The sequence below is a fragment of the Kitasatospora sp. NPDC002522 genome (assembly GCF_053595195.1).
This window is the reverse complement of record NZ_JBSFXE010000030.1, coordinates 1-104571: the sequence shown is the minus strand read 5'-3', so window position 1 is coordinate 104571 and position 104571 is coordinate 1. Positions and strand designations below refer to the sequence as shown.

Below are 104571 nucleotides of genomic sequence, written 5' to 3'. Positions count from 1 at the left end.
CTCCGCCTCCCCCTGCGATCAACACGCGCTGGTTCTGTTTCGCGCACAGATCGCCGGCGATGGTGATCCGCGGGTGCTGATCCGCGGGCGGGCAGACCCGCTGCTCCCCGTTCACGTCACCGCAGGAGACACCGTGGCCGCCAAGATCAGGACCGAACACACCTGCGCCAACTGCGCGCAGCCCGTCACCTTCGACACCAAGCACTACCCGTACTGGCAGCACGCGGCGCAGGCCGCCCCCGAGGCGGACGCAGGGAGCCGGTGCGCGAGCGCGGACCCGCAGCGGTTCTGCGAGCTGTGCGGCGAGCCGGCGACCAACTGGCAGGACGCATGGGCGGACTACTCGGGTTGCCGCCCGTGCGGCAACTACGACCGCTACTCGCTGGGGGACTGAGTGCGGGCGGGATAGCCGGCCCCGCCAGCAACAGCCAGGCCGCCGACCCGACGACTGACGGACGCGGGCGCGGCGGCCGGGCCGATTCCCGCTCGACACCGTGCCATAAGCCTGATAGAGTTCTCTTGTTGGAAGGCGGTGGGGCGGATCCCTCGTCGGGCCGGCGCCCCCTTCGAACCAAGGACTCCGCATGAACCGCGAGAGAGGTACGTCCATGAACACCACCACCGAGCTCCCCGCGTCCAGCGTCCCGGCCGCCTGCACCGATGGTCACCTCTTCAGCCCGACCGCCGATCTCGTCGCGGCCGGACTCGACTTCCGGCCGGGCGACCAGTTCGAGCCGATGACACCGGCCCCGCTCAGCGGAATTCGCGAGAAGGCCGAGTGGTGGCGCACCGTCGCCAACCTCAGCGCCCCCGACTTCCTCGGCCTGACGCCCGGAAGCACGATCACGGTGCACCACGGCGGCGGAGTGAGCACCGGTGAGGTGATCTCAACTTCCCGGGCCGGTGCCCGCGTACAGGTGGCGCTGCCCGAGGATGCGGAGGGACTCCAGCTTGAGCTGACCGTGACCCGCCGGAGCCCGTCCGGCTCCTGGTACGGCCCGTACGGCCCCACCCCACAAGCCTGATTGCCCGCCCCGCGCTGCGCCCGCCACCGAGCGGGCGCAGCGCGGGGCGCTGGTGAGGCCGTACGAGGTGGCCGAGCCGTGCGCCGATCGGCAGGCCAGCGAACGGCGCGGAGTGGGGTAAGCCCACTTCCCAGCATGGCCAACGCATGATATAGTTCTCTTGTTGGGACGGGGCGGGCGCTCCGGCCCGGCACCCCTTCGGACCAGCCCCACAGGAAGGCACACGATGCGCACGATCGCCGTCCACCCGGAAGCCGCCGCCGCTCTCGCCCCGCTCGCGTTCGGGGAGTTCACCGCCACCGTCTGGGAGGACGGCGGGTACCTGGCCGGATGGCAGTACACCGTGCCCGGCTGCGCCTGCCTGGTGACCCTCTGGCCGGAGAACATGTTCAACGAGCCCAGCGCCCCGGCCGAGTTCACCCCGGTCGGCCCGTGGTCGTACGTCGGCCGGTTCGACGTCGCCACCGCGGAGGGGCGCCGCAACCCGGGCGACTGGACCAACCCCGCCAACCGGGACGGCCACCCGACCCCGCACCACGCTCTGTCCGAGGGTCTGGACGAGCACCGCGCGGTGTGCGTCGAGTTCCGCCAGGCCATCACCCGGTGCCTGGAGTGCGGCGACGCCAAGCAGGAGCACGGCCGCCCGGGCAGCTTCCTGGGCTGCGAGGACTTCCGCCCCGGCAAGGAGCCGGGCCGCCGCGACTGGGAGATCCGGCGCGAGGAGCGCGGACTGTGGGTCCCCCGCGACTGAACCACCCCGCCGGGGCGGCGGAAGGCACCGCCGCCCCGGCCCGCAGCGCCAACGCTGCGCCCTTCGAACCAGCACCCCTCAAGGAAGGACCACACATGGCCAGGACCAAGGTCGCCGAGCCGATCGCCGAGCCGACCCAGACCAGCGGTATCGAGTACTTCGAGTTCCTCTCGTCCCAACTGGTCGTCGACCCGTTCAACCACCGCCAGGGCAAGGTGGCACCCCCGTCCCCGCGCCTGAAGGCCAGCGTCGCCGAGGTCGGCGTCAAGGAGGCCGTGGGCGTCCGCAGGCAGGCCGACGGCACGTGGGGCGTCTTCAAGGGCCGCCGGCGTCTGCTCGCCGCCCAGGAGGCCGCCGAGAAGGCCAAGGCCAAGGGGATCGACCCCAAGACCCTCCCGAAGGTCCCCGCGCTGGTCCACCACGACCTGACCGACGCGGACGACGAGACCCTGCTGCTCTCCCTGCTGGAGAACCAGTTCCGCGAGAACGCCACCAAGGCCGACGAGCTGCAGGTGGCCGAGCAGCTGGCCCTCATGGACGTGCCCGAGGCTCGCCGCCGCCGCCACGCCAAGGTGCTGGGCGTCTCGGCAGCCCAGCTCAAGGCCGCCAAGGGCGCGGCGCAGCTCAGCGAGGCCGACCGGGTCAACGCGCTGCACGCTGACTTCGACTGGGTCGAGATGGACCAGTGGCAGCAGGTCGGCGGCGGGTGGGGGGACTTCCAGAAGCTCAAGGACGCCAAGAAGCGGGATCTCGCGTCGGGCAAGGCCGGGAACGGCGAGTGGCGGCAGACGCTCCAGGCGATCAAGGACAGGCAGGCCGAGGAGGCGAAGCGGCAGGCCGTCGCGGACGAGCTGAGCGCGGCCGGGGTGCGGGTGATCGACTTCCCGTGGCGGTGGCTGGGCCACACCGCCCAGCCGCTCGCCCACCTCCTCACCGCGCTGGGCAAGCCCCTGACGACGGAGGTGCACTCCCAGGTCTGCCCGAGCCACGGCGCGACCATCGACCCCGACACGCTGGCGGTGGTCTACGTGTGCACCAACTGGCACGCCGAGGGCCACCAGCCCACCGAGGAGTACGCCAAGGAGCTGGAGGAGGCGGGAAAGACCCCGGTCGACCCCGAGGCCGAGAAGGCGAAGGCGAAGGCGAAGCGCGAGGGCACCGCCGCGTGGCGCTCGGCCCGGACCGTCCGGCAGGAGGTGCTGCGCGCCGCGATCGCGGGCAAGAACCTGCCGGAGGCCGCCGACGCGCTGACCGAGCGAACGGTCATGGGCCACGCGAAGTGGTGGTTCAAGTCGGTGGCGTCCGGCCGGACCGAGGTGGCCGCCTTCCTGCTGGGCGTGCCGGACCCGAACGAGGGGCGCAGCCAGTGGGAGCGGGCGGAGGACCCGTTCGCGGAGTTGATCGCCGCCGGTCCGAAGACGCGCCGCAGGCACCGCATGTTCGCCCGGGTGGTCGCCGCGATCGAGTACTACGTCATGGGCGACAAGGAGTGGTTGGAGCCGACCGAGGAGATGGTCACCTACCTGCGGTTCCTGGAGGAGACGTTCGACTACCCCCTGGCCGAGTGCGAGCGCCAGGCCATTGCCGCATACGAGGCCAAGACGAAGCAGGACGACAAGGCCGACGGTGGCGAGTCGGCCGACACCGACGACCAGGGCGACGACGACGGATCAGCAGGGGAGAGCAGCCCCGCGCCGGAGGCGCAGCCCGAGGCCGCGCCCGAGCCGCAGGCGCAGCCCGCCCAGGAGGGCGCGGCGGGTGAGGTGATCGGGGTCGCGGACGGGCCCGAGACGGAGCAGCAGGCGACCGGGGGCGTCCAGTCCCAGGGCTGACAGCAAGGCCGGGGGCGGGGGGTTGCAGACGCGGTTCCCCGCCCCCGGACCGACCGGAAAGGAGAGGCACGTGGAGAAGGCCGAGGAGGTAGCCGGCGACCTGTTCGCCGCCCTGCTGAGGGAGACCGCCGAGTGGGCCGACGACTCCGAGCAGAGATGGGCGGAAGGACTCTGGGAGATGCCGCCCGCCGAAGCGCTAGCGGCCATGGAGGAGTCGAACTGTCTGCCTGGCCAGCTGGCCGGTCCCGCCGCCGCCGCGCTGCGCTTCCTGGTCCCGCACGTCTACGACGTCCCGGGGTGACCGGTGCGGGCGGGCCGGGGGAAACGAACGGCGGTCCGCCCCGCCATAAGGCGGGACCCCCCATCGAGCTGACGGCAGGCTGGCGCGGACCGCCATCGGCGGCAGGTTTCGACGCTGCCGCTCCCTTCGAACCAGTTCTCACAAGGAGACTGGAACGAGGCTTCAGGATAGCGCGGTGGTCGGTCGGTCCGTGACGGGGCGGATCACGCTTGCGTGCGTGGCCATGAGCTGATATAGTTCTCTTGTTGGAGCGGGGCGGCACCCCGGGCCCACCCCCTTCGAGCCAGAACCCAGGGAGACCCGATGGAACTCACCCACCGCGACGCGGACGAGCGCGAACCGGAGTGCACCGGCTGCTACGGAACGGGTGTCTGCGTACTCGTCAAAGTGCTCAGTCGGGTACAGATGAACGTGCTCAGCTTGAGGGCGAAGTAGGTATCCGCCTGGTGCCGGAGCATGCGACGATCCTCGGATGAGGAGCCCTGATCCTTCACTTCGAAGGCGTTTGCTTGTGGAGTCGCTGACCGTGGTGGCGGCTGATCCGTCGGCTCAGCTGGCATGGGTGGAGAAGCACGGTGTCCTGCCAGACGAGGTCGCACTGGACTTCGACCATGCCTTCCGCATGGCCGCGAGCCTTGTCGAGGACGGGGAGGTCAGCCGTGAGGTGCTTCCTGACCTGCGAGCGATTGATGCGATCTTCGCTGGGATGAGTGGTCAGGAGAACTCGGATCGGTGGAGCAGAGAGGCCATGGCGGTCGATCCGGGTTGGGGCGAAGCCCGGGAGCTGGCCCGTCGGGTGCTCGTCGATCTGCTGGGTGAGTGGCGCCTGCCGATGCCGGAGATCTGCGCCGTTCGGTAGCCGGCCAAAAGCTGCCTGCGGTCAGGCTGCGTTGGTGTCGCGTTCGATGGCTGCGAGGCGGTTTTTGAGGCGGTAGCTGGGGCCGTTGATGGAGATCACGTCGCAGTGGTGGAGGAGCCGGTCGAGGATGGCGGTAGCGAGGACTTCGTCGCCGAATACCTGGCCCCATTCGCTGAAGGTCTTGTTCGAGGTCAGGATGATCGAGCCCTTCTCGTAGCGCTTGGAGATCACCTGGAAGACCAGGTTCGCCTCGGCGCGCTCCAGGGGTTCGTAGCCGACTTCGTCAACGACGAGGACGCCGGGCCGCAGGTAGGTGCGGAGCTTGCCGGCCAGTCGGCCGTTGGCCTCGGCGGTCTTCAGGTGGCGGACCATGTCGTCCAGGGTGGTGAAGTAGATCGAGAATCCGGCCCGGCAGGCTGCGACCGCGAGGGCGACGGCGATGTGCGTCTTGCCGACCCCGGGCGGGCCGAGCAGGGCGGCGTTGGCCTTGGCCTCGATGAAGGACAGAGTGGCGAGGTCCTTGACCTTGCGTGGGTCGAGTTCGGGCTGGAAGGAGAAGTCGTAGTCCTCCAGCGTTTTGTGGTGCGGCAGTTTCGACAGCCGCAGGCCCTGGCGGAAGCGCCGGTCGTCGCGGACCGCGAGTTCCTCGGCCAGGACGAGGTCGAGGAAGTCGAGGTAGCCGAGCTTGCCCTCCTCCGCGCGCTGGGCGTACTGGTTGAGGCTCTCCGCCAGGTGGGGCAGGCCGAGCTTGGCGGCGGTGGTGCGGATGCGGTTGCCGGTCAGCTTGCTCAACTTGGTTCCTTTGTATCGGAGTTGGTGGTGAAGGGGCGGGTTCCGGTCAGCTCGTCATAGACCGAAAGCGGGCGGCGCCCGACCTCGACGCGGGTGGCCGCCGCCCGTGTCAGCAGGGCCTGGAGCGATCCGGCCTGGTCACCGAGGAAGTCCTGATACCGGGGCTGGGACGGGACATCACCCGTGGTGACGCGGCGGTTGTCGCCCTTGGGGAGGCCGTCCCAGTGCTTGGGGTCCACTACGCGCGCGCCTCGTCCAACGGCCCTCGGGTGGACGGCGAGCAGGGTCTGGCCGCGGCTGTCGGGGACTGTGGTGTGCAGCACGATCTGGGATTTCGTGGCCCGGATCTCGATCAGCTGGCGGGGTCGGATCCTTCGGGCCGGCACCGAGTAGAGGTTCGCGTCGAAGGCGACCAGGCAGTCCTTGCCGACGGGCCGAAGGTGTCGTTGGGAGATCACGTACGGCCTCGGCGGCAACGGCCGCAGAGCCATGTGGTCGCGGACGGCGCGGTGCCCGATGACCTCGCCGTGGGTGCCGTGGACGCGCGCTCGCCGCAGCGGAACCCAGGCCGTGAACGCCGCGTCGAGTTCCTCGATGGAGGAGAAGGCCCGGCCGGCCAGGACGTGGTCACGGACGATGGCGACCTGCCGCTCGACCCGGCCCTTGCCTTGGGGGCGGTAGGCGGCCAACACGTCGATGTCGAAGTCGTAGTGCCCGGCGAAGGCCACCGCTTCCGGATGGAGTGGGACCGCCTCGCCCGGGGCGACGTGGCGGCGGACTACGGTCTTGGTGCGGTCGTAGACGATCGTCATCGGCACTCCGCCGAAGTGCGTGAACGCCTGGCGGTGGCAGTCGAAGAACGTTGCCAGGTCCTGGCTGGTGGTGAAGCAGCAGAACGGGTCGCGCGAGTAGGACAGCACCATGTGGAAGGAGTAGACCTTCGGGATCCCGAGGTGGGCGAGGATCCTGCCCTCATCTCCCCAGTCGACCTGGGCCTGGGCGCCGGGGACGACCTCGAACCGGCGGTGCAGTCCCGCCAGTTCGCCTGGGGCGATGCCCAACTCCTCGGCGATCCGGGGCCGCGCTTCCTGCAGGTAGAGCTTCACGCGCTGGTAGTTGCCGGTGAAGCCGTACTCGGCGACCAACCGCTCGTGGACCACCGCGCCTTTGATCAGGATCTCCGAGCGCAGCATCGCGTCGATCAGCGGCGCGACTTCGTCCACCATCCGCTTGCGGGCCTGCCCGTTCGGAGCCCGGCGCGGCGGTGCGATCGGAGCCTGCGCGGCAAGGTACTTGCGGACGGTGCGGCGGTTGAGCCCGGTCTCCTTCGAGATCTCCGACAGACTCATCACGCCGGACTCGTGCAGCCCACGGAAGCGTCGGAGTTCCAGCCAACGATGCGGATCCAAGACCACTTCAGCTGCCCTCCGTCCACGAACCGGACAGCAGCAGAGTGCCGGGCACCACCCCTCAACACCTCAGGAACTGGGCACATTCACCCGTACGTGGCTGAGCACTTTCACTCGTACGCCGACAACGGGCCGCGTCGAGATCTACCACCCCTCCACCGACGGCCTGATCGGCAGCGCGCCCTGCACCCCGGAGTTCCCGCGCGGCGCCGCCGAGGGCATGGCCCTCGCCCGCGCCGCGCGGGAACTCGCCGACGCCGAGTGGGCCGCGAAGGTGGCAGCTGGGACCGAACCGCCGTTCTGACCAACCCCGCGGCCGGGGCACACCACCCCGGCCGCGCACACCTCCACCCGACCGCACCCAGGAAGATCCGATGAACGATCCGGCAGCGACGACACCCACCGAGCCCACCGCCGAGAACGGCCGGCCCGACTGGACGGCCCTCCCCGCGCACGCTTTCACCGCTGCGCCGCGCGCCACGCAGGTCTCCCTGTTCGCCATCGGGGACGACCCGTTCGGCACCCCGTCGCTACTCGACGACGCACAGCCGCTGTTCTGACTGCACGCCCTGACCCACGGCCCGGCCGCCCCGACGGCCGGGCCGTGGGGGGCACCCACCTCGAACCGAAGAAGGGACCGACATGGAGATTGCACACCGCTGGGAGGCGCTCGCCGAGGAGTTCGCCGCGCTCGGCCAGCAGATCGCCGACGCCCTGAACGCCCTCGACCCCGAGCGGCGCGGCTGGACCCACCGCCGGGAGAACAACGCCTACGGCTCGGTCGGACTCGAGCACCCGGAAGGCTGGAAACTGCACATCTGGCGGGAGAAGGCGCACTGCAAGGGCGCAGCCGGCCAGCGGCTGACGATCCAGGGCATCGTGCCGAGCGAGTACCGGGGACGGGCGAAGCACCGGATCACGGTCGCGGGTGACCGCGCACCCCAGGACATCGCGCGCGACATCGCGCGGCGCCTGCTCCCGGACTACCGGGACACGGCGGCCCAGGCTTTCGAGCACCGCGACCAGGAGCAGGCCGCCACCCGGGGCCGAGTGGCGGCGTTCGCCCGGCTGCGCACGGTCCTGCCCGCGCTGAGCACCGGAGCGAGCAGTGTCGAGAGCGGGTATGGGCTGTTCTACCGGGGGTACGCCCGGGTGGCCGACGGTCGCGGGGGCACCCGAAGGAGCGAGCACGGCGCCCTCGCCTCCGGGACGGTGCGGCTGTCGTTCGACGGGTCGACCGGTTCCATCAAGGCGGACGAGGTGCCGTTGGAGTTGCTGGTGGAGTTCCTGGCGCGGCTCAACGCTGACCGCCGGGCGCTGACCGGGACGGTCATGCCGCGCGAGCTGGCCACTGCTCTGCGTGAGCTGGGCTGGCAGCCGCGCGTCGTCCCGGGCGAGGTAGTCACCGGGGAGCCGTCGGACAGCGTGGAGCAGCGGCGGGCACTGCCCGGCCCCGGGGTCGAAGGGGACTGATCACGCTTGCCAGCGTGGCTATGAACTGATATAGTTCTCTTGTTGGCAACAGCGGAGCACCTTCCACCGGAGGAACCACATGGACGTCAAGCGCGGGTACGCCTGGGGGATCGGCGGCGAGAGGTACCTGATCATCCCCGGCGAGGCATGGGAGCGGCCCCCGCTGGCCGGCGATCCGCAGGACGCCGTCCGGCCGGACCACTCGCGGGTGGACACCCTCGCGCTGGTGGAACGGCAGTGGCACGGGGGTGTGAGCGGCGACGGCTACGTGCACCGCATCGTCGAGGTCGTTCCGACCACCTGACCACCCGCACTCCGCGGGGGGCGGCGGCAGGCACCGCCGCCCCCCGGTCCCTTCGAACCACACACCGACCTGGAGCCCCGATGCAGCTCTCCCTCCTTCTCACCAGCCCCGGACGTCCGACGGTCCGGATCGGCCCCTTCGACAACAAGGTCGCCGCCGATCAGTTCCGCTGCGGCCTGGGCGGCCAGCTCCACGCCACGCCCCACCCGGAGGGCCTGACCATGGCCCTCGCCCTGTTCGACCCCCTTGAGCCGCACCTGGCCGCCTCCCTGCCCCAAGAGGCCCGGGAACTGGTGATGCTGCTGCTGGACCACCCCGCGGAGACCTTCCCCCAGCTCTACACCCGGCTGAGGGCCGAACACGGGCCCGACGACGCGGACGACATCTGGGAAGAGGTGCAGGCGATGGCCGCCGACTTCTGCAAGGCCCGCCCCGACGGCGCTCCCGGCCCCTGGTGCGCGCTGCCCGTCAACCACCCGTCGGTCGTGCACGTGGACCGCCACGGATACGGCTGGGGGAACGGCTCCGAGCACCCGCGCACGCCCGTGGTGCTCCTGGCCGACCGGCTCACCTGACAGGCCGTGCCCGCACCGGGCACGGCCCGCACCAACACCTGACCGAACACCTGCCCGTGGCGGCGGCTGGCCCCGCCGCCCCGGGCCCCCTTCGAACCGGATACCGAACCGAGGAGACACCACCGTGCGCACCCACCAGCCCACCGCCGCCGCCCAGGCCCGCAAGATGGTCACCGCCGCCCTGCTGAAGGCCGGGCTGCGCCCGACCTCCCTCCACCAGGAGGAGCCCTGGCGGGGCCGCACCACCGGGTTCCTGGTGCGCGGCGACGAGACGGCCGTGACCGTCAGCCGGCACCCCCTGCCGCTGGACCGCCAGGCCCGCGAGACCTACCACCGCGCGGTCTACGCCGGTTCGGTGGCCACCGACAGCGCATGGCGGTACGAGGACGGCCCCGAGGGCTCCCTGGTGGTGCGCCCCGGCGTCTGGGGGTGGGGCGGGCCGATGACCACGCTCGGCCCGCTGACCGCCCTGGCCGACGAGGAGCTGGAGACGGCGCTCACCGGCGAGGCGTTCGAGATCTGGGCGGACACCGCGCACGGGCGCACCGTCGTCCCGGTGGGCAACTCCCGCACGACGACACTGGCCATGCTCCGGCGTGACCTGGAGAACGGGCGCACGGTGGCCGCCGACGCCCAGGGCGTGATCACGGTCGACGCCCACGGCTTCCGGGGCGACCCGTACCGCGTGTACGTCAACGCCGTCCCCGCCGCGTGGGTCGGCGGCCTGTGCGCGGAATGCGGCTGCACCCGGCGCGAGCACGGCGACCTCTACAAGCCGTTTTGCTGCGACGAGTTCCGGCGCTGACCTGGCAATGGGCGGCGGGCACCCGGCCCGCCGCCCCACCCCGCCGCCGAGGCCGCGGCGAGAGCGAGCACCCACCACCGGAAGGGACCGGACAGCCGTGACCGAAGCGGACCTAACTGCCGAACAGAAGACCCTGGCGCAGCAGCGGGCCCGGCTCCCGCGCTCGCTCCGTCAGCTGCGCGGTTTCGTGGACCGGTTGGCCGGCCTGCCGGAGCGCAGCGCGTACGACGCCTATCTGCTTGAGTGCCTGCGCGCGGTCCTGCTGGAGCAGGAGGTGGATTCCGCCGTGTCGGGGCGCTCGCTCCACCCCGGGCTGCGCGTCGAGGGCAACGCCTGGCCGGGAGCGGACGCCGCGACCCGGTTCAGCGTGGCGCTGACCGGGGGCCGGGGGCGCCTGCTGAAGCGAGGGTTCCCGACAGCGCACGCGGCCCGCTGCGCCGCGGTCCGCCTGGCCGACGCCGCCGACTGGCGTCTGCCGACGGCGGAGTTCGGGGCTCAGCACCACGCCGCCGTGCTGGCCGAGGAGGCCGGGCCGGAGTGACGGCCCACCGTGCGACCGGGGGCCCGGTCGCACGGCGTCCGGTTGGGCCGGTCGGGTGAATGGCGAAAGAGGCGCGGAATTCCAGCCCAATCATGCTCGCACTCTGATATAGTTCTCTTGTTGGCAAGCGGTGGGGGTGGCACCCCACCGCCGAGCCGACACCCCTTCGAACCACCAGCGCCAGGAGGCATCCCATGCAGCACCGCGACGACAACGAGCGCGCCATCCCGACGATCCCCGGCCCCCGGCGCAGCCGCGAGAACTCCCGCTCCGGCAGCGCGGCGAAGCCGCCGGCCACGCCGGGGCACATCCCGGGCCAGCGCGGCCGGGACAAGCGCGAGAGCTGATCGGCGAGCACCTTCGGGGCGGCGGCCGACACCGCCGCCCCGACCCCGCCCTTGCACCACCCCCCCAGCCCACCAGAGACAGGAACAGCAGCCATGCCTACGACCACCCCGCTCCCGAGCCAGCAGACGACCGAACTCCTGCGGATCGCACTGGACGCCGCACCGCTCATCGCTGCCGCCACGGCGCAGCTGCCGACCCGGCGCGGAACCATGGTCGCGTTCGCCTTCGACAACGACGGCGTACAGGCCGCGTTCGCACAGGAGCTGACCACCTCGGAGTGGGGCGCGGCCCTGACGATCATCGGCAGGGAGTTCGAAGCCGCGGGCTGGGGCTCCAGCTACAGCGGCCGGTCGGCCCACCTGATCCACCCGCTGCACCTGACCAGGCACGGCGGTCCCGGGCGCGGTCCGTCCACCCTCACGTCCGCGCTGGCCGCCGACGGAGGCGACGCGGTGGGCCACGCGCTGGACGCGGCGGGCCACGACCGCCAGGCCGCCGCGTGGCGCGCGGCCGTCCACCCGGAAGCCCTCGCACCCTCCGGGCAGAACGGCTGATTCACACGGCAGCGATCGTGTCTATGTTCTGATATAGTTCTCTTGTTGCACTGGGCGGTTTGGCCGCCAGCCGCAGCACGCCGGGGTGGCGGCGGCATCGCCACCCCGGGCCACCGGCACGCCCACGTCACCCTCCTGCACCGCGTGGTGCCGACCCTCCCCGCCGACGGCGGCAGGCCGTGGAGCGTCGGCGGCCCGGCCGAGGTCACCCCGAAGGCGGACGCACCCGTGGCCGTCCGTAAGCAGCGCGAGGACCCGGGCCTGCCCTGCCCCTGCACCGCCCACACCACCCCCTGACCAGCTTCCACACCCCACTTCCGCGGGGCGTCCCGCACCAGCGCCGCCGCCCCGCCCCCGAAACCCGCCGCGCCGTCCCGCGCGGCTCACCGAACCGGAGGATCACCATGTCCGTCCCCGCCATGAACACCACCGCCACCACCGCGTGCCACAACTGCGGCCACCGCCGCTGGACGCTGCACGTCACCGTCACCACGCGCAGCCCGGCCGCCGGGGCCGTCCTGGTCGCCGTGCCCGCGCCGCCCGCCCTGGAGCTCCTGGTCACCTGCGGCACCTGCGCCGGGTGGCTCGACGAGAAGGACCCCGTCCACGCCGCTCTCTACGCGCTGCTGGCCGACCGCTTCGCCCCGCAGGAGCCCGTCCGGCCCGGACGTCTGCACCACCTGCGCCGCCTGCTGCGCCGCCGCGCCGGGGCCCGGGCGTGAGCGGCGACCGCACCGGGCGCGGCCGTCGCGTTGGAGGGCTGGGGAGGCCGCCCGCGACCCGGAGCAGCGCGGCGGCCCACAGCACCTTCGCCGCCTTGCTGACCCGCTCCGGCATCCCCGCCCGCGCCGTCCACCTGGGCGACGACTGGTCCGTCGGCGTCCAGCTGACCATCGACGGCCAGCCGCGCGACCTGTACCTGCGGCTGGACGCCCGCGGCGGCGCCCTGTGGCAGATCGAGGGCCCGGGCGGCTTGTGCGCCTGCGGGAGCTGGCCGCCCGTGCGCACCGGCCGGGCCACGGCCGCGCAGAGGAACCTGGCGCGGCTGCGCCGGGCGATCGAGCGGCGCAGCGCGGCCGTCGGCCACCCCGAACCCCTTCCCGGACCGGCCGCTCCCGGCCGGTCCGGCCGCCACCAGCGAGAGGACGGAACCACCATGACCCGAACCACCGCATCCGGCCCGGGCGCAGCGATCCCCGAGGCGCATCCCGTGCTGCTGACCGCCCGAGGTGTCCTCCACCAGGCGGGCCTGCGTCCCGAACTTGAGGTGGGGCCGGTCGTCGCCCAGCTCGTGATCCCGGGCGCGCACGAGTCGCTGGTCCGGGTCGACGTCGTGACCGACCCGGAGGACGAGGGCAGGGAGTCCGGCGCGCTGCGGGCCACGCTGGTGAACGCGCTGGGGGAGCAGCGGGTCCTGTACGACTCCCGGACGATCCCGATGCCGGTCGGTTTCTGCCGGACGGACGGCCCGAGCAACACCTACCTCCTGACCAAGGTGGTGTTGACCGCACTGGTCCGGGAGGCGCTGGAGGACATCGCGGTGGCCGAAGGGGTCGAGGACTTCACCGTCACGGCGCACCCGCCCGCCGGCCACCGGCTGCACCACGACATCGCCCTGCCCGCCGACTGCGACCAGTTCGCGGTGCGCTCGGCGCTGGCCGCGCTGCGCTTGGCCGGCTGGCGCGTGCACCAGGTCACGGCCGACGCCGACGGGCGGCCGGTGCTGCGCTTCGGTGACCCCGTCGGCCCGGGTGCGCCGTTCAGCAACCTGGGCAAGGTCGATCAGGCGCTGTGGGCGGCCGGGTTCGAGCGGGTGCGGTACGGCAGCCAGGTGGGCGGATACGAGCTCGGCTACCACGGGGACCACGGCGTTTACGTCGGTACGCACGGGTTCGGCAAGGGGGAGCCGGAGCGCGAGGAGCTGATCGAGGCACTGGCCGAGGCGCTGGTGGACACGGGCGACTGGCGGGTGGAGCGGGCGGAGTACGGTGCCCTGCTGGTGACGGCGGTCCCGACGGCGGAGGGAGAGATCCGAACCTACGCGGTGCAGGTGAACCTGGACTTCCCCGCCCGGTCGCCGGAGGAGGCCGCCCGGCTGGCCTACGAGCACCTGGCGGTGCACGGGGCAGGCGAGGTCGATGTGTTCGAGGTGGACGACGTGGACAGGAGGTGGTCCATCACGGTTGCAGACGTGGACGTGAGTTGATATAGTTGTCTTGTTGGTGAGGCCGGGAGGCCGATCCACTCCCTTCGAACCGCTCCGATTCCCAGGAGGAACCGTGGACAGCAAGACGACCCCCAACCCCGAGCTCAAGACCTACGGCGTGCAGTGGACCCACGACTTCACCGCGACGTCCCCGGAGGACGCGGCCGAGCAGGCGGCGCGGTGGGTGGCGCAGGGCGGTCTCGGTGAGGTCCAGGTCACCGAGACCGGCAACGAGGGCAACCAGGTCTGGGTGCCGGTCCCGAACCTGGACTGACCCACAGTCAGGACCCGGGGCGCGGCCCGCAAGGCCGCGCCCCATCCCTTCGGACCACCACCTCACCCAGGAGAGACCGTGTCCCACACCCAGACCCCGCCGACCGAGGACGAGCAGCTGGCCGCGTACCCGGCCGCCATCCAGCAGGCCATCCGATCCGAGGCCCACACCTGGTTCTACGGCGACATCGAGCACGCCATGCGGATGTACGACTCGCACGTCGAGTGGTCCCGCAAGCTCACCGCGGAGCAGCGCCGCCACCACTACTGGGGCGCTTGGTACGCAAACCAGCTGCTCAAGGCAACGGCGATCAGCGAGGTCCAGTCGGAGATGGGCGACCCGACCGACTGACCGCACCGGGCGGCCCGCACCGGCGGGCCGCCCGCCCAGCACTGCTGACCACCACAGAGCCACCTCGACCTAGGAGTCTTCCGTGAGCACCACCACGACCACCCTGGCCTACCGCATCGGCGACCCGGACGCCGAGTGCCGCTACCCCGTGATCATCGGCACCGAGAACCCCCTGGTGATCGGCTGGGCCTACCGGTGGCACCGCAACTGGCTGGTCGCCGCCGTCTGGGCCGACGGCAGCGAGACCGAGCGCAACCTGCACCGCCCCGCCAAGGGCGACAAGGGCGTGGACATGGCCGCCGCCTTCCTCGCCGGACAGTACGCCGCCGGAGCCATCACCGCGATCCCCCTGACCGAGGCCCTGGCCCAGGCGCCCCTGCCCATCGGCCCGGTGCCCCTGCTGCACCCGCGGATGGCGGTCAAGGAACGCAACGACCGCAACATCGGCAGCGCTCTGAAGGCGTTCGCCGGACTGGCCGAGCACCACTGGCGGGCCTACGGCGGCTTCCCCGGCTCGGACAACCCCTGGTTCGTCGGCTGCGAGCTGTGCGGCTGGACCGGGCCGAAGTACTGGAGCCACCTGCGCGGCCGGAACGGCAACCCGCCCAGCATCACCCGCCACCTGGGCACCTGCGTCGACGAGGACAAGATCCGCGAGGCGATCCCGGCCTACCGGCAGCAGTAGACACCGCGCCCAACGGCCGGGTCCGGAGCACCCTCCGGGCCCGGCCCCCGGCAGCCCGCCCCCAACCGCCCTTCCGCCCGGAGTTCCGCCATGCCGAAACCCAATGCCCTCTTCCCCGCCCTCGCCGACGCCTTGGCCCGCCACGTGACCACCGCCGCCCGCCGCACCTGGACCGACCTGCCGGACGGGTACGCGGTCGCCGCCGGCTTCGGCCCCCACGGCCCCGCCGGCGACCTCCGGGTCGCCGTGTTCGCGCCCTCGCCGCAGGGCCCCACCCGGATCTGCAACGCCCGCTTCTCCCCCGGCACGGCGCTGCCCGCCGCCACGCGGCTCCTGGCCCGGACCGTCCGCGAAGCGCCCGCCGTGCCCTGCGCCCCGAACGTCCGCCCCGCACCGGCGGACGTGGCTGCGCACCTGACGATCGGCGCGCCGGAGCAGCGCCCCGACGAGCCCGGCCTGTTCGTCGAGTACGGCCATGCGACCGCGTGGCTGTGCGACGGCCGACTGGGCGTCACGCTGGGCAGCGCGGCGACGGGCGGCAGCCTCACCCTGTCGGGGCCGTGGGACGCCATGGCCGTCGCCGCCGTGGTCGACTGCGCGCTGCTGGAGCTCACCGACGCACAGGCGCTGGCGGCGGAGCTCTCCGTCCTGCTTCCGGAACGGTGGAACCAGGTACTGCACGACCAGTGGCATCCCGCGGCGGCCGTCGTGCTGCCCCGCCACTCCCCCGGACCGGACGATCCGCTCGGCCGGGTGTTCTCCCGGGAGCTGATGATGGTGGGCAGGGGACTCCTCTCCTCCTCGCCGGACCTGGAAGCGCAACCCTTCTACTCGAACGAGGGGGCGGCGGTGGCGCTGCGCGTCTCGCGCCGTGAGGCCCGGGTGCCGGAGCTGGTGAAGTTCGCCCGGCTGGTCCCGCCGCGGGCGGGGGAGCCGCCTGTCAGCGTGCTCCACTCCGAGTACCTTCCCCCCGCCGTGCGGGCCGCCCGCCGAGCAGCGCTCGCCGCAGGGACCAAGCGCAGGTGACGCGATCACCATCAGCTCTCCACTCCCGGGCGCGAAAAGACGACCCGATCATGCCCTAGGGATGATATAGTTCTCTTGTTGATCCAGGGTGGCGGCACCACCCCGGACCAGCCCCCTTCGAAACCAGACGAGCGAGGACACGCCATGACCGACGAACCGACCACCAGCGGGGCCGCGCAGGCGCCGCGACAGCGCTTCCACAGGTGCGACGAGACCTGCCGCCCGATCCCCGGCGCCCCATCCGAGGACGGCGACGCCACCGGCGGCGGACCTTACCTCCCCGGCTCCGCGATCGAGGGAGCCTGGTGAACGCCCCCGGACTGCCGAGCCCGCGAACCGTCTTCCTCATCCTGGCCGCCGAGCACATCCCGACCGGGCGCGGGGCGCAGCAGGAGTTCGACGACGCCGGCGAACTGATCGCGCTGCGGTGGGATCTCCCGGCCTACGTGGACGGCGCAACGACCCGCCGGGCCCTGGCCGCGCTGCGCCGCGCGGGCTGGAACTTCCGCCAGGAGGCGCGCGAGGGGCACGTCGGGCGGGCGCTACGCCTGAGCGCCGCCGCTACGGCCGTCGAGTTCGCCGACACCCCGGGCGGCCAGGTGGACGCCCTGCTATGGCGTGCGGGATTCGATCGGTACCGCCCCGAAGTGCCCGTGTGGGGGTACCGGTGGGACCACCTGTTCGGCGACCCGTCCGAGGGCAGCGCCTACGTCACGGTCCACGGGCCCGGCAACGGCTCGCACGCCGACGCCCGCCACCGGCGCGAACTGACGGACGCGATGGTGCGGACCGTGGAGGCGGCCGAGGGGTGGCGGACCCTGCGGCCGGAGTGCCTGGATCACGCCTTCCACGCCCTGACGCCGGAGTACTGACCAGGGCGGCCTTCCGGCCGCGGGGGTGGGCCGCGCCACTGTGCGGCCCACCCCCGCAGCCCCCGCCGCGCGGCGCAGCGGACCGACCGGTCGACGAAGCAGGGAAAGGCGCTCGACATTCGTGGACTAACTCTGATACAGTTCTCTCATTGGAGGCCGGGCGGATCGCCCCCGACTCCGCCGAACCGAAACGAGGACGCCATGGACAACCCCGCAGAGCCTGACGCCGCCTTCGAGCCGGACGTCGACCTGGACGAACTCGGCACCACGCAACTGCACGCCGTCATGGTGGAAGCCGTGCGGACCCTGCCCGAGGACCACCCGGTCACCCAGGTGTGGCAGCGCCTGGACGACATCCTCACGGCGGGCGGCATCGAGTGCCTTCCCGACGCCTGGGACAACCTCCCCTTCTGCCAGCACGCCACCCAGGAGGAGGCCGATCGCTGCTGCCTGGCGCTGCCCGACCCGGCGGCGCACTGATGCGCGGGGCCGTCGGCGCGAACCGGCGCCGGCGGCCCCGGACGGCAACTGCGGCGGCGGTCGCGCCTGGCAGCGCGGTCTCCGCCGATCCCTTCGGACCATCCGGCGGCACCACGGCCTGTCGGGCCTGCGGTGCCGCCCGCACGGGAGGACCATCCGCATGACGAACCAACTCGCCCTGTTCGAGGCGCCGGCGCCGGTGGCGGCCGGGCGCCCGTGCCTGGGCGCGGCGCTCCCGCAGGCCAAGCGGGCGCCCCGGACCCGCCTGGCCCGGATCGGGGAGGCCCTGGAATGGGCCTCCCGGCTGATCGCCGAACACGGGCTCTCGCCGGACAGCTGCGCCGAACCGCCGCCCGCGCCCACCGGCACCGGTGCCCGCTCCCGGCTGCCGGAACACGGGGCCCTGCACCCGGTGGGGGCGATCTTCCTGGCCGCGCACGCGGCCGAGACGCCCCGGCGGCCGGTGGAGGACCCGGTGCGGGCGGGTGCTGTGGCGGACCGGGTATGGGCGCGCTGCGACGAGGCGCTGCGCTTCCTGGCCGACCGCCTTGACCCGGCGCTGGGCCGCGGGGCGGTCGAGCGGATCGCCGGGTGGGTGGCGCAGCCGGGGGTCGGGCTGCGGGAGGTGCTGGCGGAGCTGGCGCGGGCGGCGCGCAAGGCCCGGCCGCTGCCGAAGGTGCCGGTCGGGTACGTCGAGTTCAACCCGGCGCGCCACGGGCCGGAGGGGTACGACTGGATCGTGGTCGCGTCGAGCGGGGGCAAGGACTCGCAGGCGATGCTGGACGAGGTGGTGCGCAGCACCGACGCGGCCGGGGTGCCGCGCGACCGGATCGTGGTGGTGCACAACGACCTGGACGTGACCGACTCCGGGGAGAGCATCGAGTGGCCGGGCACGATGGAGCTGGCCAGGGAGCAGGCCGAGCACTACGGGCTGCGGTTCGTGACGCTGCGCCGGCCGCAGGGCGGGCTGTGGCGGCAGTTGCTCCAGCGGCGCATGTGGCCGTCGAGTTCGGCCAGGTGGTGCACAAGTGATCAGAAGTCGGCGCAGGCCCTGAAGCTGCTGACCGCGCTGGTGAAGGAGTCGCGGCGGGCGGGGGTGCGGGGCCGGCCGGTGCGCATCCTGTACTGCCTGGGGCTGCGGGCGCAGGAGTCGGCGGGCCGGGCCGGGAAGGCGCCGATCGCGGTCGACCGCTCCGCCTCCAACGGGCAGCGGACCGTGGTGCGGTGGCACCCGATCCACGACTGGAGCGAGCGGCAGGTGTGGGAGCGGATCGCCGAGACCGGGGTCCGGTACCACTGGGCCTACGACGCGGGCATGGAGCGCCTGTCCTGCTCGCTGTGCGTGCTGTCGAGCGGGAAGGACCTGGTGTGCGCGGCGCGGCTACGCCGGCCGCTGGCGGTCGAGTACGCCGGGGCGGAGGCGGAGATCGGGCACCGCTTCCAGGACAAGCGGTCGATGGCCGACGTCCTGGCGGAGGCCGACCGGCTGAACGCGGCCGAGGGCGAGCTGCACTGGGAGCGCGGGGACGCGCTACGCCGCCATGTCGGGGAGGCAGCAGCCGCCGCGTACCTAGCCCTGGCCGCGTAAATCACCCCACGAAATGAGCAAGGTGTGATATAGTTCTCTTGTTGGCGGGCGGAGGGGGCGGCTCCCCCTCCGCCCGCCGACACCCCTTCGAACCAGCAGCGGCCCCAGCCGCAGAACGGAGCCCCCGTGAACCAGCCCACCCCTAAGAGCCCTGCCGACGCACCGGCCGGGTCCCAGGATGCCGAGACGGCGGAGGTCGCCGCGCTTCGCGCCCTGGCCGCTTGGGGCATCACCGCCTACACCGACGACGAGAGCATGATCGGCGGCTCCAGGAACTCATGGGTGGTGGTCGACTACGACCAGACCCGCCCGGACTCACCGTGCGAGCCGGACGGCCCTTACGCCGTGCTCTACCTCTACAGCGACGCCGACGGGGAGGAGATCACCGTCGAACGGGCTCCGCGCCCCGGCGACGCTTGGCACGCGCACAGGGGAGACGGAACCGGCGCCGAGTACGACCTGCTGGCGCGCCCCGCCGACCGACTCGGCGAGTGCATCGACGCCATCGCCGAGTGGATCACTGCGCCGCCAATCGTGACTCAAGCATGATGCAGTTCTCTCATTGAGAGGCTGGGGTGACTCCCGCCCGCGCCCATTCGAACCAGCAGCAGCCCAGACCACAGAACGGAGCCCCCGTGAACCAGCCCACCCCCGCCGACGCCTCCACTTACCCGAACGTCACCCCTCCGAGGAAGATCAACGGTTGCGACGTCATCGCCGTCGTCGACGGGGCCAGCATCATCGAGCACCCGCGAGGGTTCATGGTGTACCGCGTCGTCCGGATCGGAACCCGCGCAACCCACGAGGGCGCCGCCGCGCTGGCGCGGAAGACGAAGCCGGCGGCGGAGCAGGCGACCACCGGCACCGAGACCGCGGCATGGTGCCAGCACCGCGAGCACGCGCTCGTCACCTACAACCCCGAGCTGGACATGTCGCTCTGCCGCTGCGGCGAGCGCCAGGAGTCCGGCGAGCAGCCGATGGACTGGGGGGCGAAGCGGGAGATCTTCCATTCCTGCCAGCAGGACGGGCCGTGCCGCTGCTACCTGCCGTGAGACCGGGGCGGCGGCACCGCCGCCCCGCAACACCTCCTCCAGACTTTCGTCGACGAAACCAGCCGAGGCGGCACCGCGGCTCCGCACCATCCCCCTTCGAACCCACCGGCGGCCGAGCAGCCCCGGAGAGGAGCACCCATGTCCGGATTCCCGCGCGCCCGGATCGCGGAACTCGTCGCCCTGCTGGGCGCACCGTGGCGACTGGACAACTGCCCGTACAAGCGGGACGACGAGTGGCAGTTCGTGACGGACGGTCGCGGCCGGGGCTTCTGGCTGCGCATCGACCGCCGCCAGCTGGACCGGGAGCCGGCGAATCCTCACGGCTACCGGGTGACCGTCCGGGGTCGGTACCCGAAGATCCCGGGCCACTTCTTCAGCGACAAGGGTCGCCCCGAGATCGGGTTCGACCTGTCACGCCCGCTGGGAACGCTGGCCAAGGACATGCGGCGGCGGTTCCTGCCTCAGTTCGAGGCGGCCTACTCCCGGGCCGTGGACGAGCTCCACGCCCGGACCTCCGCCGCAGAGAAGCGCGCGGCGGTGGCCAGGGCGCTGCTGGACCGCTTCCCGCAGCGGGGCTGGGAGGGGGAGGTGCGCGCCGGGGTGCACCGGGTGTGCGTCGACCTGGAGCCGCACCCGGGGGCGAGCGCCGAGCTGGAGATCAGGCAGGCCGGCGAACTGGTGGACGTCCAGCTGCGCAACGTCGACCCGAGGGATCTCGACGTGCTGTGGGCGCTGTTCGAGCACCGGCAGGCCGAGCGGATCGCGGCGGCGTACGGCACGCCCGCCTCCGTGGACCTGACCACGCTCGACACCGTGGCTTCCGCATGATATAGTTCTCTTGTTGGCAGGCGGTGGGGGTGGCTCCCCACCGCCGGGCCGACACCCCTTCGAACCAGTCCGATCCGAGGAGCTGACCATGCCGCGCAGCACCGCCCCCGCCGCCGAACCTCAGACCACCCCCGCCGAGAAGGCGTCCGAGCCGCCCCGGCCGACGTACGCGGTGCTGAACGCGGTGATCTCCGACGGCCGGGGCGGGGAGGAGGTGCTGCGCCTGGCGATGCCGTCCGAGCCGTTCGGCACCGCCGCCTGGCAGATGTGGACGGTCGGCCTGTACCTCGCCCGCCTGCACCGCCACCAGGTCCAGCCCAGCGCGGCGACTCTGCACGCCCACCTGACGTCCGGCGTGGTGCCGTTCCCCACGCCGACGATCGGGTTCCCGTACGGGCCGCTGCACGACTCCCGCCCGACCCTGATCCTCGACCTGGAGCTCGGCCCGCTGGACGCCAGCGGCTGGCCGAAGACCTCCCTGGTCGTGGTCGAGCAGGACACCAAGCCCTACGGCGGCTTCACCCGCCCCCGACGCTTCCGCACCCTGCGGGCCACCGTGAAGGCCGTCCGGGAGGAACTCGACGACGAGTGCTCGCGCCTGGCCGGACAGAAGGAGCAGCGGGAGCTGTTCGCGTTGGCGGTCAAGCTCTGCGAGCAGGCCGGCACGATCCAGCAGCGGGCGCTGGAGAGCGCGTCCCCGCTGCTCGGTGGGGCCGTCCGGGAGGGCATGCAGGCCGAAGGGGAGGAGCGGGAGCGGCTGCTGCTGGAGCTGGAGGAGTTCTGCGGTCAGGACGCGCCACTGCCCGACGACGCGGCCTCGGAATCCCCGGTGCAGACCGTCACCGGGCACCTTGAGCGGGCTTCGGAGGCGCTGGCGGACGGTACCGCCCGGCTGTACATCCGGCTGGCCGGGGCTTGTGGCACGGCATCCTGGCGCGCGGACCGGCCCTCCGTGGTGATCTGCACCGCCCGGGGCGCGGCGGCGCGGGCGGTGCTGGCACTGAAGCCCGAGGCGGCCGTGGTCGTGGTCGGCCGGGCAAGCACGGCCGTCTACCAGCACGCGGGGGACATCCGGCGCCGGACCGACACCTTCGAGGTGCTCCACATCGGCGTGGACCTCGCGGCCGAGGCTCCCGCGGCGGCCTGACGACCACCGCTCCACCCGGCCGGTGCGGCACCCGCCCGCACCGGCCCCTCTCCGCACCCCCGGGCGGCGTCCGGCCCGGCCGTTCGGCGCGCCTTCGACGCCCCCGCGAACCCGCCCCCTCCCGAAGGAGGACGCCATGAGCCCGTCCGCCCCCGCCATTGCCGACCGCACCACGTTCTTCCTCGGCGCCCCGCCTTCTTGGGCCAAGGACTCCCCGGTCCCGCTGATGCTCTCGGTGAACGCCCTGGCCAGGTACCGCAGCCGGGGCGAGCGGTTCCCGTCGGCCCGGTGCCTGTGGGCGCTGGACAGCGCCGGGTTCTCGCAGATCGGCGAGCACGGGGAGTTCCTGCTGGACCCCGACGAGTACGGCGGCATGGTCTACCGGCTGATGGACGACTTCGGCGCCCCGCCGGTGTTCGCGTCGGTGCAGGACTGGATGACCGAGCCGCAGATCCTCGCGCGCAGCGGGTTCGGGCTGCGCCGGCACCAGGAGTTCACGGTCGACTCGTACCTGTACCTCACGGAGCAGTTCGACCGGGCCCCGTGGATTCCCATCCTGCAGGGCCAAAGCGTGGAGGACTACGTCGAGCACTGCCGGATGTACGAGCGGGCCGGGGTCGACCTGGCCCAGGCGTTCCGGGTCGGGGTGGGATCGGTCTGCCGCCGCCAGGGCACCCGGGCCACCGGCCACATCCTGGCCACCCTGGCCGGCCGCGGGTACGCCCTTCACGGCTTCGGCATCAAATCGGATGGTTTGGACCGTTACGGTCACCACCTCGCCAGCGCGGACAGCTATGCCTGGTCATTCGGGGCGCGGCGGCGCAACATCCGGCTGGCCGGCTGCACGCACCGGGGCGTCGACTGCCGCAACTGCCGGACCTACGCCATGGCGTGGCGCAGCGAGGTGGTCGACAAGCTGAGGACTCCGAAGCAGTTGACCCTGGCCGTGTGACGGCACCACCAGGGCGGAGCGGAATTGCGCTCGCATTCATGGCTTAGACATGATATAGTTCTCTAGTTGGCCAAGGGTGGCACCACCTCCGCCCGACCCCTTCGACCGATCCGACCCACCCCCGGAGAAGCCGTGAAGACAAGACCGATCACCTGCGATTCCTACGCCTACACCCGCCGGCGGGGCGCTTGCGGCTCGCTCGCCGTCAGGCTGCTCACCGTCACGTTCGAGGAGCGCCGCACCCAGCGGCTTCGCCCGTGCGACCGCCACGCCGACGGCGCGTACGAGGACTTGGCGGACCGCCTGTTCGCCTACCTGCGCCACACCGGCGTGACCGAGAGCAAGATCCACCAGAAGACCGAGGCCGTACCGCCCGCAACGGGGGCGGCCGACGCCGCACACAAGAGCCACCGACCCGGAACGGGAGCACCGTGAACACCACCGACACCGCCGACCTCGACGGCCGCGACACCGAGTACCTCGCCGCCTTCTGCTCCGGCGCCCTGATGGAGGCCGTGTGGTGGGAAGCGCGGCCCACCCCCGGCGACCTGGACACCACCCCGGGCCGGGAGTGGGAGGACGTCGAAGTCCTCGACCTCACCCTGGAGAGCCTGCCCGCCGAGCAGGGCCGGCAGCTGCTCGCCGCCGCCGTCCGGTTCGTCGACGCCCACCCCGAACTCGCCGCCTTCGACCTCGACCCCGTGGACGTCGGCAGCGCATGGTGGATGGCCCACCGCGGACCTGACGGCATGCCCGGGCTCGACTTCCGGACCTTCAAGGCCGCCATCCCCCCGGAACTCCGGGACCGCATGAACGACCACGCCCGGCAGGACCCCTGCCAGTTCGGCTCCGTGGAGCTGGACGAGGCCACCGGCAAGGTGCGCTTCACCTGATCAACACGCTTGCGTGCGTGAATGAGAGCTGATATAGTTCTCTCATTGGGCGGATGGCTCCGCCCGAACCCTTCGAACCGCTACGACCTCCACAGGAGCACTGACCATGTCCGACCAGACCGTCGAGGCCACCCGCGCCTTCATCGCCACCGCCACCGCCGAGCAGGTGGAGCTCATCGCGGCGGCGCTCCGCTCGCGGCGCCTCACCCTGCGCCCCGCCCCCGCCGACGCGGCGGCCACTCGAACGTCGTCCCTGGTGCAGATCGCCCGCCCCGGCGACCGGGTGAAGATCGACCGGATCCGGCCGCAGTACCTCAAGGGCCTGACCGGCACGGTGATCCACGTCCGCGTGAGCCGCGTGAACATCGAGCTCGACGCCGAGTCCACCCGGAAGCTGGCCGCCACGAAGCAGACGCGCTTCGAGATCCCGGCGGGGGCGACCTCCTACGTGATCGAGGGCGTCCACCCGAGCTCCTACGACATCCTCTGACGGCGCATCGGGAGGCCCGGCCGGATTCCCCGCCCGGGCCCCCTCGCGGGGCGGCGGCCCACGCCGCCGCCCCGGCACCCCGCCGGACCCACCGAGAGGAAGCGCTACGCCATGACCATCTCACCGCCGCCCAACCCGCACGACGAGCCAGCCCGCCACCTCTACGCCCGGCGCCGGCTCTACGAGCTGGACCCCAGCCCCGCCACCCAGACCGATCTCGCCGACGCCCTGGCCTTCGACGCCGCGTACGTGGTGCGCTCCGCCTGGAGCGACGCCCGCCAGATCGACGTCGTCCTGCGCGACGGCAGCCGGTTCGGCCCGCAGCCCGCCTTCGCCGAGCTCCGCTCCCAGAGCGCTGTGCTGGTCGCCCCGACCCAGCTCCGCTACCTGTGGCCGGAGGACGGGCGGGCGCTCGCGGACGCCCTGCAGTCGCTGTACGCCGCCGTCGAGCTGGCCGGCCGCAACGAAGGCGACCCGGAGTCGTGGGCCGCCCGGTTCGCCGCCGCCAGCACGGCACCGGCCGCCGCCGACAGGCCGTGGAACATCGCCGGGGTGGCCGACCACCCGGGCCGGTACACCCTGACGCTCCCCCCGCCGCAACGCCCCGCTGCGCCCAGCCAGACATCCGGGGGCACGTCGTGAACACCCTCACCAGGGACCTCCCCTGGCGCGGCGCCCGAGCGATCATTTCGGTGCCGCCCGCCGCCGAGCAGCTGGACCGGATCACCGCCTGGTCGACGGTCCACGTGGAGTACCGCATCCCCCTGGTGCTGGAGTTCTCGCACGAGCGGTCGCCGACGGGCGGCGCCTGGCCCCTGGCGTGGGCCCGGAGTCGGGATGGCGCCCGGGCCGACAGTGCCTCGGCCCGCAAGGCGCTCCAGGTGCTGCCGCCACTGATCGCGGACGCGCTCGCCAACCCCGAGCTTGAGGACGACCTGACGCGGATGCGGGAGGAGTCGCTGCGCATCCAGGCCGGCCACGCCTACGGGCGGGTGATGCAGGCCAGGCGGGAGAGCACCGAGGCGGCCCGGAAGCTACGCAAGGCCGACGCGGAATACCGCGCATTCGGCCGGACGGAGCTGGAGGGCATCGAACTGCACCGCTCGGCCGAAGCACGCCTGCGGGCGGTATGGGGCCGTTGACCGGCGGCCCCAGGACGGCAAACCCGCTTCCATTCGGGCATGAAGCCTGATATAGTTCTCTTGTTGGCAGGCGGTGGGGGTGGCTCCCCGCCGCCGGGCCGACACCCCTTCGAACCTTCCGACAGGAGACACAGCCCATGACGCTCAAGGTGTTCGACGAGTTCGCCGGCGCTGGCGGTACGAGCCAAGGCGTGCACGCCGTCCCCGGGACGGAGCTGATCCTCGCGGCCAACCACAACCCGCAGGCGGTCGCCACACACGCGGCGAACTTCCCGCACGTGGAGCACTTCGTCGAGGACATCGCCCGCACCGACATCACCAAGTTCCCCTCCGCCGACGTCTTCTGCTCCTCCCCCAGCTGCCCGCCGTGGGCCGACGCCCGCGGCCAGCGCCGGGACTTCGACAAGTCGACCCAGGGCGTGCTGTTCGGGGAGAAGGAGCCGGACCCCATGATCAAGCGGGCCCGGGCTCTGATGGAGGAGGTCCCCCGGTACCTGCGGGCGATGAACCTGCGCGGCACCCCGGTCCTGGTCGGCATGGTCGAGAACGTGATCGAGGTCCGCAAGTGGGCCGAGTGGGACCGCTGGATCAGGGAGATCAAGGCGGAGGGCTACGAGGTGAAGGTGATCGCCTTCAACTCCTCGCACGCCCGGCCGGTGCGCTGCCTGCCCGCTCCGCAGTCCCGCGATCGGGCTTACGTGGCCTACTGGCACAAGAAGCTCGGCCGCCGGCCCGACTGGGACAAGTGGCTGCGCCCCCGCGCTTACTGCCGCGCCTGCGACAAGATGGTCGACGCTCTGCAGGTCTTCAAGAAGCCCGGCGACGACATGGGCAGCTACGGCCGCCACGGCCAGTACTACTACCGCTGCCCCAGCTCGGCCTGCCGTCACAGCATCGTCGAGCCGGAGGTCCTGGGCGCCGACAGCATCATCGACTGGAGCACCCCCGGCACCCGGGTCGGTGACCGCTCCGAGCCCCTGGCCGACGCGACCCTGGCCCGCATCCTGGCCGGGCTGCGCAAGTACCGGCCCCAGCCGGTCGCCGAGGCCGAGGACGCGCTGCTCGCCGCTCCGACCGGCCCCGCGCAGCCGGAGCTGGGCTGGGAGCCGTTCATCGTGCCGCTGCGCGGCGGGGGCGACAAGGGGCGCTTCCGGCCGGTGACGGTGCCGCTGACCACGGTGACCGCGAGCGGCAACCACCATGGCCTGGTCACCGCACCGAACGAGCAGATCCAGCGGCTGCTGGTGCCGTACTACACCAACGGCCGGGCCCGGCCCGTCACCGACCCGGTGGGCACCATCACCACCAAGGACCGGTGGTCGCTGATCACCCACCAGCTCCTGGACGGCTGCGAGATCGACCTCGACGACGTCCTGTTCAGGATGCTGACGCCCCGGGAGATCGGCCGGGCCATGGCGTTCGGCCACGACTACGTCGTGCTGGGCTCCGCCAAGGACCAGGTCCGCCAGTACGGCAACGCGGTCACCCCGCCCGTCGCCGAGCTCATCATCTCGGCCCTGGTCGAAGCCGTCACCGGCGAGCCGCTCCGGCGCGACCTCGCGCTCGCGGCCTGACCCGCACCGCCCCGGCCGGGGGCGAAGGCTGCAACCAGCCCTTCGCCCCCGGGCCCACCGGCCTGCGGCGCCGATCCCCGCAGCACCGACCACCCACTTCCGCCGGGGGCGGCCCGCACCGCCGCCCCCGGCCCAGCCCGACAGAACGGAGCACCATGACCCAGCAAGCCCCCGAGGCGGCCGATCTGACCGCCGCCGTCGCCCTGCTCCACTCCCGACTCTCCGGCATGCAGGCCGCGGAGGGATACCTCAACGGCGGCGACACCGCAGGCATCGTCGACGAGTGGTTCACCGAGATCGGGATGCCCCTGCCCGACGTCCCCGAGGACGGCGGGGACAACGACGACCAGGAGGAGCGGTGACCCGGCGCCGGGCCGCCGCCCGGCGAAAGGCGGCGCCCGGCCCACCCCCGGCCACCGAGCGGGCGGTCGCCGATGTCCTGGCCGCCAAGGGATGGCAGCCGGCACCGGCGCCCGAGGACTGCGGCCCGGACGACGAAGGCGACTTCGCGCTGCGCGAAGAGCCGGCAACCGAGGAGCGCCCGTACGACAGCGTCGTGCTGTGGTGCCTCACCGACAACTTCGTCAGCACCCTGGCCGCGATGATCGGGGTGCTGGAGGAGTCCGGCTACACCGCCGAGGACGCCCCGGACGTCGACAGCGTCCGCGTCCGGCCCGCCACCGCCAGTGAGACGAGCGAACGCGAGGCGCTGGCCCGCGAGCGGCTCGCCCCGCTGGCCGCGCTGCTGCTCCCCGAGCCGTCCGCCGGCCCCGACACCCTGTTCTGAGCCGCACCACACCCGTGCCGTGCCGACGGCTGGCCCCGTCGGCACGGTCCCCCTTCGAACCGAGATCCCACCAAGGAGACAAAGTCATGCGCCTGACAACTCAGTTCCGCGCCGCCGAGGAACTCGCCGCCGCCACCGCCAGCCACCTGCCCACCCGGGCAGGCAGGTCCTGGCACCCGGCGCCGGGCGCCGAGCTGGACGGCCTGGCCGCGGCAGGGCTGACCGACGGCACCCGCACCCTGCTGCTCACCACCAGCCCCTGCGGCACGGTCAAGATGGCGGCCTGGCCCGCCGGCTGCGCCCCGCTGAAGGCCGCCGCCGTCCCCGGCCGCCGCGTCCACCCGCGCCATCTCGCCGCAGCCGCGGCCCGCCACCACCTGCCCGCCGCCGACCGGGCGACCCTCGCCGCCGGACCGGGCACCGACGGCTTCGCCCGCCGGCGGGAGCTCCGGTACGAGCTGTGCTCCAGCCCCCTCGCCCCCGAGCGCCGCGCCGTCACCGACACCGAGGCCGGCGACTTCAAGGTCTGCTGGAACCTGGACGGCACCCGGATCACCGCGGCCCCCTCCGGCGACCACGCCGTCGTCGTCCGGGCCGAGCGCCTCCGACTCCCCTACGCCGAGCGCCTGCTGCGCCTGGCCCTGGACGGCCGGTCCGCCGACGACCCCACCGCCGGAGTCTGCGGGGCAGCCGCCCGGCGCCTGGCCGCGGCCTGGCCGCTGCTCCCCACCAACACCCAGGCCGCGGGCACCACCCGGCTCACCTCCCGCACCGGCCTGCCGCACGCGCCGCACGCGGAGATCACGCTCGCCCCGGGCCTGGGCGGCGCCGACAGCGCACGAGTCGACCTGCGCCTGCGCGGCGGCACCGACCTTGCCCTGCTCGCGCTGGCCGCGCTGCGCTGAACACCCCGGGGCGGCGGCCAGCCGGCGCCACCGCCCCGCACCCCCCGCACCAGCGGAACAGCTGGAATCCATGCAGGTCAGGAGGCAAATCCCGCACCCATCATGCCCATGAGCTGATATACTTCTCTAGTTGGTCCGGTTGGCGCCGGACCTCCCCCTTCGAACCGGCCGGGCACCTCGGCGGCAGCCGCCGCCCGGAGTCCCCTCACCATGTGGAGCGCCGATGTCCATCAGTCAGCTCACGCTGTTCGCCCCCGAGAACGCCTTCCCCGAACCTGCGCCCTGCGACACGACCGTCCTGTGCTGGGGGCTCGGCGCGGACTCCACCGCGATCCTGGTCCGCATGCTGGAGGACCCGGTGGCCTTCGGGCTCCGCCCCGACCTCTCGGACTTGATCGTGATCAACGCCGTCACGGGAATGGAGTGGTCCGACAGTGTCGAGCTGGCCGAGCGGTACATCCTCCCGCTGCTGCGCGCCAAGCGCGTCCGGCTGGTCCAGATCGCCCGCGGCGGCCACTCGATCGCCAAGGACGGCATCGAGATCCTGACCGACACCCGCACCCCGACCACGATCCGCACGAGCGGGGAGTGGAGCCTGCTGCTCGACCTGCAGCTGTCCGGCACCATCCCGATGCGCGGGGGCGCCAGGCTGTGCTCCGTGCACAGCAAGGGAGAGCCGCTGGACCTGTGGTTCGAGCTGTACCTCACCGGTAGCTACCGCCACATCATCGGTTTCGAGGCCGGCGAGACCGGGCGGGCCCGCGTCGACACGTCCTACGGCAAGACCGGCCGCAACCCCTGGTATCCGTTGATCAACTGGGGTTGGGATCGACCGAAGCTGCTGTCCTACCTGCGGGAACGCTTCGGTGTGACATGGCCCAAGAGCTACTGCTGGGCCTGTCCGTACCCGACGTCCGCCGGATCGCTGCCGGACCACATGGCCCGCGCCGCACTCTTCCCCGAGCAGATCGTGGAGGCCGCGCTGCTGGAGTACACCGCCCAGGCCCTGAACCCCCTTTTCACGCTCTACGCCAACTCCTCGCTGCGCCAGCAGCTTCACCTGGCCGGCAACACCCGGGCGCTCGACCTCCTGGCCGCCCGCCTGGACGCCGAGCCGTGGAGCGTCTATGAGGTGCGGCGCGTGCTCACCCCGGGCCGCTCCGCATGGTGCCGGAGCTGGCACGGGCCGCGCTGCGCGGCCTGCCTCGCCTACGAGCTGCAGCACGGCGAGCCGCGCCCGCGGTGCAAGGCGTGCCGCGGCCTGCCCAAGCAGTCGTGCACCCGGCGGGTTCCCGGCTGCTACGACCCGCAGCGCAAGGGGACGGTGTGGCGCTCGGTCCGCCGGGTCGGGATGCTCCCCCGGCACCTGGCGAAGGCCTCGCTCGACCGCTTCGCCTCCGTCCCAGGCCGGGAGCTGGCGCACACCGCGAGCGTCGTCGACGGCTACGCCTTCGGTTTCGACCGGGTGGTCACCCTTCAGCGAGGTGAGCACTTCCCCGCGGTCGAGCAGCAGTTCGTCACCGCCCCGGCCAGCGTGCCCAGCAAGGCACGCGATGGCTTCGAGACGGCGTGGAGGTCGGCGCGGGCCGCTGCGCCGTCGGCCCCCGCGCCGGGTGCGGCGCTGCTGCCGGTCGCCTGAAGCGGCGTCGGGCCGGACGGCTCCTCCAGCCGTCCGGCCCGACGCCGTTCGTCAGCTCTCACCCAGGTCGGCGGCCACCGCCTGCTGCACGAGGCTCCCGGTCAGCGTGGCCACGGTCGCGGTGCCGCGCTTGCTCGCGGTGGTCTCCGGCGGGAGGGCGCGCACCACCACGACGTGCACGCGCACGTCGGCGATCTCGAAGTAGGGCGGCCAGAAGCCGGCAGGGCCGTCGCCGTCGACCTTCAGGACGCGGTCGGTGAGGTTGAAGACGACCAGGTAGCCGGTGTGCTTGCCGTGGTCGACCGCGTATTCGTAGACCTGGCGGACGCCCTTCGCGAGGTACTTCAGGTCGTTCTTGAACAGCTTGCCGTCCAGGACGATCGGGTCCCAGGTGTCGAGCTCGCCGACCAGGTCCGGTTCCCCCGAGGCGGAGCGGACCTTCGCGTAGGTGACGTACTCGCCGTCCAGGAACAGGAACTTCTGCAGGTGGTCGTTGTAGAGCTCCTCGCCGGTGGTGGTGCGGGTCAGGTACTCGACATGGAGTGCGTCCCGCTCGAAGGTCTCGGTGACGTAGAGGTAGCGGCGCAGAGCGTGGGTCACGCTGCTGCGGCGCTGCAGCTGCTCCAGGAGCCAGACGAACAGGGGGGTGAAGGCGTCGTTGGCCATCTGCCGGATCCAGGTGTCGATGTCTCCGCCCGTGCGGCCGAAGATGTCGACGGCCTTGTTCTCGGCCTCGTCGGCGCGCAGGCTGCTCAGCAGCTCCCAGCCGAGCAGCGCCCGGCCCTCTTCCGTGGCCGTCGGCCAGACGACGCCGAGTTCGTCCTCGCACTCCCGGAGCCACTGGTCCACCGGCGGCGGTTCCTCGATCCGGCGGGCTTCGTCGAGGATGCCGACCAGGGCCGGCTGCTTGCGAATCCAGGCTGCCGCGTACTGCACCTCCTGGCCGAAGTTCTGGCGCCTGGCCTGGGTGACCAGGTTGTGACGCTGGATGAGGCCGTTCTGGAGGTTCTCGTTGAGGCGCATCGCGTTGTCCTTCCACCGACTTCGACCCGACGAGAATGGCAGAAGTCCGAGCCGTTCGATCACGGCAGGTCAGAGCCCTGACGGGAGGCGCGAAGGGGGTGGCGGGCGCGGTTCCGGCGACGGTGTGCAGAAACAACGAGTACCGATCATGGTTTTAGTGCGATACCGTTGTCTTGTTGCCACCTGATCGGGCCGGCCCCACCCGCTACTTCACCGAGGACTTCGACATGATCCCCGCCAACCGCACCACCGCCGACACCCCCCGGGCCGCATCCCTCATGGGCGTCAGCACGGGTACCTTCACCAACACCCGCCGCTGGGAGAAGCTCCGCGCCCAGCCGATCAGCCGGCCCGGCGCCAAGACCCGCTTCTGGGACGAGGAGCAGCTGCTCGCCGCGGTCGAGGAGCGCGAGATCCCGCTGATCACGCCGGCGAACCCCGACGAGGTGTACAACCTGGCAGTCGAGGACGAGTCGGTACTGGAGCTGCTGCGCGACTTCCTCACCGGCTACCTCACCGGCTCGGGCAGCTCGGCCCCGGTGGCCGACGGCGCCCGGATCGCGCCGGCCGCGGACACGGGCTTCGACCGGGTCGAGGTGTTCAGCGTCTTCGCCGCCGACGAGGTGCCCGAAGCCGCGGAGGACGCGGTCGTCGACGTGAACGTCAAGCTGGTCGCGTACAACGAGAAGGGCGCCTGGCCGTTGAACGCCCAGCTGCGCCTGGAGTTCACCGGCGGCCGTTGGGTCGTCGCCGCCCTGGCGCGCGAGGACGAGGACGACCTGTTCGACCTCGAGGAGGCCTACCTCCTGGTGCCGGAGGACCGCCGGCCCACCATCTCGACCTGGCGGACCTACGCCACCTCCACCAACCGGAAGAGCGCGAGGCTCACCTCCATCCCGGAGGCCGACACGGTGGTCCACGGCGTGAAGCACTGGAAGCGCTCGACCATCACCAATTGGGACCAGCACGAGCGGTTCCTCCTCGGAGAGGCAAAGGCCGGAGGCCGGCCCGTGGGTGTCGTCGAGACCGCGCCCCGCCCCCGAACCGCGCCCCGGCACGTGCTGGCGGCCGAGCGCCGGGCCAAGGTGCAGAAGATGTTGGCCGAGGACCCGAATGTGTCGCCCGCAGCGGTCGGTGAGGCGCTCGGCGTCAGTGCCGAGCGGGGCCGGCAGCTGCTCAACGAGGTCAAGGGCGGCTCGGGCCAGTGATTCCTTGATGCCCCGTCAAGGGTGGGCATCAAGGAATCCGCCGTCGCCGACAGGCCGTCAAGGCACCGCCGACTACGCCTTGACGTGCGACGTTATCGAATCGTGCCCTACGCCCGTACCTCCATCAAGGGGTGCGTCAAGGAGTCCGGGGTTGTCTGTGCCGACCGCACACGCGCCTGAGATTCGAGAAGGGGCCCGGCGTGATCGCCACCACCGAGAGCCACAACGGACACAACTTCGACCGGCAGGCTCTGGCCCTGCTCTTCCAGCACCGCCTGGTCACATCGGAGCAGCTGCGGGAGTTGCTCGGCCCGTTCAAGAACCCGAACTGGGCCAACAAGCGCCTGGCCGGCCTGCACAGGAAGGGCCTGACCGACTACGTCACCAAGCCGGTCTTCGGGGGCGGCCGACTGCGGACCTGGTTCCTGACCGATGCCGGCCGGGAGGTTGCGGGCGAGTTCAAGGAGCTGAGGAACATGAGCAGTCCGCCGCCGAAGCTCGACGCGGACCGGGCGCTGCTCAACTCCGACCACACGCTGGACGTCGTCAGGACGCACGTGGAGTTCGTCCGGGACGCCCGTCGCCGCGGCGACGAGTACGGACCGCGCGACTGGGTGCCGGAGATCTACCACCGGCTCTCCGAGGCACGGCGGGACGCCCTGATGCCGGATGCCGTGATGCGCTACACCGCCACCACGGTCGAGGGCCGGGTGCACCTGCGCGCGTTCGTCGAGCTGGACCGGTGCACGGAGGTGAGCGAGCAGCTGACCTCGAAGCTCACCGCCTACGCCCGCTTCTACGAGCTCACCCCGATCCCGCTGCGCCTGCGCGGCACTACCGAGGCCCAGGGCGCCCCGCCGGCCTGGCAGGACTTCTACCCTCTCTTCCCCCGGCTGCTGTTCGTCCTGACCAACGGCTCGGAGACCACGATGCGCAACCGGATCGAGGACCTGCAGCTGGCCGCCGGGGACAACGCCCGGGTGGTCAACCTGCTGCGCAACGTCCCGGCCGGGGCGGCGACGCTCCGGGACATCGAGGAGCACGGTCCGTCGGCGCCCGTGTGGAGCCCGCTGGCCGACGCCGAGCGCCCCCGGTGCGGTTGGGCCGACCTGTAACGACTGCCGAAGGAGGCTTGTATGCCACGGTTCACCAGCATCGGCTACGCCACCGCGGCATTGTCCGACGGCGGTATCCGGTACTACCTCGTCCACGGAGAGTGCGCCGACGTCGTCTTCGTGACCCCGGGCGAGGCCGACAGCGTTCAGCTCTTCGGCTCCCCGTGGCCGATCCGCCGGACCGAGTTCACCACCATCACCGTACGTCCGGGCGAAGCCGGACCGACCGAAGGAGACCCCGATGCTCGCGCTGCAGATTGACCCGGCCGGTCCGGTTGTCGAGATCGAGCTGCCCGACGATCCGGCTCTGCGCCAGCGGGTCCTGGCCACCCGCCTCGGCGGGAGCCCGGATCGGGGTGTCTACCACCGGCAGGCGCTGATGTGGCTGCACGGCAACGCGATCGGCGAGGGCCTGCCGCCGAACGTGGTGGCCACCGCGCTGGCCAGCGCTTGGCGCGGGATGGACATCGGGGCCAGCTACTTCCTCCACGGCCGGGTCATCGTCACCGGCGCCGTGGACGGCCACGCCGACTGGCTGGAGGAGGACCTGGCCGGCCAGGTCCGGGAGGTGGACCAGGTGGTCGCCGAATGTGCGCGGGCCTGGGCCACCACGCCCCCGGCGTCCAACGAGGCGGCCTGGGCGGAGATCGTCCGCGCCGTTCTGGCGCCCCAGCCGCTCTGACTGCGGACCAGGCCGGAACCGGCGGCCGGTAGAAACGGAACGACAGAGGCCTGGGTGGACTCCCCAATTGGGGAGTCCACCCAGTTGGGCTGGCGGTCTCAGCGGGGCGGCTCGGCCAGCCCGGTGGTCGAGGGATCGAGGTGGGACGGTTCTTCGCTGGCGAAAAGGGCCGCGCGCAGCCACTGGGCCGAGGTGAGCGTGCCGTTCACCTTCGGCCAGTGGGCCCAGTGGACGGGTGAGCTGCGCGACTCGCATGCGGGTTCGGGGTCGGGGACGTCGAGGGGGTGCCCGTCCCGCAGGAGCTCGGCCAGCGGGTGGAGGGGGACCCAATCCGCTTCCTGGTCGGGCGGTATGAGCCAGACGGTCTGTGCGACGCGGGTGTCGTGGAGCACCGGCCCGATCCGGTGGGCGCTCGGTCCGTGGAGCGCGGACTCGAGCAGGGGGAGCCCAATTCCGGAGGGCAGGGAGATCGCGTTCCAGCGCACGCCGGTGGGCATCGGGACCAGGTGGTCCGGTTCGGCCAGCCACCGAAGGAAAGTACGGTCTCGCCGCGGCGTGCCTAGGACGCTGGCCAGCCAGATACCGGGTGGCATGGCGGCGGCCTGGGCGTGGTCGGGGTGCCGGCGCGGGCGGGGAAGGTCCACCGGGCTACCGCCGGGCGGGGGTGGTGAGCACGGTGTACTTGTCGACCGTCTCGAAGGACTGCACGGGGATGACGACGGTGGTCCCCTGCGCGTTCAGGTGCAGTATCCGTCCTCCGCCTGGCCGCCAGAGCATGTTGGTGACCTCGCACGGCCAGCCGTCGACGCTGATCCAGGACCCGATGGTGACTTCCTGCTGGCCGACGGGGCGGGGGGTGAGCAGGGTCCGGCCGTCGGAGAGTCGGAAGCCACTGGGCAGCTTCTCGGCGACGTTGGCCATGGTGGGTCTGGGCGGGGCCATCACGATTCCGTTCGGTTCGGTTCGGCGCGAGCGACGGGGAGCGGGCACTGCGCCCAGACGGCCTTGCCGACGGGCAGGGGGTGCCAGCCCCAGCGGTCTTGGGTGATGCTGTGGACGAGGCCGAGTCCGAGTCCGCCTTCCTCCTGGCCGGGCTCGGTGGTGTCGAGCATCGGTCCGTCCGGGCTGGGGTCGGTGACGACGATCAGGACGTCGTCACCGTCCAGCATCAGCAGCAGGCCCATGTCCACCGGCTGGCCGGGGGGCGTGGCGTGCTTGAGGACGTTGGTGACCATCTCGGTGACCACCACGGCGACGTCGGCGAGGGCGCGCGGGTCGGCCGGCCGCCCCTGGGAGGCCCGGGCCTTGCGGCAGTAGTCGACGGTGCGCCTGCGCAGCTGGGGGACGTGCTCGTGGGACAGCTTCTCCACCTGGTGCTTCCAGGGGGCGGGGGCGCAGTCGGTCTGTTCCTTGAGCGGGGCGGGCGACGTCACGGCGCCTCCTTGTGGTGCGGCCACCCGGCGAAGGCGGCGAAGTGGTCGGCTGTGGCGGGCGGCCGGGGGGAACGTGGCGGGCGGGGGGCCAGCTCCGCGGGGGCTTCCGCGAACAGGGCGCGGAAGGAGTGGTGGAGGGCAGTGGCCAGGGTTCCGGCGTAGGTGAGATCGCCGCTTCCGTCGGGCGCGTGGTGCCAGCGGGACTTGCGGGCGTCGCTGCCGGGGGCGGGGCACGGCAGGACCGTGTCGTTGTCGGCGGTCAGGTGCGCGGTCAGCGTCGTGCCCCAGGGCCACGGTCCGCGGGGGGTGTCGAAGACTCCGGACAGGAGGCGCTCCCAGCTGACCGTCAGGCGCGGCACCCAGAAGAGGATGTTGGTCTCGGTGAGCAGGGTGGGGCCGGGCGCGGCGTTGGCGGCGCCGAGCGCCTGGAGGGCTCCGTCGCCGAGGCGGATGTCGGTGCTGATGACGTGCCAGGAGCTGCCCGGCGCGATGCGCAAGGGTGCCAGGCGGTGCGGGAGGCGCCAGGCGGCCAGGCAGGCGGCCGGGTCGGCGCTGGTGCGGGCCAGCCAGTCCCGGCCCTTGGCCTCCGAGGCGGGGGTGGCGGGCAGTATCGGGAGGGGGTCGGCTTCGTGGTGGGAGCGGTCGGCCGGTGCGCGCGGCGCGGTGGGCGGTTCCAACAGAGCGGTGATGTCGTTCATCGGGCTCCAGCCACGTCGTGTGGGCTGCCGGGAGGGCAGGTCGGCGCAGGCGGACATCGCCTAAAGCGATCATCCGGTCACCTTGAGCTAGCACCCTCCACTGTGCTCGCTAATTAGCGAGTCGTCAATATCGCGATTCGCTAATTAGCGCCCTATGGTTGGCTCACAGGCCGCCCAGCGGCAGAATGTGACTCACCGTCACCCTGAATGTCGTCACTGCCGGTTGACACGTCACACTGATCGGGCACCGCGACCAGGAGGAGCAGCAGAGACCGTGGCCACCACCAGCAGCGAGCAGGACTACCGGCGGATGCGCGTCGGCGGAATCCTCCGCCGACTTCGCGAGCAGAGCGGCATGACCCTGGACGTCGCCTCCGCAGCGGCCGGCATCAAGATCGACCGCCTCAGCCGCCTGGAACGGGGAGCGGTGAGGATCGACGTCCCCGTAGTCCGGGCACTGCTCGACGTGTACGGCGTTGACGACCGCAAGGCCCGCGCGGCGCTGGAGGAGACCGTCCGCAGCCTGACCGCGCCGACCTGGTGGCAGTCCTACACCCGGTCGCTGCACATCGCCCTGAAGAATCTGCTGGGGCTGGAGGAGACCGCCGGCTCCGTGTGGACGTGGCAGCCGCTGCTGATCCCCGGGCGCCTCCAGGCCGAGGAGTACTCGCGGGCCCTTCTTCACGCCGGGATCGGTATCGTCCACGACGGCCTCGAGCAGGCCGAGACGCTGGTGCAGGTCCGCCAGGAGCGCCAGCGCCGGGTCACCACCCCGCTGACCGCGGTGATCGGGGAGGCCGCGCTGCGCACTCCGATTGGGGGCGCCGAGGTGATGCGCACGCAGATCCGGCACCTGCTCGCCCAGGACCCCCACCTTGTCACCCTGCTCGTCCTGCCGTCGGAGCGCGGTGCGCACGTCGGTCTCGACAGCGCCTTCTCCGTACTCGACTTCCCGGACGGGGCCCGGGTGGCCACCGTCGAGACGCTCGCCACGACCCTCTACCTGGACGACGAGGCGTCCTTGGACACCTACGCCAAGGCGATGGTCCAAATCACCGATCTCGCGCTCGACCCGAGCACGTCGCGGAAGTTCCTCGAACAGCTCGTACACGCTGCCTGAACCGCCCGGCTCCACTTCGAAAGGACCGCCATGTCCAGCACCACCCCTCGTCAGGTTCCGGACGAGTGGACCAAGAGCTCCTACAGCGGCCAGACCGGAGACTGCGTCCGCTGGCGTCGGGCGCGCACCAAGCCCGGCCACGTCGAGGTCGGTGACTGGAAGGACCCCGACGGGCCGACGCTGACGCTGCCCGGAGAGCAGTGGCAGGCCTTCGTGGACTTCGCGAAGACATTCGAGGTGTAGCCGCGGCAGCAAGAGACGGACAACAGGGCGGGGCCGAGTCGATGCGACCCGGCCCCGCCTTCCGTTTCCCACGACGCGCCTTGAGCCCGGCGGCGTCCGGGGGCCGGTGGCGGTACGCGCCGAAGGCCTCCCGCGGCCAGCCGTGGGCATGAGCATCCGTCATCTCCTTGCTGCGCATGTACCCGCCCAGACAACCGCCCCTCGGAAGGCCGAGTCGAGGTCAGATCACCGGACACATCGGGACCGGCGGCGGAATACTGGTGCGCTGTCGAAGCGGCATCAGAGGAACAGGGAGGTTCGGTGACCGGGGCCCAAGCGGAGGTGGGCAACCCCGCGTTCGTCGCGGCCAGGATCGCGCTCGAGCTCAAGACCCAGCAGGACTTCGTCGACGCCTTCGAGGCCCACGCCCGGGAGAAGGGCATCCGGGTCGGCATCTCGATCCGGCAGGTGCGGCGGTGGGAGTCGCCGACGCCCGGCTGGCCGAACCGGGACGCCCGCAAAGTCCTGGAGTCGATGTTCGACTCCCCACTGGAGGACCTCGGCTTCGTCCCCCTTGGCCGCCCGCCGGGGCGCCGGCCCGACACGAGCAGAAGCGTGACGCCCTCCCTCTACTGCCCGCCCGACATCGGCCTCGTACCTCCGGACCGGCCGGACCGCCTGCTGCCGCACCTTCGAGCCGCGCTGGACGACGCGGGCCGCACCGACAGCGTCCTCGGCCCCCGCGTGGCTCTCCCCCAGGCCCTGGCCATCGTCGGCTCCGTCGAGCGAGCCGCCCGCGAGGCTTCCGGGAGTGCGCGCCGGGACCTCCTGGTGCTGGGCGCCCGGGCGGCCGAGTTCACTGCCTGGCTGCACCGCGACTCCGGAGCCGGCCCGGTGCCCACCGCGTACTGGCACGACCGGGCGATCGAGCTGGCCACCATGGCCGGCGAAGGGCCGCTCCACGGCTACGTCCTGCTGCGCAAAGCCCAGGCCGCCGACGGCGACCCCGCCCGGATGCGGGATCTCGCCCACGCCGCCCACGCCGGGCCGTGGTCCCTGCCGCCGCGGCCCCGGGCGGAGGCTCTCCAGCACGAGGCCCGCGCGCTGGCCCTCACCGGAGTTCGGGGAAAGGCGATCGACCGGCTCCTCGACCAGGCCCTCGAAGCCGTCGAAGCGGCACCTCCGCCCACCGGCCCGGCCACCTGCACCGGTCCCTTGGGCGAGGGCTACACCCTGGAACGGCTGATGGTGCAGAGCGCGCTCTGCTACCGGGAGGCCGAACAACCGGCCCGCTCCGTCGACCTGTTCCGCCGCCACCTGGCCACCGGCCGGTTCGCCCCTCGGGACCGTGCCTTCTTCACCGCCGCCATGTCCGGCGCCCTGGCGGCCACCGGCGAGCCGGACCAAGCTGCAGACGCCGCACTGGCCGCGCTCGGAATCGCCTCCGGTGCGGGCTTCGGACAGGCCCTCGCCGAACTGCAGCGCACCAAGGCCGCGCTCACCCCCCACGCCCGGCGCCCGACCGTACGCCAGCTGCTCCACGCTCTGCGCGAAGCCCAGCTCCCGGCTCCGGCTCGCACGTAGCGGTGCTCAATGGATCCATCAGCTCCTGCAGACGCAAAACTGCTGTCAGCGCCCAGGGAGGCGCTCTGACCAACCCCCAGCAGGGAACCCCCCAAGGCCAGCCGTTCGGAGTAGCACGGCGTGACGTGAGCACGCGCGTCGCGTTTGCACCCCGTCCAGCCACTGAGCCGAAAGGGTGCCCCATGCGCCGCTCCGCCGTTGCCCTGCTCACAGCAGCCCTGCTCGCAGCCACGCCCACCGCGACCGCGGCCCCCCGCGGCCAGATCCAGGAGCAGCAGATCTCCCTCTCCGCCAGCGCCCCGGACGGCTCGGTGCACGGCATCGCCCGGCTGTACGTCCAGAAGGAGCGCAGCGGCTACCGCGTGAAGGGCTACGTCGAGGCGATCTCGGGCTGCGTCGAACTCAAGGCGGTCAACATGCACTTGGGCTCGTACCTGGGCGGGGACCAGATCACGAAGACGTGCAAGCCCGACGTCGAGGAACCAGTCAATGCCTGGACCGGCCACACCGACATCGTGCTGTCGGCGATCGTGGACGGTGGCCCGGACTGGGACTCCTCGATCGTGACCCTCACCGGGAAGTGAGCGCAGTGCCCCCGGGCACTTCCAAGGGATGCCTGCGGAGGGAGTGAGTTGGGCAGCCGCCGAAGCCACCACAAGACGGTCGGGCGGCGGGCTGCCGGCCCTGGTTGTCGAGGTGGCCGCGGGCGGTCAGGCGTCGGGGTCGACTTCGGGGTGCGTGAACCGCACGGGCTTGCCCAGCGACCGGGCGTAGGCGATTTCGGCTCGGGTGCTGTCTCCGATGTAGTCGCCGACCACGAGCACCTCGTCAGCGAGCCGGATCTTCGCTCGGTGGAGATCGTCGAGTCGAACCTTCAGCGCCTCGGCCTCGACAGGATCGGACCACGGTTCGTGCGGCGACTTCATGTCACAGCCAGGCTTGACGACGATCTTTCCGGCTTTGGTCTCCCGCAGATCGGCCTCGGTCATCTCGGTCATGAAGCGGGTGGAGCCGCAGATCACGACGATACGCGGGAGGCTCAACAGCTTCTTCGCGTCGGCGAGCTTCTCCTCGGGGGTGAGCAGTTGCGGGTCTGACACTGGTTCCTCCCGTTGGTGTGGTCCAAGGGGTGCCTGCGGAGACGAGAACGAGGCGTCCCGCAGATCGGGCCGTCCGGTCACGGCGCAGTGAGGAATGCCCTGACCTTCTCGATCACCTCCCCCTGCCACGCCTGCGTCTGCGGGTCGAGGTACTGCGGGTCGTCATGGACCGCGAAGCCGTGCTGCGCGCCGTCCAGCTCGATCAACTCGGCGCCCCCACCGAACGCGGAGAGGTAGTGGCGGGAGGACTCCACCGGCACGAACGTGTCCTTGGTACCGTGCACCAGCAATGTGGGGGCGAGGATGTGCGGGAGGATCGCCGCCGGGTCGAGGTAGTGGACTTCGTTGAGGAGGGCCCGGCCGAGCCCGAAGGGGCTGCGCTCGGTGAAGCCCCGGCCCTCGAGCTCCCAGGCGGAGCCCTCGTCCAGGTAGTCGGCGTCGTCGATGTACGGCCGGCTGGTGATGTAGCGCTGCCGGTAGTCCAGCCTCGGGTTGAGCAGGACCAGCTTGTCCACCGTCGCCGGGTAGTTGGCGGCGACCAGGGCGGCGGCCCCGCCGGAGAAGGACGCGGCGATGACATGGACCGGCCGGTCCACCGGTGACCCGGATTCGACGCGCAGGTGGTCGGCGGCAGCGCGGATGTCGTTGGCGACGCCCGCCATGGTGATGTCCTGCTCGCGGCCGTCGCTGCTGCCGTGGGCCCGCAAGTCGAAGCGCAGGCTCTCGACCCGGGAGGCAGCCAGGGCGGCGGCGAGCCGGGTGAAGAAGCTGCCTTCCTCGCGGGTGACGCCCGCCCCGTGGACCAGGACCGCCAGTGCCTGGGGGCGTTCGGCGGTGGCGACGGTGCCGCTCAGCCGCGTGCCATCGAAGGACCGGAACTCCGTATCGCGATCAGCCATGCACTGATGGTAGCCACGGCTGGGCAAGCGGATGCCCGCCTCGGAGAGATGCGGTCTCTCCGGGGCGGGCCGCAGGGTGGCAAGCGCTGGTAGCGGGCGTTCGCGGCGCGCGGCCGGCCCGGTTCGCACTCACCCGGCGAGGGACTGGCGGAGGCTCTCCAGGCAGTCCGGGCACATCGTCGGTTCCGGCGCGGTGCCGGTTCCCGGCCTGCCGCACGGTCCGCCGCCCAGGCCGTCCGGGCCGGGCGCCTGGCAGCGCCAAGTGGTCGGGGCGGGCTGCGGTGCGGTGCGGCGCTGGCGAGCGGGCCGGACGACCTGGTCGAGGGCGGCAGTCTCCTTCTCCAAGTGCTCCTGGGCGCGGCGGGCCTGGCGCTCGGCTGCTCGCAGCCCGCAAGCGCGGCACTCCTCACCGGAGCCGAGGAGCAGCCCGCGTTCGCAGTCCGGCCGCTCGCACTCGCGGCTGGAGAGGATCGTGGCGAGGTATCCGACCGGCCCTCGGATCTCCCCGGCCTGGATCCTCTCGGGAACCCCGGCCCGCCACCAGCCGGCGTTGATCCGGGCAAGGGCGTGTTCGGGGGTGCGGCCCGCAGAGAGCAGGTCCCGGACGGCCCGGCGCAGCGGCGGGACCTTGATGGCCGGGTGCTTGCTGACGCCGAGGGCGTCGACCATCGCGAAGACTTCCTCTTCCCGGGGGACGGGCTTGGAGGCGGTGGTGCGGATCGTCTTGGTGCGGGGCTTGGTGGTCTTGGTCGCGGCTGTGCCGCTGCTCGGGTTCGGCTGGGGGCGCGAGCGTGCGCCGCGGGCCGCGCGCGGCAAACCACCTGTACCTGCCCTACGGGCGTCCGGAAGGGGCTCGCTGCGACTGTTCTCACTACTGCTCTTAATGATGTCCGCGTGGTGTCCCCACCCAAGTCCGTCTGGTGACGCCACCCCTGTCCGCGTGGTGTCCCCACCCATGTCCGCCTGGTGACGCCACCCCCCGGTGAAGGCGGCGAGCTCGCGGTCGTCGCGGGCAGCGGCACGGGCCCGCCAGAGCCGGGCGTCGAGGAGGAAGTAGGAGGAGGCGACGCGACCGCCGCCCTCCTGTGCGGGGAGGAAGTTGTCCTGCATGACGAGGAGTCCGTCGGCCCGCATCTGGGCCAGGACGTCGGTGACGGCGGTCCGGGAAAGGCCGGTGCAGGCCATCAGCTCCTTCACGGTGGGCGGCCGGTCGGTGATCGCACGGTTGTGGATGTTCACGAAGGTGGCGATCGCGGCGTAGACGGACTTGTAGTTCGGCGAACGCTCGCCGGTGCGGGCGATGCGGGCGTCGAGCCGGACGTAGTCGATGCCCGGTGCGCGCTGGACGCGGGGCACCGGCCGGCCGTCGGGGCCGAGAACGGGAGTGGACGTCGGAGCGGCGGCCCGCTGCAGGAGTTGCTGGGCCCAGCGCTCGCGGTCGAGGAGCTGGTACAGGTTGGCGTCGGCCACTGCCTCGTTGCCGGGAGCGGTCTGGGGGTGGACTGCCAGGATCTGGCGGTCCACCAGGTCGGCGGTGGCCCGGTCGAGGGTCTTGACCGAGCGGCCCATGCAGGCGGCGACGGTCTTGCGGTACGGGAGGAGGGCGTAGCGGGCTTCCGCGGACCAGGCCGCCACGGACTCGGTAGTGAGGGTGATGCGTTCTTCGATCCCGGCGAAGGAGGACAGTGCCATGTACGCCGCCTTGGTGGTGGGCGCGCAGTCGCCGTCCCGGGCGAGACGGGCGTCGAACTCGATCCAGTCGAGGCCCTCGCAGACGAGGCAGCCGTCCGGGCCGGTGGAGAGCCCGGTGAAGAAGGTGGTCACCGGGTCACCGCCTGCTGGCCGCGGGCGGAGGTGTAGACGCTGTCACGGTCGGGGTCCCAGGCGCCCCGGTGGGCTTGAGGGAAGAGGAAGTAGCCGTACGGGTCGTCGATCGGCTGGGCGTCGTCGGCCGGCTGCCCGGACCGGATGTCGGTGAGAGCGGCATGGACAGTGCGGGCGACGAGCAGCCACGCCTCCTGGGTGAACGGGTGGGCAGGGCCGAACTCGATGGTGGCGTCATCGGCGAGGAAGCCCGCCCAGGTCCGGGCGATCGCGGTGCGGCCCTCGGCGAGGGCGACGCTGACGGCCGCGTAGTCCTGCCGGTACCAGCGCGGTGGTACCGGCGGCTCGGAGGGCTTCGGCGGGAGCGGCGCCGGTGTGGCAGGTCCCGGGGTCGGTGTGGCGAGGCGGAGCGGGCCGGTGGCCGCGGTTCGGCGGCGGTGCAGCGCGCGGATCACTCGGGTGGCGAGGAGCAGCGGCCAGGAGACGGTCAGCGCCACCGCGGCGGCGACGGCCGCCAGGACGGCGGCGGGTCCCGCGGGGCGCCAGGTGCCGCCGATTCCGGTGAGCGCGATGTAGAAGGCGCCGGCCGGGAGGTAGGCGGTTGCAGCGACTGCGGCCAGGCAGCCGGGGTCGCCGGGCAGCAGGGTCGGCAGCAGGTCCATCGGGGGCTCCTCGGGCTGTGGTGAATCAGTGCCCGAGGTAACCCCGCACTCCTGGACGGACCCCTTGACGATCAAGGTGCAGCAGATAACGACTGCGCAACGCCGCCGATCAACAGGTGGATCACTCCTGTATGGCATGCACCCGACGCATGGCTGCGGAGTTGGACCGGTTCGCCGGAGCGGCTTCCGCAAAGCGGTTGTGCGCGCTTGCGTATGCGGGAGAGGGGCCTTTGCGGGTGACCGGCCCTTTGCGGGTGCGGGTGACCGGCCCTTTGCGGGTGCGGGCACCGTCCCGCAACCGCAACCGCAAAGAGAGGGAGCCGGACGGCGCGCCCGCACTAGGTGCGTGCGTACTGCGGGGCGTCGCAACTCCGAACGCCACACCCGCGTCGCGGGCGGACTACCGGGCCAGCGGAGCGGGAACCGCGACGGGGAACGCCGATGAGCCGACACCCGGCGGCGGGCTACCGACCCCGCCCGTGCTTGCGCTGCGCAGCGGCTCCGCGACTCCCGAGTGGAGCGGATCAGCCGTGCCGGGTGCCGGGGACGGCATCAAGGAATCCGTGCGGTCCCGGGGCGGGTGTCAAGGAATCCGGACCCGCCTGGACGCCCCATCAAGGTGCCCGCCCGGGGGTCGGGGTGGCCGTCAAGGAATCCCCGCCCTCACAGGTGCGGGGCCGGCGGCTCACCTTGATACCGCCCGCCGCCAGACTCCGGGGCTCCTTGATGGGTCATCAAGGAGCCGCTGCCATTCCTTGACGCCCCACCAAATCAGCAGGTCAGAGCTTTGATCGGGCCCGTTGCGCAGTCGTTACCGGGCGGGCTTCGATCATCAAGGAGTCCGTCAAGGAGTGCGGGGTTTCCTCCGTCGACAGCAATCGCTGACGACCTAGGAGCCCTGAGTGAATCGCCTTTCCGCCCGGCGCAACCGCGCACCCGATACCCCCTCGCCGATCGCCTCCGGCACCGACCTGCACCGCTCCCGCGCCCGGACCGTCCTCGTACGCGGCGGCATCTGGGCCGCGCTCGCCGCCGGACCCCTGGCCCTCGCCCTCGCGATCGCCGTCCCGCAGACGGCCCGGAGCAACACCTCGGAGCAGGCCACCGCCCCGATCGTGATCGCCCCACCGGTCGGCTACGCCGAGAACTTCGTCGACCTGTGGCTGCGCTCCACCGATGCGGACACCGACGCCGCGGCGCTGCGCGCGATGGCCCCCGGGGTCGACCTGCCGAAGTCGACCTCCGCCTTGCGGTCCTCCGTCGTCAAGACGGTCGCGGTGCGCAGCACACCGATGGGCGGGCGGACGTGGCAGGTGACGGTTGCGGCCACGGTGGTCATGCCGCCCGCTTCCACGCAAGGCGCGAAGTCCCCGCAAGGCACGACGCAAAGCTCCACGCAAGCGCCCGCGGCGGGCTCTGACGTCCCGCAAGCCGGCGGAGCGGGCGGTGTGCGGGTGGTGCGGTACTTCGCGGTCCAGGTGTCGATGGTCCGCTCGGACGCCTCCGGCGGTGCGCCCGACTCTCTGGTGGTGACGGGCGCGCCGGCTCAGGTGGCGGCGCCGGACTCGCTGACCGAGACGGACCCGGCGACGCGGACCTACGGATCACAGGTCATGGACGGGCCGCTGCGCGAGACGGTGACCGGCTACCTGACGGCCTACCTGAGCGGGGTGGGGGACAGCTCCCGCTACCTCGCACCCACGGCGAAGATCCCAACCCCCGGCGCGGCCTACTCGAAGGTCTCGCTGAAGACGCTGACGGCTTCCACCACGGTGCCGACCGCACCGGCGGACGGGGCGGTGCTGGAGGTGCTGGCCGACGTCGTCGCGTCGGACACCGCCGGTGAGTGGCCGCTGTCCTACCCGCTGCGGCTGACCGCCCGGGCCGGGCGGTGGGAGATCGCCGCGCTCGCCCCCGCCGGCACCGCCTCTTCTTCCTCCGGCGCCGCGGCGCCGACCTCCACCACCACGAACGGGGCGTCCCGATGAACACCACCACCCTCGCAGGGCCGATCCAGAACTTCGGTAACTCCTGGGCGAACACGCTGCTCGACTGGACGGCAGCCGGCCTGATGATCGCCCTGACCGGCATCGTGATCATCTACGCGATCCGGAAGATGAGCGTCAAGGCGGCGATCGGCGGGGCCATCGGCCTGGTCATCTGCTGGAGCCTGTTCACCGGCCGGTACACGATCTCGAACATCTTCCAGACCGAGTACAGCGAGAACAAGGCGCCGAGCGTGCCGAAGGTCCAGGGCGCAGGCCAGCTGCCGCGTGAGCTCCCGGTCGCCTTCACCGGCCAGCTGGGCCAGTCGTGAGCAGCGCCGCGCGTCCCAGGATCGGCCGCTCCTACACCAAGGCCCGCAGGCACCCGTGGGTTTTGGGCAAGATCGGCGACTGGCGCATCCCGATGGGGCCCTACACACCACCCCAGCTGGTGGTGGCCGCCGTCGGCGCCTTCCTGCTGATCCGCACCGTCACCTGGTGGGCGCCAGTTCTCGGCCCCCTGCCGGTGGTGGTGTGGGCGGTGGCGATCTGGGCCGCGCGGCACTCACGGATCGCCGGCCGCTCGCCGTTCCTGGTCGCGGCGGACGCCGCCTCCCTGCTCATCACTCCTCGCGGCGGCCGGATCGCCGGCCGCGCGGTACGGCCGATGCGGCCGGTGGTGATGACCGGCTGCTTCACCGTCGAGGACGCCCCGGGCGACGAGCCAGCCGCAGAGGCCCCCGCCGTGCGCGAGGACCTGCGGCCCGAGCCGGAGTTCCGCTCCCTGAGCATCTTCGAGCCCCGCACCCAGGACCCGCTCCCCGCTCCGCCCCCCGCCGCCCCGGCTACGGGGCCGGCCCTCACCCCCCTGCAGCAGATGCTCGCCGCGGCCTCGGCCGCGCACTCCCAGAAAGGGGAGCCGTCGTGAAGGCGTCGATCCGTCACATCTCCGGGAACCTCCTGTTCTCCACCACCGGCACCGTCTGGGCCTTCTGGCGGGTCACCCCGATCGGCTCGCGCTACGCGAGCGACCTCGAGCGCCAGGACGTCCTGCGCCGGGTCACCTCCCTGGTCCGCTCCCTTTCCGGCACCGCCCGCCTGTACAGCCTGTGCGCCCGGGTGGAGGCGAGCGAGGTCGCCGCCCGGATCGCCGAAGGCATCGACCTGGACACCAACCCCGGCGCGCTGGAGAGCGCCCGCGCCGCCGAGTACCTGCTGGCCGACCGCGAGATGCACCGCCGGACGGTCTGGCTGGCGGTGCCGCTTCAGGCGCCCGGCCGGGCGGCGCAGCTCGCCCAGGCCCGCGGGTCGGCGTGGGCGATGTTCGGCGAGCAGGCCGGTCTGCCCGCCTCCCCGGTTCCGGTCGCCGATGTGCAGCTATATAGGGGACTGGCCCGGCAGACCGAGACCGGGTTCGGCGGCGGCCTGCAGATGCGCCCCGCCCGGCCGGCGGAGATCGTGTGGATCCACCAGCACGCGGTCCACCGCGGCATGACGGAGCCGCTGCTCGCGGAGGCCGAGACCAGCACGCGCTACGGCGGACGGATCGTCGGTGCCCAACTGCGCAGCCCCGGCTACGCGAGCCTGGGCCAGGTGCGGCTACTGGAGGGTGGCCAAGACGCCGCCGCCCGGAGGGAGCGCGAGGAAGGCGGCCTCCGCGGCTGGTTCGGCCGCCGGATCGACGGCAGCGCCCTGTCGAAGCTCTGGCTGCAGGTCGAGACGGAGGAGCAGACCGGCTGGCAGGCGCACCTCGCGCTGGAGGAGATCCCGGAGGCGGTGTACGAGGGTTCGGCCGACCTGCTGGCGCGGCTGGACGTGCTGCCGTGGCCGGTCGATGCGGTGGTGGACCTGACGCTGGTGGAGGGGCAGCGGGCGAAGCGGGCCATCGCCAAGAAGAAGGCCGAGCTTTCGGATCAGGCCGATCAGTGGTCGGCGCACCCGACCGGCACCCCGGACTCGCTGCACGGCGCGGCCGAGGTGCTCGGCGAGCAGGAGGCCCGGCTGGGGCGCACCAGCGTGGAGCTGGAGGTGCAGTCCCGCACCGTGTTCACGGTGTGGGGGCCGACCGCGCAGGTGGCGGATGAGCGGGCACGGGAGCTGAAGGCGCGGCTGTCCGGTGCGGACTACGGGGTGATCCGGCCGCGCGGTGGGCAGGAGCGCCTGTTCCAGCTCGGCCTGCCCGGCGCGCCGTCGGTGCTGCGTCAGCGCGAGTGCACCCAGTTCCAGCTGTCGGAGGACTGGGCGATGAGCGGGGCCTTCACCGTCGCGGAGATCGGTGACGAGAGCGGTCCGATGATTGGTCAGAGCCTGGACGCCGGCACGACGAAGCCGGTCTACCTGGACCTGGCCGCCGCTCCGCTGAGCAACACGGCGGCGAGCCTCGCGGTGCTGGGGGACCTGGGGTCGGGCAAGTCGGTGTTCCTCAAGCTGATCATCGGCACGCTGCTCGACCGGGGCCACCGGGCGATCGTGATCGACCGGACGAGCCAGCGCGAGTACGTGAGCTTTGCGTCCACCGCCGCCCCGGGCCGCCACCAGGTCATCGACGCCGCCAACGCGAAGGTCTCGATCGACCCGCTGCGCGTCCTCCCCCCTGCAGAGGGTGAGGCCGCGGCGCTCAGCTACCTGCTGCTGCAGACCCAGCTGGACCTGATGTCGCCGGGTGGTGCGCTGCTCTCCCGGGCGGTGAAGGCCGCCTCCTCCTCCCGCAATCCGCACATGGGCGCGGTACTGGAAGAGCTGCAGGCCATCTCCGAGGAGGGCGGCACCCGGGGCGCGACGGCCGCTGACGTGCTGGACCTGCTGGCCACGGTCAGCGACCAGAAGCTGGCCCGGATGGTCTTCGACCCGTCGCTGCCCGCGCTGTCACTGATCGACCTTCAGGCCGACCTGATCGTCTTCGCGACGAACGGGCTGACGCTGCCTCCGAAGGAGAGCCTTGGCCGGCCGGAGGTGCTGCGCACCCAGCCGCTGGAGGCTCTGATCGGCCGTGCGGTTTTGTATCTGATCGCGGCGATCTCCCGCCACATCGCTTTCACGGACCGCAGCCGCTTCGCCGCGCTGATCCTGGACGAGATCTACTGGCTGACCTCCTCCGCCGAGGGATCGGCATTGATCTCCGAGATCGCGCACGACGGCCGCAAGCACAACGCGGGGTTCGTCGCCGGCGCCCACGACGCCCCGGAGCTCGGGAACGAGACGATCCGCGGGTTGATCACGCAGCGGGTGCTGGCCCGCACCACTGACGAGGCGATGGCCAAGCGCGGCCTGGAGTTCCTCGGTCTGCCCCCGGACGACGAGGGCCTGGTGCAGATGGTCAAGGGCCTGTCGCCGCACGGCCAGCAGAACCGGGCCGGCGAGATGTTCCTGCAGGACACCCGCAACCGCGTCGGCCTCATCCAGGTCGTGGTCCCCGACCTGCCCAAGCACAAGAACATCTTCACCACCCCGGTCACCCGCCCGACCACCGCCAACTCGCTCCGGAAGGAGGCTCTGCGATGAACACCCCCACCCTGCCCGCTCCCCTGCAGCGCGCCGCGCGGCAGACTCGAGCCGCTGGTCGCCGGGCGCTGCGGATCGCGCGGGCGGTCCACCAGTTCGCCGCGGCCTACTGGCCCGGGCGCCGCACCGTGCTGATGACGGCGGGGATGACGTTCCTGTTCCTGCTGGCGGGGGCATCGGCTGCCGATGCCGCCGACGGCAGCGAGCGCGGCGGCATCCTGGCCCCCCTCAATGTGCTGTCGTCCGAGGGGGTCCCGCTCGACAACTACGACCTGAAGAGCGAGAACGGCGGCACAACCGACATCCGGTCGCATGTGTGCAACCTGCTGCTCGGCGCCGGATTCGCGCTGGTGCGGATGGCGGTGGGCCTCATGTGCTGGGTCTGCCAGTGGATCTGGAACTTCCCCGTCGTCTCGACGCTGGTGGAAACCGCGCACAAGCTCAACGGTGAGTTCTTCCAGGTCACCGCGAACGACCTGGGGCTCTACCCCCTCTTCTTGGCGATGGGGAGCGCCTTCGGCTGCATCCTGATGATGAAGGGGAAGGTCGGCCGCGGTGCCGGCGAGATGGTCATCACCCTGCTGCTGTCGACGCTGGTGCTGATGCCCGCGCTCACTCCGCGCAGCGTCCTGGGCGAGCAGGGTCCGCTGGTGCAGACCCAGCAGGCCGCGCACGATGTCGGCCAGCTGGCCGCCGGGGTCAACGGGCCGGACCCGGGCTGCACCAGCGAGAAGGACAAGAAGGACCCCAGCTGCCCGATGCGGATGACGTTGACCCGCGTCCTGGTCGTGCAGCCGTACCAGTTGCTGCAGTACGGGATCATCCCGAACCCGAAGTCCGAGAACGCCCACGAGCGGGAGCTCGCGGAGGTGCACCGGCGGTGGATCCACGGCGAGATCAAGGGCAAGGACGCCGGCGACGGCTGCATCTCCTGGCTGCCCGGCTCCGACCAGCTGTGCCCCAAGAGCACGGCCTGGGACCAGCTGAAGGAGGAGCTGAAGAAGCACGGCGACGAGGGGATGGCCGCCTACAACTTCTCGGTCAACAGCAACTGGGACCGGGTCGGCGGCACCGTCTTGGTGCTGTTCGCGACGCTGCTGATCGCGATCGTCGTGCTCGGCATGGCGCTCGTCCACCTGGGCACGCAGTTCGCGGACGTGGTGGCCGCCTCACTGACGGCCCCGTCGCTGGTGTGGGCGATGCTGCCCGGCGGCAACAGGAGTGCGCTCTGGAAGTGGCTCGGGATCTACATGACGAGCGTGGTCACCGAGTTCGCGATCAGCATCATGCTGCCGCTCTTCTCGCTGGGTGCCGACCAGATCCTGACGAACTCCAAGGACACCGTCATGATCCAGCGGCTGCTGATCTTGGACGGATTCGCGCTGGTGATCCTTTTCTTCCACAAGAGGATCTTCGCCGCCGCCGGGCAGGTCGGTGAGCGGTTCGCGTCCCGGATGCGGTACGCGAAGATCGGCGGCAGCCTCTTCCTGGGCGAGAACCAGGGCTTGGCGCTGGCGATGTCCCAGGCCATGGGCACCATGTCGCCCTCCGGCGGCGGGATGCTGGGCGGTGGCCGGGCCAGTGGCGGCGCCTTGTTCGGCGGCGCCCTGTTCGGCGGCGGCTCCCCCGCCCACGGCGCGCTGATGCGCAAGGCGCGCATCGCCGAGGGCTTGGCGGCGATCGCCGACCCCGGTCTCGGCCGCATGAACGGCGGGGCGATGGCCGTCGGCGCGTACGGGGAAATCCGCCGCGGGTTGTCCGCGCTGGCACTGCCCTTCCACGCCGCGCACCAGCTGGTGGCCGGCAACCCGCTGCCGCCGCACAAGCTCGCCGCCCGCATGAAGCCGGTCGGCTCCCGAGGGCCGCTCGGCGGCCACCCTGTCCAGCACGGCCCCGGCGGTGCCAGTGGTCCCGGTACTCACGGTGGCCCGGGCGGCGGGCGCGGACCGGCTGGCGGCGGGGGCAGGCCGCCCTTCGGGCGCCAGCAGCAGATGCCCGCTCACGGCCTCACCCCCGCGGGGCACGCTCTGCACAACGCTCTGCTGGGCACCCGGGCCGGGCGACTCGCGATCCGCGCGGGCCAGGTCGGCAAGCTGGGCTTCAACGCGACTCTCGGCGCTCCGGCCACTTGGACCCGGCTGAACCGTGCCAACGACGCCATGTGGGAGAACGTCAACCGCCAGTGGGAGCACTACTCGAACGTCCGCAAGGAGTGGACCGGCGACTGGGTGGAGGGCGCAAAGGACCTGACGAAGGAGATTCCGACCGGCTACCGCATGGCCAAGCAGGGCGTCCAGGGCACGGTCAACACCGTCAGCGGTGCAGCCCGGCATCAGTACTACCAGGCTGCCGCGTTCGGCCAGACCTACGGACCGACGCTGGTCAACGGCGTCCGCGCCGCCTACGAGGCCGCGCACACCGGCTACGACCTGACGCTGGGCGACCCGTTCGAGGGGGCGAGCAACCGAGCCGGCCACTTCGACCCGGCCGACCGGGGCGAGGTCTGGGAACACGCCAGGGACCGCGGCCCGGAATACCCCTTCCACGAGGTGCAGCCGAGCGAGTCCGTCATCCAGCCGGACCGCGCCGCTCACCCCGGCGCCAGCCAGACGGTGGTGTACGGCGGCGAGGGCGACAGCGGCCCGTCCGAGGTGCGTTCCGCGCTGGGCCCGGGAGCCCTTCCGCCGACCGAGCCGATCCGGATCATCGACGGAGAGGTCGTCAACGAGCACACGGGGGAGATCCTGGCGTCGCGGCCGGTCACGGACGTACCGCCCGCGCCCGCTATGGAGGGCATGGACCCGGCGGTGCTGCGGCGGGTCAGCCCGGAGGTGCTGCGCGAGCCGAGCAGCACCCCGCTCGAAGCGCTGCGGATGCGCCGTCACATCGGCTACCAGGCACCGCAGGACGCCGCCGGCACATCCGACGGCGCCCGTGACGGCCTGGACGGGGAGCTCGGGCTGTGAAGCTGTTCAGGGCCTACCGGAAGATCGGCTGCCTGGGCCTGCTGCTGGTGTGCTCGGCGGCGGCGCTGTGCGGTCTCGCCATCATCAGCATGATCGACGGCGCCGACCCGGGCGCCACCGCGCCGGTGGGCTCGGTCGGCGGCATCCCGCCGCGGCTGATGGAGGCGTACGTGCGGGCCGCCGCCGCGATGCCGCAGCTCGACCCCGAGTGCAAGGGCATGTCGTGGCAGCTCCTGGCCGGCATCGGCAAAGTCGAGTCCGGCCAGGCCGAGGGCCACCAGATCGACGCCGACGGGCTGGTGACACCGCCGATCATCGGCCCGATCCTCAACGGCAGCGGGGCCGGAGGCAACATCACTCCCGTCTACGACACGGACCAGGGCCGATGGGACGGCAACAGCCAGTTCGACGCCGCGGTGGGCGTCGTCCAGTTCCTCCCCTCCACCTTCGCCTCGTACGCGGACAAGGTCCGCCCCGAGGGCGGCGCCAGTCCGCAGAACGTCGACGACGAGACGCTCGCCGCCGCGCTGTACCTCTGCCAGGGCAAAGACCTGACCGACCCTCAAACCCTGCACAACGCGATCCTCCGCTACAACTACTCCAGCGCCTACGTCGACGAAGTTCTGCGCTGGATGAAGCAGTACACCGAGCTCGGCGACCCCACCACGACCGTGCCGACCGGGGACGCCTCCGAGCAGGCGCAGCAGGTGATCGCGGCTGCGGCGAGCCAGTTCGGCGTCCCCTACTCCTGGGGCGGCGGAGATGCGACGGGCAAGACGACGGGCATCTGCTGCTCCGAAGGCGGACAGGACGGCCGGACGGTCACCGGGTTCGACTGCTCCGGGCTGATGGTCTATGCGTTCGCGAAGGTCGGCGTCAGGCTGCCGCGAGTGGCTGCCGACCAGGCCGGGGTCGGGCAGCGCATCCCCGCCTCGGCCGGCGTGAGCGCGCTGCGACCAGGCGACATGGTCTTCTTCGGCAACGCGAAGGGGATCTACCACGTCGGCCTGTACATCGGCGGCGGCCAGATGATCAACGCCCCGAAGCCCGGAGATGTCGTCAAGCAAGCCGCTGTCTGGAACTACGACTACGCGGGCGGCGCCCGCGTGATCGGCTGAGAGGCCACGATGATGATCAAGATTCCCCGCCGTCTGCCCGAGCTCGCGGCCTCCGCCGTGCTCGCCACGGGACTCGTCCTTCTGCTGGTTCCGGGCGCCGCGGACAACCGGCCGGGTTCGACCACCACCAGCCCCCGGGCGGCGTCTTCGGCGAGCCCGCCGGGCTCCCCCGCACCCTCCCTGCCCTCCACGCCCCCGGCAACGGCCGCCGCTTCGCCGTCGGGCACCCCGAAGGCCGGGGCGCCGTCGCCGAGTCCGGCCGCCGTACAGAAGGTGATGCCGTCCGGTGTACCCGCTGCCGGTGACGGCCCGGCCGGTGACCCCTCACTGCAGGAAGCGTTCTCCCGGCAGAAGCCGAGCGACCTCGCCCCGGCCGACGCCGAGCAGCTCACCTCCCTGGCCCGCGCGGTCTGGATGGCCGAGACAACCGGCACCGGCCGTGAGCGGTGGCCGCTGTACTTCCCCGCGACCACCGGCGCGGGCCGCCTCTACCTCTACACCGGCGTGCGGGTGCAGGCCGCCGCCACGCACACGGTCGACGGCAGCACCGACAAGGCCCGGGTCGACCTGCTGTGGGCGGGCACCTCCCCAACCGGCTCGTACGGGGACAGCCGGCCGGCCACCGTGACCTTCACCCGCACCTCGACCGGCTGGGAGCCCGTGCGATGAACGACCAGAGCAACAACAGCATGCTGAAGGGTGCGCTGGGCGCGGCCTGGGCCGTCATGAGCTGGCTGGCCGACGTGGCCGCCTGGTGCGGCGACAACGCCGGGACGCTCCTGGTCGTCATCACCCCCGTGGCCGTGGCCGCCGGTTTGCTCCACCAGTTCCTGACCCGCCGCGCCCTCGCGCTGCGCACCCGCTACATCCTGACTCCCAGCCGCCGGTTCGACCCGAGCACCGAGGACATCTGGCGCCAGACCGCCCTGCTGATGCGGGCGGCCGGCAAGGGCCCGTGGTGGGCACCTCGAGGAGCCCGCCGAGTGCGGGTACGACTGCGTGCGGACGGCAGCGTGCCGCTGGAGTACAGCGTGGAGGGGCCCAAGGCAGCCGCCACCCTGCTCACCGACAGCCGCTTCCAGGAGGTCAGCGTCGCCGAGGCCGAGGAGGCGGCCGACCCGGTGGCCGCCCAGGCCGCGCAGGACCGGCTCGACAAGAAGGACAAGGAGCTGCAGCGGCGTCTGAAGGCCGAGGCGAAGGACGCCCGGGCCAAGGCGAAGGCCTCCGGCAAGAACGGCAAGGTGGCGCTGGAGAAGCAGAAGAAGGAGAAGGAGAAGGACGGCCGCCTGGTCGCGGTGCGCGCCGAGTTCGTCCTCAAGGGGCGTCCCTCCGCCGCGCTGCGCGACGTGCCGATGACCCCCGACCCGCTCCAGCCGCTGATCGACGCCGTCAGCGACATCCGCGCCGAGCAGGGGGACCTGGCCGAGGTCGTCCTCGACGTCCAGTCCATCCCGTTGTGGCAGGTCAAGCTGCGCCGCTGGAAGCTGATGCACGAAGCCCAGGAGGACAGCCGCAAGGCCGCCCGCAGGAACGCCCGCAACGCGGCGCTCGTGGCGGCGGACGCGGAGGACTCGCTGCGCTACCAGCTGCTCAGCCTCCTCGACCCGTCGTCGAAGTCCTCCGCGGGTTCCCGGATGCCGACCCCCCGGCCGCGGGCGGTCGAGCCGGAGGAGGCGCTGGGGCGCCTGCACAGCAACACCGGACTGGTGCGGATCCAGCTCCTGGTGCGCTGCGCCTCCCAGAGCGAGGGGCGTGCCCGGCAGCTGCTGGAGCGGGTGAGTGCCGGTCTCGACGTCTTCGGGCAGGACAGCCGGCTCGGCGTGGACGGCGGCCGGTTCCTGAAGTGGTCGTGGGGTGCGGACAGCTGGCACCGCCGGGACTCCTTCGACCGGCGCTGGAGCAGCGGGCAGGTCGGCCCCCGCGAGCAGAACTGGCTGCACGTCAGCGAGCTCGCCGGGTTGTTCAAGCCTCCGACGATGCACGCGGTGCTACCGGTCCTCGCGTCGGAGCTGCCCGACTACGTCGCCGGCGAGGCCCTGGTCCCGCACGGGCGGCTCGTCCACGCAGACGGCACCAGCCGGGTCATCGCGACGAGGGAGGAGGAGTTCCTGTTCAGCGTCAACGTGGGCAAGTCGAACTACGGCAAGACCGAGACCGCGCTCACCAGGGCCATTGCGGTCGCTGCGGCCGGTTCCGGGGCGATGTTCGTCGATCCGCACGGTGACTCCTGGACCACGGCCTCGCCGTACCTGGCCCACCCTGTCTTCGCCTCCCGGGTGCGCCGGATCGACCTGGCCCGCGCGGACCAGCCGGAGGCGAAACTGCCGAACTGGAACATGCTGGAGATGAAGCCGGGACGCAAGGCCAACCGGTTGACCACGGCGACGGTCGATGCCCTCGCGACGGGCCTGAACTGGACGGACGCGGCGGCACCACGCGCGTTGACGATCTTCACGAAGTCCATCGAGGCGCTGGTGGCGCACAACGCCCGGGCGGTGGCCGCCGACCGGCCGGACGCACAGGCGACGCTGCTGCAGATCCGCACCCTGCTGACGGACAAGCCGTGGCGGGACGCCCTGATCAAGCACCTGAGCCCGGAGCAGCGCCGGTGGTGGACCACGACGTTCGCGGCTTACCAGGTGGCCGAGGTGCTGGGACCGGTGCTGAACCCGATCGACCGGCTCGCGTCGAACGAGGTGACGCGGGCGTTCCTGGGCTCGCCGCAGGGGACGTACGACATCCGGGAGGCGATGGACGAGGGGTACATCGTGTGGCTGTGCCTGGAAGGCACGGGTCCGTCGGATCGGCTGCTGTTCAGCATGGTCTTGCAGAACCTGCTGCAAGCCGGCCTCTCCCGCAGGGACCTGGCGTCGGAGGCGAGGAAGTGGTTCCACACCTTCGCTGACGAGTTGATCGCCTTGGACCCGGCGGGTGGTCCGTCGTTCGCGGCCATCAGCGAGCAGTTGCGGAAGTTCGGCGGTCGGCTGCATGTGATGACACAGTCGCTCGGGCGGATCAGCCCAGCCACGAAGGAGGCGCTGATGCAGAACTCGTCCGTGGTGAGCACGACGTCCGGGTCGATGACCGCGGCCAGGGCGATGGCGGAGGAGTGGCACGGGGCGGTGTCCGCCGGGCAGATCGCGGACCTGCCGCGTTTCTCGCACTACGTGCAGGTCACCGCTGACGGGAACCGGGTGGGGCCGCTGCGGGTGCAGGGTGTGCAGGTCTCCGAGCTGTTCGGCATGTACCACCGCCCGAAGCTGGTGGGAGAGATGGTCGAGAAGGCGGACGAGCAGATGGGGTCGCGGACGCTCCCGGAGTTGCTGTCCGTCGCGGACGCGCAGGACGCCGTCCTGCTGGAGTTCAACGGCCCCGAGCCGGACCCGTCGGGCGGGACCGGCAAGCAGTCGGACGCCTCCCCTGGGGACGGCGGCGCGACGGCGGCGCAGCAGCAGCCGGTCGAGGACGGGGCGACGGTGACGGTTGTCCATCACCAGGCGGGGGCGAGGCACGGTCGGCGGGGACCGGGGCGCCCGAAGAGGCGGTAGCTGCCACAGGCGGGCCGAACAGGTGATTCCGGGTGTGGCCCTCGGCTGCGGGCCGCATCCGGAATGACCGCTATGCCCCGTCATATCCATTTCATTGCATTTGCTACGAATTTGCGTGTGAATATGCCGACGGCAGGATCGCCACGGCCGAATTGGTGTGGGCATCTGGCTGAAACTTTCGTATTGTGACTGCTCGGACGCTCTGTGACGCAACGACACCAGAGTGGTTTGGTCATACCTGCACACCGGATGACCAGAACATTTACGGTTTCGCGGGCCCAGGGCGTGGGTAACGGGGGGCGATCATGTCGCGTTAGGCATTCGTGGGCCCGAAGCGGCCGATCCAACGGCTGCTCAGGGCCCTGGCGGACGAGGTCCGCTCCGGTGGGGGGTGCCGGTAGTAAAGCCCCCGGAATTTGACTTGTTGACGTCAAATCAGAAATCACGCCAGCACGATGCGGTTGGGGCAGGAATGGCTCTGAGGGATTCCACGAAGTCGAAGCCGGAGGCGGCTAATCCTCCGGCACCGCGCACCGCGCCGGAGCAGCGGCAGCCCTCGGGGGGCGGCCGGCTTCCGGCCGTCGGACGCGAGCGCCGCCCGGGTCTGGCCGTCCTGGCCGCCCTGCTGATTCTCGCGGGCGGCCTCGGTGCGACGGTGCTCGTCCAGAAGGCCGGCGAGAAGGTGTCCGCCGTGAAGATCACCGAGCGGGTCGCCCCCGGCCAGCACATCCCGGAGACGGCGATCGAGGAGATCCAGGTGGCCGCCGACACCCCGGTCAACTTCGTGCGCTGGGACCAGCGCCAGCAGCTCGGGCAGCTCTTCACCGCCTCGGAGGTAGCCAAGGGCACCCTGCTCACCGGCGACATGCTGACCCAGAAGACCGGTGTCTCCACCGACCAGGCCGTGGTCGGACTCGCCCTGAAGGCGGGTCAGTTCCCGCCAGGGCTTCGCGACGGCGACAAGGTCCGCGTGATGTGGGTCGGGAGGGACGCCGCGAAGCTGCCGACCGGCACCGCCACCGCCACCCCCGGCACGCCCGGCCCGGGTGCCGAACTCGCCTCCGGCACCGTGCGGCAGGTGTTCAAGAACGACAGCGCCGCCAGCACCAGCCTGTCGCTGTCCGTCCTGGTGCCCACCGACAAGTCCGGGGCCATCGCCCAGGCGTCCTCCGCCGGCGAGGTCGCATTGGTGCTGCTCTCCGCCCCCCAGTAAGAGGACGACACCCATGGCCCTGATCGCCATCGCGTCCCCCAAGAACGCACCCGGCACCAGCACTACCGCGCTCGCCCTCGCCGCGGTCTGGCCGCGCCGCAGCCTGTACGCCGAGGCCGGGGAGTGGGGAGGCGACCTCGTCTACCGCCGCCCGATCGCGGAGTCCGGAGAAACCCTGGACCCCGGCACCGGCATGAGCTCGCTCGGCCTGGCCGCCCGTCGCGGCCTCAGCCCCTCCACCGTCTGGGAGCACACCCAGCGACTCCAGGGAGGGCAGGAAGTCCTGCTCGGCCTGGCCACCGCCGAACAGGCAACGGCCTGGACGGGCCTGTGGCCGCAGCTCGGCCGCACCCTCGCCGCCCTGTCGGACATCGACGTCGTCGCCGACCTCGGCCGCATCGGGCCCAACTCCCCCACGCTGGAGCTGCTCCCCGCGGCATCCGTCGTCCTGCTGATCGCCCGCACCGAGGCGGAGGACCTGGCCGCCGTCCGCGACCGCGCCGCCGCCGTCACCGCACGGCTGAGCCCCAACGGCACCGTCGGGCCGCCGGTCGGCGTCGTGCTCGTCGCCCCTCGCAAGGAGCAGGTCCCCGCCGCGGGGGGGCTGCGCCAACTGCTGGCCAACGCGCGGATCCCCGCCGACGTCCTCGGTCTGATCGACGAAGACCCATCCGGCGCCGCCCAGGTGGCCGGCCGCAAGGGCGGCAACGTCGCACGTTCCCACTTGCTGCGCTCCACCCGGGTCCTCGCCGCCACCCTCGGCGACCGGTACGGCCTCGGCCGCCAGTCCACCGCCTCGCCCGACGCCGCGCCCGCCACCACCGTCCGACAGGAGATCCGCTGATGGAGCAGCAGTTGGACCACCAACTGGTACGGGAGCTGCACACCCGCTTCGGCAAGCGGCTCAGTGAGCAGCGCCGGAGCGGTGTGATCGCCGCGACGATGCCGCTGGAAGACGAGCGCCAGTACGCGCACTCCGTGATCGCCGACGTGATGAGGGAGTACCTCGAGGAGGCGATGGCCCAGGGCAGGGAGCTGCCGTCCCGGGAGGAGGAGGAGCGCCTGGTGCGCGCGGTGCACGCCGCCCAGTACAGCGCCGGTCCTCTGCAGCCCCTGCTGGACAACCCGGATGTGGAGAACATCAACATCCAGGGCGGGCGGGTCTTCGTCAAGTACACCGGGGGCAAGAAGGACGAGGTCCCGCCGCTGGTGGGCAGCAGCGCCGAGCTGGTGCAGCTGGTGGAGCAGCTCGCGGTCTACGCGGGCGTCAACTCGCGTTCCTGGAGCCAGACCGATCCGCTGCTGGACATCCGCATGCCCGGCGGCGAGCGGCTGGCCGCTATTCATCCCACGATGACCGGCGACCGGCAGCCCGCGCTCAGCATCCGCCGCTCGAGCCTCGGCAAGGTCTTCCTCCACGAGCTCCAGGCGAACGGCACTGTGCCCGAGGACGCTGCCCAGTTCTTGCGCGCGGCGGTCAAGGCCCGCAAGAACATCGTCGTCGCGGGCGCCACCGACGCGGGCAAGACCACGCTCTTGCGGGCCCTGGCGAACGAGATCCCGCGGGAGGAGCGGATCATCACGATCGAGCGCTCGCTCGAACTCGGTCTGGACGAGTACGAGGACCTCCACCCCGACATCCTCGTGCTGGAGGAGCGGCTGGCCAACACCGAGGGCGAAGGCGCCATCTCCCAGGGCAAGCTGCTGGAGCGCTCGCTGCGCCACGACGCCGACCGTGTGATCGTCGGCGAGGTGCTGGGCGGCGAGGCCATCCAGATGCTGAAGGCGATGAGCCAGGGCACCGACGGCTCGCTGTCGACGATCCACGCCAACAGCTCTGCCGAGGTCTTCAACCGCATCGCCACCTACGCGCTGGAAGCCGCGGAGCGCCTGCCGATCGAGGCGACCCACATGCTGATGGCGTCGGCGCTGCACTTCGTGGTCTTCATCGCCAAGGTCCGCGACCCCTACACCGGGGAGAAGCGCCGCCGGATCGCCTCCATCCGGGAGGTGAACGGGTTCGACGGCGGCCGGGTGTCCTCCAGCGAGGTCTTCAAGCTGGGCCCGGACGGACAGCTGACGGCCGCAGCCCCGATCAGCTGCCTGGACGACCTGGCCGAGTTCGACTACGTCCCCGGGCCGGTGTGGGTGTGAACGTGACCGCCTTCTCCCCGCTGCAGCTGGCCGCCCTGGGCTGCGGCCTGCTCGCCGGCGGCGGCCTCGCCCTGCTCATCGCCTCCATCGTCGGCATGCCCCGCCGTCCGGCCTCGGGCCCCAGCCGCCTGGAGCGGCTGTCGGCCTTCGCGCGCCGCCGCGGCGCGGCAGCCGGGGCGGCGGCCGTCGCCACCCTCGTCATCACCCAGTGGCCGGTGGCCGCCGTGGGGGCCGCGCTCATCGTGGCGTTCAGCGGGAAGCTGTTCGGCGGTGCCCGCGCGGAGCGCCAAGGCGTGGAGCAGATGGAAGCCCTGGCCGGGTGGATCGAGTCCCTGCGCGACACCATGGCCGGCTCAGTCGGCCTGGAGCAGGCCATCCAGTCGAGCACCGAGGCAGCCGCGGCCAGCCTCAAGCCCCACCTGAACATGCTCGTTGACCTGCTGCGCGCCAGGCGGCCCATGGCGGAGTCACTGGACGCCTTCGCCGAGAGCCTCGGCGACGGCAGCGCCGACATGGTCATCATCGCGCTCAAGGACAACGCCCGGCAGCGCGGCCCCGGCTTCCGCGACGTCCTGACCGCGCTGGCGGAGACCGCCCGCGACGAGGCGGACATGCGCCGCAAGGTCATGGCCGAACGGGCCGGGACCCGGCGCAGCATCCAGATCGTGACCGGCATCATCATCGTCTTCCCGCTCGGGATGGCCCTGTTCAACCCCGGGTTCGTGGCTCCGTACCGGACCCTGCAGGGCCAGGCGGTGCTCGCGGTGGTGGCGGTGTTCTTCGGCGGGGCGATGCTCTGGCTTCGCAAGCTCTCGGTGCTCCCGCCGCCAGCCCGGCTGCTCGTCCGAGGGGAGAACCGATGATCCTGACCATGCTCACCGGCGCGGCGTGCGGGCTGGGCCTGTACCTGCTGGTGCGGGCGCTGCTGCCCGGCCGTCCCCGCGCGGCGACGGTGGTGGCACGGATCGACGCCCTGCGCAGCACAGCGCCCGCCCCGGTCGCGGGCCCGCTCTCCCCGCGGGCGTCGGTGGTATCCGTGCACGGCCGGCTCACGAAGCTGGCCGGACCCCGGATGAGCGCCTTCTTCGCCTCCCAGGGCTGGACCCCCGCGAGCCAGCGGGCCAACCTGGCGCTGCTCGAGCGCAGCACGGACGCCTTCATGGCACAGAAGCTGCTGTTCTCGGCGGCCGGGCTGGTCGTCGGCCCGCTGCTTGCGGCGGCGCTGTGGCTGCTCGGCGTGACCGACAGCGCGTTGTCGCCGCTGTGGCTGACCCTGCTGGCCGTCCTGGGCTGCTTCTTCCTGCCGGACGCAGAGATCGCGACCGAGGCGGCGAAGGCGCGGCTGGAGTTCCAGCGGATCATCAGCGTCTACCTGACGCTGGTGCACCTGAACCTGGCCGGTGGCGCCGGTCTGCCGGAGGCCTTGAAGTCATCGTCCGAGGTGTCCGATGCCCCGCCGATGCTGCGGATCCGCCGGGCCCTGGACGAGGCGCGGCTGCAGCGCGTGGCGTACTGGGCGGCCCCGGGGCGGCTCGGCGAGGAGGTCAACCTGCCGGACCTGGTCGACCTGACGTCCACCTTGAGGCTGGTGGCCGCCGACGGGGCGCGGGTGCGGGACTCGCTGAAGGCGCGTGCCGACACCCTGCGCAAGCGGGAGCTGGCCCGGCTGCACAGCAAGGCCGGGGCGGCCGGTCAGTCGATGACGGTCGCCCAGATGCTGCTCTGCTTCGGCTTTTTGATCTTCCTTGGCTACCCGGCGTACTCACGCCTGGTCTCTCTCTGACCATCCGCCACATCTAGACCCAGCTTCACCGAACGAGGGGAACCGCAATGTCGAACACCACCGTCGCAACCGTCGCCGCCGAGAAGCCGTCGACCTGGCTCGGCCGCCGCCTGGCCGCCGCCCAGGGCCGCGGCGCCGAGCGGGGCGCCAGCTCCCTGGAGTTCCTGGGCTACATGGTCCTGGGCCTCCTGCTGGTCGTCGCGGTGTCCGTGGGTGTCCTGGCCGCCGTCAACACCAAGACGACCCAGACCACCACCTGCATCACCACCTCCGACACCACCCAGGCCGGCGGCTGCAAGTAGCACCGGCGCGACACCGGACTGGACCAGGACGAAGACGAGAAGGGGGACACCAGTGCCACGGCCAACGGCCCGGCTCAGCACCCGTCTGCGGGAGCGCCTGCGGGACGACCGGGGGGCTTCCACGATGGAGTTCCTCGGCCTGACACCGCTGCTGGTCATCCTCATCTTCGCCCTGGTCCAGTACGGCATGTACTTCTTCGCGCTCCAGGTCACCGACGCCGCAGCCCAGGCTGGCGCCCGCAAGGCCCGGGCCACGGCCGACGGCGACCCGGCCGGGTGGCAGGGACAGGCCCGGGCCACCACCGAGCAGCGCATCCGTGACCTCGGGCCCGCGATGGTCGACGGCCCGGACGTGCACGTGGTCGACGAGGGCAACCAGGTGGGCGTCGTCGTCAACGCCGACGTCGTCTCCGTGGTGCCGTTCCTGCACCTGAAGATCACGAGCCGATCCGTCGGCCCGGTGGAGAGGTTCATCCCCGATGGCGGCTGACCAAGAGCCTGCTCCCCCACTCTGCGAGCCTGCGGCCTCCCCGGCCACCGCGGCGAGGCGCGGCCTGCTGCGGTGGCGCGGCGATGCCGGGATCTCCGCTCTCGAGCTGGTGATCATCGCTCCCGTTCTGATGCTGCTGATCCTCTTCCTGATCACCTTCGGGCAGATCACCCACGCCCGCTCCACCCTGGACGGCACCGCCAGGGACGCGGCCCGCGCCGGAGCGCTGCAGCGGGACTACCAGTCGGCCGTGAGCGCCGCGACCCACAGCGCCGAAGCCGACGCCGGCCGTACCTGTGTGGACGGCCGGATCAAGGTCAACGCCGGCGGCAACTTCGAACCGGGAGGGCTGTTCACCATCACCGTGAGCTGCGAGGTCAGGGGCCTGGCGATGCTGGGCTCCACAGTCCGCGACATCAGTGCCACGGCCGCCGCGCCGCTGGACGTCTACCGCAGGGTGGCGCAGTGACCGGCCGCACCCGCCTCGCCGAGCGCCTGCGCCGACTGCGCGAACACAGCGATCGGGGCTCCGGCGCGCTCGCCCTGCTGATGGCCGCCGTCCTGTTCGTGGTCATCGCCGGGTTCATCGTGGACACCGGCCGGGCCATCCACCAGCGGGAACTGGCGGCCGACGCCGCCGAGCAGGCCGCCCGCTACGCCGCCAACCACATCTCCACCGACGCCCTGCGCAACCAGGGAACCGTCACCGTGGACGCCACCACCTGCACCTCCAACGTTCGGGCCTACGTCCGCGCCACCGGCTTCAGCGGCGCCGACGCGGACAGCTCCGGGTGCACCCAGGTCAGCGGCAACACCGTCAGCGTCAGGGTCCGGCTCACCTACACGCCGTTGCTGCTCGCCATGGGCAACGGCGACGTCACCGTGTGGGGCAACGCCACCGCCCAAGCCGTACAGGAACAATGACCCCTAGTCACAAGGACCACAGGGGACGGGAGATCACCATGACCACCACCAACCGCACGCACCGCCAGCCGCTGCGCACCATCTCGGGCGCAGCGGCAGCCGCGCTGTCCGTCGCCGTCCTGGCCGGCTGTACCTCTGGCGGGTCGAAGTCCGCCGGTGACATCTCCGGCGTGCAGAGCGCCGCCCCGACCACCTCGTCGCCGAGCCCGAGCCCGACGCTCACGCAGGCCGCCGGTGCTCCGGAGATCAAGCTGCCCGCCGACCTCACAGTCGACACTCAGTTCAAGCCCAGCGGTGACGCCACCAAGGACAAGGTCGCCGCCGACCTCGCCTACGCCCTCAAGGCGTTCAACGAGGCCCAGGCGGTCGGCGACATCAACACCCCCGGGATGGTCTACGCCTTCACCGGCACGGCCGGTGGCTACATGAAGCAGGCCATCGACCAGCTCACCTCTCGCGGGCAGACCGTGACCGGCAACGACCGGTACTACGCGCTGACCGTGGAGGTGAAGGAGACGGGCAAGGCCGTGGTGGCGTACTGCGAGGACCAGTCCAAGAGCTACGCGAAGGAGAAGGCCAGCGGGAAGGTCCTGACCACCACGCCGTCCGTCAACGACTTCACCGACTGGACGATGGGGATGGAGCTGGCGGCCGACAAGGGCGTGTGGCGGGTGGCCTCCCCGGTCGCCGAGAAGGGATCGACGCGGTGCCAGAGCGCAGCCTGATCAAGTCCGTCGGAGCCGTCGCCGTCGCGCTCGTCGTGACGGCGGCTGCCGCAGGAACCGCGCATGCCGACCGCGGCACCGGCTGGGGCAGCACCCCGTCGGTCGGCGCGATCGAGTCGCACGTCGAGGTCGAGATCAGCGCCTCCGGCCAGGAGGGCAAGCACCTCACCTCGGTCGGGGCGAACTACGACCCCCCGGCCTGCTGGTACGAGCCGCAGTACACCCCGGATGAGTTCGACGCCGCCTTCCAGCAGCTGCTGGCCGGCCTGTCCGGCGCGATGGGCGCCGAGGCGAAGAAGCAGTACGACCAGTTGAAGGCGGATCAGGACTTCCACCGCGGCCAGGACGGCCGCTGGTGGGGGATGGTCAAGACCAAGAAGGTGTGGGAACTGCCGAACACCACGGCATGTGACCAGCCGCCGGGCATCGTGTGGGTGCCCACCGGCAACCCGCCAGCGGGGATGCTCGCCGTCACTCCGCTGATGCTGTCGAGGATCGCATACGGGGCGACGAAGCTGCCCCCGCCGCAGGTCGAGCTGTCCCCGAAGCCCGACATGCAGACCGTCAACCTGCCGACGTACATCAAGTTCGATTCACCGATCCAGCCGGTGACGGTCACCGCCTCCCTGAACTACTCCGGGGTCCGCGTCGCAGCGTCCACCCTGGCGGTCCCGGTCAGCCTGCGGATCGACGCCGGCACCAACGACGCCAGCCCCGCCTCCTGCACGTACGAGTTCCAGAAGGTCGGCGGCGGTTACCAGGTCGACTCCGCCGGGGCGGCGTGCAACGTCACCTACCAGCGCTCCAGCAGGGGTTCGACCTACCCGCTCACCGCTCAGGTGACCTGGCGGGTGACGTGGACTCCGTCCACCAACCCGTACGGGGCGCCGGCGAACCCGTTGCCGAACGGGGTGACGGGCGGTGCTCCCCAGAACGTGACCGTGCGGGAGATCCAGACGATCGTCACCGGGTAGAGCCCGGCGACGGCAGCAGTACCGAACTAGGAAGGCCAGATGGCGAAGACAAGGATCGACGCGCCGACGGGTGTCCGCTCGCGCACGGTGGGGGACGTGGCCCGGGCGCTGCTCGCGGGTGTGCTGCTCGCCGCCATCCTGGCCGGCATCCCCTACGCCCTGGTCGTCGGGGTCGGGTGGCCGCTGCCCACGAAGGTGCCGGACTTGGAGGTGCTCACCTCGTCGGTGAGCACCAGCACGATGATCTGCACCCTGGCGGTCATCGTGTGGCTGCTCTGGCTCCAGTTCGCGGTCTGCGTGGTGGTGGAGGTCCGCTCGGCCCTGTCGGGGGTCGACCTCCACGTCCGGCTCCCGGCGGCCGGCGGCAGCCAGGCCCTGGCCCGGAAGTTGGTCACCACCATGCTGCTCGTCAGCGCCGGCGCGCTCACCGTCGGGCAGGCCTCCGCCGCGACCGTGCCCGCGCAGCAGGGCGTCCACCAGAACGCGGTGGTCGCCGCGGCGGTCCCGGCTTCGGCCCCCGCCGCCCAGCAGGCCGCGCCAAGCGCCGCCCCGGGCCAGTCCGGACCGGTGTACACGGTGCAGGCCTCAGGCGGCAGCCACCACGAGACGCTGTGGGACATCGCCGAGAAGCACCTGGGCAGCGGCAGCCGGTACAGCGAGATCTTCGAGCTCAACAAGGGCCGTCTGCAGCCCGACGGCGGCCGGATGACGGAAGCGGGGATCGTCCGGGCCGGTTGGGAGCTGCTGATGCCCGCCGACGCCACCGGCCTGCCCGGCTCCGCCCCGGCTGCGGCCGGTTCCGGAACCGGCGCGAGCGGGCAGCACACGGTGACCGTCGCGGAGGGCGACACCCTCTCCGCGATCGCGGAGAGGGAACTCGGCGATGCCGACGACTACCCCCAGCTGCTGGAGGCCACCAAGGACACGGTCCAGCCCGGCGGACGCACCCTGACCAACCCCGACAAGCTCTTCCCGGGCGACGTCATCGTGATTCCCGGGCCCGCCGCGACCGCACCCGCACCGGTGGCCCCGGCTCCGGCCGAGGCGACCCCCGCTCCGACACCGGCCGCACCGGCGCCGACCGAGACGGCCCCATCCCCCGCCCCGGCGCAGCCCTCCCCCGCCCCCAGCAGCGCCGCCCCGACAGTCACCGAAGCTCCGGCGACCAAAGCCCCGGCCAGTCAGCCCGCCGCACCGCCGCAGAGCGCCCCGGCCGCCGCGGCCACCACCCAGGCCCCTGCCGCCACCCCCGCGGAGCACGGCGAGAGCCAGGCACCGATCTCCGTCCAGCAGGGCATCGGCGGAATCGCCGCACTGCTTGGCGCGGGAGCCCTTGGCGTCCTCGCACTGCGACGCCGCGCGCAGCAACGCGAACGGCGTCCGGGTGAGCAGATCGCGATGCCCGAGGAGACCAGCCAGGCCGAGGTCGTGCTGGACCGCACTTCCTCCCCCGTCCTGGTCGACCTGCTCGACCGCTCGCTGCGCACCCTGGCCCACCAGCACCCGCAGGAGCTGCCGCAGATCATCGGCGCGAGGGTGCAGCAGGACCGCGTGGAGATCCTCGTCGAGGACGCCGATGCCGAGGCGCTGGCCCCGTTCGGTGACCGGCCCGGCGGCTGGTGGGGCGTGCGCGGCGACCGCGCCGTACTGCTGGACGCCGACCAGGCCCGTACCGTCCCGGCTCCCTACCCGTGCCTCGCCACGATCGGCACCGCCGAGGACGGCGCGCTACTGCTCTCCAACCTGACCCACAGCCGGGTGCTGCTCCTGGACGGCGACGAGCGGAACGTCCGCGAGGTCGCCCGCGGCATCGCGATGGAGGCCGGCACCGCGCTGTGGGCCGACCACATCGAGATCATGACCGTGGGCTTCGGGCAGGAGCTGCAGCAGCTCCTGCCCCAGTGCCGGATCATGTCGGTGCCTCAGCTGGCCACCGCCACCGCCGACCTGGCCCGCGTACTCATCGAGGTGCACCAGGCCGAACACGAGGACGGGGACGACCCGCAGCCCTGGATGGTGGTCTGCCCCACCGCCCCGGCCGCCGACGAGCTGTACGCCTTCGCCGACGTGCTGGGCAAGGTACCCGCTGGTGTGCAGGTCGCGGTCGTGATGGCCGCCGCCGGTGGCGCCCGCGAGCTGTTCCCGGACGCCGAGGTCCTGGACACCGACCTGGTGGCCGAGACGCAGATGCTGGAGTCCCTCGACGCCGAGGTCGTACTCCAGCGCGTCACCGACGACGCCTACCGGCAGCTGACTGGCGCCATGGCCACCACCACCGAGCCCGCCGTCCCGGCCGAAGGCGCCTGGGCCCAGGTGCCCGACCCCGACCGCAAGGTGTTCGGACCCTCCGCCTTGTCCCTGCAGAAGAACCGCGGCAGCGCGAAGGGCCACCTGTCCCTCCTCGCCGCCCCCAGCGAAGCCGGGCAGACGGACGGCTTGGCCGGGGCCGACGACGAGGAAGAGGAGAAGACGCTGCCTGTCGAGTCCACCGAAGCCCCGGCGCGTGCTGACGCCGAGAACCACGAGGAGAACGCGGAGGAGCAGGAGCAGCCGCCCGCCGAGAACATCACCGAGCCCCCCGCACTCCAGGCCCAGGAGGCTCCGCAGGAGCTGCGCCCCACGAAGCCGCAGCCGCGGGTCAGCGTGGTCCGCGAAGGCGAGGTCCCCACCGCGGCCGACGGTGCGGCACCCCAGGTGCAGGTCCTCGGGCCGCTGCGCATCACCGGGATCGGCGATGCCCCAATCCCGCCGACCCTGGTCCTGCTCGCAGCCCTGCTGATCTTCAAGTCGGACCGCGACTACGGGTCGATCGCCAACCACATGGACCCGGTGTCGCCGTGGACGACATCGACGATGGACACCTACATGTCGCGCCTCCGCCGCCGGCTCGGAGTCGACTCCGCCGGAGAGCCGTACCTGCGGCCCAAGCCGAAGGGGGTCGACCAGTACGCCCTGTCGGAGGAGGTGTCCTGCGACTACGCCAACTTCCTGCACTTGGCGCAGCGCGGCCTGCCGCACGGCCCGGCCGGGGTCCTCGACCTGGAGGCCGCGCTCTCCTTGGTCCGCGGCCGGCCGTTCGGCGGCGCCGGGGCCCACACCTGGGCAGCACCGCTCGTGCAGACGATGATCGGCAAGATCGTCGACGTCGCGCACACCGTCGCCACGCTCCGCATCCAGGACGAGGTCCTGGACATCGACGCCGCCCGCAACGCCGTCGCGGTCGGCCTGGACGTCGAGCCGACCGCCGAAGTCCTCTACCGGGACTGGATGCGCGTCGAGCACCGGGCGGGCAACCCAGCCGGGGTGCGGGAGGTCGTCGCCCAGGTCCGCCAGATGACCACCGACTGGGGCTTCGACGGCATGCTCCAGGATGAGACCGAACAGCTGATCCAGCGGCTCACTGCCAGCCGCGGCGCGAGCGCCCAGCTGCGCTGAACCCCGTGAAGGCCCGGCCGGACCCCACCGGCCGGGCCTTCACGTTCCCGCACCAGAGCGAACGAAGGCCCTTCCGATGCCCCACTCCCCCGCCCTCCTGGCCGTCGCCGCCCTACTGGGTCTTGCGGTCGGCGCCCTCGTGGTGAGGCCGCTCGTCTTCGCCTTCTGCGTCGAGGACGCCTGGCGCCGTTCCTGCCCGCACTGCGGGAGCCCGGTGCTCGGCGCCGGCTGGGGCGCCTTCGCCGACCTGGTGATGCGCCGCTGCCGCACCTGCTCCCCCGCCACCGCAGCGCCGGAGGTAGCGGTCGCGGTGGCACCGGGCCCGGGCGGGAGCAGCGAGCCTGTGCGGATCGGCCCCGCCGCGCTGCTCCCGGAGGTGCTCACCGCCGCCGCAGTCTGGGGCATCGTCGCGGCCGGAGCGGGCGGCTGGCTGCTCGCCGCGCAGCTGTGGGTGGCCGTACTCGGCAGCGCGATGCTGCTGATCGACCTGCAGGTGCAGCGGCTGCCGAACCTCCTCACCGGCGCGACCGGCGCGGGCGTCGCGCTGCTCCTCGCCGGGCAGGCGCTGACTGGCTCCGGGTGGCAGGTACTGCTGCGTCCCGCCGTCGCCGTCGTGCTGGTCGGCGGGTTGCTGTTCCTGGCCGCGTTGTTCGGCCTGCTGGGGCTGGGCGATGTGAAGCTCGCGCCCGGCCTGGTGGCCCTGCTGGCGGCGCAGGGCTGGGCGACGCTGTACTGGGGCGTTTTGGCACAGTTCGTGTTCGGCTTCCTGCAGGCCCTGGTGCAGGCGGCCCGTGCCGGTGGCCGCCGGGCGGAGGTCGCCTTCGGGCCGGGGCTCATCGTCGGCACGCTCGTGGTCTCGGCGCTGGCGGGCTGACACTCCGCCCAGTCAGACCGACCGGACCTGGGCGGACGGCGTTCGACGGCGGGACTGCCGTTGCCGGTCAGCAAGGAGGCCCGGCACCTCGGGTGCCGGGCCTTCGCCGTGTCGCTGTCGGATCAGCGCCCGGCGCCTTCCAGTTCCAGCTGCGGCTGGTCCGCGAGCGGAAACATCTTCTTCAGGTCGCCGTAGTACCGCTCGACGCTGCGCTTGCTGACAGGGCGGTCCGCTCCCCGGGCCCGTACGCGCTCCTTCTCCGGCAGGTTGTAGAGGTAGTCGGCCAGCTCTTCCTCCGACGGGTATCGCTCGTACTGCTCCACCCAGGCACTGAAGGCTGTGACCCAGACCTCCGGGATCACGACCTTCGGCGTGTCGTCGCCCTGCGCGGGCGAGGTGCCCCCGCCCGGCACGACGCCGTTCAGCAGGTCGGCCGAGCCGCGGGCGGTCCGCTGGGGCGCAGCTACTGCTCGCACCGGCTCCGGGGTGCGCTGCCCCGCAAACGCCATGCGGGTGTCCAGCTCGTCCGAAGCCGCGTACGCAAAGGCGGATGCCGGCCGCTCACTGGCGCCCGCACGGCCACCGGCCTCACCGCCGGATCCCGCAAAAGTCCCCGCAAGGCTGCTGACCTGCGAATACGCATAGGCATCTTGCGGTTCGGCCACCGGCTCCGGCTCGCTCGCGTCCGCACCCGCAAGGGCCGCAAGGCGGGCTTCCGCATACGCAAGATGATCGTTTGCGGGTCGAGCCGGGGGCTCCGGGTCGGCAGGCGCTTCCGCAAGGGCGGGCGTCTCAGTGGCCGTCGGCATCAGCTCGGCCGCGCCGCCGGGCGGTATCTCTCCCTCCGCTCCGGTCAGCTCCCGGCGCTGCGCAGCGTTCGCGGATCGCGTTCGCGGGACGGGTGTCACCGTGAGCTCCGGCTGGTCGGTGTCGAGGGCCGGGCGGCGAGAGAAGATCAGGTCCAACGGCGTGCTGTCGACTCCGGCCGCCTTGAGTCCGATCGCGTAGGTCAGCTCGATCGGCACTCCCGTCGCGGCAAGCTCGAGAGGCAGGGTGGCAGCTGCGGGGAGGCGCCCGTCCGGGCCGACCGGGGCGTCCCTCAGCAGGACCTTGTAGGCGAGGATCGCCTGCTTGCGCAGCAGTGCGTCCTCCACCCGGGTCACCTCCCAGAGGTACATGTCCCGCCAGATCGTCCAGGTCTGCCGCGGTGCCAGGAACCAGCGCAGTGTGCGCAGCTTCTCCATGGCGCGGTTCGAGTCGAGCTTCGCAATCCGGGCGACCGCGTGTCTGCCGGCTTCGCTGATGACGATGAAGGTGACCGGGATGACCGCGTGCATCCCGACACCGATCGGGTCGGGCCAGGAAGCGGAGGCGTTGAAAGCAATCGTCGCGGCGGTGAAGAGCCACGCGGTCGGCCGCAGGGGGGCGAACGGGATACGCAGCCAGGCCAGGACTAGGTCCAGGGTGAGCAGGATGATGATGCCGACGTCCACGCCGATGGGGAAGACCTTGGAGAAGTCGCCCATCCCCTTCTGAAAGGCGACGTCGCGGACGGCGAGGTAGCTGCCGCCGAGGCCGATCAGGGCGATGAGGATGGCGCCGATCGCCACGATGACGATCAGCATCCAGTGAATTCTGGTCAGGACCGGTCGCGCCACGGCTCCCCCTTGCTCTTGTTACTCAAGAGGTCACTGTGTCACGGGCCTCGGACCCTGTGCGAGGGACATAACCGCTGGCCAGCCGGACAGCCGCTCGCGCGGGCCATTCGAGTACTTAATGCCACCGCTCTGGTACAGAACGTGGTGGATATTCGGCTGAAGCCGTTATGCGGGAACCATCGAAACCCGAGTGATCACCTGCCGGGAAAGGCGGGCGCCCTTGTCGAGTTCCTCCCGGCACGCCGAAGGCCCGACCGGCCGGTCGGGCCTTCGGCTCGGGCACGTCAGCTGTTGAGCTGCTTGGCGGCCTGCGCGATGAGGGAAGCTCGCCCCTCGATCTCGGCGATCAGCTGGTTGGCCTTGTCGCTTCGGCTGACCGGGTCCTGCTCCTGCACGCCGACCAGCTCGGTTTCAGCGGCCTGGAGGAGGTTGAGGACGGCTCCGAGGGTCTTCTCGATGCTGTTGTCCGCGGGGGCACTCTCCTCGGCAGCCGGAAATCGGCGGTCCGACGCTGCCCCGTCCGCAGTGGGGACTTCACCGGAGTGCCCGCTGGGCCCGGTACCGGTCGCGCCGCCGCTGGCCACCTCAGCCTCCGGGAGACCGGCGGTGGTGGCGCCGACGTCGTCTGCTGGACGCTGCGACTCCCCAATTGGGGAGCTGGCGGGTGAAGCCGTGGTGATGACCTCGATCTTCGGTTCGCTGTCCTGCCGGGTCTTCTCCTCCCGCACGAACTGGGCTACCCGCGGGGAGGGCATCGGGCCCTCGGGCAAGGCAGTCACCAGGTCCTTCAGGATCTGCGCGGTTACCTTGCCGTAGGTCTCTACGGCAGCGTCGTAGAGGGCGACGGCTGTCTCCATGCCCTTGTCCTTGGAGACGGCGACGATCTCGCGGACCTGCGACTCGCGCGGCTTGAGACCGAGTTTGGCAATCCGCTCCCCAAGCCTCCAGGCGTCGACCAGCCGGTGGGCTTGGGACTCGGAGATGTCCCACCGGTCCACGACGTAGGCGGCGAAGCTGGTGTGCTTCTCGCGGTGAAGCTCGGCTTCCTTGATTGTGTCCAGGGACTTGCCCGCGATCCAGAAGGCGTTCTGCAGGTTCTGGATTCCCGCTTCGCAGGCCTCCAGATCGGCTGCCTCCTTGGGTGTGAGCTCACCGGTGCCCAGCGGCTTGTATGGGGCCGGGATCTGGTCGATCGCGGTGCCCGGGAGCGGCTGGACGACTACCTGCCCGGCGGTGGCCTGGTGAGGCAGCACGGGGTCGAGCAGCCCTCGGGAGGTCTCCTGGTCCGGCTGCTTGTCGAACAGGCCCATCAGCCGTCCGCCTTCCGTGCTGCTTCGAAGATCTCGGTGGTCAGGTTCTTCATGTCCTTGGCGAGCTTCTCGATCGCTTCCGGGACGACGTCCTCTTCCTTCGCGCGGCCCGCGGCAACGTCGTAGCTCTTGGGGCTGCTGGGCAGCAGCTCGGCATACTCGTCGAACAGCAGCCCCTTCTTGCGGGCGAGGACGGCCGGCTTCTCGCGGTAGCCGACAACCGTGCTGAGGACGGGGGTGTCCTGTCCGAGGATCTCCCGGACCTCGTTGCGGACCATGGTGTGCAGGCTGGTGGCGCTCGGGTTCGACCCGTAGAGGAAGGCTGCGCCGACCTCCAGATGGGGGTTGACGCCCCGGCTGCGTACCGCGTGGAAGTTCGCGGCGATGCGCTTGATGCCCTTTATTGACGAATCGTCAGAACGGGTGGGGATCCAGAGGCGGCGCACCGCTGCCAGGGCCAGCTGCTCGAGGATGTCGTTCTCGGGTGCGCTGTCGAGGTAGACCGCTCCATAGCGGTGCCCGACGAGGGAGAGGCTGTAGGCGAGGGACTGCATGACGCCGATCCCTTCCTGCATCTGCCGCATCGTCAGGAGCGACTGGATCCGGCCGACGGCCTCGCCACCAGGGACCACGTCGAGGTTCGGGCGCACGTTCCGGATCGGGCGCAGCGGGGCCTTGTCGTGGATCGCCCGGTAGAGTCCCTCGCCTTCGAGGACGGACTCTCCGTCGGGGTGGTCGCCCCGGCCGTGCTTGACGATGCCGAGGTCGTCGTCCTCCTGGCCAGTCACACAGACCAGCAAGGTGGGGATGCCCTGGGCCGCCGAGTGACCAGCCAGGTGTGCCGTGACGGTCGACTTGCCGACGCCGCCCTTGCCGGTCGCGGCGATGTGGGAATTCGGGTGCGGTGGGATGTCCTGTACGTCGGTGAGCAGCACCGGAAACGGCCTCCTGACAGCTGGGACCGCACCCCTCTGCCCTGGCACGGCTGTCGCATCCTCCCATAACGGACAGCGATGGGGGGAAAGGCCCCGAAGAGCTCCCCAATTGGGGAGCTCTTGCCCGCTCCCCAATTGGGGAGCTGCTCCGGGTGGATACCCTCCGGGCCCGCTCGTACCGCCAGCGCGAGCCGGGCCCGGCAGCCCGGCCTGGGAAGGGAACATGCGCGTTCCCTCCGCCCCCGCTGAACGGGGACGGCAAGATCGGGGGATGGCTGATGACGATCTCTCTCTCGCCCGGCTGGGGGCGAGCGGCTCGGAGCCGGCGGCGTTCTCGCTCGGGGCTCAGCGGGAGCGCACCGTGGACGAGCACATGTTCCGCCCCTTCGCGGACCGGCCCGGGTGGTCCTTCCGGCTGCAGCTGTTCACCGCCGCGGGCCGGCGGCCGGTGGTGGTGGTGACGCAGACCCTCACCGAGGGGATGACGCTGACGACCGGTGCGGAGCAGTACGCCGAGGCGGTGTGGGAGCAGCTGTGCCCGGGCGAGGTGCTGCCGCCGCTGTGGGTGCAGCGGCAGCTGCTCGGTGATGAGCTCGACTGGGGGCAGTCGGAGTTCGAGCTGGTGGAGTTCGCCGAAACCGAGCAGTACCGGCTGCGCCAGCCGCAGTGGTGGCCGGTCACCTTCGAGCAGATGGCACGGCTGGTCGGGGGACTGGTCGACGGGGAGCGAGGCGAGGGGTACATCCCACGCGAGCCAGAGCCGGAGCCTGAGCTGCGCTTCGAGGTGCTGGAGGTCTCCCGGCTCGGTGAGCCGCACCCGTTCCGCGCACCGGAGTGCATGCCGGACGGGTCCTCGCCGCCGGTCCCGTGGTGGCGCCGACTCGCGCGGTCGCTCGCTGGCCGGGGCTGCTGCTGGTACCACCAGGGGGACTGGCGGGTGGTCAGCGAGTTCGCGGTCGCGGTCCTCGCCGAGGGCGTCGCGGCCGGTGTCGAGGCCAGGGACATGGCGGGTTTCGCAGTTCGGCGAGCTGTCGACGCCGGTATGGATCGCTGGCAGCGTCAGGCACTGGACTCGCTGTTCGGGTTGGACTCGGCGATCACGCCGGACGGTGTCGGCGGCTTCGTCAACGGCCAGCACCGAACCCGGGCCATGCTCGACGCGGGGGTGCACCAGACGGTCGTGTTGAAGAGCGTGTGGCCGGAGAAGTAGTCGCCCGGACGACCGGGTGGATCGGACCCGGCCGCCGGGGCACGGCGCCCCGCGTACGAGCGAGGCCTTGCCGCCGCGGCTGCCAGGGGCGATTCGGACCGGTCAGAGTTCGGGGCGGGGCGGGTCTTCGGGAACGATGGCGGCGATGCGTACCGTCGGCGGCCACGGCGGGGCGGGGGAGTAGGCGTGCACGACGTTGACGGCCGGGCGGCCGGACGCCGGGTCGGCCTCGATCCGGGTGGAGTACAGCTCGACCTGGTGGCCGCCTTCGGTAACCGTGCGGATCAGCCGGCCCAGGCGCGGCTGGTGCTCCAGCTCGCGGCGCAGGAGTTCCAGGACCCCGTCAGCACCGAGTTCTTTGGCGCGCTGGGCGGCTCGGTCGGTGATGGCGGCGATCACCTCGCCACCGGGCTGATCGGGGTGGCTCACTCTGCGCCCTGCCGGGCCAGCAGCTCGGCGACGACCTCATCGGCGGCAGCGGTGGCCTCGGGGTCGGCGGCCAGGTGCACCCGGCCCCGGTATGCGGCGAGGATCTCCGCGACGGTGACCAGGTCGACGACGGTGCCCAGCTCGTGGACCTCGGCGACCTGGTCGACCGGCACCCGGCGCAGCAGCTGTTCGGCGAGCTCGGCGTCGAGCCTCTCGGCGTCGCCGGGGAAGCCGTGGCCGGCCCGGAGCGCGGCGCGCAGTTCCTGGACGGTGTCCATCGGCGGCAGCCCGAAGCGGCCACCCCCGTGGTGTTCGGCGTGCTGGGCGCTCATCCCCACCACTCCCTCGCTGTCGGCGTGCCCGGCACCGGGCCGGGCCTGTCCTCTTGACGGTATCCGCTCCGAGTGAGGCGGCGGGAGCGGACCGGGGATCTGGGGTGCCGCCTGCCGGGTAGTCGTCCTACGGGCGGAAGCTCTGGGGGAGTGGCCTGGCCGCCCGCGCGATGGTGCATCAACGGCCCCGGCGAGGTCAGAGCTGCGGTGCTTGCGAGACTGGCTCGGCCTCGGCGATGCCGCCGGGACCGAGTCGACGCCGGGCGCTACTGGCCTGGCTCAGCTCGGGGGAGTCCTGGACGAAGGTCGGTTCCAGGAACGGAGTCCGCTCGGCGGCGAGCATCCTGGCCCGGCCGTCCGGCGAGGGGGTGTGGGCGGCCGGCTCGGAGAAGGGATGCCAGAGAGGCCGTCGGGTGGGTTGATTCATGATCGCCAGTGTGCCAGTTCCTGGGCACCCGCCGGTTCGGGAGACGGGCGTGAACCTCGCGCACAGCGACCGAAGTGACTGGCGGTCAGACAATCGGGCACGGTCGGCCGGTGCTGGTGTTCCGGGTCGGCGGCCCGGCCCGGATCTGCGTCTGCCGTCTCGTTCTGGCTGGCCGCCGCGGGCCGGTCGGCGTCGTCCGTAACCGGCGCGGATGTCGGTCGTTCTAGCGGTGCCGCGTCGATCCGTCGCGGTGTCGAGCACGGTCTCCGCGAGGGTGCCGTGCAGTGGACCCCTGGGGGGAACATGGCGAAGAAGAAGGCGGGGACCGACGGGGCCCGGACCGGCTGGCGCAAGGCTCTGCATCAGGCAGGGGAGTGCTGGACGGCCGTAGCGGACGTGCTGGGGCTGGCCAACAGGATCGCCGTCAAGGTGAACGCCGTTCTGCGGGAGCTCCGAAGGATCGCTGACGACGTGAGCAAGATCAAGGAGCACTTCACCGACGGCTTCGGCTTCGGTACGGCCTGACTGCCGCTGCTCACGCGAACGGCCAGGTGCCCCACTCTCACGTGGGGCACCCGGCCGTTTCGTCGTGCGGCTGCCTGGCCGGTCGGGCTCAGTGCCTGATGGTGGTGTGCACCGCGTACGCGCCGTCGGGTCGGCAGAGCGTCCACTCCGTACCGCCGGGAGCGGCGACCAGGAACGGGTCGCGCAGGTCGCCGCACACCCAGAGGGAGCCGACCCCGTCGGTCATCGAATCCCACAGGTCGGTGGGGATGTTGACCCGGCCCGAGCGGACGGGAGCGCCGCCGGGCGCCAGCAGGCGAACCCTGCAGGCGGTCGTACCGGGGCGCGCGGTGTGCCGCAGCGATCGGGCTTCGTCTGCGGTCAGGGCCTGCAGGTAGCACGGCCAGACCTGCCAGGGGTGCTGGCTTAGGAGGGTGCGCTCGGCCTGGACTCGGGAGCGCCGGTACCAGATCCAGCCGAGGAAGACCGCCAGCGTGCCGAGGCAGATCAGCGCGGCCGAGGCGACCTGGCTGGCCCACTGCCCGAGCAGCACGAGGATTCCGGACACCGCGGCCAGGCCGCCGGCGGCGTACAGCTGCCTGCGGTCGAACGCTTCCTCCGCGCGGACCCGGGACGCCTTCGCGGTGGCCGGAAGGTCCAGGGCCACGCCGGGCAGTACCTGGTAGCCGAACAACTGAGCCTCCACCGCTGCTCCTCTCCGTGGTGCGGTTGGTTGACGTGGTGCTCGGTCACCGCCCCGCGGTCTCGGGGCGGTGGTGGCCGGTCAGGACCGGGCGATGGTCTTCAGCTGATCGAGGGACAGCTCCTGTTGGCGTGCGGCGGCTTCGCTCGCGGTGAACTCGAGGAGGCCCGGGCCGGGGTTTCCGCCGCCCGGGCGCAGCGCCGCGGTGTCCTTGCCGTCGGAGTCCGCCAGCTGCTGGATGTAGGCGGCGAGCGCCCGGGGGCCTCCGCCGCTGTAGCCGACGTTGTACTCGTTAGCACGGTGCTGGGGGAGGAGGGACAGGACGTCGCGGCTGGTCCTGGCCCAGAAGGTGCCGCGGTCGATGACCAGTGCGGTGACGCTCTCGCCGTCGCGCAGGCTGACGGGGGAGAGGGTTTGGTAGGTCCACCGGTCGGTGCTGCCGCTGACGGTGCGGTAGTGCTCGGCGACCACGGGCGTGCCGAACTCCGGGTCGGTGAGGGTGCGCCGGCAGGTGCAGCCGGTCCCGCCGACGGCGGAGGAGCTGTCCGGGTTCTCCGCCACACAGGCGTCGAACAGCCTCGGCATCTCCTGGTTGGTGACCAGGAGGGCGTGCAGGGCGTTGGGGGTGGAGCGGCGCAGGCGGTGCACCCACTCCTGCGCGTACGGGCTGGTGTGTTCGATCCTGGTCTCGGGGTGCAGGCCGGTGGTGACGATGTCCGAGCCGGGCTCCGTGTAAGGACGAAGTTGGCCCAGGAACGTCCGTCCTCCGGGTCGTAGGTGGCTTTGAGGTCGTGCTGGGTGAGGCTCAACTGCGCTCGCTCCCTTGGAGGTTCCCCCGCCGCACAGGCGATGTCACGCTCAGTGTTGCAGGTGCTACCGGGGCGCGTGAGGCCTTCACCGGCTGCGGCCGGATCGCGTCCTGTCGGCCGATTCCCTGCGCGCCGACCAGCGCTTTCATCGCGCTGGCCCGCGGCCGGCCGCCCAACGCAGGAGCCGGGCGTGGGCGAGGCGACGGTCCAGCAGGGTCTCGCCGTCGGCGCGGCGGGCGAGGAGCTGGTCCAGGTAGTCGCTGGCTCCCCGGCTGGCGCGCGGCGGCGGGTTGTCGTCGGAGTGCCGCCGGGCCCGTTGCGGACGCCCGGTGAGCTGGGTGAAGTGTTGCTCGGCGAGGGCCTCCGCCCGGTCGCGCAGGACTTCGACGGTGAGCCGGTCGGAGAAGGCGGCCATCTCCCGGTCCTGCCCGGGGTTGCGGGCCGCATTCATCGCCTCGCCCAGCTCGGCGTTGACCCGGGCGACGACGGCCCGCACGTCCTCCCAGGTCTCCAGGTCCGCCATAGCGAGGTGGTAGTCGACGACATCGGCCATGACCTCGCGGGCGGTCCGGCGGCCGGCGCACGCGGCGCAGCGGTCGGCCGGTGCTGGTGAGCCGCAGTCCTTGCAGGGCATGGCCGGAGCCTGCGGGCTTCCCGGCGCCGGGCAGGCCTCAAAGCTGTTCAGCCGTTCGGTGAACGTGGTGGCCGTTGCCGCCGCCGGCCCGGCCGGGGCGTCGTTGCTGGTCATGAGCACTCCTGGAAGTCTCGGCGGTAGGCGCGCACGGAGGGCGTGGCGGGGTTCGGGCGAGGCCGGCGCAGCGAGCGGACGAACCGCAGCTGCTGCTCGAGCAGTTCACGGGCGGCGGCCAGCCGGGCGCGCTCCCCGGCTTCGAACGCGGCCTTCTCGGCGTCCGAGCGGGTCTCGTACCGGTGGGCGCGGCGCAGCTCGGCCGCGCTCGCCAGCTCGGCTTCCTCGCAGGCGGCGGCGGAGCGGGCCCAGTGCTGCAGCGCGCGGTGGTGGGCTCGGTCGCGGTAGGTCTCGGCGTTGACCCGGTCGGAGGCCGCGATCATGTCGCGGTCCGCCTCGGGGTTGCGGGCGGCGACCAGCTCCCCGGTGATCTCCGCGTTGACCCGGTCGACCACGGCCCGCACGTCGTCCCAGCAGGTCAGGGTGGTCATCGCGAGATTGAAGTTGACCGTCTCCACCATGGCCACGCGAGTGCCCCGGCGGCTGCTGCAGCGCAGGCACAGCCCCGCCGACTGCGGGGCCTGGCAGTCCTCGCACGCCACGGCCAGGCGGGCCGCCTCGGCAGCTGCCTCCCGGGCCTCTCGCTCGTCGCGCTCGGCTTCGTAGCGCAGGCGGCGTTGCTCGGCCTCGCGCTCGGCGGAGGCCAGGGCCTCGGACCGGCGCATCGCCAGGTCGTGCAGGCGCCGCTCGCGCTCGGCCTGAAGCTCGCAGTCGGTGGCGTCGGGCATCTCGGCCAGGACCTGGCCGGCCACGGCGGCCCGGGTCGTACGCCGGTCCTCCACCCGCAGCTCGCAGGTCACACAGTCCGCCCCGGAGTCAAGGCGGATGCCGTCGTCGCACGCCTGGTTCGAGCAGGACTGGCCCTGGGGCAGGCCGCGGCGCAGCATCCAGCCGATCGGGTCGTCGACCAGGGCGCTGCCGCCCTGGCGCTTGAGCCGCCAGGTCAGGCGCTCTGCCAGCGCGGTGGGTGCGTGGGCGGCACCGGTCCAACGGGAGATGTTCCCCAGGGCGGCGCGGACGTGGCCGGCGAGGAACTCCCGGGTGGAGGTGCTGGTCACCCGCCGCAGCAGATCCTCAGCTGGCTGGAGAGCAACCCGCAGGTCAACATCCAGACCGATGTCCCAGCGCAGCAGCCGGACCCCGGACTGCTGGCCGGACCGGTTGCCTGCCTTCGTTCCCGTGCCGACTCGAGATGCTTGCTTGTCCCCGCGAAGCGGGCGGCCGAAGGCATCCACCGGGCCGCGTCCGGCGGGCACGTCCTCGCGCGCATGTGCGTCGCGCGTCACCAACGTGTCCGCTACGCGGGAGAAGCAACCATCTACGGCGCTCGGCTTGTTGAAGTGAGCTTGTTGTAGGTGGCCTGTTTGTGGAGCCGCGACGAGGGGGGCCTGCGGAAGCGAGAGCAGGGGGGTCACGGGAGCCGGAACGAGGGGGGTCAGCAGCTCCTCGGAGCCCTCCCCGAACAGCGCCAGCTGGCCCTCGCAGACCACGTCGGCCGGGTCGGCGACGTCGCCCTCGAGCCCGGGCACGCCTTCGGGCCGGGCCGACTGCCTGGGCTGCGCGAACAGGGCGAGCTGCGCCGCCGCACCGGCCACTGGGGCCGGGTGCACGTCGTACTTCGGGGCCCGGCCCACCGGGGCGTCCCGGGACACCCAGCCGTCAGCCACCAGGTCCCGGGCGATCGTCCGGCACGCCTCCGCGCTCATCCCGCAGGCCTGCGCCAGCGCGGACGCCGAGGCGCTCAGCCCCAGGTCAGAGCGCAGCGAGATCGCGCAGTAGACCTTGAACCGGTGGCCGGACAGGGCGTTGCGGGCGAGCGAGGAGATGGTCACCGCGAGCTCGTCCTCGCCGACCGGCCGGGCCCGCCGGCCGAGCGTGCCGTTGGGGGAGGGCTGGTCGGCCAGCACCAGGATGCCCTCGACCTCCCGCAGCGTTGCCGCCACGGTCTTCTCGTGCAGCCCCAGGGCGCTGGCGAGGGTAGCGTTCGATGCCCAGCACGAGCCGCTGCGCCGGGCGTAGTCGGCGACGGTGGTGACGGTGCGGATCGTGTCTCCGGTGTACCTGGTCAGCCAGGCGGCCGGGAACCGGCACCAGAACGCCCGCTCGGCGCCCATCGGCGCGCCGTCCGGCGCGGGGAAGGTGGAGGCGGACGGCTTCGGGCGCTGGCGCGGCAACACCCCAGACCTGCTGGTCCGGGCCCCCGGGATCGCGGTCACCGGCCACTCCCGGAGCCAACTGGGCGGCGCACAAGCCGGATTGACGGTCCGTCGCAGAGACGGCGTTCGTCTGAAATTGGGCGGTTTCGACGGCGCGCGGGTACGGCGAAGTGGAAAACGGCAGCACGATGCTGCATCATGACCTCGTCTTCGCGAAGTTGGCGAGGGCACGCAGAAGGCCCCCGCTGGGGTCGGCTGTGGTTCTTGGGGAACCGATGAAATCGAGTCGACAGGCCCGGCAAGGCGGTCACTCGCGAGGAAGATCTGGGTGCTTCACCGGGCGGCAATCCCGGTCGACACCCGGGCGGCCCTTACCGCACAACCCTCCCGGCAAGGAGAGTCAGCGGGACGAGGCGCCGCCCCCGACGGCCTAGGTCATCTCCACCCCCACACCGGGCCGGCTGCATTCGGCAGCCGCGGCGAGACCCGCGTTCCTGACGACTCGGAGCGCGAGCGGTTCCACGCGGGCCCAGCCCGATCGGGCGTAGCGCGCGGAGATGAACCCCACCAGCTGCAGGGCAGCGTTCAGCAGGGAAGTCTTGAGGTGGAAGGCCGGGAGCGGCGATGTGCCGCACGACATCGGCCGGGTGCTGTTGCACCTGGAGCCCGTGATCCGGGTACGCTGATTCACAGCGCTACACCATCCTCGATTAGGTGTTCCGCTACGAGTCACTCGGAGCCGTCTGATCCACGGCCCCAGACTCGGGCCCCCGGCCGCCGATCCAGTGGGACTTCCAATCCCGCTCGGCGACCCCAGGGGCCTATTCTTTTTGTCCGACTTGTCTCGCCTGTCGGGGATTCCAACTCCCAATGGCGATTACAGTCAGCACCTGATCCTAAACCCAATGCTGGGCCTAGCCGCCACGCCTTTGCCTCAAGGCGTCTGGTGTGTCGGTCCAGCGCTTCCGGCTCGCTCCTCCCGGTAGTAATGGAAGAGAGCGGCGGTCCCTCCGCCTCCCCCTGCGATCAACACGCGCTGGTTCTGTTTCGCGCACAGATCGCCGGCGATGGTGATCCGCGGGTGCTGATCCGCGGGCGGGCAGTATCCGTCCGCGGTCGACACCAGGCCGGGCAACGAGGCCGGCACCGACCCCAGGTTGGCGAACACGGAGTCGACGCCGATGGCCTTCTGCCCAGCGGTGCCGGCGGGCCTGAACTCGATCTCGAACGGTCCGGCTCCCCGAACGGCTACGTGCGCCACGCGCACCAGCTCCACGCGAGGGTCATCGCGCACCTCGTGGGCCTTGTAGTCGTCCGCTGCGGGATGAAGGACCGTCAGTTTCTGGCCGAAGTCGGGGTGCGTGCGCAGCCAGGTTCCGAGAGGCCGGTCTGCTCCGACCACCACCATGTGCTGACCGGGCGCCGGGACGGGAGCTGACCACAACGCCGACAGCTCCGTCTCCGCGCTGATCCAAGCGACGTCGCTGGCCTTCGCGGCCCGCACGCCGGTAGCGACGATGAGGTGGCGGCCCGTCAGCACACCGCCGTCCGCGAGCGTGACTGCGACCTGGTCCTCGCTGGCGTTCACCGCGATGACCTCCGCCTCCTGGAACCGACAGGCGTCGCCGAGACGGGCCAGGTCGCCGATGAGAGACCTGGCGTAGCTGGGGCCGTCCGTCCAACCGCCGGGGAGGTTCTCCAGGTGGCCGATCTGCCAGAGCTTTCCGCCGGGTCGAGGCTCCGCGTCGATGAGCACGGAGGTCATCCCGATGCTGGCGGCCATGATGGCCGCGGCGCATCCGGCCGGGCCGGCACCGACGATGAGCAGCTCGGCGTCCTGCGGCGTCGCCTTCACTGGTGGTCCCCCGTGGAGTTGAGCCAGGTCATGACCCGGGAACTGGTGACGATCAAGCGCCGTCCGAGGTTGCGGCCGGCGAGTTCGAGTCCGATGTCGTGGTAGCGCGTACCGCCGGAGGAGGCGCACGCGTCGGCGACCACCCATGGGGTGATGCCGTGGTGGTAGGCCCCGACGGCGGTGTCGTACACGCAGGAGTCGGTGTCGATTCCGCAGACGACGAGGTCCGTCCATCCGGAGGTCCGGAACAGGTCGAGGACGCCGTCCGCCAGGAACAGGTTCGAGGTGGTCTTGGTGACCGCCGCTGTCGCTCGATCGGCGAGGCGCTGCAGGCCGGGTGCGAGAGCCTGCTCGGCGTCCGTGCGCAGCTTGGTCCAGCTGCTGATCTTCTCGTACGGCGAGTTCGGAGGGTTGTGGAAGGACGCCACGATCGACGCCCCGCCGGCGTCCTGCCACGCCTCCAGAAGGCCGGTGGCCACCGGGACCGCGGGCGCACTGGCCTCGTTGACGAAGCCAACCTGGACGTCGACTACGACCAGGACGGTCGAGGTCAGCGCCGCGGGGGAAGTCTGGCTACTCACGGGGCGATCTCCTTCAGGGCTTCCAGCGCGGTGGACAGCTGCTTGGGAAGGTCGCTGGTCCCCACGATCGCCTCCCGCATAGCGCGGTGCTGCGCCGTCTCCGTCGGTCCGGCCGAGGTCAGCTTGGTGAGGACGCCGCGCAGCCAGCGCCAGCCGACGGAGGGCAGCGTCTCGGGGTCCTGACCGTTCTTCACCGGGTGGAGCATGCGCAGGGAGAGCGCCCACAAGGCCTGGAGGTCGAGCTCCAAGGCGACGATGGCGCCGATCGGCAGGGCGCGCTCTGCGGGGTCCGGGTGGTAGGCGACGCCCGACCACCCGGCCACCCCGTGTGAGACACCGCCGGCGAAACGGATTGCGTCGCGGTGGCTCCACCCCTGTTCGAAGCGGTCTGCTTCGATGCCCAGCGAGACCGGCCTGAGCTCGTCCGACCGGTCGACCAGCACGGACGGCGTGGCCATCAACTGCAGCCCGGTGTCGAGGTCGCCACTGCTCCAGGGGTGGGTGCGCACCTCGTAGACCGACAGCACGTACTCCGGCTGGTCGATCGTCACCTCGCGCCCTACCAGGGTCGTTGCCAGCTCCATGACGGCCTGCTGCGTCCAGCGACGGTTTCCCGGGTACGAGGGGTAGCGCCACAGTGCCAGCTCCGTCACGGAGTTCGGCCGGAGGTTCTGCTCCAGGTGCAGGACGCCGATCCCGAAGCCGTAGACGTGCAGTCGCGCACGCCGGTCGTCCGTGTTCCCGCGAAGAGCGTGGGTGCGCTGGTCCAGCTCGGCCGGGCCGTGCGGGTGCTCGGTGCCTGCGCGGAACAGGATCTCTGCCGACGTTCCGAGCTGGACCGGGATGAACTGGTGCGACACCAGGGAGAGTTGGGGGCCGGCGCTGGGGCCCGCTTCCGACGGCAAATTCACTTCGCCGTTCTGCTGGAGTCGACGCTGGAATTCCGCGCGATCAGCAGGGGAGAGCAGGGCGACGGCGCTGTCGAGCAGCTGGGCAGTATTTGAGTTGCACATGACGCTTGCCCCCTTCTGGCGCCAGGTGACGACAGTGTTCCGCGAGATGTCGAGATGCTCGGCGAACGCGCGGTCCGACATCCTCAGCACCTGCTGGAGAGCTGATGCCTCCCGACCCGTCCACCGTTCGACGCGGGTGACCACGATTCCACTCCCTCCCCGATCTTTGTCGCTGAGTCTGCCGAAACTGATCCAGAAGTGGGCCAGAACTGGGCCACCACTGGTCCGGAGGGATCTCCCCCTCCGGTTGTGATCTCCCCATGCTTGATCCCCGGCGGCCGTTGTGGCCGGAAATAGCAGAGGGGAGGGCAAGTGCGTAGAGCTCGGTGCGTGGACTCCGGCAGCGGCCGGAGTCCGGCGTCAGCGGAGTCCGTTGAGCTCCAGGCCGTCGTAGACGAGCTCGGTCCGGCTCGGGTCGGCCGCGATCTGCAGCAGCTCGACGGGTCTGTCGTCCCCGTCGAACAGCAGGCGCTCGATCTGGACGACCAGGCTTCCGGGCGGAAGGTCGAGAAGTCCGCTTTCGGCCTTCGTCGCTTCGCGGAGGAACACGCGCTCGGAGGCGGAACCGACCAGGCCGGCTGCGGCCAGGCGGGCCAACGTGCCTCCGACGACCTTGTCGTCACCGTCGAGTCCGGCCGCGCGCGCCACGTCCACGGGGTACCAGGCCTGCTGGAGCTGCACCACCTCGTCCCCTGCCGCGGTTTCCAGAACCGCATGACGAGTACGCCCCACGACGGTGTAGCCGCGCGCCTCCGTGAGGCGCAGCTTCGCGGCCACGCTGGCCGGCGCCTCACCCTCGGACGTGGCCACCAGAAGCATCCGGCCCTCGAGGCCCTGCGCCGCGAGGGCACTTTCCCAAGGTCCGAAGCTGCCTCCCGGCTCCACGGTGCTGCCGTACCGATTGAGCCGGATCTTGATGGGACGACGGTCCCGCACGAGGTACCCGCTGCCGCGCACACCTTTCACCAGGCCCTTGCGCTTCAGCTCGCGGTAGGCGGCGCTGATCGTGGTGGTGGAGCCACGTCCAGCATCGAGCAACTGCTTCATGCTCGGAGCGGCGCTGCCCGGTTCCAACTGGGCGATCTCCGCTTCCAGCTCCTCGGCGAGTTGCTCCCACCTGGCGGCCACTCGGATACCCCCTTCGTCCACGAGCGCGTGATGTCTGTGCACAGTAGTGAACCACATCAGCAACTACTGCGCATCAGCGAAAGTTTTTACGGGCAGATGCGCATTAGCCTTGACGGGCCGATCGGCACCATGCCATGGTTGTCACGTCGCCAAGCAAGCCGGGAGTCGCAACCCGGGCAGGCTGGCGCAACGTCAGATCGCTGTGCTGGAACCGGGAGTCGCAACCCGGGGAACGCACTGCGGGCCCGGGATGTCGCACTCCCGGGCCCGCAGCCGGCGCGGGTCGCAATCCGCACCGCGGCGATCGCCATCATCCTCAACTTCACTGAGGGAGTCACTCGCCGTGAGCAACATGATGTCGCAGGTCGGCACCGCCGACCACACCGCCCCCGAGTTCGAGCCGACGGCCGCCGAACGGGCCTGGCTGGACGACCGGATCGCCGGCTGGGGCCAGAGCCAGGCCGAAATCCAGGACATCCAGGACCAGGCCGCCCAGCTCCAGGAGCAGCTGGTGGGGGGTGCGGTCTGATGGGCCTGCTCGACAGCGCGAAGTCCTACCTGGGACTCGGCTCCAGCCGGCCCTCCACCACCAGCTCGGGGACGACCACCCACACCGGCGGATCGTCGTCCGGCGGCTGGCACCGCTACGACCCGGCGGCGGCAACGGGCCAGCCGCGCGAGGTCCACCCCGCGTCCGCCGCGACCGACAAGGACGGCCAGCGCGAGTACAGCCCGGACCCGTACGGCCAGCCTGGCGCCGAGCAGCACACGGTGCGCAACTTCGGCCGCCCGTACACGGCCGAGGCCGGGGGTGCCCGATGACGCTCACCCCCGAGCCCCTGGCCAACCAAGCCGACGAAGCACTGCGCAGGGTCCGCAAGGACCCCGCCAAGGAGAACGGCGGCGGCTCCGACACCGGCTCCGGCCAGTAACTCCCCGCCAGTCCCACCTGGCAGTTCGGCTTCGCCTTCCCGCCGCCTGTCCCTCGGAACCGCCCTGGCATGTCCATGCCTCCCAGGGCGGCGCCGGGGGTGGTGCGGCGGGCCCCACGGGGCCCCGCACCTACCTCGCACCACCCCCGCACCCGGAGGGTCGGCCTGAAAACCACCCGAAGGAAGTGCCCGTTGCTTTCCCCCAACTCCATAGAGCGCCAACACAGTTAGGCCCCGACGGCCGCGAGCGTGACGCCGCCCCGGGGTGCACCACCACTCACCTTGTGACGCACGGACATTCGGCTCGGGGCCCCGCCTCCCCGTCATCCAGGCGAGCCCCACCCGGCTTCCGGCCGGGCGGGAAGCGGCCATCCCGACTCCCTGGCACGGAGGCGCGGCCGTCACGCACCCAAGCACCACCGAAGCATCGGCTGCCGCCCGGGCCCCGGTCCGGGCGGCAGCCAACTTCTCTCCAGGAAACCGGAGTTGCCCCGATCTGCCGCGAGCGGCGGGTGGGGGGAGTTCCGGAACCAACCACCGGTCTCCACCAAGCGTGACCCACCCCGCGGTCTCGGACCGCCCTGGGCCGCGCACCACGACGACTGATCTCCCGCACCGCCCCGGGCCGCTTCGGCCGCCGGGGGCAGCGGGCGCCGTCCCGCCCGGCCCGAGGCGGGAGCACATCCCGAACCCGAAGACGAAGGAGAAGTTGCCATGGACTGGCGCCACCGCGCGGTGTGCCGCGAGGAGGACCCGGAGCTGTTCTTCCCGATCGGGAACAGCGGCCCGGCCCTGCTGCAGATCGAGGAGGCCAAGGCGGCCTGCCGCCGCTGCCCGGTCATGGAGCAGTGCCTGCAGTGGGCGCTGGAGACCGGCCAGGACCACGGGGTCTGGGGCGGCATGAGCGAGGACGAGCGGCGTGCGATGAAGCGCCGCGCCGCCCGGAACCGGGCCCGGACGGCCGGCTGATGGCCGCCGCGACGAACACCGTCAGCGCCCGGATCGACCGGTTGACGGAGCGGGGGGCGAAGGCCGCCGCGCACTTCGGGCTGACCCAGCCCGACTGGGCCAAGGTCGGCCGGGAGATGCGGCGCCCGGGCCTGCGGGCCCTGACGCTGGTCGGCGCGGTCCGGCTTGTGGCCGCGGCGGCCGAGCTCGACCGCACCACCAGGAGCCAACTCGAGCGCCGGATGCTCGCCGTCGACCGGGCGGAGACCCGCCTGGTCCTGTACCTGCGCCTGTACACGCTGCCCGTCCCGGGCCGCCGCTCCGGCGGGCTGGCACCGCGGTCCGAGGTGCGCCGCTTCAAGGCCCGGCTCGACAGCCACCTGTGCGACCTGGACACCGACCGGCGGGACGAGGGCGTGGCCGCACTCGCCCGGCTGGGCCTGGGCCTGGTCAACCACCTCGTCCACGCCACCAACCTGCCCGTCTGATCTCGGCCCGGGTGCCCCGGCCCCCGGGCGCTGACCGCCCTGACCGCTTGGAGGGTGCACCGTGCTCGAGAACTCCCAGCTGTTCTGGCTCCTGCTGTCCTGCGGAGTCCCGCCGGCCCTGTGGGGCGCGGCGATAGTGCTCGACCGCCTCTACTTCACCCCCTACCTGGACCGGCTCGACCCGGAGGAGGACTGCCATGAGTGACAAGCCGATCAACCCCACCCGAGTCGAGAAGGCCGACGAGTGGGGCTCGGGGGACCAGCCGCCGCCGGGCGGCGGGGGAACGCCCCCGCCCCCGCCGCCAAGCGCCCCGCCGCCCCCGCCGCCGTCGGGGTCCGACGACCCGAACGGGTCGGAGCACCGGTGGTACGGCTCCGGCGGCGGGGGCGGCCTGGCCGCCGCCACGATCCCGAGGCAGGCCGCGCCCGCCGCCGTCCCGCCGGTTGTCCCCTCGATCAACGTCGTCCACCAGCACTTCTACGGCGCCCCGGCCGTTCCGGTCCAGGCGCCGCGGTTCTCGCTGCGGCGGGTGGTCACATCAGGCACCGAGGCTCTCCGTGCGACGGGCGGCCTGGTTCTGGTCGCCGTCGTCTACAAGGCCGACGCCGGCTACTACGAGGGTGTCTGGCTGGCGGCCGGGCTGGCCGCCGTCGGCGAACTGGTCGCGCGGCTGAAGAACCAGTACGTCGGCTGGTTGGTGCGGGTCCTGACCTACGCCGTCGTCGAGGCAAGCGTCCTGACGCCCGTCGGCCGGCACGCCGTCAGCTACCTGTTCACGGGGGTCTGACCATGGACCTGGCCGTCAGCCCCGCGCAGCTGTCCATCGGCGGACTCGCCGTTTCCGCGGGCGCCCTGCTGTTCGTCTCGATCCGCACCGTCCTGCGCTGGCGCCGCGAGGGTTTCCACTGGCGGAGCGACTGGGCAAGCCTGATCGTCTTCGCCTCCGGCCTGCTGATGGGCCTGGTGTCCGCCCTGTGCGCTGGCGGCCTGCTGGCCCTCGCCGCGCACAACGTCGCCAAGGCCACCAACAAGGTCGGCAACACCGTCACCGGCCACGGCGCCGAACACCTTCTCGCCCCGGCGCAGCCCGCCGGGCTCCAGGCCGGCGGCGGCTTCGCCGTCTTCCTCCTGCTGCTTCTGCTGGTCGTGCTGTGGCGCTGCAGCGACTCCGCGCTGCGTCGCCGGATCGTGCTCGGCGGCGTGATCGGCAGCTCCCTCGGCCTGGCCGGCGGTGTCGTCGGTGCGGCCTCGGTGACGGTGATCCCGTGGCTCAACGCCATCGGCGCGCCGTACCTCCAGAGCTGACCGTCCTTCCACCAGCTCCGCCCGGCGTCGCCCAACGGCGCTCCGGGCGGCAAAAGCCCTGCTCACTCACCCCCTGATGGGAGATCAACATGTGGAACATCCCGGCGACCGGCCTCACGATGGGTGGCCTGCTCACCGGACTGGCCATCCCGGTCATCTACCTCAGCCGTTTCGGCGCGACCCACGTCAAGAACCGCAAGGCGGCTCTGAGGAACTCCACGGAGCTCGTCCCCGTGGTGCTCGGCATGGCCTACGGCACGTTCACCACCGCCACGACCGCGGGCCTGATCGGTGCCTTCACCGGCATCGTGACCTGGCTCGGCAACGGGGCGGGGAGCCTGGCGATGTGGGGGCTGGTCGGCGGGCACACGACGCTCAACGTCCGCTCCAACCCGCTGGAGCTCGACGGCGCGGGCGGTCTCGTCCTGCTCCTGGTGAGCATCGCGATCATCGCCGCGTGGAAGCCGGTCCCTGAGCAGGCCAAGAAGCGCATGAAGTGGGGCGTGGTCTCCGGCATCCTGCTCGGCCTGTCCGCGACGCTCGGCGGCGCGGTGGCCGCGACCATCATCCCCGCCGCGAACAGCGCAGGTGCCGCGATCGTCGGCGCCATCAACTAGCAGCATCCGGCCCGGATGCCACCGGTCGCCCACGCCCCGCACCCGTTCCGACGGGACACGGGGCGTGGACGGCCGCGACCACCCGGACCAGGCCAACCCACCGCACCCCCCTTTGGAGGAGGACCGTGAGCAGCACGCCCGCGCGGATCGTGTACGACGCCGAGTTCATCGACGACGACACCGACGACCCGCAGCAGCAGAGCACCGACAACGAACAGCAGCAGCCGAGCCGGGCCACCGGGGTGCTGGCCTACCTCAACGACGGGCTGCGCCGCCAGGCGGCCACCACCCGCGCGGGCCTGCGCGTCATCCGGGAGGAGCGCGGCACCTGGCTGAAGGCCGGCAACCTGACCGACGACCACCTCCACTCCCTCTACCTCAACAGCCGCCACAAGAAGTGGAAGGACGAGCAGACGGCCGAGGTCAACCGGCTCACGGCGAAGGCCAAGGAGCTGGAGGAACAGGCCGGGAAGGTCGTCGCCGCGGTCAAGGGCGACGGCACCAACCCCAAGGAGTACCTGGAAGCCCAGAACACCGCCGGTGCGCTCCTGACCGAGGCCGCGGCGTGGCGGGCCGCCGCCCAGGAGATGGAGGAGCGTCCTTACACCGGCCACCGGCAGCCGACGGCCGCCGACCTCGCCAACCACCGGCGCCGGGTGAGTAACCGGCGCCGGTGGGCGACGGCGGCGCTCGGCCTGGTCGTCGGCTTCGCCGAGCTCGAGATCGGCGGCCTGGTGATGCCGTCGCTGACCGCCGTGGGTGTCCTGGTCGCCGCGTGGGCCAAGGGCCGACTCGACTGGCGCTCCTCCGACCCCGAGGTCAAGCCCCTCAACTACGAGCCCGATGCGCCCGCCGCCGACCAGCCCTCCGCGCAGCACGCAGCGGGTGCGGCGCGCGGCCCGCAGGCCCAGGCCGGTGCGGCATCGCCCGGACCGGGCCCGCAAGACACGGCGGCGACCGGCCCCCGGCCCGGTGCCCAGGGGCAGGCCGGGTCCGTGCCCCCGAACTTCACCAAGCCGCCCGCTCCGGAGCAGCCGGACGAATTGCCCGAGGAGGTCGTCCTGCTGAATGCGGCGCTCACCGCGGCTGGCCTGCTGCCCCCGCCGAAGCGGGGTCGGGAGCCGCTGAGCGTGCAGGTCGTCACCAGGCCCGACTACGGGATCGGCAACGGCTTCACGATGACCGTGGACCTGCCGCCCGGCGGCGGCAAGCTGGTCAAGCACGTCCTGAAGAAGCAGGACGTCGTCGCAGCCGAGCTGTCGATCCCCATCACCCAGCTCGCCATCCGCGAGGTCCCGGCCGCCGAGGGCGGCCACGGGCGCCGCATGGACGTCTGGGTGGCCGAGGAGGACCCGTACCTGGCCGTCGGCCACGCCCAGAGCGTGCTCGCCGACGCCGACTTCTGGGACTTCTGGGGCGGCGTGCCGTTCGGCCAGACGATCCTGGCCGAACGCCGCGACCTGCCGACCCAGTTCGCTGGCGGATTCACGAGCATGTTCTTCAGCGGCATGATGAGGTTCGGCAAGACGTTCGCCATGAGGATCGCCGTCGCCGCCGCGCTGCTCGACCCGGGCGTGCGGCTCTACCTGGCCAACGCCAAGCGCGGTGCGGACTGGCGCAGCGCCCGCAAGGTCGCGCACCGCTTCACCGAAGGCCTGGGCGAGCAGGAGCTGCTGCAGTTCGAGGACATGCTCGACGAGCTGACCGAGGACATGGAGCAGCGCTACGCCCATCTGGGGCAGCTGGACATCTCCCTGGTACCCGAGGGCCGCCTCACCCCGGAGCTGGCGCGCGAGCACGGCTACCCGATCCTGCTGGGCGTGATCGACGAGCTGCAGATGTACCTGCTCGCGATGACGCCCAAGCGCCGGGAGCGGGTCCTCGCCAAGCTGAAGAACCTGCTGCGCGGCGGCCCGGCGGCCGGCGTCTTCCTCATCTGCGGCACCCAGCGGCCCGACGGCGAGGAAGTGCCGACGGGATTCCGCGACATGTTCGGGGTGCGGGTCTCGGTGCGCTGCCCGGACAAGCGGAGCAGCCGGATGTGCCTGGGCGACCTGGCAAGCGACGCCGGTGCGGACGCCTCCGTGCTGACGGAGGATCACGTCGCCATCGCTGTCATCGCCGTCGGCCACCAGTGGCAGATCGTCTCCATCGACTACCTGACCAGCGTCGCGTTCGACGACGTGTGCGAGCGCGCCCGCGCGCAGCGGGAGCGGGCCGGGACGCTGTCCGGCGACGCGGCCGGCGACTTCCGGCAGCTGGAGTCCGAAGCCGTCCGCGCGGTGCGGGCCTGCCTGACCGCGCTCGACGAGCTGGACACCGACCGGGCCACGCTCGCCCTGCTCGCCCGGCACATCGGCGGCCGGGACGAGGGCGACTTCGACGAGGACCACCCCGACGCCAGCCCCGGCGAGTTCGCCGGCATCGAGGCGGACGAGCTGCGCCAGCTGCTGAAGGACGCTGGGTGCGGCAACACGACCTCGATCGGTGCGGTCGAGGGCCAGAAGAACGCCTCCGGCTACAAGCGCGAGGCCCTGGAGAAGGCGCTGGAGAAGGCCAAGGCCGCCCGCGAGAAGTAACGACGTTCGATCACATCGCTGCGGGGCCGCCCGGCCGGGCTATCGGCCGGGCGGCCCCGCCCCGTTCCCGCACCGCCCACTTCCCCGACATCCCCGAAGGGAGCGCTCCACCATGACCCCCCGCAAGTCCAACTCGCGGGCCCGCCGCGGCGGCGGGCCCACCACGCGCAGCACCCAGACCGGCGTGCAGCCGCCGGACACCGCTCCGCAGCCGACCGCGCAGCCGGACCAGGACCGGCTCGCCGCTGCTCTGGCCGAGGTCGGCCGCCAGGCCGACACCGCGGCGCAGTGGACGGCCGAGGCCGAGGCGCTGCGCGCGACGGCCGTTGACGAGGCCGAGACGCTCACCTCCCGTGCAGAGAAGGCCGCGGAGAAGCTGATCGCCGACGCGGAGGAGCACCTGGCCCGGGTCCGCGCCGACGGTGCGGCGAAGCTGGCCGAGGCCGAGCAGAGCGCCACCGCGGTGGTCACGGCGGCGGCGCAGCAGGCCGACCGGATCACCGCCGAGGCGAAGGCCGCCGGCGAGCAGATCACCGCGGAGGCCGAGCAGCAGGCGACGCAGATCCGCGCCGACGCCTCCAAGGCGGCGACCCGCGACCGCACCCACGCCCAGGAGGCGGTCAGCACCGCCGAGAACAGGGCGGAGTGGATCACCACCGGCGCCGAGAACCGGGCCGCCCAGGTGCGAGAGGCGGCAGACAAGGAAGCTGGCAAGGTCCGGGCCGACGCCCAGGAGCAGGCGGCGGCGCTGCTGGCCGACGCCCGCCGCCGCGCCGAGGAGGACCGGCAGGCGGCGCAGAAGGACGCGGACGCGATCCGCGCCCAGGCGCATGCCCTGCGGGAGGAGGCCCAGCAGGAGGTCGAGAAGGCGTCGGCCGCTGCCCGGGCCAGCCGGTCCGCGGCGGCCGACGAGGCTGACCGGATCGTCTCCGAGGCCCGACAGGACGTCCAGCAGCGGAGGGAGGTTGCCGACAAGGAGGCCGGCACCCTGCGCGAGAGGGCCGAGGACGACGCGGAGAACATCCGCGAGCAGGCCCGCAAGCAGGCCGAGCAGATCCGCGACGAAGCCGCGCGTCTGCTCGCCCAGGACAAGAAGGACACCGCCGAGGCGCTGGAGAAGGCCAGGGCGTTGGAGAAGCAGGCGCAGAAGGCGAACGACCGAGCGCACCTGGCCGAGGTCGCCGCCAAGCGGTACCTGCAGCAGGCGACCAGCCGCACCGCACGCAAGCTGGAGAACCAGCGCCTCAAGCGGGAGGCCCGCGAGGCCGAGCGCGCCGGGAAGCCCACCGTGGCCGGCCGGGTGAAGGCGTTCATCCGGGCCAACGCCGAGCGGCTGCTGGTCGTGGTGCCGATCACCGCGCCGATGGCCGTCGCCTGGACCGGCCAGGCCGGTTTCGCCCGCGACATCCTCGGGTGGATCGCGCCGTTCACGATCCTGTTCGCCGCCGCGTGGGAGCTGTCCACCGCCTTCACGGCCTGGATGTACCACCAGGCCCGCAAGAGCGGCGACGCCGGGACGCTCTACCGGGTCAGCACCTGGATCTTCGCCTCCGGCGCCGCCCTGATGAACTACTGGCACGCCAGCGCCCAGGTCGTCGGCCGCCAGTATGACTACGCCACCGGCAAGTGGGTCGACCAGATCACCTACTGGCACTTCACCCCGAAGGCGGTCTCGTTCGCCGCGATGTCGATCGTCGGCATCGTGCTGTGGGAGCTGTACGCGAGCCTGATCCACCGCAAGGCCCTGCGGGCCGCCGGCCTGGTGACCCGGGTCCGGCCCCGGATCGGTCTGATCCGCTGGCTCCGGTATCCGGCACACAGCTTCGCGGCATGGTCGCTGGCGATCACCGACGAGGCGCTGTCCACGGTCGAGCTGGCCTGGACTGCGGCGGCGAACCGGAGGGCGATGGTTCGGCGAACCGACCTCGGCGTGGTTCGCCGGTTCGTCGCGGGCGCGATCGGCGTCGGCGACTGGATGCCGGTTCGCGCGCTCGCGCCGATCCCGAACTCCACCTTGGTGCTCGCCGTCACCGGTTCGCCGAACCCGGCGAACCTGCCGCAGTTCGCGGTCCGGCTCACCCGGGCGGGTTCGCCGAACCAGTCCGCGAACCGGGCCGTCACGGCCGCGAACCGCGAACTGCCGGGGCCGCGAACCGGCGCGAACCCGAACCGGCGCGAACTCGAACCCGCGAACCGGACCGTCGGCGAACCGGCCCCGGCCGAACCGCGAACCGGACCGCAGCAGGACGAACCCGAGGCGCGAACCACTGTCGACGAAGCCGCTGCTGCTGGTTCGAACCGTCGAACCAGCGCGGCCCAGCAGATCGCTGAGCAGGAGGTTTTGCAGGTCCTCGAGCTCATCCGCGCTCACGGGCGCGACACGGTGGACCTCGCGTTCGTGATGAAGCAACTCGGCATGAAGAAGACCACGGCGCACCACCGCCTCGCCGAGGCCCGCCGCCAGTTCGACAGCGGCCAGGTCCAGCAGACGGCCGCGAACCAGTCCCCGGCGAACCGCGAACCGGCTTTGGCGAACCGCTGACCGTCCGAACCGGCCTCCCGCGAACCGCGAACCGGCCCTGGCGAACCGCGCTGGCGAACTGAACCGGCCTCCGGCGAACCGCGAACCGGCTTTGGCGAACCGCTGACCGTCCGAACCGGCCTCCGGAGAACCGCGAACCGGTCCCCGGCGAACCGCGCTGACGAAGTGAACCGCGAACCACGCGGTCCGGCCCCGGGATGAACGAAGCACCCCGGGGCCGGTGGGCAGCAACTGCCCAGCGGGCCGGTCTCGTCCCCGGCCCGCCCCAATCGTCCCGCACGGCGAACCGCGCGGGCACCACCCCGAACCGATGAAGGAGCGCCACCGCATGTCCGGCGACAACCTGCAGAGAATGACCAACGCAGCCGAACTGTCCCTCGTCACCGTCGAGGGCATCATCACCGAGTTCAGCGGGCGCTACCCCCGCGAACTCGTCCTGACCGACGCCTCCGGCAGCCTGACCATCGTCGTCAACGGCAGCTGCCAGGGCGGCACGGCGGCCAACGACCGCACCGACCTCGTCGGCACCTACGCCGTCGTCGCCGGCCGGCGAGAGGACCGCGGTCAGGTCCTCGCCTCCATCATCGAGATCCCCGCGGCCTCCGTGGCGCGCGAGCTGCTCATCCCGGCGACCCTCCCCGAAGGGGCCCTTTCCGTCCTCGCGGCGACCGTCAAGGCCCCGTTGGCCCTCCCGAGCGGCAACAACAATCCGTAGCGATCGGCCCTCGCCGTAGGGCACGGAGTCATGGCGGTGCTTCCGCCCCGGAGGTGTTCGGGGCGGGAGCACCGCCACGCTCGGGCTCCACCCGGCCGACCCCGCCCTCCAGCCCGATTCCTCGACAACCGGGTCTCCCGGCAGGTGGCTTCGAAGATCCACCATCCCGAAGACAGAATCACGGAAAGTCACCCATCTTCCTCGAGTTCCCCCGTCGGCCGATCAGGCGTCGACCGCCTCATGCCTGCGGCCGGCGGCACCGCACCGGAACTTCGCCCGAGCCGGGGACGAGCCGACTGTGGCCGGCGCGAGAGCCACCCCAGGTATCCCGCCTCCCCATACCTGCTCCGCCTGCTAACCCGCAGGTCAAAGGACATGCAGATCTGCTCTTGGGCTGCTCGGCACCTGCTCGGCGAACCCGGCCGGCCAGTGCCCGCGAGCAGGCGCTGAGCAGCCCCAGAGCAGGCCGTGAGCAGCCTCCGGCCAGGCTCCGGCACCGCTCCACGCGGGACACGGGGCACCCGGGGGAGATCTGCCAGCACCTCCTGGAATGTCACTGAACGTCACCAGATTCCCAGGCCCCGGGGCCACCCTCCGAGCCCGGGTACGAGGCGCCGCAAGGACCCTCGACCACTCGCCCATCCGATCCCGAAGGACCACTGCCGCCGCCATGACCGACCCGCCGCCCGCCCGGACCGCCGTACTCGACCAGGTCGAAGCCGCACTGCGCGACATCACAAACAGTTACCGAAACACCCAGCGCCCGCTGTGGAACGCGACCCGCACCACCGTCCGCAACGGGTCGGTCTTCTGGCGCTGGGCCCTGTTCGAGTTCGGCACGCGCCAGCAGCGCCGGACCGCCGAGCGGACGCGCTGGCGCGACCGCCCCACCTGGCTGGCCGGCCGCCTCGCCGCGCTCACCGCCTACACCGCCTTCGCCCTCGCGTACTTCGACCTCAACACCCGCGGCAGCCGAGCCGACATCGGCACGGCCATCACCGTCGCCGCCGGCTGGCTGCTCGCCCACCACCTGCTGCGTACGGCAGCCGCCCGGCACTCCGTAGCGCTGCGCTGGGTCCGCCTCACCGGCAGGACCTGGCCGCTCGCCGCCGTCCTCACCGCCGTCGTCGAAGCCCGCCTGTGGCCCGACGGCTTCCTCGCCGGAGTGCTCGGCACCTGAGCAGTCCGGCACCCGAACCACCCTCAACCACCACCACCGTGAACGGAACCGTCATGTCCATTGCCCTCACCGTCGCCACCGCCCTTGCCACCCGCGCCGCCGACCTCGCCCAGCGCCAATCGCCCAGCGCCTTCACCATCGGCATCGACTTCGACCAGGTCATCCACGACGACTTCGACGGATGGCGCGAAGGCGCCATCTACGGGCCGCCGATCCACGGCGCGATCGAGGCCCTCGACCGGCTCCTCCGGGCCGGTTGGAGCCTGTTCGTGATGACGGCCCGCCACCCCCGGCAGCATGAGGCCATCGCCCAGTGGCTGCGCCAGCGCCTCGACTGGGAGGTGATCGTCGACGACCAGGACCCCGAGCGCGCCTACTGGCACGGCCCCGAACTGCTCGTCAGCTCCCGGAAGTTCGGCGCCCTGGCCTACATCGACGACAAGGGCCTGACGTTCCACAGCTGGGAGACGGTGCTGGACGGCCTGCCCGACCGACCCGACACCTCCGCCTGGGCGTCCGGCACCGAGGCCGCCCCCGCCGCCGCGGACACCACCGTGCCCGACTGGTTCGCCGACGCGGACGCGGCCTACTGCCAGCAGCGCGTGGACCAGGACGTCGACACCTACACCGCCCTTCGGCACCAGGCCGACCAGATCAACGCCCTGCTCGACAAGCTCGGCGTCACCCCCGTCCGGCGCGCCGAGGTCGGCCGGGGCCTGTTCCTGGTGCCCGCCCTGCTGCTCGAAGCCGCGGAAGACGGCGACGGAAACGAGGTCCAGGCCACCTGGGACAGCGGCTTCGAGCACGTCGCGCTCGCCGTCCGGGAAGCCGAGGACCTGCCCAACGGCACCGCGCGGATCGTCGGAGCCCTCTGCGACCTGGCGGACATCGCCAAGGCCCGCTACGCCCCCGCCCCGCCGGCCCGCCCCGACGCCGGGATGGACCCGCTCGCCATCGCGCTCGCGGCGCTCGCCCGCCGCGTCGACCCCGACTGCCTCTCGGCGGACGCCCACGCCGTCACCACCGCCCTTCACGGGCTGACCGCCGCGATCGTCCTGGCCACTGGCAGCGCCGGCACCCGGGTCTGATTCGGCCGGGCGATCACGCTGCCCGTCACCTCCCCGGCCCAGCAGATCGGGTCGGCCGGTGGACGTGACGGGCGGCGCGGCCGTCCGGCCGGATCAGACCCGCTGCCCGTCAGGGGAGCGGCATCAGGAAGGAAGAACAACATGGGTCTCCACTGGGGCACCATGACCGGCCACGTGAGCTGTAGCGGCAGCCAGGCCTTCGCCGAGGCGCTGCGCTCGGCCGGAGTCGGCGACAGCGTCACCGTCGAGAGGTTCCTGACCGCCCTCGGAAGCGACTGGAAGGGCGACCACTTCTTCTTCAGCGCCGGCGAGGCGGGGGAGATCCGGGACGTGGTCCGCGAGGTCCGGCTCGGCACCGAGTGGAGCGGCCTGCTCGAATCGCTGGCGATGGACGCCCAGCAGGCCGTCGACTCCGGCGGCTGGAGGATCGAGTGACCCCCGCCGACCGGGGCGCAGCAGGAGACGAGCCCGCCGCCGACCCGCTCGCGGCCCGGGCCGAAGAAGCGGAGGAGCGGGGCCAGTTCAGGGAGGCTGCCCGCCTCTACGACGAACTCGCCCAGCGCCGCCGGGCCGAGTACGGCCCGTACGATCCGCGGACCCTGGACGCCTTCGAGGCGCTGGCCCGTGTGATCGCCGGTGACTAGCAGACCGAACGGACGCCCCGCTCGTCACCTCGCCGGCGCCGGCAGCGGGCTCGAGCGGCGCATCGCGGCGGGCGCGGGGCCTCACCACCGATGACGGCTGGGCCGCCGCCGCGTCTTGACGGAGTTCGGTCGCCGCGCCGACTCGCAGCCCGCCACGCGGCGCCGCCGTTCGGTCGTCCAGTCGGCCGGGCGGCGGTGCCGCGCCCTTCGACACCAGCCCGGAGATGTTGATGACTGCCGCTACCGAACCGTCCCAGCGCGCTGACCTGGTCGGCGACGAGAGCACCGAGTGGGCGCTGTGGATGAGCGCCACCGGCCAGCACCGGCCGATGCCCGACCAGGGCACCGCCCTGATCACCGCCGCCCAGCACGCCGCGCTCGCCGCGTTCACCGTTGCCGGGGACGGCGGCGGCCCGGTGGGGCACGCCGTCGTCCTGCATCACGGCCGCGTGTGGGTGCCCGAGTACCGGATCTCCATTGGCGCGGTGAGGCCGCGGTTGTCCTGGTCGGCTCACTGCACCGTGTGCGGGCGGGAGTTCGAGGACGAGGACTACTGCGGCTGGACCAGCGTCGACACGAGCATCCAGGTTGCCGTCGCGGGCGGCTGGAGCGAGCCCGTGCCCGGCCGGCCGGTCTGCGGTGCGGAGGACCGCGCGCACGCCGCCGCCCGCACTGGCGGGTCCGGTCTGCCCCCGGTCCCGCCGGTCCCCGGCCAGGTCCCGCTTCCCGGCCTGCCCCCCGCCACTCCCGCTCGCCTGCTGCAGCCGCAGCCCTGACCCACCGCATCGCCCCGCCGCCGCCTTACCGCTCCGCCCGGGCGCCGTCGGAGGACCCGACAGCTCACCACCCGACACCCGGCACTCAGCGCCGGACTACCCGAGGAACCCCATGAACCCCAACCACCGCGCCGCCCCGCAGCACCCGCTGCCGCCTGGCGACGACGTCCACACCTACTTCCACCTGTCCTACGCCGACTCCCTGGTCCTGCGCAGGGCGTTCCTGGAGGCCATGCCGCCCGGCTGGCAGGCGCTGTTCGTGCAGCTCCTGCGCGAGTACGACGAGGCGTTCGCGCACCTGCCCCAGCCCGAGGCCTACAAGGTCACCGCCGCGACCGAGCACATCGTCGGCGAGCTCGGCGACACCCAGCTGGCCGCCGCCGGAATCACCTGCGACCGCTACGGCGGTCTGACCCCGCCCACGGACCTGGACCCGGAGGAACGGGACGCCTGGGAGGACGAACACCGACTCCCCGAGGCGGTCTACCACCAGGACGGCGTTGATCTCGACCCGCACAGCCGGGTCCTGCTCCCCGCCCCCGACCCGGTCCCCCACTACCGCACCGGCCCCCGACCCACCCCCCAGGCTCCGGAGTCCGACCTGCTCCTGCTGGACGAGGCGCACCGACTCCTCGCCTACGAGGGCCTCGCCCGGGCCAACAGCGCCCTCACCGCCGCCAGCAGCGCCCTCGGCGCCCACCTCATCCAGGGCGTGCCTCCGGGGACGGTACGGAACCTGCTCGACCTCGCCCGCGCCACGGCCGCCGTCGGCCTTCGACTGGAGGGCACCGACTACCCGCGCGCCCACGTCCTCGCCCAGCTGGCCACCGGTACGGAGGCGCAGCGGTGATCGGGACGAAGGAGGCACTGGCCGCGTTCGGCCTGCCTGACCCCAGCCTGGTGCTGATCATCGGCTGCGCCGGCTCCGGCAAGTCGGCCCTGGCCGGAGCGTTCGACGGCGACGACGTGCTCGGCTCCGACCGGCTGCGCGGCCTGGTCTCCGGAGACCGCGGTAACCAGCTGGCCGACCTGCCCGCGTGGACCCACCTGCACTCCCTGCTGGAGGAGCGGATGCTGCGTTCCCTCAGCACGGTGGTGGACGCCACCAACGCGGTCAGGGAGCACCGGGCCGAGCTGATCTGCCGGGCGCAGCAGCGCGGTGTGCCGGTGGCCGCGATCGTGGCGGACACGCCGCTGGTGGTGGCGCTGGCGCGCAATGCGCGTCGGCCGCCCGGGCCGAGGGTGCCCGAGGCCGTTGTCGTCCAGCAGCACGAGCAGATCACCGCCGCGCTGACGGACCTGAAGACCGAGGGGATCGACCACGTCCGTACCCTCTCCTCGCTCCCGCTGCTGACCGTCCTGCTGCGCCGCAATGCGGCGGGGGAGGGGAATCCGGCGGAGGTGGACGTTGAGGCCCGGCACGTGTTCGGGGCGGATCTCGCCCGCCTGTTCGTCTGGGAGGAGCGGAACCGCGACGGCATCACCCTGGGCCGCCTGTCCCTGGGGAGCGAGGGGCTGGAGCTGCGGCACCGGGCGGGCGGCGAGCCGGGCGACGGCGGGTTCGAGGCGCTGGCGAACTGCGAAGCGGGGTGCCCCGATCCGGCCTGGGTGCCCGTACGGGGTGCGGGCGACCTGCTTGCCGTACACGAGGGCGCGCCCCGCGACGAGCCGCGCTGCGAAGTGTGCCACCCCTTCTGACCAGCAGTGGGACCGCCATCAAGGTGTGCGAGCCCATCACCTTGACGGCCTGTTGGGCTCCCCGACTGGGGAGCCCAACAGGCCGTTGCCCAGTCGTTATTCCGCGCGCTCCCGGCATCAAGCGATCCGTCAAGGAGTGCGGGGTTCACTGCGTCGCCCGCTCGCACCCGAGGCCGGCCGCGAGCACAACCAGAACGTGAGGAGCACCCACCGATGAGCACCGAGGCCTTCGCTGCACCCGAGGCCACCCTCCCGATCGACGCCACCGACGGCGACCCGCAGGACATCGCTGACACCCTCGCCGTCATGGCCGCCTGCTGCGCGCCGTTCGACGTCGTCGTCGCCGGGCAGCGCATTCGCTACCGGCCCGAGACGAACCTGCTGGCCGAGGCCCTCGCCCAGGCCGCCGCCCGCGAGGCCTACCCGGACAACCCGTCCGTGCCCCGCCTGTCCAAGCAGGCGGCCATCGCCTACCACCTGTGGATGCAGAGCGACCTCGCCGACCGCCGCCACCCCGGCATCGTCGCCGCGGAGACCCTGCACGACCGGCAGTTCGAGGCGGCACTGTTCGAGGCGGTGATGCTCGACATCGTCGCCCTGCAGTCCGGGACGGACATCCACAGCCCGACCGAGTGCGCCCGCATTGCCAACCAGCTGCGCAGGTTGCTGAACCTGCCCCTGCTCGACCACTTTGAGGTCCGCGCGTGGCTGCGGGGCGCCTACGCGGACTGGCTCCGCAACGGCCCTCACCGAGTCGACTGCCCCGGCGGCTGCTTCGGCTCCGGACAGGTGATGGCGGTCATGGTCTGGCAGGAGGAGGGCCTGGTCCCGCTGCACGAAGAGCCGGTGGACTGCCGGCGCGGCGTCCCGACGCCCGGCCACGGCCCGGACTGCATCTGCCTGGGCTCCGGCTTCATCCGCGAGCGAGGCGAGCGGGTCCTGTGCCTCGGGCCCGTCGACGACACCGCCACCGCGCCGATCTCCCCGCAGCACGCCACCGAGCACCCCCTCGGTGGCGAGCTGCCCCGCTGAACCGGGCCTGCTCGACACCGAACCGCGGCGTCGTCTTTCGGCGCCGACGCCCACCCCAGCCGTGACTCATCGTCAGGAGTGATCTACAGATGGAAATCAAAATTGTCGTTCCGCAGGTCCAGCAGGCCCGTTACGCGGCGCCGCGGGTCGCCGTCACGCCGGTGGTCGAGGTGATCTCGTCGGTCTCGGTCAGCTACCCGAGCTTTGCCCCCGGTCACTACCAGCAGATCCTGCTGGACACCCGGACCGGCGAGCTGCGCTTCTTCGAAAGCACCGAGCACCTGGAGCCCTGGAACCCGGCCTGGACGGCCGCCAACGACGTCCCCCGCGAGACGTGGCGGCGGTGGCACCCCGGCACGCTCTTCTCCGGCCGGGGGCCGCACATGTGGTTCCAGCCGGTGCCGGACCTGCTGGCCTGGGTCATCGACTCCGGCGTCAAGGAGCTGCCCTACCTCGGCGTCCAGGACGCGAACCGGCTGCTGGAGGAACTCGCCCCGCACGCCCAGGCCCTCCTGGACGGCCTCTTCCAGGCCGGCGGGGAACTGGACTGGTCGGCTACGGCTGCCCGGGCCGGGCGCACCATCGGCCGCCTGTGCGACCGGCACCACCGGGCCCAGCCCGCGACAGCGGACGCGGACGCCGATCTGGTCGACTACGCCGAGATCGTGGCCCGCTTCCCCGAGGTCTACCGCCCGGGAGTACTCGGAGCCGGACGGAAGCGGCTGGCCGACGGGTGCGAGGGCATCACGCGCTTCCTGGGCTGCAACGAGCACTGGCACCCGGAGATCAAGAAGGTCTTCGGCCGCACGGCCGATGACGGGACCTACGTCTACCTCGACGTCCTGGGGGTGCGGTCCTGGTACCGGACGGTGCTTCTGGGAGGCGACCCGCGCCCCGCCGTGGAGTTCGCGGACTGGGACTCCGAGCACAGCGCCCTCGCCGACAGCGGCATCACCTCGATGACCACCGACGCCGGGCTCGCATCCTGGTCCGAGCGCGTGACCACCCGCGCCGGGAGCGCCGGCATCAACCTCCTCGGTGCGCTGGAAGCCGCCCACGCTCACCGGACCGTCCTGCGGGAACAGGAATGGAACCGCCTGGCGGTGACCGGAGCCGACATCGCCGAGATGAAGGCCGAAGCGGTGCACGGCGCCGACATCAAGGCGTTGGAGGCCGAGCAGGCGGTGCTCATCGGTCGCGCGATCTCGTGGGGCCGTACCGACAGCTCGATCGCCCGCCGGGCCCGGACCAGCGAGCAGACCGTCACCAGCCTCCGCAGCAAGGCCGCCGGGAGCCCCGAGGCGGTCTGACTACCTGTGTCGTGCCTCCGAACAACTTGGGCATGCTCAACGAGCGAACGCGGGCGGCGAGATCCGCCGCGCTCGCCGAGAGCGAGCCCCGTCACCTTGACGGCCTGGGGGGCTCCCCAATTGGGGAGCCCCCCAGGCCGTTGCCAGTCGTCCGCGTCCGGTGGCGGTGGGTCAGATCAGCCCTGCGGGGAGGGCGAGTGCCAGGAGCACCAGCGAGACGACGGTGATATCCACTGCGCGGCGCAGCAGGACGTACTTCGCGCGGGCGATGCCCGCCAGGGCGAGGATGCGGCCCGCGGGGTCGGGTGTCGCGAGGTCCGCGTCGAGGCTGGCGCGGTCGCATCCGGCCCAGTGGACCCAGGTGCCGGGCGCGGCGGGTGCCAGGCGGGGGCGGACGACGGTGAGGGCGAGGGTCATGGCGAGGACCAAGCCTCCACCGCCGGCGACCACGAGGGCGGTGGCGAGCGGCGAGAGGTCGTGTCCGGGCACGACGGCAACGAGGACAGCGAAGGGCAGGGCCAGGGCCGTCAACAGGGCACCGGCCTTCCCGTCCGTCCTGGCCACTTCGGCGGTGACGGCCTTGTCGGCGGCGGCGTACTGGGCGGCGGTGGCGCCCGGCGCCGACGGCTGCCCGAGGTTGTCGGCCGCGTCGGGGGCGGCCTGCGTACAAGTCGTGGGCTGCATGGTTCCCTCCCTAGGTGCCCGCCGCCAGAGCGGCGGGGCAAGGGCGCGCCGACGGTCGGCCCGCCCGGTTCGCCTCCGGCCAGCCACCGACCGAAGGGTGTGCGCCTGACAGATGTTCAGGCGGTATCTGGTGGCGATCCCTTGCGGGTCCGCCGACAGGGGGTGTGACGATGGGCGGTGGCTCCGGGGCCGATTCGAGCGGCCCCCGGGCC

General features: G+C 71.9%; 116 protein-coding genes. 90 read left to right on the top strand and 26 right to left on the bottom strand.

Features of this window, described 5'->3' with window-relative positions:
* Window positions 1–133: 133 nt before the first annotated feature.
* The 6 genes from ACWD4U_RS24395 to ACWD4U_RS24370 all read left to right on the top strand — a co-directional run bounded on the left by ACWD4U_RS24395 (window position 134) and on the right by ACWD4U_RS24370 (window position 4768).
* Window positions 134–394, top strand: a complete 261-nt coding sequence (locus tag ACWD4U_RS24395) for a hypothetical protein (protein ID WP_363462213.1) — start codon at window positions 134–136, stop codon at window positions 392–394.
* Window positions 395–608: 214 nt separating this feature from the next.
* Window positions 609–1025 (top strand): hypothetical protein, encoded by a 417-nt coding sequence (locus tag ACWD4U_RS24390; protein ID WP_363462215.1) that lies wholly within the window; start codon window positions 609–611, stop codon window positions 1023–1025.
* 226 nt (window positions 1026–1251) lie between these two features.
* Window positions 1252–1776 (top strand): hypothetical protein, encoded by a 525-nt coding sequence (locus ACWD4U_RS24385; protein ID WP_363461851.1) that lies wholly within the window; start codon window positions 1252–1254, stop codon window positions 1774–1776.
* A 95-nt stretch (window positions 1777–1871) separates the two neighbouring features.
* Entirely contained in the window at window positions 1872–3608 is a 1737-nt protein-coding gene (locus ACWD4U_RS24380) for a ParB/RepB/Spo0J family partition protein (protein WP_363461853.1), read from the top strand.
* A 70-nt stretch (window positions 3609–3678) separates the two neighbouring features.
* Window positions 3679–3909, top strand: coding sequence for a hypothetical protein (locus tag ACWD4U_RS24375; protein ID WP_363461855.1), 231 nt, complete (start codon window positions 3679–3681; stop codon window positions 3907–3909).
* 511 nt (window positions 3910–4420) lie between these two features.
* Complete coding sequence (locus ACWD4U_RS24370; protein ID WP_363461857.1) at window positions 4421–4768, top strand: hypothetical protein; 348 nt, start codon at window positions 4421–4423, stop codon at window positions 4766–4768.
* 21 nt (window positions 4769–4789) lie between these two features.
* Here ACWD4U_RS24370 and istB read toward each other — a convergent pair whose 3' ends face one another.
* Window positions 4790–5560 carry an IS21-like element helper ATPase IstB gene (gene istB / locus ACWD4U_RS24365; RefSeq protein ID WP_363461859.1) on the bottom strand — a complete coding sequence of 257 codons (771 nt, stop codon included), beginning with the start codon at window positions 5558–5560 and terminating at the stop codon, window positions 4790–4792.
* The gene (gene istA, locus ACWD4U_RS24360) at window positions 5557–6909 is read right to left on the bottom strand and encodes an IS21 family transposase (RefSeq protein ID WP_449787294.1); all 1353 of its coding nucleotides are present in this window, start codon (window positions 6907–6909) and stop codon (window positions 5557–5559) included. Before istA ends, istB begins: the two co-directional genes overlap by 4 nt.
* Window positions 6910–7343: 434 nt before the next feature.
* Here istA and ACWD4U_RS24355 point away from each other — a divergent pair, with 434 nt between their 5' ends.
* The 33 genes from ACWD4U_RS24355 to ACWD4U_RS24195 all read left to right on the top strand — a co-directional run bounded on the left by ACWD4U_RS24355 (window position 7344) and on the right by ACWD4U_RS24195 (window position 30460).
* A complete protein-coding gene (locus ACWD4U_RS24355; protein ID WP_363461863.1) occupies window positions 7344–7529 on the top strand; it encodes a hypothetical protein in 186 nt (61 codons plus the stop codon).
* Between the two features lie 82 nt (window positions 7530–7611).
* Window positions 7612–8442, top strand: a complete 831-nt coding sequence (locus tag ACWD4U_RS24350; RefSeq protein WP_363461865.1) for a hypothetical protein — start codon at window positions 7612–7614, stop codon at window positions 8440–8442.
* A gap of 79 nt (window positions 8443–8521) precedes the next feature.
* Window positions 8522–8746, top strand: a complete 225-nt coding sequence (locus tag ACWD4U_RS24345; protein WP_363461867.1) for a hypothetical protein — start codon at window positions 8522–8524, stop codon at window positions 8744–8746.
* A gap of 80 nt (window positions 8747–8826) precedes the next feature.
* Window positions 8827–9321, top strand: coding sequence for a hypothetical protein (locus ACWD4U_RS24340; protein WP_363461869.1), 495 nt, complete (start codon window positions 8827–8829; stop codon window positions 9319–9321).
* Between the two features lie 124 nt (window positions 9322–9445).
* Window positions 9446–10126, top strand: coding sequence for a hypothetical protein (locus tag ACWD4U_RS24335; protein ID WP_363461871.1), 681 nt, complete (start codon window positions 9446–9448; stop codon window positions 10124–10126).
* A 97-nt stretch (window positions 10127–10223) separates the two neighbouring features.
* Window positions 10224–10667, top strand: coding sequence for a hypothetical protein (locus ACWD4U_RS24330; protein ID WP_363461873.1), 444 nt, complete (start codon window positions 10224–10226; stop codon window positions 10665–10667).
* Between the two features lie 194 nt (window positions 10668–10861).
* Window positions 10862–11014 (top strand): hypothetical protein, encoded by a 153-nt coding sequence (locus ACWD4U_RS24325; protein WP_363461875.1) that lies wholly within the window; start codon window positions 10862–10864, stop codon window positions 11012–11014.
* Between the two features lie 93 nt (window positions 11015–11107).
* Entirely contained in the window at window positions 11108–11569 is a 462-nt protein-coding gene (locus ACWD4U_RS24320; RefSeq protein WP_363461877.1) for a hypothetical protein, read from the top strand.
* A 45-nt stretch (window positions 11570–11614) separates the two neighbouring features.
* Window positions 11615–11866: a hypothetical protein gene (locus ACWD4U_RS24315; RefSeq protein ID WP_363461879.1), complete on the top strand. Its 252-nt coding sequence runs from the start codon at window positions 11615–11617 to the stop codon at window positions 11864–11866.
* A 107-nt stretch (window positions 11867–11973) separates the two neighbouring features.
* Complete coding sequence (locus ACWD4U_RS24310; protein ID WP_363461881.1) at window positions 11974–12291, top strand: hypothetical protein; 318 nt, start codon at window positions 11974–11976, stop codon at window positions 12289–12291.
* Between the two features lie 95 nt (window positions 12292–12386).
* The gene (locus tag ACWD4U_RS24305) at window positions 12387–13775 is read left to right on the top strand and encodes a hypothetical protein (RefSeq protein WP_363461883.1); all 1389 of its coding nucleotides are present in this window, start codon (window positions 12387–12389) and stop codon (window positions 13773–13775) included.
* Between the two features lie 73 nt (window positions 13776–13848).
* Entirely contained in the window at window positions 13849–14049 is a 201-nt protein-coding gene (locus tag ACWD4U_RS24300) for a hypothetical protein (protein ID WP_363461885.1), read from the top strand.
* A gap of 78 nt (window positions 14050–14127) precedes the next feature.
* Window positions 14128–14400, top strand: coding sequence for a hypothetical protein (locus ACWD4U_RS24295; RefSeq protein WP_363461887.1), 273 nt, complete (start codon window positions 14128–14130; stop codon window positions 14398–14400).
* An 82-nt stretch (window positions 14401–14482) separates the two neighbouring features.
* The gene (locus ACWD4U_RS24290; RefSeq protein WP_363461889.1) at window positions 14483–15085 is read left to right on the top strand and encodes a hypothetical protein; all 603 of its coding nucleotides are present in this window, start codon (window positions 14483–14485) and stop codon (window positions 15083–15085) included.
* Window positions 15086–15175: 90 nt separating this feature from the next.
* Window positions 15176–16111, top strand: coding sequence for a hypothetical protein (locus ACWD4U_RS24285; protein ID WP_363461891.1), 936 nt, complete (start codon window positions 15176–15178; stop codon window positions 16109–16111).
* Window positions 16112–16416: 305 nt separating this feature from the next.
* A complete protein-coding gene (locus ACWD4U_RS24280; protein WP_363461893.1) occupies window positions 16417–16983 on the top strand; it encodes a hypothetical protein in 567 nt (188 codons plus the stop codon).
* Window positions 16984–17184: 201 nt separating this feature from the next.
* Window positions 17185–17463, top strand: a complete 279-nt coding sequence (locus ACWD4U_RS24275; RefSeq protein ID WP_363456344.1) for a hypothetical protein — start codon at window positions 17185–17187, stop codon at window positions 17461–17463.
* 160 nt (window positions 17464–17623) lie between these two features.
* Window positions 17624–19051: a phosphoadenosine phosphosulfate reductase family protein gene (locus ACWD4U_RS24270; protein ID WP_363456347.1), complete on the top strand. Its 1428-nt coding sequence runs from the start codon at window positions 17624–17626 to the stop codon at window positions 19049–19051.
* A gap of 126 nt (window positions 19052–19177) precedes the next feature.
* Window positions 19178–19600 carry a hypothetical protein gene (locus ACWD4U_RS24265; RefSeq protein ID WP_363456350.1) on the top strand — a complete coding sequence of 141 codons (423 nt, stop codon included), beginning with the start codon at window positions 19178–19180 and terminating at the stop codon, window positions 19598–19600.
* 86 nt (window positions 19601–19686) lie between these two features.
* Window positions 19687–20103, top strand: coding sequence for a hypothetical protein (locus ACWD4U_RS24260; protein ID WP_363456353.1), 417 nt, complete (start codon window positions 19687–19689; stop codon window positions 20101–20103).
* 138 nt (window positions 20104–20241) lie between these two features.
* Window positions 20242–20931, top strand: coding sequence for a hypothetical protein (locus ACWD4U_RS24255; protein ID WP_363456356.1), 690 nt, complete (start codon window positions 20242–20244; stop codon window positions 20929–20931).
* A gap of 88 nt (window positions 20932–21019) precedes the next feature.
* On the top strand, window positions 21020–22078 hold the full coding sequence (locus ACWD4U_RS24250) for a hypothetical protein (protein WP_363456358.1): 1059 nt from the start codon (window positions 21020–21022) through the stop codon (window positions 22076–22078).
* A 136-nt stretch (window positions 22079–22214) separates the two neighbouring features.
* Window positions 22215–23030: a deazapurine DNA modification protein DpdA family protein gene (locus tag ACWD4U_RS24245; protein WP_363456360.1), complete on the top strand. Its 816-nt coding sequence runs from the start codon at window positions 22215–22217 to the stop codon at window positions 23028–23030.
* A gap of 132 nt (window positions 23031–23162) precedes the next feature.
* On the top strand, window positions 23163–23465 hold the full coding sequence (locus tag ACWD4U_RS24240; protein ID WP_363456362.1) for a hypothetical protein: 303 nt from the start codon (window positions 23163–23165) through the stop codon (window positions 23463–23465).
* Window positions 23462–23923 (top strand): hypothetical protein, encoded by a 462-nt coding sequence (locus ACWD4U_RS24235; RefSeq protein ID WP_363456364.1) that lies wholly within the window; start codon window positions 23462–23464, stop codon window positions 23921–23923. Before ACWD4U_RS24240 ends, ACWD4U_RS24235 begins: the two co-directional genes overlap by 4 nt.
* Window positions 23924–24029: 106 nt before the next feature.
* Window positions 24030–24413 carry a hypothetical protein gene (locus tag ACWD4U_RS24230; protein ID WP_363456366.1) on the top strand — a complete coding sequence of 128 codons (384 nt, stop codon included), beginning with the start codon at window positions 24030–24032 and terminating at the stop codon, window positions 24411–24413.
* Window positions 24414–24524: 111 nt separating this feature from the next.
* Complete coding sequence (locus ACWD4U_RS24225; protein ID WP_363456369.1) at window positions 24525–25055, top strand: hypothetical protein; 531 nt, start codon at window positions 24525–24527, stop codon at window positions 25053–25055.
* The gene (locus ACWD4U_RS24220) at window positions 25052–25555 is read left to right on the top strand and encodes a hypothetical protein (protein WP_363456372.1); all 504 of its coding nucleotides are present in this window, start codon (window positions 25052–25054) and stop codon (window positions 25553–25555) included. The genes ACWD4U_RS24225 and ACWD4U_RS24220 overlap by 4 nt, the downstream gene beginning before the upstream one ends.
* A 137-nt stretch (window positions 25556–25692) precedes the next feature.
* Complete coding sequence (locus tag ACWD4U_RS24215; RefSeq protein ID WP_363456374.1) at window positions 25693–27129, top strand: DNA cytosine methyltransferase; 1437 nt, start codon at window positions 25693–25695, stop codon at window positions 27127–27129.
* 155 nt (window positions 27130–27284) lie between these two features.
* Entirely contained in the window at window positions 27285–27491 is a 207-nt protein-coding gene (locus ACWD4U_RS24210) for a hypothetical protein (RefSeq protein ID WP_363456377.1), read from the top strand.
* On the top strand, window positions 27488–27916 hold the full coding sequence (locus ACWD4U_RS24205) for a hypothetical protein (RefSeq protein ID WP_363456380.1): 429 nt from the start codon (window positions 27488–27490) through the stop codon (window positions 27914–27916). Before ACWD4U_RS24210 ends, ACWD4U_RS24205 begins: the two co-directional genes overlap by 4 nt.
* Before the next feature lie 86 nt (window positions 27917–28002).
* On the top strand, window positions 28003–28821 hold the full coding sequence (locus tag ACWD4U_RS24200; RefSeq protein ID WP_363456383.1) for a hypothetical protein: 819 nt from the start codon (window positions 28003–28005) through the stop codon (window positions 28819–28821).
* 223 nt (window positions 28822–29044) lie between these two features.
* Window positions 29045–30460: a hypothetical protein gene (locus ACWD4U_RS24195; RefSeq protein WP_363456385.1), complete on the top strand. Its 1416-nt coding sequence runs from the start codon at window positions 29045–29047 to the stop codon at window positions 30458–30460.
* Window positions 30461–30511: 51 nt separating this feature from the next.
* On the opposite strand, the gene ACWD4U_RS24190 is transcribed toward ACWD4U_RS24195, so the two are convergent.
* On the bottom strand, window positions 30512–31483 hold the full coding sequence (locus ACWD4U_RS24190) for a hypothetical protein (RefSeq protein WP_363456388.1): 972 nt from the start codon (window positions 31481–31483) through the stop codon (window positions 30512–30514).
* A gap of 176 nt (window positions 31484–31659) precedes the next feature.
* On the opposite strand from ACWD4U_RS24190, the gene ACWD4U_RS24185 reads away from it, so the two are divergent.
* The 4 genes from ACWD4U_RS24185 to ACWD4U_RS24170 all read left to right on the top strand — a co-directional run bounded on the left by ACWD4U_RS24185 (window position 31660) and on the right by ACWD4U_RS24170 (window position 34488).
* Window positions 31660–32691 (top strand): hypothetical protein, encoded by a 1032-nt coding sequence (locus ACWD4U_RS24185; protein WP_363456391.1) that lies wholly within the window; start codon window positions 31660–31662, stop codon window positions 32689–32691.
* 200 nt (window positions 32692–32891) lie between these two features.
* Window positions 32892–33806, top strand: coding sequence for a replication-relaxation family protein (locus tag ACWD4U_RS24180; RefSeq protein ID WP_363456394.1), 915 nt, complete (start codon window positions 32892–32894; stop codon window positions 33804–33806).
* Between the two features lie 21 nt (window positions 33807–33827).
* Window positions 33828–34067 (top strand): hypothetical protein, encoded by a 240-nt coding sequence (locus ACWD4U_RS24175; RefSeq protein WP_363456397.1) that lies wholly within the window; start codon window positions 33828–33830, stop codon window positions 34065–34067.
* Window positions 34048–34488: a hypothetical protein gene (locus ACWD4U_RS24170; protein WP_363456400.1), complete on the top strand. Its 441-nt coding sequence runs from the start codon at window positions 34048–34050 to the stop codon at window positions 34486–34488. The genes ACWD4U_RS24175 and ACWD4U_RS24170 overlap by 20 nt, the downstream gene beginning before the upstream one ends.
* 98 nt (window positions 34489–34586) lie before the next feature.
* On the opposite strand, the gene ACWD4U_RS24165 is transcribed toward ACWD4U_RS24170, so the two are convergent.
* The 4 genes from ACWD4U_RS24165 to ACWD4U_RS24150 all read right to left on the bottom strand — a co-directional run bounded on the left by ACWD4U_RS24165 (window position 34587) and on the right by ACWD4U_RS24150 (window position 36619).
* On the bottom strand, window positions 34587–34985 hold the full coding sequence (locus ACWD4U_RS24165; RefSeq protein WP_363456403.1) for a hypothetical protein: 399 nt from the start codon (window positions 34983–34985) through the stop codon (window positions 34587–34589).
* A 151-nt stretch (window positions 34986–35136) separates the two neighbouring features.
* Window positions 35137–35430 (bottom strand): hypothetical protein, encoded by a 294-nt coding sequence (locus ACWD4U_RS24160; protein ID WP_363456406.1) that lies wholly within the window; start codon window positions 35428–35430, stop codon window positions 35137–35139.
* Window positions 35430–35921: an ATP-binding protein gene (locus tag ACWD4U_RS24155; protein ID WP_363456408.1), complete on the bottom strand. Its 492-nt coding sequence runs from the start codon at window positions 35919–35921 to the stop codon at window positions 35430–35432. Before ACWD4U_RS24155 ends, ACWD4U_RS24160 begins: the two co-directional genes overlap by 1 nt.
* Window positions 35918–36619: a hypothetical protein gene (locus tag ACWD4U_RS24150; RefSeq protein ID WP_363456411.1), complete on the bottom strand. Its 702-nt coding sequence runs from the start codon at window positions 36617–36619 to the stop codon at window positions 35918–35920. Before ACWD4U_RS24150 ends, ACWD4U_RS24155 begins: the two co-directional genes overlap by 4 nt.
* A 274-nt stretch (window positions 36620–36893) precedes the next feature.
* Between ACWD4U_RS24150 and ACWD4U_RS24145 the strand changes: the two genes are divergently transcribed.
* The 4 genes from ACWD4U_RS24145 (at window position 36894) to ACWD4U_RS24130 (ending at window position 40129) form a co-directional block, all read left to right on the top strand.
* Window positions 36894–37739: a helix-turn-helix domain-containing protein gene (locus ACWD4U_RS24145; protein WP_363456414.1), complete on the top strand. Its 846-nt coding sequence runs from the start codon at window positions 36894–36896 to the stop codon at window positions 37737–37739.
* A gap of 30 nt (window positions 37740–37769) precedes the next feature.
* Complete coding sequence (locus ACWD4U_RS24140; protein WP_363456417.1) at window positions 37770–37982, top strand: DUF397 domain-containing protein; 213 nt, start codon at window positions 37770–37772, stop codon at window positions 37980–37982.
* A 300-nt stretch (window positions 37983–38282) separates the two neighbouring features.
* Window positions 38283–39545, top strand: coding sequence for an XRE family transcriptional regulator (locus ACWD4U_RS24135; protein ID WP_363456419.1), 1263 nt, complete (start codon window positions 38283–38285; stop codon window positions 39543–39545).
* 182 nt (window positions 39546–39727) lie between these two features.
* Window positions 39728–40129, top strand: coding sequence for a hypothetical protein (locus ACWD4U_RS24130; RefSeq protein WP_363456422.1), 402 nt, complete (start codon window positions 39728–39730; stop codon window positions 40127–40129).
* A 126-nt stretch (window positions 40130–40255) separates the two neighbouring features.
* On the opposite strand, the gene ACWD4U_RS24125 is transcribed toward ACWD4U_RS24130, so the two are convergent.
* From ACWD4U_RS24125 to ACWD4U_RS24110, 4 genes are all read right to left on the bottom strand, one after another.
* The gene (locus tag ACWD4U_RS24125) at window positions 40256–40645 is read right to left on the bottom strand and encodes a hypothetical protein (protein ID WP_363456425.1); all 390 of its coding nucleotides are present in this window, start codon (window positions 40643–40645) and stop codon (window positions 40256–40258) included.
* Window positions 40646–40722: 77 nt separating this feature from the next.
* Window positions 40723–41544: an alpha/beta hydrolase gene (locus tag ACWD4U_RS24120; protein WP_363456428.1), complete on the bottom strand. Its 822-nt coding sequence runs from the start codon at window positions 41542–41544 to the stop codon at window positions 40723–40725.
* A 129-nt stretch (window positions 41545–41673) separates the two neighbouring features.
* The gene (locus tag ACWD4U_RS24115) at window positions 41674–43368 is read right to left on the bottom strand and encodes a MarR family transcriptional regulator (RefSeq protein WP_363456431.1); all 1695 of its coding nucleotides are present in this window, start codon (window positions 43366–43368) and stop codon (window positions 41674–41676) included.
* Complete coding sequence (locus ACWD4U_RS24110) at window positions 43365–44030, bottom strand: hypothetical protein (RefSeq protein WP_363456434.1); 666 nt, start codon at window positions 44028–44030, stop codon at window positions 43365–43367. Before ACWD4U_RS24110 ends, ACWD4U_RS24115 begins: the two co-directional genes overlap by 4 nt.
* Window positions 44031–44932: 902 nt before the next feature.
* Here ACWD4U_RS24110 and ACWD4U_RS24105 point away from each other — a divergent pair.
* The 21 genes from ACWD4U_RS24105 to ACWD4U_RS24005 all read left to right on the top strand — a co-directional run bounded on the left by ACWD4U_RS24105 (window position 44933) and on the right by ACWD4U_RS24005 (window position 70022).
* Complete coding sequence (locus tag ACWD4U_RS24105; protein WP_363456437.1) at window positions 44933–46018, top strand: conjugal transfer protein; 1086 nt, start codon at window positions 44933–44935, stop codon at window positions 46016–46018.
* Window positions 46015–46347 carry a hypothetical protein gene (locus ACWD4U_RS24100; protein WP_363456439.1) on the top strand — a complete coding sequence of 111 codons (333 nt, stop codon included), beginning with the start codon at window positions 46015–46017 and terminating at the stop codon, window positions 46345–46347. Before ACWD4U_RS24105 ends, ACWD4U_RS24100 begins: the two co-directional genes overlap by 4 nt.
* Window positions 46344–46943: a hypothetical protein gene (locus ACWD4U_RS24095; protein ID WP_363456442.1), complete on the top strand. Its 600-nt coding sequence runs from the start codon at window positions 46344–46346 to the stop codon at window positions 46941–46943. The genes ACWD4U_RS24100 and ACWD4U_RS24095 overlap by 4 nt, the downstream gene beginning before the upstream one ends.
* Complete coding sequence (locus ACWD4U_RS24090; protein ID WP_363456445.1) at window positions 46940–49516, top strand: ATP-binding protein; 2577 nt, start codon at window positions 46940–46942, stop codon at window positions 49514–49516. The genes ACWD4U_RS24095 and ACWD4U_RS24090 overlap by 4 nt, the downstream gene beginning before the upstream one ends.
* Complete coding sequence (locus tag ACWD4U_RS24085) at window positions 49513–52482, top strand: hypothetical protein (protein ID WP_363456448.1); 2970 nt, start codon at window positions 49513–49515, stop codon at window positions 52480–52482. Before ACWD4U_RS24090 ends, ACWD4U_RS24085 begins: the two co-directional genes overlap by 4 nt.
* The gene (locus ACWD4U_RS24080; RefSeq protein ID WP_363456451.1) at window positions 52479–53600 is read left to right on the top strand and encodes a C40 family peptidase; all 1122 of its coding nucleotides are present in this window, start codon (window positions 52479–52481) and stop codon (window positions 53598–53600) included. Before ACWD4U_RS24085 ends, ACWD4U_RS24080 begins: the two co-directional genes overlap by 4 nt.
* 276 nt (window positions 53601–53876) lie before the next feature.
* Window positions 53877–54269 carry a hypothetical protein gene (locus ACWD4U_RS24075; protein ID WP_363456453.1) on the top strand — a complete coding sequence of 131 codons (393 nt, stop codon included), beginning with the start codon at window positions 53877–53879 and terminating at the stop codon, window positions 54267–54269.
* The gene (locus ACWD4U_RS24070; protein ID WP_363456456.1) at window positions 54266–57148 is read left to right on the top strand and encodes a type IV secretory system conjugative DNA transfer family protein; all 2883 of its coding nucleotides are present in this window, start codon (window positions 54266–54268) and stop codon (window positions 57146–57148) included. Before ACWD4U_RS24075 ends, ACWD4U_RS24070 begins: the two co-directional genes overlap by 4 nt.
* A 472-nt stretch (window positions 57149–57620) precedes the next feature.
* Window positions 57621–58361, top strand: a complete 741-nt coding sequence (locus ACWD4U_RS24065; protein ID WP_363456459.1) for a hypothetical protein — start codon at window positions 57621–57623, stop codon at window positions 58359–58361.
* A gap of 13 nt (window positions 58362–58374) precedes the next feature.
* Window positions 58375–59205, top strand: a complete 831-nt coding sequence (locus ACWD4U_RS24060) for a hypothetical protein (RefSeq protein WP_363456462.1) — start codon at window positions 58375–58377, stop codon at window positions 59203–59205.
* Window positions 59205–60515: a CpaF family protein gene (locus tag ACWD4U_RS24055; protein ID WP_363456465.1), complete on the top strand. Its 1311-nt coding sequence runs from the start codon at window positions 59205–59207 to the stop codon at window positions 60513–60515. Before ACWD4U_RS24060 ends, ACWD4U_RS24055 begins: the two co-directional genes overlap by 1 nt.
* A complete protein-coding gene (locus ACWD4U_RS24050; RefSeq protein WP_449787293.1) occupies window positions 60512–61378 on the top strand; it encodes a type II secretion system F family protein in 867 nt (288 codons plus the stop codon). The genes ACWD4U_RS24055 and ACWD4U_RS24050 overlap by 4 nt, the downstream gene beginning before the upstream one ends.
* Entirely contained in the window at window positions 61375–62298 is a 924-nt protein-coding gene (locus tag ACWD4U_RS24045) for a type II secretion system F family protein (RefSeq protein WP_363456470.1), read from the top strand. The genes ACWD4U_RS24050 and ACWD4U_RS24045 overlap by 4 nt, the downstream gene beginning before the upstream one ends.
* Before the next feature lie 47 nt (window positions 62299–62345).
* A complete protein-coding gene (locus ACWD4U_RS24040; protein WP_363456473.1) occupies window positions 62346–62600 on the top strand; it encodes a hypothetical protein in 255 nt (84 codons plus the stop codon).
* A gap of 124 nt (window positions 62601–62724) precedes the next feature.
* Entirely contained in the window at window positions 62725–63090 is a 366-nt protein-coding gene (locus tag ACWD4U_RS24035; protein WP_363456476.1) for a TadE family protein, read from the top strand.
* A complete protein-coding gene (locus ACWD4U_RS24030) occupies window positions 63080–63559 on the top strand; it encodes a TadE/TadG family type IV pilus assembly protein (protein WP_363456479.1) in 480 nt (159 codons plus the stop codon). The genes ACWD4U_RS24035 and ACWD4U_RS24030 overlap by 11 nt, the downstream gene beginning before the upstream one ends.
* Window positions 63556–64014 carry a pilus assembly protein TadG-related protein gene (locus ACWD4U_RS24025; RefSeq protein ID WP_363456482.1) on the top strand — a complete coding sequence of 153 codons (459 nt, stop codon included), beginning with the start codon at window positions 63556–63558 and terminating at the stop codon, window positions 64012–64014. Before ACWD4U_RS24030 ends, ACWD4U_RS24025 begins: the two co-directional genes overlap by 4 nt.
* 38 nt (window positions 64015–64052) lie before the next feature.
* The gene (locus tag ACWD4U_RS24020; RefSeq protein ID WP_363456484.1) at window positions 64053–64739 is read left to right on the top strand and encodes a hypothetical protein; all 687 of its coding nucleotides are present in this window, start codon (window positions 64053–64055) and stop codon (window positions 64737–64739) included.
* Window positions 64721–65713, top strand: a complete 993-nt coding sequence (locus tag ACWD4U_RS24015; RefSeq protein WP_363456487.1) for a hypothetical protein — start codon at window positions 64721–64723, stop codon at window positions 65711–65713. The genes ACWD4U_RS24020 and ACWD4U_RS24015 overlap by 19 nt, the downstream gene beginning before the upstream one ends.
* Window positions 65714–65752: 39 nt before the next feature.
* A complete protein-coding gene (locus ACWD4U_RS24010) occupies window positions 65753–69148 on the top strand; it encodes a hypothetical protein (protein WP_363456490.1) in 3396 nt (1131 codons plus the stop codon).
* Between the two features lie 76 nt (window positions 69149–69224).
* On the top strand, window positions 69225–70022 hold the full coding sequence (locus ACWD4U_RS24005; protein WP_363456493.1) for an A24 family peptidase: 798 nt from the start codon (window positions 69225–69227) through the stop codon (window positions 70020–70022).
* Between the two features lie 122 nt (window positions 70023–70144).
* Here ACWD4U_RS24005 and ACWD4U_RS24000 read toward each other — a convergent pair whose 3' ends face one another.
* From ACWD4U_RS24000 to ACWD4U_RS23990, 3 genes are all read right to left on the bottom strand, one after another.
* Complete coding sequence (locus tag ACWD4U_RS24000) at window positions 70145–71647, bottom strand: DUF2637 domain-containing protein (RefSeq protein WP_363456496.1); 1503 nt, start codon at window positions 71645–71647, stop codon at window positions 70145–70147.
* A gap of 317 nt (window positions 71648–71964) precedes the next feature.
* Entirely contained in the window at window positions 71965–72990 is a 1026-nt protein-coding gene (locus ACWD4U_RS23995) for a hypothetical protein (protein ID WP_363456498.1), read from the bottom strand.
* Entirely contained in the window at window positions 72990–73925 is a 936-nt protein-coding gene (locus tag ACWD4U_RS23990; protein ID WP_363456501.1) for a ParA family protein, read from the bottom strand. The genes ACWD4U_RS23995 and ACWD4U_RS23990 overlap by 1 nt, the downstream gene beginning before the upstream one ends.
* Before the next feature lie 271 nt (window positions 73926–74196).
* On the opposite strand from ACWD4U_RS23990, the gene ACWD4U_RS23985 reads away from it, so the two are divergent.
* Window positions 74197–75135 carry a hypothetical protein gene (locus ACWD4U_RS23985; RefSeq protein ID WP_363456504.1) on the top strand — a complete coding sequence of 313 codons (939 nt, stop codon included), beginning with the start codon at window positions 74197–74199 and terminating at the stop codon, window positions 75133–75135.
* Between the two features lie 102 nt (window positions 75136–75237).
* Here the strand turns inward: ACWD4U_RS23985 and ACWD4U_RS23980 are convergent, their stop codons facing one another.
* The 3 genes from ACWD4U_RS23980 to ACWD4U_RS23970 all read right to left on the bottom strand — a co-directional run bounded on the left by ACWD4U_RS23980 (window position 75238) and on the right by ACWD4U_RS23970 (window position 76323).
* Window positions 75238–75564 (bottom strand): hypothetical protein, encoded by a 327-nt coding sequence (locus ACWD4U_RS23980; protein ID WP_363456507.1) that lies wholly within the window; start codon window positions 75562–75564, stop codon window positions 75238–75240.
* On the bottom strand, window positions 75561–75896 hold the full coding sequence (locus tag ACWD4U_RS23975; protein WP_363456510.1) for a hypothetical protein: 336 nt from the start codon (window positions 75894–75896) through the stop codon (window positions 75561–75563). The genes ACWD4U_RS23980 and ACWD4U_RS23975 overlap by 4 nt, the downstream gene beginning before the upstream one ends.
* Window positions 75897–76092: 196 nt before the next feature.
* Window positions 76093–76323 (bottom strand): hypothetical protein, encoded by a 231-nt coding sequence (locus tag ACWD4U_RS23970; RefSeq protein ID WP_363456513.1) that lies wholly within the window; start codon window positions 76321–76323, stop codon window positions 76093–76095.
* A gap of 303 nt (window positions 76324–76626) precedes the next feature.
* Between ACWD4U_RS23970 and ACWD4U_RS23965 the strand changes: the two genes are divergently transcribed.
* The gene (locus tag ACWD4U_RS23965; RefSeq protein WP_363456516.1) at window positions 76627–76848 is read left to right on the top strand and encodes a hypothetical protein; all 222 of its coding nucleotides are present in this window, start codon (window positions 76627–76629) and stop codon (window positions 76846–76848) included.
* 88 nt (window positions 76849–76936) lie between these two features.
* Here the strand turns inward: ACWD4U_RS23965 and ACWD4U_RS23960 are convergent, their stop codons facing one another.
* The 8 genes from ACWD4U_RS23960 to ACWD4U_RS23925 form a co-directional block, all read right to left on the bottom strand.
* A complete protein-coding gene (locus tag ACWD4U_RS23960; RefSeq protein WP_363456519.1) occupies window positions 76937–77533 on the bottom strand; it encodes a hypothetical protein in 597 nt (198 codons plus the stop codon).
* A gap of 78 nt (window positions 77534–77611) precedes the next feature.
* Entirely contained in the window at window positions 77612–78178 is a 567-nt protein-coding gene (locus ACWD4U_RS23955) for a hypothetical protein (RefSeq protein ID WP_363456521.1), read from the bottom strand.
* A gap of 306 nt (window positions 78179–78484) precedes the next feature.
* The gene (locus ACWD4U_RS23950; RefSeq protein WP_363456524.1) at window positions 78485–79087 is read right to left on the bottom strand and encodes a hypothetical protein; all 603 of its coding nucleotides are present in this window, start codon (window positions 79085–79087) and stop codon (window positions 78485–78487) included.
* The gene (locus tag ACWD4U_RS23945) at window positions 79084–81303 is read right to left on the bottom strand and encodes a helix-turn-helix domain-containing protein (protein ID WP_363456527.1); all 2220 of its coding nucleotides are present in this window, start codon (window positions 81301–81303) and stop codon (window positions 79084–79086) included. Before ACWD4U_RS23945 ends, ACWD4U_RS23950 begins: the two co-directional genes overlap by 4 nt.
* An 874-nt stretch (window positions 81304–82177) precedes the next feature.
* Window positions 82178–83098, bottom strand: coding sequence for an FAD-dependent oxidoreductase (locus ACWD4U_RS23940; RefSeq protein ID WP_363456530.1), 921 nt, complete (start codon window positions 83096–83098; stop codon window positions 82178–82180).
* The gene (locus ACWD4U_RS23935) at window positions 83095–83679 is read right to left on the bottom strand and encodes an isochorismatase family cysteine hydrolase (protein ID WP_363456533.1); all 585 of its coding nucleotides are present in this window, start codon (window positions 83677–83679) and stop codon (window positions 83095–83097) included. Before ACWD4U_RS23935 ends, ACWD4U_RS23940 begins: the two co-directional genes overlap by 4 nt.
* The gene (locus ACWD4U_RS23930) at window positions 83676–84836 is read right to left on the bottom strand and encodes an XRE family transcriptional regulator (RefSeq protein ID WP_363456536.1); all 1161 of its coding nucleotides are present in this window, start codon (window positions 84834–84836) and stop codon (window positions 83676–83678) included. Before ACWD4U_RS23930 ends, ACWD4U_RS23935 begins: the two co-directional genes overlap by 4 nt.
* A gap of 216 nt (window positions 84837–85052) precedes the next feature.
* Window positions 85053–85820, bottom strand: a complete 768-nt coding sequence (locus ACWD4U_RS23925) for a GntR family transcriptional regulator (RefSeq protein WP_363456538.1) — start codon at window positions 85818–85820, stop codon at window positions 85053–85055.
* A gap of 343 nt (window positions 85821–86163) precedes the next feature.
* Between ACWD4U_RS23925 and ACWD4U_RS23920 the strand changes: the two genes are divergently transcribed.
* From ACWD4U_RS23920 to ACWD4U_RS23825, 20 genes are all read left to right on the top strand, one after another.
* Complete coding sequence (locus tag ACWD4U_RS23920) at window positions 86164–86349, top strand: hypothetical protein (protein WP_363456541.1); 186 nt, start codon at window positions 86164–86166, stop codon at window positions 86347–86349.
* Window positions 86349–86642 carry a hypothetical protein gene (locus ACWD4U_RS23915; RefSeq protein ID WP_363456544.1) on the top strand — a complete coding sequence of 98 codons (294 nt, stop codon included), beginning with the start codon at window positions 86349–86351 and terminating at the stop codon, window positions 86640–86642. Before ACWD4U_RS23920 ends, ACWD4U_RS23915 begins: the two co-directional genes overlap by 1 nt.
* Before the next feature lie 824 nt (window positions 86643–87466).
* Window positions 87467–87721, top strand: coding sequence for a WhiB family transcriptional regulator (locus tag ACWD4U_RS23910; protein ID WP_363456547.1), 255 nt, complete (start codon window positions 87467–87469; stop codon window positions 87719–87721).
* Window positions 87721–88188 (top strand): hypothetical protein, encoded by a 468-nt coding sequence (locus ACWD4U_RS23905; RefSeq protein WP_363456550.1) that lies wholly within the window; start codon window positions 87721–87723, stop codon window positions 88186–88188. Before ACWD4U_RS23910 ends, ACWD4U_RS23905 begins: the two co-directional genes overlap by 1 nt.
* Window positions 88189–88249: 61 nt before the next feature.
* Window positions 88250–88393, top strand: coding sequence for a hypothetical protein (locus ACWD4U_RS23900; RefSeq protein ID WP_363456553.1), 144 nt, complete (start codon window positions 88250–88252; stop codon window positions 88391–88393).
* On the top strand, window positions 88386–88976 hold the full coding sequence (locus tag ACWD4U_RS23895) for a hypothetical protein (RefSeq protein WP_363456556.1): 591 nt from the start codon (window positions 88386–88388) through the stop codon (window positions 88974–88976). The genes ACWD4U_RS23900 and ACWD4U_RS23895 overlap by 8 nt, the downstream gene beginning before the upstream one ends.
* 2 nt (window positions 88977–88978) lie before the next feature.
* Window positions 88979–89494 carry a hypothetical protein gene (locus tag ACWD4U_RS23890; protein WP_363456558.1) on the top strand — a complete coding sequence of 172 codons (516 nt, stop codon included), beginning with the start codon at window positions 88979–88981 and terminating at the stop codon, window positions 89492–89494.
* An 89-nt stretch (window positions 89495–89583) separates the two neighbouring features.
* The gene (locus ACWD4U_RS23885) at window positions 89584–90111 is read left to right on the top strand and encodes a hypothetical protein (protein ID WP_030237361.1); all 528 of its coding nucleotides are present in this window, start codon (window positions 89584–89586) and stop codon (window positions 90109–90111) included.
* A gap of 125 nt (window positions 90112–90236) precedes the next feature.
* Entirely contained in the window at window positions 90237–92690 is a 2454-nt protein-coding gene (locus ACWD4U_RS23880; RefSeq protein WP_363456561.1) for a hypothetical protein, read from the top strand.
* 112 nt (window positions 92691–92802) lie between these two features.
* Window positions 92803–95232 (top strand): DUF2637 domain-containing protein, encoded by a 2430-nt coding sequence (locus tag ACWD4U_RS23875; protein ID WP_363456564.1) that lies wholly within the window; start codon window positions 92803–92805, stop codon window positions 95230–95232.
* Between the two features lie 328 nt (window positions 95233–95560).
* Window positions 95561–95947, top strand: a complete 387-nt coding sequence (locus tag ACWD4U_RS23870; RefSeq protein WP_363456567.1) for a hypothetical protein — start codon at window positions 95561–95563, stop codon at window positions 95945–95947.
* A 670-nt stretch (window positions 95948–96617) separates the two neighbouring features.
* On the top strand, window positions 96618–97127 hold the full coding sequence (locus ACWD4U_RS23865) for a hypothetical protein (protein WP_363456570.1): 510 nt from the start codon (window positions 96618–96620) through the stop codon (window positions 97125–97127).
* Between the two features lie 53 nt (window positions 97128–97180).
* The gene (locus ACWD4U_RS23860) at window positions 97181–98215 is read left to right on the top strand and encodes a hypothetical protein (protein ID WP_363456573.1); all 1035 of its coding nucleotides are present in this window, start codon (window positions 97181–97183) and stop codon (window positions 98213–98215) included.
* Between the two features lie 141 nt (window positions 98216–98356).
* Window positions 98357–98650, top strand: coding sequence for a hypothetical protein (locus tag ACWD4U_RS23855; RefSeq protein WP_363456576.1), 294 nt, complete (start codon window positions 98357–98359; stop codon window positions 98648–98650).
* Complete coding sequence (locus ACWD4U_RS23850; protein WP_363456579.1) at window positions 98647–98859, top strand: hypothetical protein; 213 nt, start codon at window positions 98647–98649, stop codon at window positions 98857–98859. The genes ACWD4U_RS23855 and ACWD4U_RS23850 overlap by 4 nt, the downstream gene beginning before the upstream one ends.
* 230 nt (window positions 98860–99089) lie before the next feature.
* On the top strand, window positions 99090–99635 hold the full coding sequence (locus ACWD4U_RS23845; protein ID WP_363456582.1) for a hypothetical protein: 546 nt from the start codon (window positions 99090–99092) through the stop codon (window positions 99633–99635).
* A 112-nt stretch (window positions 99636–99747) separates the two neighbouring features.
* A complete protein-coding gene (locus ACWD4U_RS23840; RefSeq protein ID WP_363456584.1) occupies window positions 99748–100485 on the top strand; it encodes a hypothetical protein in 738 nt (245 codons plus the stop codon).
* Window positions 100482–101333: an AAA family ATPase gene (locus tag ACWD4U_RS23835; protein WP_363456586.1), complete on the top strand. Its 852-nt coding sequence runs from the start codon at window positions 100482–100484 to the stop codon at window positions 101331–101333. The genes ACWD4U_RS23840 and ACWD4U_RS23835 overlap by 4 nt, the downstream gene beginning before the upstream one ends.
* Window positions 101334–101546: 213 nt before the next feature.
* Window positions 101547–102365 carry a hypothetical protein gene (locus ACWD4U_RS23830; RefSeq protein ID WP_363456589.1) on the top strand — a complete coding sequence of 273 codons (819 nt, stop codon included), beginning with the start codon at window positions 101547–101549 and terminating at the stop codon, window positions 102363–102365.
* Between the two features lie 89 nt (window positions 102366–102454).
* Window positions 102455–103675: a hypothetical protein gene (locus ACWD4U_RS23825; RefSeq protein ID WP_363456592.1), complete on the top strand. Its 1221-nt coding sequence runs from the start codon at window positions 102455–102457 to the stop codon at window positions 103673–103675.
* 171 nt (window positions 103676–103846) lie between these two features.
* Here ACWD4U_RS23825 and ACWD4U_RS23820 read toward each other — a convergent pair whose 3' ends face one another.
* A complete protein-coding gene (locus ACWD4U_RS23820) occupies window positions 103847–104359 on the bottom strand; it encodes a Pycsar system effector family protein (protein ID WP_363456594.1) in 513 nt (170 codons plus the stop codon).
* Window positions 104360–104571: the final 212 nt, after the last annotated feature.

Coding starts and splice junctions, on each gene's coding strand:
- ACWD4U_RS23830 (WP_363456589.1), top strand. CDS start 101,547: ATGAGCACCGAGGCCTTCGCTGCACCCGAGGCCACCCTCCCGATCGAC.
- ACWD4U_RS24310 (WP_363461881.1), top strand. CDS start 11,974: ATGTCCGTCCCCGCCATGAACACCACCGCCACCACCGCGTGCCACAAC.
- ACWD4U_RS23860 (WP_363456573.1), top strand. CDS start 97,181: ATGTCCATTGCCCTCACCGTCGCCACCGCCCTTGCCACCCGCGCCGCC.
- ACWD4U_RS24110 (WP_363456434.1), bottom strand. CDS start 44,030: ATGGACCTGCTGCCGACCCTGCTGCCCGGCGACCCCGGCTGCCTGGCC.
- ACWD4U_RS24210 (WP_363456377.1), top strand. CDS start 27,285: ATGACCCAGCAAGCCCCCGAGGCGGCCGATCTGACCGCCGCCGTCGCC.
- ACWD4U_RS24340 (WP_363461869.1), top strand. CDS start 8,827: ATGCAGCTCTCCCTCCTTCTCACCAGCCCCGGACGTCCGACGGTCCGG.
- ACWD4U_RS23855 (WP_363456576.1), top strand. CDS start 98,357: ATGGGTCTCCACTGGGGCACCATGACCGGCCACGTGAGCTGTAGCGGC.
- ACWD4U_RS24270 (WP_363456347.1), top strand. CDS start 17,624: ATGACGAACCAACTCGCCCTGTTCGAGGCGCCGGCGCCGGTGGCGGCC.
- ACWD4U_RS24140 (WP_363456417.1), top strand. CDS start 37,770: ATGTCCAGCACCACCCCTCGTCAGGTTCCGGACGAGTGGACCAAGAGC.
- ACWD4U_RS23870 (WP_363456567.1), top strand. CDS start 95,561: ATGTCCGGCGACAACCTGCAGAGAATGACCAACGCAGCCGAACTGTCC.
- ACWD4U_RS24045 (WP_363456470.1), top strand. CDS start 61,375: ATGATCCTGACCATGCTCACCGGCGCGGCGTGCGGGCTGGGCCTGTAC.
- ACWD4U_RS24325 (WP_363461875.1), top strand. CDS start 10,862: ATGCAGCACCGCGACGACAACGAGCGCGCCATCCCGACGATCCCCGGC.
- ACWD4U_RS24215 (WP_363456374.1), top strand. CDS start 25,693: ATGACGCTCAAGGTGTTCGACGAGTTCGCCGGCGCTGGCGGTACGAGC.
- ACWD4U_RS24350 (WP_363461865.1), top strand. CDS start 7,612: ATGGAGATTGCACACCGCTGGGAGGCGCTCGCCGAGGAGTTCGCCGCG.
- ACWD4U_RS23845 (WP_363456582.1), top strand. CDS start 99,090: ATGACTGCCGCTACCGAACCGTCCCAGCGCGCTGACCTGGTCGGCGAC.
- ACWD4U_RS23905 (WP_363456550.1), top strand. CDS start 87,721: ATGGCCGCCGCGACGAACACCGTCAGCGCCCGGATCGACCGGTTGACG.
- ACWD4U_RS24250 (WP_363456358.1), top strand. CDS start 21,020: ATGCCGCGCAGCACCGCCCCCGCCGCCGAACCTCAGACCACCCCCGCC.
- ACWD4U_RS24100 (WP_363456439.1), top strand. CDS start 46,015: ATGAACACCACCACCCTCGCAGGGCCGATCCAGAACTTCGGTAACTCC.
- ACWD4U_RS24075 (WP_363456453.1), top strand. CDS start 53,877: ATGCCGTCCGGTGTACCCGCTGCCGGTGACGGCCCGGCCGGTGACCCC.
- ACWD4U_RS23875 (WP_363456564.1), top strand. CDS start 92,803: ATGACCCCCCGCAAGTCCAACTCGCGGGCCCGCCGCGGCGGCGGGCCC.
- ACWD4U_RS23885 (WP_030237361.1), top strand. CDS start 89,584: ATGTGGAACATCCCGGCGACCGGCCTCACGATGGGTGGCCTGCTCACC.
- ACWD4U_RS24055 (WP_363456465.1), top strand. CDS start 59,205: ATGGAGCAGCAGTTGGACCACCAACTGGTACGGGAGCTGCACACCCGC.
- ACWD4U_RS24000 (WP_363456496.1), bottom strand. CDS start 71,647: ATGCTGATCGTCATCGTGGCGATCGGCGCCATCCTCATCGCCCTGATC.
- ACWD4U_RS23950 (WP_363456524.1), bottom strand. CDS start 79,087: ATGACCAGCAACGACGCCCCGGCCGGGCCGGCGGCGGCAACGGCCACC.
- ACWD4U_RS24230 (WP_363456366.1), top strand. CDS start 24,030: ATGTCCGACCAGACCGTCGAGGCCACCCGCGCCTTCATCGCCACCGCC.
- ACWD4U_RS24190 (WP_363456388.1), bottom strand. CDS start 31,483: ATGCGCCTCAACGAGAACCTCCAGAACGGCCTCATCCAGCGTCACAAC.
- ACWD4U_RS24200 (WP_363456383.1), top strand. CDS start 28,003: ATGCGCCTGACAACTCAGTTCCGCGCCGCCGAGGAACTCGCCGCCGCC.
- ACWD4U_RS23820 (WP_363456594.1), bottom strand. CDS start 104,359: ATGCAGCCCACGACTTGTACGCAGGCCGCCCCCGACGCGGCCGACAAC.
- ACWD4U_RS24255 (WP_363456356.1), top strand. CDS start 20,242: ATGTCCGGATTCCCGCGCGCCCGGATCGCGGAACTCGTCGCCCTGCTG.
- ACWD4U_RS24285 (WP_363461891.1), top strand. CDS start 15,176: ATGCCGAAACCCAATGCCCTCTTCCCCGCCCTCGCCGACGCCTTGGCC.
- ACWD4U_RS23975 (WP_363456510.1), bottom strand. CDS start 75,896: ATGAGCGCCCAGCACGCCGAACACCACGGGGGTGGCCGCTTCGGGCTG.
- ACWD4U_RS24380 (WP_363461853.1), top strand. CDS start 1,872: ATGGCCAGGACCAAGGTCGCCGAGCCGATCGCCGAGCCGACCCAGACC.
- ACWD4U_RS24345 (WP_363461867.1), top strand. CDS start 8,522: ATGGACGTCAAGCGCGGGTACGCCTGGGGGATCGGCGGCGAGAGGTAC.
- ACWD4U_RS23865 (WP_363456570.1), top strand. CDS start 96,618: ATGACCGACCCGCCGCCCGCCCGGACCGCCGTACTCGACCAGGTCGAA.
- ACWD4U_RS24010 (WP_363456490.1), top strand. CDS start 65,753: ATGGCGAAGACAAGGATCGACGCGCCGACGGGTGTCCGCTCGCGCACG.
- ACWD4U_RS24040 (WP_363456473.1), top strand. CDS start 62,346: ATGTCGAACACCACCGTCGCAACCGTCGCCGCCGAGAAGCCGTCGACC.
- ACWD4U_RS23965 (WP_363456516.1), top strand. CDS start 76,627: ATGGCGAAGAAGAAGGCGGGGACCGACGGGGCCCGGACCGGCTGGCGC.
- ACWD4U_RS24070 (WP_363456456.1), top strand. CDS start 54,266: ATGAACGACCAGAGCAACAACAGCATGCTGAAGGGTGCGCTGGGCGCG.
- ACWD4U_RS23840 (WP_363456584.1), top strand. CDS start 99,748: ATGAACCCCAACCACCGCGCCGCCCCGCAGCACCCGCTGCCGCCTGGC.
- ACWD4U_RS23915 (WP_363456544.1), top strand. CDS start 86,349: ATGGGCCTGCTCGACAGCGCGAAGTCCTACCTGGGACTCGGCTCCAGC.
- ACWD4U_RS24030 (WP_363456479.1), top strand. CDS start 63,080: ATGGCGGCTGACCAAGAGCCTGCTCCCCCACTCTGCGAGCCTGCGGCC.
- ACWD4U_RS24355 (WP_363461863.1), top strand. CDS start 7,344: ATGAACGATCCGGCAGCGACGACACCCACCGAGCCCACCGCCGAGAAC.
- ACWD4U_RS24165 (WP_363456403.1), bottom strand. CDS start 34,985: ATGCCCACCGGCGTGCGCTGGAACGCGATCTCCCTGCCCTCCGGAATT.
- ACWD4U_RS23825 (WP_363456592.1), top strand. CDS start 102,455: ATGGAAATCAAAATTGTCGTTCCGCAGGTCCAGCAGGCCCGTTACGCG.
- ACWD4U_RS24175 (WP_363456397.1), top strand. CDS start 33,828: ATGCCACGGTTCACCAGCATCGGCTACGCCACCGCGGCATTGTCCGAC.
- ACWD4U_RS23970 (WP_363456513.1), bottom strand. CDS start 76,323: ATGAATCAACCCACCCGACGGCCTCTCTGGCATCCCTTCTCCGAGCCG.
- ACWD4U_RS24195 (WP_363456385.1), top strand. CDS start 29,045: ATGTCCATCAGTCAGCTCACGCTGTTCGCCCCCGAGAACGCCTTCCCC.
- ACWD4U_RS23995 (WP_363456498.1), bottom strand. CDS start 72,990: ATGGGCCTGTTCGACAAGCAGCCGGACCAGGAGACCTCCCGAGGGCTG.
- ACWD4U_RS23895 (WP_363456556.1), top strand. CDS start 88,386: ATGAGTGACAAGCCGATCAACCCCACCCGAGTCGAGAAGGCCGACGAG.
- ACWD4U_RS24005 (WP_363456493.1), top strand. CDS start 69,225: ATGCCCCACTCCCCCGCCCTCCTGGCCGTCGCCGCCCTACTGGGTCTT.
- istA (WP_449787294.1), bottom strand. CDS start 6,909: ATGAGTCTGTCGGAGATCTCGAAGGAGACCGGGCTCAACCGCCGCACC.
- ACWD4U_RS24245 (WP_363456360.1), top strand. CDS start 22,215: ATGAGCCCGTCCGCCCCCGCCATTGCCGACCGCACCACGTTCTTCCTC.
- ACWD4U_RS24020 (WP_363456484.1), top strand. CDS start 64,053: ATGACCACCACCAACCGCACGCACCGCCAGCCGCTGCGCACCATCTCG.
- ACWD4U_RS24120 (WP_363456428.1), bottom strand. CDS start 41,544: ATGGCTGATCGCGATACGGAGTTCCGGTCCTTCGATGGCACGCGGCTG.
- ACWD4U_RS24085 (WP_363456448.1), top strand. CDS start 49,513: ATGAACACCCCCACCCTGCCCGCTCCCCTGCAGCGCGCCGCGCGGCAG.
- ACWD4U_RS24035 (WP_363456476.1), top strand. CDS start 62,725: ATGGAGTTCCTCGGCCTGACACCGCTGCTGGTCATCCTCATCTTCGCC.
- ACWD4U_RS24275 (WP_363456344.1), top strand. CDS start 17,185: ATGGACAACCCCGCAGAGCCTGACGCCGCCTTCGAGCCGGACGTCGAC.
- ACWD4U_RS23890 (WP_363456558.1), top strand. CDS start 88,979: ATGGACCTGGCCGTCAGCCCCGCGCAGCTGTCCATCGGCGGACTCGCC.
- ACWD4U_RS24060 (WP_363456462.1), top strand. CDS start 58,375: ATGGCCCTGATCGCCATCGCGTCCCCCAAGAACGCACCCGGCACCAGC.
- ACWD4U_RS24065 (WP_363456459.1), top strand. CDS start 57,621: ATGGCTCTGAGGGATTCCACGAAGTCGAAGCCGGAGGCGGCTAATCCT.
- ACWD4U_RS23910 (WP_363456547.1), top strand. CDS start 87,467: ATGGACTGGCGCCACCGCGCGGTGTGCCGCGAGGAGGACCCGGAGCTG.
- ACWD4U_RS24225 (WP_363456369.1), top strand. CDS start 24,525: ATGACCATCTCACCGCCGCCCAACCCGCACGACGAGCCAGCCCGCCAC.
- ACWD4U_RS23985 (WP_363456504.1), top strand. CDS start 74,197: ATGGCTGATGACGATCTCTCTCTCGCCCGGCTGGGGGCGAGCGGCTCG.
- ACWD4U_RS24160 (WP_363456406.1), bottom strand. CDS start 35,430: ATGGCCCCGCCCAGACCCACCATGGCCAACGTCGCCGAGAAGCTGCCC.
- ACWD4U_RS24385 (WP_363461851.1), top strand. CDS start 1,252: ATGCGCACGATCGCCGTCCACCCGGAAGCCGCCGCCGCTCTCGCCCCG.
- ACWD4U_RS24320 (WP_363461877.1), top strand. CDS start 11,108: ATGCCTACGACCACCCCGCTCCCGAGCCAGCAGACGACCGAACTCCTG.
- ACWD4U_RS24170 (WP_363456400.1), top strand. CDS start 34,048: ATGCTCGCGCTGCAGATTGACCCGGCCGGTCCGGTTGTCGAGATCGAG.
- ACWD4U_RS24390 (WP_363462215.1), top strand. CDS start 609: ATGAACACCACCACCGAGCTCCCCGCGTCCAGCGTCCCGGCCGCCTGC.
- ACWD4U_RS24130 (WP_363456422.1), top strand. CDS start 39,728: ATGCGCCGCTCCGCCGTTGCCCTGCTCACAGCAGCCCTGCTCGCAGCC.
- ACWD4U_RS24150 (WP_363456411.1), bottom strand. CDS start 36,619: ATGAACGACATCACCGCTCTGTTGGAACCGCCCACCGCGCCGCGCGCA.